Source organism: Streptomyces sp. NPDC050422 (genome assembly GCF_044458665.1).
Taxonomy (GTDB): domain Bacteria; phylum Actinomycetota; class Actinomycetes; order Streptomycetales; family Streptomycetaceae; genus Streptomyces.
In genome coordinates, this window is sequence record NZ_JBITIE010000002.1 from 57672 (window position 1) to 170966 (window position 113295).

Genomic DNA, 113295 nt, shown 5'->3' on the forward strand with positions numbered 1-113295 from the left:
CGCCCGGTTCAAGGACGAGACGTCGGACTTCCTGGCGTTCCTGAACCTGTGGCGCTACATCCGCGAGCAGCAGAAGGAGCGCGGCTCCTCCAGCTTCCGCCGGATGTGCAAGCAGGAGTACCTGAACTTCCTGCGCATCCGCGAATGGCAGGACATCTACGCGCAACTGCGTACGGTCGCCAAGCAGATGGGCATCGAGCTCAATGAGGACGATGCTCCGGAGCAGTCCGTGCACACCTCGCTGCTGGCCGGTCTGCTGTCGCACATCGGGCTGAAGGACACCGAGAAGAACGAGTACCTGGGCGCCCGCAGCGCCAAGTTCGCGATCTTCCCCGGGTCTGCGCTCTTCAAGAAGCAGCCGCGGTTCGTGATGTCGGCCGAACTGGTGGAGACGTCCCGGCTGTGGGCGCGGGTCAACGCCCGGGTCGAGCCCGAGTGGATCGAACCGCTGGCCCAGCACCTGCTGAAGCGCACGTACAGCGAGCCGCACTGGGAGAAGGACCAGGCGGCGGTGATGGCGTACGAGCGGGTCACGCTGTACGGCGTCCCCATCGTCGCCCAGCGCAAGATCAATTTCGGCCGTATCGACCAGGAGGCCTCGCGGGATCTCTTCATCCGCAACGCCCTGGTCGAGGGAGACTGGCGCACCCACCACCAGTTCTTCCACGACAACCGCAAACTCCTGGGCGAGGTCGAGGAGTTGGAGCACCGCGCCCGGCGGCGCGACATCCTCGTGGACGACGAGACGCTCTTCGACTTCTACGACCAGCGCATCCCCGAACACGTCGTCTCCGGTGCCCACTTCGATTCGTGGTGGAAGCACAAGCGCAAGGACGAGCCGGACGCGCTGGACTTCGAGCGCTCCATGCTCATCAACGAGAAGGCCGGGGCCGTCACCAAGGACGACTACCCGGACTCCTGGCGGCAGGGGAAGCTCAAGTTCCGCGTGACGTACCAGTTCGAGCCCGGCGCGGACGCCGACGGTGTGACCGTCCACATCCCGCTCCAGGTGCTCAACCAGGTCACGTCCGAGGGCTTCGACTGGCAGATCCCGGGCCTGCGCGAGGAAGTGGTCACCGAGCTGATCCGTTCCCTGCCCAAGCCGATCCGCCGGCACTACGTCCCCGCGCCGAACTACGCGGACAAGTTCCTGGACCGGGCCGTACCGCTGCAGGAGCCGCTGCCGGTGACGCTGGCCCGCGAGCTCCAGCGGATGGTCGGCGTCCCGGTCACCGCGGACGACTTCGACCTGAGCCGCGTCCCGGACCATCTGAAGATCACCTTCCGGGTCGTCGACGAACGGCGCCGCAAGGTCGCCGAGGACAAGGACCTGGAGGCGCTGCGTGTCCAGCTGCGCCCCAAGGCCCGCCGCGCCCTCTCCCAGGCCGCAGCGGCGACCGCGGGGCCGACCGGGGAGTCCATCGAGCGTTCCGGCCTCACGGACTGGACGATCGGCACGCTGGACCGGGTCTTCGAGACCCGGAGGGCCGGACAGCCGGTCAAGGCTTTCCCGGCCCTGGTCGACCAGGGCGAAACCGTGGCCGTACGGCTCTTCGACACCGAGGCCGAGCAGCAGCAGGCGATGTGGCGCGGCACCCGGAAGCTGATCCTGCTGAACATCCCGGTGAACCCGGCGAAGTTCGCCTCGGACAAGCTCACCAACCAGCAGAAGCTCGCTCTGTCCCGTAATCCGCACGGCTCCATCCAGGCGCTCTTCGACGACTGCGCGACGGCGGCAGCCGACCGGCTGATCGCCGCGCACGGCGGCCCGGCCTGGGACGAGGCGTCGTTCCGGAAGCTGTACGACAAGGTGCGCGCCGACCTGGTGGACCTGACCGTCCGCACGATCGGCCAGGTCCAGCAGATCCTGGCGGCCTGGCAAGCCTGCGAGCGCCGGCTGAAGGCCACGAACAGCCTGGTCCTGATCAACAACGTCACGGACGTACGGGAGCACCTCGCCCGTCTCGTGCCGCCCGGGTTCGTCACCCTGACCGGGCTGCGCAGGCTGCCCGACCTGATGCGCTACCTCGTCGCCGAGGACCGCCGGCTCCAGCAGATGCCGACGAACGTCCAGCGCGACACCACGCGCATGGAGAAGGTCCACGAAATGCAGGACGAGTACGCCTGGCTGCTGGAGCAACTGCCGCAGGGCAGGCCCGTTCCGCAGGAGGTCCTGGACATCCGCTGGATGATCGAGGAGCTGCGGGTCAGCTACTTCGCGCACGCCCTCGGCACCGCGTTCCCCGTCTCCGACAAGCGGATCGTGAAGGCGATCGACGCCGCCGCCCCCTAGGGACTCCTGACGGTGGGTGCGTAACGGCTCCACCACCAGGAGTGAGGTCGACCGCACCCTCTGACCTCCTGTAGAGTCTGTCTTCGCAGCCAGCCGCAAGGCAGCCGCGAAAACCTGGTCCTGTGGAGCAGTTTGGAGTGCTCGCCACCCTGTCAAGGTGGAGGCCGCGGGTTCAAATCCCGTCAGGACCGCAGTAACGAAAGCCCGGATCCTCTGGATCCGGGCTTTCGCGCGTCTTGACTCCGGTGTCCGCCGACGAGTACTCAGAACCAAGGGCCGCCCCTGGTTTTCCCGGTCGGGGCGGCGCGCATCCACCGGGAGGTGGCGCGGATGGCCGCATCCACGAGCGGGGGCTTCCTGTCGGACCGGTCCGGTGCCCGCGAGCCGGTTCCGGCCGGGACCCGCGAGCCGGTTCCGCCCCTTGCCCGGGCCCCTGTTCGCGGCAGGGCGCCCCGGCACGAGATCCGCGCCCTGTTGCGCGCCCATCTTGCGGCGGCCTCGGGCTACCGCCACCTCACCCGGCACTGCGCGGTCTGCGCACGGTTACTGCGGCTCGCCATGGAGCCTCTGACGGCCTCCGGGCCACCGGACGCACTCGCAGCAGCCCCGGCCGCTCCCGAAGCGCCCAGAACGACCACAGCGCCCGCGCCCACACCCGCACCCGCACCCGCACCCGCACCCGCACCCGCACCCGCACCCGCACCACCGGAACAGACCGCAGAGCACGTGACGCCTTCCGGAGCGCCGGCGTCGGCCACGGAGCACGTGACGCCTTCCCGGGTGCCGGAACAGACCGCGCGGCCTGTGACGGAGACGGTGGCGGCGCCGGTCGCGGCGCCGGGCGGCAGCCCCCCTCGGACCCTCGCAAGGCCGCCCGCACCCTCCCGGATGACGGCCCGCCTCACCCCCACATGCGCTTCGGCATCCCCCGGAGGCCCCGAAGCGAGCAAGGAAGGGCGGCGCGGACCCGCATGGGCGCAGGACGAAAGTCCTCCCGCCGCGTGACCAATGGCTTGGCGTTCCGCTCCCCGGCAGTGGCAAGCTCGTACTTGGCAAGACTCATGCCGTGTGACGGGTGTCACCGAATCAGTTTTCAGAAGGGGTGGCTTTACGCCCTTCCTACAACTGGCGAATTTAATATGTGCAATTGCACCACTCGGCAGGGGTGCCTCCGGAAGCCCCCGGACGCCCCCGCCCGGACCGCCGGCAGTTCGGGGCGCACCGCCCCGCGCGGAGGCGAACAGGACCCCACGAGACCCGTCCGGAGCCAACCGGACGCCCGGTTTCCAGTGTCGCGACGCGGACGCACCCCGGGGGTGACAGCGAGAGCCCACGCCGGCCGCGCGCACAAAAAAGATCGCGCTGGACCCGGCGGAGTCCAGCGCGATCTGATGACAAAACCCGTATGGCACAGGTATGGCGCCCGTTGGGGCGGGCGCCCGTCATATGGAGCTATGGGTGGGCTATACGGGTTGGGGGACCCAAAAGCCCAGTTGTGACGCGGCGACAGGGGTATGTCAGGCCTCGCTGCGCTGCTGCGGAATACCCGCAAGCAGTGCGCGGACCTCTGCCTCGCGGTACCGGCGATGTCCACCGAGCGTGCGGATGGACGTGAGCTTGCCTGCCTTGGCCCAACGGGTAACCGTCTTCGGGTCCACGCGGAACATCGTGGCAACCTCAGCCGGGGTCAGCAGCGGCTCGGCATCAGGGGTGCGAGCGGTCATGAGCGGCCTCCTCGGGAGAACCGAACCATCTCGGTTCTTTCCTCTAAATTCTGCACCTTGACCCGCGTTGCCCGAAATGGCGGACGCGGGCCGAGTCGGTTATAGGACGAACGGCTTGTCCTCGGCACTACAACTACACCATCCGTCCAGCCACGTCGGCCAAACCGATGGAATTGCCCTCCCAGGTGTTCATCAGCGACGGAAGCCGATGGACCATGCCATAGCGGACAGTCACACCACCGTGACGATCAGTCACAGAGCGATCAGGAGTCATCAGACCCCCCATAGAGTGCAATGCTGAGCATTCCGCCCACACTTGGACGGATCGAGCCCTCCCCGGACTCCTTGTCCTATTTTGGCACGAGGAGTAGGGAAGGACGCAAGGGCCCCGTAAGTGCTATCCATCACGCTTGAGACAAAGGCCCGGTTCGGGACGTAGGTCCCGAGACCACTGCGATACGGTTCCGCCTCTTCACCCTCACGTGTCACACGGGTCACAGGTTCATGGATCGTCAGTTCGCAAACTGGCGGTCCCTCACGGCCCTCCAGCGCTCCGCCAGACGCGCGTACGCCTCGCTCGCCCTCTCGGCGTCCCCGGCACCCAGCGCCGCGATGCCCTCGGCCACGTCCGCGGCGCTCCGGTCCCCGGCGAGCTGCTCCGGCGACAGGGCGTGCACCAGCCCGCCGTAGTCCAGCTCCACTAGCGCGCGCGGGTGGAACTCCTCCAGCCACCGCCCGACGTCCACCAACCCCTCGGTCAGCGGACCGTCGTCCATGGACTCCCGCAGCGTCTTCAGTCCGCGCGCGAGCCTGCGTCGCGCCTGGACCATCGGCGTCCGGTACCGCAGCAGCGGCGGCTCGCCGTCCTCCCCCGCCTCCAGGTACTCGCGCTCCTCGTCCGAGAACAGGACGAACCAGCGCACCGGGACCTGCCACACCGCCGTCCTGATCCACGGCCGGGCATCCGGATTGCGCTCCGACCACCGCTCGTGGTCGGCCACGGCCTGCCCGCGCACCACCGGCGGCAGCACCGCGTCGAGCACCGCGCCCGGAAACATCTCCGTCAGCCCGTCCAGCGCCAGCCACCCGCGCAGCCGGGTCCGCCACGGGCAGACGCACACCACCCCGTCCACCTCGGCGACGAACGCGTCGGCGCTCTCGTGCGCCGGCACGCCGACCGGCGGGGTAGCCGCCAAGTCGGCCAGGGAACGGCGCAGTTCGTCCTGGGCCGTGGGGATCCGGTCGCGGCCCGCATAGCGGGCCCAGTGAGCACGTTCCGCTTCGGGGAAGGCCGCCAGTGGCTCGTACACCCGGAGGTAGGACGCGTAAGGGACGAGCACTGAAGACACCACCGACATGCAGCGATCGTGTCACGCCCGTACTCCTGTAGGGGGTGATCCTCGGCACTGGACCAGATCTGCGCCCGCCGAGGACTTACGCTCTTGCCCGGACGGACCGGCCGAGCCGGCCCTTCCGGGCCCTCCCCACCTTCAGGAGGGTCTCCCCGCCGCTTCGTACTTGGGAGTCACCACAGTGACCGATGTGACCGGCGCGCCTGTCGACGTACTGCACACCCTGTTCCACTCGGATCAGGGTGGACACGAACAAGTCGTGCTCTGCCAGGACCGCGCCAGCGGCCTCAAGGCCGTCATCGCCCTCCACTCCACCGCTCTGGGCCCGGCCCTGGGCGGCACCCGCTTCTACCCGTACGCCTCCGAGCAGGAGGCCGTCGCGGACGCGCTGAACCTGGCGCGCGGCATGTCGTACAAGAACGCCATGGCCGGTCTCGACCACGGCGGCGGCAAGGCCGTCATCATCGGAGACCCGGAGCAGATCAAGACCGAGGAACTCCTGCTGGCCTACGGCCGCTTCGTGGCCTCGCTCGGCGGGCGCTACGTGACGGCCTGCGATGTCGGCACCTACGTCGCCGACATGGACGTCGTGGCCCGCGAGTGCCGCTGGACCACCGGCCGCTCCCCCGAGAACGGCGGCGCCGGCGACTCCTCCGTACTCACCGCGTTCGGCGTCTTCCAGGGCATGCGGGCCTCGGCCCAGCACCTCTGGGGCGACCCGACGCTGCGTGGCCGGAAAGTGGGGGTCGCGGGTGTCGGCAAGGTGGGTCACCACCTCGTCGAGCACCTGCTGTCGGACGGCGCCGAGGTCGTGATCACGGATGTGCGGGAAGAGTCCGTGCGCCGGATCACCGAGAAGCACCCCGAGGTCGCCGTCGCGGCGGACACCGCGGCGCTGGTCCGTACCGAGGGTCTGGACATCTACGCGCCGTGTGCGCTCGGCGGCGCTCTCGACGACGACACCGTTCCGGTGCTCACCGCCTCGGTGGTGTGCGGCGCGGCCAACAACCAGCTCGCGCACCCGGGTGTCGAGAAGGACCTGGCGGACCGGTCGATCCTGTACGCACCCGACTACGTGGTGAACGCGGGCGGTGTCATCCAGGTCGCGGACGAACTGCACGGCTTCGACTTCGACCGGTGCAGGGCGAAGGCCTCGAAGATCTTCGACACCACCCTGGGTATCTTTGCGCGTGCGAAGGCCGACGGTATCCCGCCGGCCGCGGCCGCCGACCGGATCGCCGAGCAGCGGATGGCGGACGCCCGCCGTAGCTGACCGCACCGGGAGCCCTACAGGGCGTCACCCCCGCGCATGGCCTGCCGACCCGCCGACCGGCGAGACAAGACTCACGCCGGTCGGCGGGTCGCGTGCCAATAAGAGGTTAAAATCGCAGTTGACCAGCGAGGACAAGCTCTTCGCGGGTCCTCTTCCGGGGCACGTGATGCGGGCGGCGTACCGTATGGCCGCGGAAGCAGGTACCGTTAAAGCACTACAGGCACGGCCTCTCTGTCGAGAGTCCGTCCTGAAACATGAACGCGTGTCAAGACTCTGGGGCCGTCGAGCCCCGTCACCGAGGGGGTCGAGCCATGGGGCGCGGCCGGGCAAAGGCCAAGCAGACCAAGGTCGCCCGTCAGCTGAAGTACAGCAGCGGCGGGACTGACCTGTCGCGTCTGGCCAATGAGCTGGGCGCATCACCTTCGAGTCAACCACCGAACGCCGAGCCGTTCGAGGACGACGACGAGGAAGATGACCCGTACGCACAGTACGCGGATCAGTACAACAACGACGAGGACGCGGACGAGGACGACCAGTCCGGTCCGTCGTCACAGCGCCGCGGCGCTTGACCTCGCGCTGACACATCAACCCGGTCCGGGCATGTCCCGGACCGGGTTCTGTGCTGTCCCGGTCCGGAGCGTGGCTCCGTACTGCGCCACCGTCGGCCACCTGGCCCTCGGCCGGCCTTCATGTCCATGGCGTCGTGCCCATGGCGTCCGGACGGGCCTTCGCGGCCCGTCCGCCACCTGAGGGCACCCTGCGCGCCCGTACTCAGCGCGCGTACCCGCCCACGAGCTCCGCACCGGTCGCGTGCGCACCGCGGTCGGTGATCTCGCCCGCGACCCAGGAGTCGACACCGCGGTTGGCCAGCGTCGTCAGCGCCGCGTCCACCGATTCGGCGGGGACGATCGCGATCATGCCGACGCCCATGTTGAGCGTCTTCTCCAGCTCCAGTTGCTCGACCTGACCGGCCTTGCCGACGAGGTCGAAGACCGCGCCGGGCGTCCAGGTGGAACGGTCCACCGTCGCGTGCAGGCTGTCGGGGACGACCCGGGCGAGGTTGTTGGCCAGACCGCCGCCGGTGACGTGACTGAAGCCGTGCACCTCGGTCGTACGGGTCAGCGCCAGGCAGTCCAGGGAGTAGATCCGGGTCGGCTCCAGGAGCTCCTCGCCGAGCGTCCGGCCGAACTCCTCGACCTCGCGGTCCAGCGCCCAGCCGGCCCGGTCGAAGACGACGTGGCGGACGAGCGAGTACCCGTTGGAGTGAAGGCCGGACGATGCCATCGCGATGACGGCGTCGCCCTTGCGGATGCGGTCCGGGCCCAGCAGGCGGTCGGCCTCGACCACGCCCGTACCGGCGCCGGCGACATCGAAGTCGTCCGGGCCCAGCAGGCCGGGGTGCTCGGCGGTCTCGCCGCCGACCAGGGCGCAGCCGGCCAGCACACAGCCTTCGGCGATGCCCTTCACGATGGCCGCGACACGCTCGGGATGCACCTTGCCGACACAGATGTAGTCGGTCATGAAGAGCGGCTCGGCACCGCAGACGACGAGGTCGTCCACGACCATGCCGACGAGGTCGTGGCCGATGGTGTCGTACACGCCCATCTGGCGGGCGAGGTCGACCTTCGTACCGACGCCGTCCGTGGCGGAGGCGAGCAGCGGTCGCTCGTAGCGCTTGAGCGCGGAGGCGTCGAAGAGTCCGGCGAAGCCGCCGAGTCCGCCGAGTCCTGCGACCTCGGGGCGCTGCGTCTTCTTCACCCACTGCTTCATCAGCTCTACGGCGCGGTCGCCGGCCTCGATGTCGACGCCCGCTGCCGCGTAGGAAGCACCTGTTGTCTCAGACATTGCCTGGGATCTTTCGTGTGGAAATACGGGGCTGGTGGAAAGGCCGGCGAACGGTCCGGGTCACGGACGGCGCAGCGCGTCGGCCGCGGCGGTCGCCGCAGGGCCTGCCGCCAGCTCGGTCTCCAGCAGCTGCTTGCCGAGCAGCTCCGGGTCCGGAAGCTCCATCGGGTACTCGCCGTCGAAGCAGGCGCGGCACAGATTCGGCTTGTCGATCGTCGTCGCCTCGATCATCGCGTCGATCGAGATGTACGAGAGCGAGTCGGCCCCCATCGAGGTGGCGATCTCGTCGACGGACATGCCGTTGGCGATCAGCTCGGCGCGGGTGGCGAAGTCGATGCCGAAGAAGCAGGGCCACTTCACCGGCGGGGAGGAGATCCGGATGTGGATCTCGGCGGCGCCGGCCTCGCGGAGCATCCGGACGAGTGCGCGCTGGGTGTTGCCGCGGACGATCGAGTCGTCCACGACCACCAGTCGCTTGCCCTTGATGACTTCCTTGAGCGGGTTCAGCTTGAGGCGGATGCCGAGCTGCCGGATGGTCTGGGACGGCTGGATGAAGGTCCGGCCGACGTAGGCGTTCTTGACGAGTCCGACGCCGAACGGGATTCCGCTGGCTTCGGCGTACCCGACGGCCGCAGGGGTGCCGGATTCCGGGGTCGCTATGACCAGATCGGCATCCACCGGGGCTTCGGCAGCCAGCCTGCGGCCCATCTCCACCCGGGAGAGGTAGACGTTGCGCCCGGCGATATCGGTGTCGGGGCGGGCCAGGTAGACGTACTCGAAGACACAGCCCTTGGGCTTCGCTTCCGCGAATCGCGAGGTGCGCAGGCCGTTCTCGTCGATGGCGATGAGCTCGCCCGGCTCGATCTCACGGACGAAGCTGGCGCCGCAGATGTCGAGGGCGGCGGACTCGGAGGCCACCACCCAGCCGCGCTCCAGCCGGCCGAGGACCAGCGGACGGATGCCCTGCGGGTCACGGGCCGCGTAGAGGGTGTGCTCATCCATGAAGACGAGGGAGAAGGCACCCTTCACCTCGGGGAGCACCTTCGCGGCGGCCTCCTCGATGGTGAGCGGCTTGCCGTCGTCGTCGGTCTGGCCGGCGAGCAGCGCGGTCACCAGGTCGGTGTCGTTGGTCGCCGCGACCTGGGTGGCGCGGCCGTCCTTGCGCGGAAGGTCGGCGACCATCTCCGCGAGCTGGGCCGTGTTGACCAGGTTGCCGTTGTGACCCAGGGCGATCGAGCCGTGCGCGGTCGCACGGAACGTCGGCTGCGCGTTCTCCCACACCGAGGCGCCGGTGGTGGAGTAGCGGGCATGACCGACCGCGATATGGCCCTGGAGCGATCCCAGAGAAGTTTCGTCGAAGACCTGCGAGACCAGTCCCATGTCCTTGAAGACCAGGATCTGGGACCCGTTGCTCACTGCGATACCCGCGGACTCCTGTCCACGGTGCTGCAGGGCATACAGTCCGAAATAGGTGAGCTTGGCGACCTCTTCGCCCGGAGCCCAGACACCGAAGACGCCGCAAGCGTCCTGGGGGCCTTTCTCTCCGGGGAGCAGGTCGTGGTTGAGTCGTCCATCACCACGAGGCACGCCACCGAGTGTAGGGGAGATCGACCACTGGTCCGAATTGGGGAAGCCCCGCCGGACCGCGGAAGAAGCACCCCCGCACCCACCTCCCCAACCGCATCGAACGGTGACTCGGAGTGATCACCGCCCGGCGGCGAACGACCGCCCACAGCCGCCTCGGGGCAGTCGTCGCCCGGATCGCCGGTGGGTTACCGACAAGTTCCGGCCGCGGTGGCTCCCTGCACCCGGGCCCGCCCGTGGCACTCCGTGAGGTAGCTCGTCACACCATCGGGCGGGGTGGCCGAACGCTCGTTTCGTGGTGAGCCTCACACCGGGTGCGGGGCGCGAGGACCGGTATGCACTTCTTGTGACGCCCGGGTCTCGCCGCGGGAGCGTCCGAAGCGCGAGACCGGCGTTGACAGGCGCATGTCTCATTGGCAGGCTCCTGCCCCATGCAGCCCCTCGGTGATCACACGGTCACGCTCGTGGAGCGCCGTCACGTCGATCTGGGACGTGTCTCGAGCGCCATCTGTCGCCGCGCCTGAGTCCTTCGGCGCACGCGAGGGTTCCGCTGCTCCCCCTCTCCATCCCCCTCCCTCTCTGCCTCGGCCTTCCCTGAAGCTGCCTGGTTCCGTCGCTCGACGCGACGCCCCGGCCGCTCCGTGACGCTGCGGTTCCCTCGCGTCCACTGCACCCCTGGTGCCCCGCGCATCGCGCGCACCTGTTGTGCCGCCTGCATCGCACGTAACCGTTACGTCGCCTGCATCACGTACGCGTGACGTCGCCTGCATCGCACATAGCCGCTGAGCCCCCGCCTCCGCGCCTCCTCGCCTCCTCGCCTCCCTCGTGCCCGTTGCGTTTCTCGGACGTCCGTCACTGTCCGGCCGGTCCGAAAGCGCCCCTGTGCGGCGGAGCCCTGTCCTGCCCCTGGAGCAGCCATGACCACACGTGACCCGAACAACGGTTCCAGCAGCAATCCTCTGACGCGGCGCGCCTTCGGGACCGCCGTCGGCGCCACAGCAGCTGCCGCCGCGGTGGGACTGCCCGCCGCCACCAGCGCCTCGGCCGAAACGGCAGACGAGCAGCCCTTCCGTGCGGCCCGGGGCCGGCACTCCCGGCGGCCCAACATCCTCTTCATCCTCGGGGACGACCTCGGCTGGGCCGATCTCTCCTCCTACGGATCGCCGGACATCCGTACCCCGAACCTGGACCGGCTCGGCCGGCAGGGCGTGCGGTTCACCGACGCCTACGCCGGGTCCGCCACCTGCTCACCGACCCGGTTCAGCCTGTACACCGGCCGCTACCCCGGGCGTACGAAGGGCGGCCTGGCCGAACCCATCGCAGACCGGTCGGTCGGTCTCGACCCCACCCACCCGACCCTCGCATCGCTTCTGCGCGGTGCCGGGTACGCGACCGCGCTGATCGGCAAGTGGCACTGCGGCTATCTGCCGGACTACAGCCCCACCAAGTCCGGCTGGGACGAGTTCTTCGGCAACTTCGGCGGCGCCCTGGAGTACTACTCGAAGCTCGGTCTCGGCGGCGAGTACGACCTGTACGAGGGTGATGCCGAGTACAAGGACCTGCGGTACTACACCCGCGTCCTCACCGAGCGGGCGAGCGAGTACGTACAGCGCGACCACGACAAGCCATGGCTGCTGAACCTCAACTTCACCACCCCGCACTGGCCCTGGATCGCCGAGGGCGACACGGCCGAGAGCGCCGAGATCGTACGGAAGATCAAGGAGGGCGGCCTCGGGGGGCTGTTCCACGCCGACGGGGGTTCGCTCGCCAAGTACAAGGAGATGGTCGAGGACCTGGACCGGTCGGTCGGCGAGGTGCTGAAGGCGTTGAAGCGCTCCGGTCAGGAGGAGGACACCCTGGTGTTCTTCGCCAGCGACAACGGCGGCGAACGCTTCTCGTACCAGTGGCCGCTCTCCGGCAACAAGAGCTCCCTCCAGGAGGGAGGCATACGGGTCCCGGCCGTGCTGCGCTGGCCGGCCAGGATCGCCCCCCGCCAGGTGAGCGACCTGCCACTGTTCTCGCCCGACTGGACGGCGACGCTGCTGGAGCTCGGCGGGGCCCGGCCGGACCCGGCCCACCCGCTGGACGGCATCAGCCTGGCCGGGTACCTGCTGCGTGCCGAGCAGCCGAAGGAACGGGACCTCTTCTGGCGGGTTCGCGGGGAGCGTGCGCTGCGGCGCGGCGACTGGAAGTACTACCGGGGCAAGGGCGGGGCCGACCAGCTCTTCAACCTGGCGCACGACCAGCGGGAGCAGGCCGACCGGGCCGCCGCCGAACCGGAGCTGCTCGCCGAACTGCGGGCGGCCTGGGAGCGGACGGATGCCGGCCTGTTGCCGTATCCGAAGGCCTCCTGACCCTCTGCTGCCACCCTGCCCCTGATGGGGGTGACGGCCCACCGGCGTCGTGATCCGCCGGCGGCCCGTCACCCCATCAGGGGCAGCAACGCGGCAAGGTCCGCCCGCTCCCCACTGGCGCTGACCTTGGCCGCGTCGAGCTCGCGCGCCCAGTCCGTACGTCCGGTGGCCAGCCTGATCCAGGTGAGCGCGTCGGTCTCGACGACGTTGGGCGGTGTGCCGCGGGTGTGCCGGGGCCCCTGGACGCACTGGACGACCGCGAACGGCGGGATCCGCACCTCGACCGAGCCACCCGGCGCCTTCTCCGCCAGAGCGTCGGCGAGCAACCGGGTGCAGGCTGCGAGCGCCTGGCGGTCGTACGGGATGCCCAGCCCCGTCGCCTCGTTGAGGTCGTACGTGTGCACGACGAGTTCTACGGTCCGGGTGACCAGGAAGTCCCCGAGCCGCATGGCGCCGACCCGTGTGGCAAGCAACCGGTCCTCGGGGACGCCTGGCACCAGCGCCTCGAAGCGGTCGGCCACCTCTCCGTACAGCGCGTCCACATCGGGGTGGCCGGCGGCGAGCGCAACGGTGTCGTCGGCGATCCGGCCGGCCCGTCCGGCTGTCGAGAACGGCCACTCCAGCAAACTCACCTCGGGCTTGGCGAGGACGGGCTCGGGCAGCTCCAGGTTCCTGCTGGCGTGCGAGAGCGCCATGGTGAGGTGGACGGCGAGCTCACGCACCGACCACTCACCGAGCCCGCTCGGGCCGTCCAGTTGCTGCGGTGTCAGGGTGCTTACGGCAGCCCGGACATGGGAGAACTGCGCCAGGACCGCGGTGCGGGTCCTGACCGGGTCGTAGCGGCGGGCGCGCTTCTGGGACGGCGGCATGGACGGGAGCCTACGGCGTACGGCAGTGCCCGAACCCACAGCGCCAGCAACGGCGCCGTCCCCTGCACGGCACTGCACGCAGGGCACGCACGGCAGGCACAGCACCAGGGCACTGCACGCAGGGCACGCACGGCAGGCACAGCACCAGGGCACAGCATGCAGGGCACGGCGTCCCACCGGAACGGTGCCGGCCCAGCATCAGGGGCCGGCACCGGAATCACCGTGGGCCCACGGGTCAGGCCCGGGTCGCGAAGTCGCCCAGGCCCTTCTCGAGCAGGTCGAACGCTCGCTCGGCGAGAGCGACGGCATCCGATGCGATGGCCTCGGCGGATTCGCCGGCCAGCAGCCGCCGGTGGTTCTCGGTGATCAGGGTGTTGCGCGTGCCGATCAGCTGGGCTGCCACGATGCGCGCGACAGCCGGGTCCTCACCGTCCTCGACCAGAACGTCGATGAGCAGCTCGTCGGTGCGGGCGAAGAAGGCGTGGGCCCGGGTGAGCAGGGCCGGCGTCTGCTGGATCAGCCGTAGGAGTCCGAGCGCCACCGGTGAATCGCTCATCCCCACCGCGGGATCCCGGCGCTCGATGGCAGCCAGGAACTGGCGGCGCATGCCGGCCACTGCGGACTCGCCAAGGGCCCGGTCCCCGACCACCTGTGCGACATCGCCGATGTGCTCCTCCATGGGAGCGAGAACCAGGTCTTCCTTGCTGTCGAAGTAGTTGAAGACAGTCATCTTCGACACGTCGGCTGCTTCGGCGACTTCCGCAACCGAGACCTGATCGAACCCGCGCTCGGTGAAGAGCCTCGTGGCCTCGGCCAACAGACGGCTACGTGTCTGGATCTTCTTGCGCTCTCGCAGGCTCATCCCCTCGATCATGGCATCACTGTACCAGGATGAAATTTGATCTCGGCTTAAATCTTGACTAGGTCTATATTTATGGGAGGGTGGTGCGACCACCGCGGCACGACGCCACCCGAACGGGAGCCTTGCCATGCCCGAAACCCCACCCCGAACGACGTCCGAAGCCAGCCTTCCGACCGCGGTCACGACCGAAGCCGGCCTCCCGACCGCGGCCACGACCGCACCCCCAGACACTCCCCACCGCTCCCCGCAGCCCAACCGCCACCGAAGGCACACCGTCGGCGTCGCGCTCTGCATCATCACGATCCTGCTGGCGGTGCTCGACTCGAACATCGTGTCCTCGGCAACCGTGCCCATCGTCCGCGACCTCGATCCGGCCCATGGCGTCGACCGGATCCCGTGGCTGATCGCCGCGTACCAGCTCGCCGCGACCGCCGCGCTCCCGCTGTACGGAAAACTCTGCGACTCACTCGGCTCGAAGAACATCTTCATCGGGGCACTGTCCACCTTCCTGGCCGGATCGGCGCTGTGCGGTGCGGCACGGTCCATGGGTGAACTGATCGCCGCACGCGCCCTTCAGGGCATCGGTGGCGGAGGTCTGATGAGCGTCACCATGGTCGTCCTGCACCAGCTCGGGAAGCAGGGGGCCGCCGAGGAAGGCGACGGAAGTGGAGGGAGCAGCGACCGCACCGTCGGCGGCGAGAAGGGCGGCAACCTCGGCGGGGTCATCGCCGGTGCGGGCATGGCGCTCGGTCCGTGGCTGGGCGGAACTCTCGCCGACCATGCCGGGTGGCGGTGGATCTTCTACGTCAACCTGCCGGTCGGCATCGCGGTCCTGGCCGCCGCCGTCACCGTACTGAGGCTCCCGGCCACCACCACCCGCCACAGGATCGACTTCCTCGGCGCGGGTCTCGCCGCCGCCTTCTCCGCCTCCCTGCTCCTGGTCGCCGAGTGGGGCGGCCAGGGCCATGCCTGGTCCTCTCCGCTCATCATCGGCCTGCTGGCCACCGTGGTCGCCACCTTCGGCCTCTTCCTCCGCCGCCAGGCCACGGCTGCCGAACCGATCCTCCCGCTCTCCCTGTTCGCCAACCGGTCCATCCGGTACGGCTTCGCCATCCAAGGGCTGGTCGGCGCCGCGATGATGGGGTCCATCGTCTACGTCATGGTGTATCTGCAGGTCGTACGCGGAGTCGCCGCGACCTCGGCCGGCCTCTTCCTGGTCCCCATGGCGGTCGGCATGGCAGTCGTCGGCCTCGCCTCGGGGCGCCTCGTCGCGACGGGCTGGTCACAGAAGACCTTCGTCGTCAGCGGCACGGTCTTCGCGTCGGCCGCCCTCGCCCTGCTGACCACCCTGACACCGGACACCGGCCTGTGGACGGTGCGGGCGGCGATGCTGCTGATGGGGATCGGCTTCGGCCAGCTCATCGGGCAGCTCATCCAGCTGATCCAGGACACCGCCCCGCCGCGTCAACTAGGCGTCGCGACGACCGGCGTCCGCTTCTTCCAGACACTTGGCACCGCTCTCGGCGCTGCCGTTCTCGGAACCGTCCTCAGCAGGGTGTATGCGGCCCGCGGACCGGGTGGAACGACCAGCGGCATCGGGCGGCTCACCGGTGCCGCGCGCCGACAGGCCGTGACCGCATTCACCTCCTCCACCGACGTGGTCTTCGCCTGCGCCACCGCCGTGATGGTCCTGGCCCTGATTCTCACCACCCGACTGCCCGGGGCCGCCCGGACTCAGAAGACCTGAGCCTTGTCCGAGTCCGGAACGGGACGCCCGTCCACCGCGCCCCCTGCCGTGAACGTCTCACCGTTGGCTGGCACGCCTATCCCCCGCCAGGTGAAGGGGACTCCGATCGCCACGTCCAGGTCCGGATCGTCCATCAGCTGGAAATGCACATGGGGTTCAGTGGAGTTCCCCGAGTTGCCGCACTCGGCCAACTGCCGCCCCGCCTGGACGGCCTCCCCCACACGCACCCGGAGTGAGCCTCGCCGCAGGTGCGCGTACATGGCATACGTACCGTCACCCAGGTCGAGCACAAGGTGGTTCCCCACGATGCTGCCCGGACCGAGTACATCCCGCACCGATGCCTCGATCAGCATCAGGTAGACCAGCGCCGGCAGGGAGTTGCGGCTGAGATGGTCCCGCCTGCCGTCCGCGGCGTACACCACCGTGCCGTCCGCCACCGCGAGCAACGGGGCCCCGAAGGCCGGGAAGTGGTGATTGCGGCGGGCTATGGGCCACAGACGGCGGAACTTCGGACGGGACGGGGCGCCCTCGTGTTCGTGTTCGGGTTCGGGTTCGGGTTCGGGTTCGGCCACGATGTCGATCGCGTACGTCTGCCCGTAACCGTGTATCCCGTGGCTGGGCACTTTGTCCGCCGGGCTGTTCAACGCGGTCCATCGCCCGGACACCGGCGGCTCCACCTCCACGACGGGCCGTGGGTCTGCGGCCGCCGAGCGGGCCTTCCGGCCCGCCGCCAGGACGAGCGCGATCGCGGCAGCCGCGGGCACCCAGGTCAACCAGTACGGAAACGGCGGGTGCGCGAAGAGGCTGAGCACCACCATCGCGAAGAAGGTGATCCAGCAGACCCGGTACAGCACCATGACGGCTTTACGGACAGACATGACTTCCCCCTGGTCGTCGGTCTGGTCGTCGGTCTGGTCGTTGGTTCGCTTCTCGGTTCGTTTCTCGGTTCGTGCTCGTCGTCGTCGTTTCCCGGATTCGGTGTGTGCGCGACGTTCCTCGGATTCGCCGTATGCGCGACTCAGGGCTTCGCAGCCGTGAGGACCACCAGCAGCGGCACCACGCGGGCGCCAGGAACCTCGTACCTCCCCCGCCCCTTCGTGTGCAGCCAGCCCGCGCCGGTCAGCTGACGCAGATGGTGGTAGATCTGCCCCGTCGTGCCGGTCTCGTCGAGCGCGGCGAGCTCCGCGGCCGTGCGCCGACCGCCCAGGATCTCCCGGAGCAGCCGCAATCGCACCGGGTGACCGAGAGCGGCGAGTGCCTCGGCGGTATCCGCCCAGTCGGCACCCGCAGACACCTGCCCCTCCTCCGCACACTCCGCCTCGTCCGCCTCGTGGGCGTCTCCCACGTGATCCAGCAGCCGCTCCGTCAGCGCGCCGTACTGCCACTCATACCGCTCGCCCGTCGGCAGCCGTACCGCCCCCGCGTACAGCACCCCACCCTCATGCGCCTCCATCCCTACGAGCTGCCGCTTCAGCCCCTCCAGTGCCCAGAAATCCGCCCGGGCCGGACGCGTGGTGTCCTTGGTGTCAGGGGCAGAGTGTTCGCCCACGAGGGCCTCAAGCCGCCGCTCCAGCTCCGAGACCCGCTGCTCCAGTTCCATTGATCAATGATTACGTAATTACGTAATTCCCGTCAAGAGTCTGGGTGAAACCCGCACGCGGAAACCGCTCCCGCCCGAACCGCCCCAGCACGCGGAAGCCCCCGCCCGGTCGAACCGGGCGGGGGCTTGCGCGAGAGGTGACGGATGCTTCCGCCGAGCTACGCGAGCAGCGCGGGGATCGTCCCCTCGTGCGCCGTACGCAGCTCGCTCAACGGGATGCTGAACTCGCCCTGGATCTCGATGTCCTCGCCGTCCACGACACCGATCCGGGCCACGGGCAGACCCCGCGCCCCGCACATGTCGTTGAAGCGGAGCTCCTCGCTGCGCGGGATCGAGACGATCGCGCGTCCCGCCGACTCGGAGAACAGGAACGTGAACGCGTCCAGTCCGTCCGGCACGACCAGCCGGGCACCCTTCCCGCCCCGCAGGCAGGACTCGGTGACCGCCTGGATCAGGCCTCCGTCGGACAGGTCGTGCGCCGCGTCGATCATGCCGTCGCGGGACGCCGAGATCAGGATCTCGCCGAGCAGCTTCTCGCGGCCCAGGTCGACCTTGGGCGGCATGCCGCCGAGGTGGTTGTGGACGACCTCGGACCAGGCCGAGCCGCCGAACTCCTCGTGCGTGTCACCGAGCAGGTAGAGGAGCTGGCCCTCTTTCTTGAAGGCGACCGGCGTACGCCGCGTGACGTCGTCGATCACACCGAGCACGGCCACGACCGGCGTCGGGTGGATCGCCGTGTCACCGGTCTGGTTGTACAGCGACACATTTCCGCCGGTGACCGGGGTCCCCAGCTCCAGGCAGCCGTCCGCCAGACCACGCGTGGCCTCGGCGAACTGCCACATGACGTCCGGGTCCTCGGGCGAACCGAAGTTCAGGCAGTCCGAGATGGCGAGCGGCTTGGCGCCGGAGGCGGCGACGTTGCGGTACGACTCCGCCAGGGCGAGCTGCGCACCGGTGTAGGGGTCGAGCTTCGCGTACCGGCCGTTGCCGTCGGTCGCCATGGCCACGCCGAGGTTGGATTCCTCGTCGATGCGGACCATGCCGGCGTCCTCGGGCATCGCGAGCACGGTGTTGCCCTGCACGAACCGGTCGTACTGGTCCGTGATCCAGGACTTCGACGCCTGGTTGGGCGAGGAGACCAGCGCCAGCACCTGCTCGCGCAGCTCGGCGCCGTTGGCCGGACGAGCCAGCTTGCCGGCGTCGTCGGCCTGCAGCGCGTCCTGCCAGGAAGGGCGGGCGAACGGGCGGTGGTAGGTCGGGCCCTCGTGGGCGACGGACCGCGGCGGCACGTCCACGATCTGCTCGCCGTGCCAGAAGATCTCCAGCTGCGAGCCCTCGGTCACCTCACCGATGACGGTGGCGATGACGTCCCACTTCTCGCAGATCTCCAGGAACCGGTCCACGTGCTGCGGCTCGACGATCGCGCACATGCGCTCCTGCGACTCGCTCATGAGGATTTCCTCGGGCGAGAGCGAGGAGTCGCGCAGCGGCACGGTGTCCAGCTCGACGCGCATCCCGCCGGAACCGGCCGAGGCCAGCTCGGAGGTGGCACAGGAGAGCCCGGCGCCGCCGAGGTCCTGGATGCCCGCGACGAGCTTCTCCTTGAAGATCTCCAGGGTGCACTCGATGAGGAGCTTCTCCTGGAACGGGTCGCCGACCTGGACGGCCGGGCGCTTGGCCGGACCGGTCGAGTCGAAGGTCTCCGAGGCCAGCACCGAGACGCCGCCGATGCCGTCGCCGCCGGTGCGGGCACCGTAGAGGATCACCTTGTTGCCGGGGCCGGAGGCCTGCGCGAGGTGGATGTCCTCGTGCTTCATCACGCCGATGCAGCCGGCGTTGACGAGCGGGTTGCCCTGGTAGCAGGCGTCGAAAACGACCTCGCCGCCGATGTTCGGCAGGCCCAGGCAGTTGCCGTAGCCGCCGATACCCGCGACGACGCCCGGGAGCACGCGCTTGGTGTCGGGGTGGTCGGCCGCGCCGAAGCGCAGCGGGTCGACGACCGCGACCGGGCGGGCGCCCATCGCGAGGATGTCGCGGACGATGCCGCCGACGCCGGTGGCCGCGCCCTGGTAGGGCTCGATGTACGAGGGGTGGTTGTGCGACTCGACCTTGAAGGTGACCGCGTAACCCTGGCCGACGTCGACCACACCGGCGTTCTCGCCGATGCCGACGAGCATCGCGTCGTTCTCCGGGACCTTCTCGCCGAACTGCTTGAGGTGGACCTTGCTGCTCTTGTAGGAGCAGTGCTCGGACCACATCACGGAGTACATGGCGAGCTCAGCGCCGGTGGGGCGGCGGCCCAGGATCTCGCGGACCCGGGCGTACTCGTCCTCCTTGAGGCCGAGCTCCTTCCAGGGCTGCTCCACATCCGGGGTTTCGGCCGCGTGCTTGACCGTGTCCAGGCTCATGCGTTGACCAGCTTCTTGATGATCGAGGTGAAGAAACCGAGGCCGTCGGTACCACCGGACCCGATCAGCGGCTCCACGGCGTGCTCCGGGTGCGGCATCAGGCCGACGACATTGCCCGCGGCGTTGGTGATGCCGGCGATGTCGCGCAGCGAGCCGTTGGGGTTGACGTCCACGTAGCGGAACGCGACGCGGCCCTCGGCCTCCAGCTCGTCGAGCGTGTGCTCGTCGGCTGTGTAGCGGCCGTCCATGTTCTTGAGCGGTACGGAGATTTCCTGGCCTGCGGAGTAGTCCGAGGTCCAGGAGGTACCCGCGTTCTCGACGCGGAGCTTCTGGTCGCGGCAGATGAAGTGCAGGTGGTTGTTGCGCAGCATCGCGCCGGGCAGCAGGTGCGCCTCGGTCAGGATCTGGAAGCCGTTGCAGATACCGAGAACCGGCATGCCCGCCTTCGCCTGCTCGATCACCGTCTCCATGACCGGCGAGAAGCGGGAGATGGCTCCGGCCCGCAGATAGTCGCCGTAGGAGAAACCGCCCGCGAGGATGACCGCGTCGACCTGGTGCAGGTCCTTGTCGCGGTGCCACAGCGATACGGGTTCGGCACCGGCGACCCGTACGGCCCGAAGGCTGTCCTGGTCGTCGAGCGTGCCCGGAAAGGTGACGACTCCGATACGAGCAGTCACTTCGACTCCTCGGCCTTCTCCACCTTCACGGTGAAGTCCTCGATCACAGTGTTGGCGAGGAACGTCTCGGCCATCTCGTGAATACGGGTGAGGGCGGCCTCATCGACCGGCCCCTCGATCTCCAGCTCGAAACGCTTTCCCTGACGTACGTCCGCGATTCCCTCGAAGCCGAGACGGGGCAGCGCACGCTGCACAGCCTGTCCCTGCGGGTCGAGAATCTCGGGCTTGAGCATGACGTCGACTACGACGCGTGCCACTGGCACTCCCGGTGTGGTGGTGTGGTGCGGCTGTTTCTCCGGGGGGTTCCCCAGACCCCCGCGGGTCCACTCAGCCTACCTGGCCAGAAATTCTACGCGGGTAGATATCTAGCGGCCCAGATCACGTCGAGATATCGGTCGCGACAACAGGGGCGAAAAATCCTGCAAAAAAAACCTCACCAGCAGCACACAAAGCAGGTTGACACGCGCAGGTAATTGGGCGGGCTTCACAATGCGGTGCCCGTCGCTGTACAAATGATTACCGGGGAAAGCACCATTGCCCCTAAACGGCCGGCACCGGTCGGCCAGCATCCGCGCTCACAGCCGGAAGGCCGGCATCCGCGCATGTCAGGCGCGGCTGCCGTAGGAAAGGACCGATATCCGTGGCTCAGCGCGTAGTGGTCACGCTCTCCGACGACATCGACGGGGGAGCAGCGGCGGAAACGGTCACCTTCGCCCTGGACGGGAAGACGTACGAGATCGACCTCAACCCGTCCAATGCGAAGAAACTGCGCAAGGCCCTCGCGCCGTACATGGCGGCCGGCCGCAAGCAGACAAACGCGGCCAAGCACGGCAAGGTTCCCGTCTCGTACCGGCACACCTCACTCGCCCCCGATCCCGCGGCCGTCCGCGCCTGGGCCCGTTCGCACCGGATGGAGGTGCCGGCCCGGGGCCGGATCCCCAAGAAGGTCTACGAGGCGTTCCAGGAAGCCAGTTGAGCGGAGGGGCGGTGACGGCCGGCCGGCCGGAGGGCATCGGACCGCCCGTCACCGGCCACCCGGACGACACCCCGCGGGAGCCGACTTGCGCGACACCCCTGCAGGTCGGCTAGAGTCTGGAGCACGCCGAAGGGCAAGGCCGCAAAGCCAAGCCTCACGCAGCGTGCGGGTGTAGTTCAGTAGTAGAACATCCCCCTTCCAGGGGGAAGGCGCAGTGTGCAATTCCTGTCACCCGCTCTGCATCGCTCTCCTCAACCACTCCAGTGGATCAGGTAGAGTAGTGCTCGCTCCACCGGTGAAAGCCGAGTGGCTGCAATGCGGACGTAGCTCAGTTGGTAGAGCGCAACCTTGCCAAGGTTGAGGTCGCCAGTTCGAACCTGGTCGTCCGCTCTTGATCGAAGGCCCTGGTCGATTTCGACCGGGGCCTTCGTCGTATTCGCTTCCTGGTCATGACTTTCCCCTCTCCGGCTCCCTTCGCCCATGACGTTTGTCATGAGTCGCGATGCATGACGTTTGTCATGGGCAGCGATGACAGCTCGCACTGCTCCCGGACCCGTCCGGGCGGAAACCTTGAGTCCATGACCAGCCACGAAATTCCCCGTAACCGTGTGATCGAGGTGGACGGTGTCCGGCGCAGCTACGCGGGCGGCTTCGAGGCCGTCAGCGGCGTCTCCTTCTCCGTGGCACGTGGCGAACTGTTCGCCCTGCTCGGGACGAACGGCGCCGGCAAGACGTCCACCGTCGAACTCCTCGAGGGCCTGGCCCGTCCCGACAGCGGCGCGATACGGGTGCTCGGCCACGACCCGTACGCCGATCGCGCCGCTGTCAGGCCGCGGATCGGGGTCATGCTGCAGGAGGGCGGCTTCCCCTCCGACCTGACCGCGTCCGAGACCGTACGGATGTGGGCGGGTTGCACCAGCGGCGCCCGGCCGGCCGCCGAGGCGCTGGAACTGGTGGGGCTCGGCCACCGCGCCGGGGTCCGGGTCAAGCAGCTCTCCGGCGGCGAGCGGCGACGGCTGGACCTGGCGCTGGCCCTGCTCGGCCGGCCCGAGGTGCTCTTCCTCGACGAACCGACCACCGGTCTCGACGCCGAGGGACGGCGCGACACCTGGGAGCTGGTCAGGGGGCTCAAGGAGGACGGCATCACCGTCCTGCTGACCACGCACTACCTGGAAGAGGCCGAGTCCCTCGCCGACCGGCTGGCGATCATGCACCGGGGCCGGATCGTGACCACGGGCACCACCGCCGAGGTAACGGCCGCGCGGCCGGCCCGGATCCGGTTCGAGCTGCCCGAGGGTGTCGCGCCGGCACAACTGCCGCTTGGCCTGCGCGCCGCTGCCGAGGGCCGGCTGATCGAGATCCGTACCCATCAGCTCCAGGAGTCACTGACCGAACTGCTGCGTTGGGCGGCGGAGTCGGATGTTCCCCTGACCGGGCTCGACGCCCGGTCCGCCTCGCTCGAAGAGGCATTCCTCGATATCGCGAAATCCGCGGCGGAGACCGAAGAGGTGACCGTGTCATGACGATCGCAACAAGCGCTGCGCCGGCCACGACGGCCCGCACCACGACAACGGCCCGAGGCCGGCTGATGGCCCTCGGCCGGGCCGAGATGACCCTGCTCGCCCGCAACCGGACGGCCGTCATCGTCGCCCTGCTCGTGCCCTCGGCCATGATCATGGCGATGAAGTCGACGCTCGGACAGGTGGACCTCGGCGGCACCGGGCTGACGGTCGCCGCAGCCGCGCTCACCGGCGGCATCGGAACCGTGCTCATCCAGGCCGTCTACATGAACATGGCGGCCGCCTATGTGGCACGGCGCGAGGACCTGGTGCTGAAGCGACTGCGTACCGGCGAGGTCAGCGACGGCGAGATCCTGACCGGGACCGCGCTGCCGTCGGCCGCTCTGGCTCTGGCACAGTCCGCACTGATCATCGTGACCGGTGCGGTCTTCTTCGGCGTCACCGCACCGCGGCGGCCCGAGCTGCTCCTCGCAGGGCTGCTGCTGGCCGTGCTGTTGTTGACGCTGCTGGCCGCGGTCACCTCCATAGTGACGCGCACCGTGCAGACGGCACAGCTCACCACGTTGCCGCTGTTCCTCATATCGATGATGGGTTCGGGGCTCTTCGTCCCGCTGGAGATCTTTCCCGACCCGCTCGCGTCAGCCTGTGAGTTCCTGCCGCTGACCGGGGTGATGACGCTCGTACGGTCGGGTTGGCTGGGCGTCAACGAGGGCACTGACCTGCTCGGAGCAGCGCTTACCGGACTGGTCTGGACGGCACTCGCGGTGTTTGCTGTACAACGGTGGTTCCGCTGGGATCCCCGACGGTGAGAGAGGTCGTGGCGCGTTGATGCACGTACGGGGATGGCGCCGCAGCTGGCAGGAGCGCAGCAAGCTGGAGCGGATCGACCTGTATTCGCGGGTGACCATCTCCTCGATGCCCTGGATCTTCGCTCTGTGCTGGCAACTGGCACCCTTCAAGTCCGACATCCGTCATGAACCGGTCCCGCTGGTACTGGGCGTGCTTCTCCTTCTGGTGAGCCTTGCGCAGTGCCTGCTGAGCAACCGCAATGTGCAGTCGTCGTACGAGCACTACCTCGGCATCTCCGTCTTTCCCGGGCGGCGCATGCTCGCGCCCATGGCCCTGCTGCTGCTCGGCGTGGCCCTGCTGGCGGCACTGGCCGCGGTGGACGGTGTCGCGGGCCCTGGGCTGCTCCTCATGAGCCTGAACGCGCCGATGGCGTTCGTGATCACGCGGGTGCTCCTGGTTCCGGTCCGCACGTTCGTGATCGAGTCGCTTCTCCTCGCCGCGCTGACCACTGGAGCCCTAGCCGCGGCCGGGGTGCGGGGCGGAGTCCTGGCCGGTGTCGTACCCACCACGCTCTTCGGCTGTGTGCTGGTCCTGATCTCGGTACGGCCCAGCGCCTGGAGCCTGAGCGTGATGTGGCAGGCCGAGGAGGCCCGGGACATACAGGCCCGGCTCGCCGTCGCGGAGGAACGGCTGAGGTTCGGCCGGGACATGCACGACGTGATGGGCCGCAATCTCGCGGTGATCGCGCTGAAGAGCGAACTGGCGGTGGAGCTCGCGCAGCGCGGCAGGCCCGAGGCGCTGGACCAGATGGTCGAGGTACAGCGGATAGCCCGTGCCTCGCAACAGGAGGTACGCGATGTCGTACGGGGTTACCGGGAGGCCGATCTGACCACGGAACTGGCCGGGGCCCAAGGAGTGTTGCGGGCGGCCGGCATCGAATGCGCGGTTACGGGCGGCGGCGGCACGGGGCTGCCCGGGCCCGTCCAGTCGGCGCTCGGCTGGGTGGTGCGCGAGGCCGCGACCAATGTGCTGAGGCACGGCGATCCGGACCACTGCATGATCCGGCTCGACGTCACGGCGGACGAGGTGGTGCTGAACGTGGAGAACGACGGGGCGCCCGCCACCGCTCCGGGAGGGACCGGGTCGGGGCTGGCCGGACTGCGCGAACGGCTCGGGGCGCTCGACGGCGCGCTGGAGGCGGGTCCGGCGGAGGAGGGTCTGTTCCGGCTCAGCGCGCGGATCCCGCTGGCCCGCGCCGGATCCGCTGACGCCCCGTACTCGGCTGCCGGTGAAGCATCGCGTACGGCCCTTCTGGAGGAACGACGATGACCGCGGTACGGGTACTGCTCGCCGACGACGAGCACCTGATCCGGGGCGCGCTCGCTGCTCTTCTCGGGCTGGAGGACGACCTGGTGGTGGTGGCGGAGGCCGCCACCGGCCCCGAGGCGCTCGCCATGGCCCGGGCCCACCGCCCCGATGTCGCGGTGCTGGATCTGGAGATGCCAGGGGCGGACGGTGTGAGCGTCGCCACATCGATACGGGCCGAACTCCCGGGCTGCCGAACCATGATCGTGACGAGTCATGGCCTCCCGGGGCACCTCAAGCGAGCCCTCGCGGCGGGGGTGCGGGCGTTCGTACCGAAGACCGTCAGCGCCAGGCAGCTGGCAGGGATCATCCGCACCGTCCATGCCGGAAACCGCTATGTGGACCCGGAGTTGGCTGCCGACGCCATCGCCGCCGGGGACTCGCCGCTGACCGTGCGCGAGGCCGAGGTGCTGGAACTGGCGGCCGACGGGGCGCCGGTCGCCGAGATCGCGCAGCGGGCTTCCCTGTCGCAGGGGACGGTGCGCAACTACCTCTCGGCGGCGGCCGCGAAGCTGGGAGCGGAGAACCGTCATGCCGCAGTGCGTCTCGCACGCGAGCGGGGATGGGTATAGTAGTTCTCGCGCTTCGGCGCTTGCGGACGTAGCTCAGTTGGTAGAGCGCAACCTTGCCAAGGTTGAGGTCGCCAGTTCGAACCTGGTCGTCCGCTCGGTTCAGCAAGAAGCCCCCGGCCTTTCGGCCGGGGGCTTCTTCGTGTGCGGTGCTGGTTGCTAGTTCCAGGGTGTACCGGTGAGGAGTTCGTACGCCTCCAGGTACTTGGCGCGGGTCGCATCCACGATCTCCTGGGGCAGCGCCGGCGGCGGCTGCTCGCTCTTGCGGTCCCAGCCGGAGGCCGGTGAGGTCAGCCAGTCGCGCACGAACTGCTTGTCGTACGAGGGCTGGGCGCGGCCCGGCTCCCAGGAGGCGGCGGGCCAGAAGCGGGACGAGTCAGGGGTGAGCACCTCGTCCGCGATGATCAGCTCCTCACCGCCGTCGGCGGTGGGTGCGAAGCCGAACTCGAACTTCGTGTCCGCGAGGATGATGCCGCGCTCGCGGGCGATGTCACGGGCCCGGCCGTATACGTCCAGGGTCGTACGGCGCAGTTGTGCGGCCGTCTCTGCGCCGACCTGGCGGGCCACTTCCTCGTAGCTCACGTTCTCGTCGTGATCGCCGACGGCCGCCTTGGTGGCCGGGGTGAAGATCGGCGCGGGAAGCTCGGAGCCGTCGACGAGTCCCTCGGGAAGGGCAAGACCGCAGACGGTGCGCGACGCGTTGTACTCGACCAGGCCGGAGCCTGTCAGGTAGCCGCGGGCGACGCACTCGACCGGGACCATCCGCAGCGACTTGCAGATCGTCGTGCGGCCGGCCCAGTCCGCCGGGGCGCCCGCGGGCAGCTCCGTGGACAGGACGTGGTTCGGGACGAGGTCGGCGAGCTGGTCGAACCACCACAGCGAGAGCCGGGTCAGGACGCGGCCCTTGTCCGGGATCTGGGTGGGCAGCACCCAGTCGTACGCGGACAGCCGGTCGCTGGCGACCATGACGAGGTCGCCCGCCTCGTTCCGGTACAGGTCGCGCACCTTGCCCGTGTGCAGGTGGGTGAGCCCCGGAACCTGCACGGGCTCGGGCTTTTCTACAAATCCGGACACGCTGCCTCCGCGTAGGTTGATCCAGGAGCTGTTCCGATTGTCCCGTATCCGGGTGCGAACAGCTGCGGAGGGGGTGCAGAGGGGGCGGATGTGTTGCCCGGGAGAGGGCGGTGCGTCCGAGTGGCTCAGGCGCGCTTGCAGATGCGGTCGAGGAGGTTGGCGGTCGCCCGCTGGATGCGTGGGTCCACGTGGCCGGGGCGGTCCAGGGCCGGGGACCAGGCGAAGGTGCCGGAGGCGAAGACGAGCGCGCCCGACGGGGCGCGGTACAGGGACGTTTCCTGGTGGCGCGTCACGCCGTCGCTGTCCTGGTAGGGGGAGTGCGCGAGCAGGATGCGGTTGTCGTGCTCGGGGAGCGTGGTGCGCGGGAAGTAGCGGTCTGCCTCGCCCGCGACCAGGCCGTCGATCTCGTCGCCCTCGACGGCACCGGTCGCGTCCCAGAGCCAGTGCTCCGCGTTCCGCACGACCAGGGGGTGGGGGTCGAGGACCCGGCCCGCGTACTGGATGCCGAGCAGCTGCTGCTCGGGACGGTCGAGTTCGCGCCAGAGCGCGGGCTTGCCCGGGCCCCTGCGCTTGCGGCAGGTGAGCAGCCGGTCGGGGACGCCCGAGGGCGACGGCGCGAGGCTGACCTGCCAGTACATGGTGTTGGCGGAGAGGAAGACGAGGGACGTGCCGTTGTCGCGGGCCCGTTCGGCCGTGCGGCGCATGGGCACCGACCAGTACTCGTCATGGCCGGGGAAGACCAGGCCCCGGTAGCGGGTCGGGTCGATCCGGCCCGCGTGCAGGTCGCGGGTGTCGGCGTAGGCGATGTCGTAGCCGTAGCGCTCGGCCCAGCGGATGAAGTCGTAGGCGTGGCCGACGTGGAGCGGAAGCCCGGCGCCCGCGTAGGGGCGGTCGAAGGAGACGGTGACCGCCGCGTCCTCCTCCCCCAGCAACCGGCCCTGTTCGTCCCAGGCGTGGTAGAGGCTGGCGCCGGTCACGCCGTCCTCGGGGTAGAGGTTGTACGCCTGCCACGTGATGTCCGGAAGCACGAGCAGCAGGTCGGCAGGGTGGTCGTCGCGGACCGTGAAGGGGATGTGCGAGCGGTAGCCGTCGACCGTGGTCAGCACGGCCACGTACGCACCGATCGACCAGTACGTCGGGATCTGCAGCCGCCAGGACTGCCACCAGTGGTGGCAGGAGACCGTGCGGTCTGCGGTGAGAGGGGGCGGCTGGACGATGCCGGAGAGCCGCGGGCTCGTGGTGATCTTGGCGGCGCCGTCGCCCCCGTAGTGACCGATCCGGTAGATGTCCACGGAGAACTGTTGGGGCGGGTCCACGGTGATGTGGAAATCGATCGCTTCGCCCGGGGCCGCGGCGCCCGTGGAGGTGAATCCCTTGATCTGGCGGCGGACGTCGTCGGCGGTGCGGGTGCCGCCGCCGGTGGAGCCGCGGGGCAGTGTGGGGTCTGCGTACCAGGGCACGACCTGACCGGTGTCGTCGAAGTAGTTCTCACTCCCGCGCAGCCAGGGAAGGGGCCCCTGGCCGAAGGGATCGGTGACGGCGTGCGCCAGAGCACCCGACTCCCAACGACGAATCTGCTCCGCCCCCATGACGCATCCCTCCCTCAGGCCCCCGGAACAACAGTGGTGCGCCGACTGTCAGCGCCGATCCCCAGCACATCACATAACGCATGCACTCCGTCACCGTTCGTCGCGAATTGACGTGAACGGAACCTGGCGTTCCGGGTATCGGGGGAGACCGGTGTGAACAGCCGTACGCCCTCACGTGTTTCAGACGAGGCGCACGGGCTTGTCGGTACGTACGCCGACCGAGGCGAGCCAGGAGCGCAGCGGCTCCGCGTCCCCGTCCTCGACCAGGCTGAGGACCGGGCTGCCGAGGTCGGCCCGGCGCTCTCCGTCGACCAGCAGTGCGGGTCCGTCGAGCCAGTCCAGGCCTGGTGCCGCACCTGCCGTGTCGACCGCGGCGCAGCAGACCATCGCGGCCACGTGGTCAGCCAGCAGCTCGGTCCCCGTACGGGGCGGCTGGAGCGGGAAGAGCGGGAGCGGATCGGGTCCCCAGAGGTCCAGCACATCGCCGCCCGCCTCCCCTGCGCCGACACCGGCCGGCTGAGGGGCCTGCGCCTCCTCCCGGGCCACGGCCGCGCTGATCCCGGCCGCGAGCTCCTCGCCCCCGTCCCGGCCCGCGGCAAGGTGTTCGACGACGCGCGCCAGCGTGGGCAGCCCGGCGCAGGCGGTGTCGGAGGCGGCGCCGGAGGCCGGGGGTACGCCCATGGTGTCCAGGACGCGGTGCAGCCGGGCCGCCTCCGTACGCCACTTCCGGTCGACGACCTCTTCCGGATACTGCTGCCAGTCCACCGGGGCCCAGTCGGGCCCGGTCTCCGCGGGACCGCCGTGGAAGAGCCGCGCGGCCAGCAGGGACGCCGCCTCGTCGGCCGCTCCCGGCTCCTCCAGGAGATCGCAGGCGGGACGCTCGCCGAGCCGGGTCGTGAACCCCTCGGCCAGCCGGTCGCGCCGGGAGAGCTCGGTGAGGGCGGAGACGACGCCCGCGTCCAGCCGGGAGGGCCAGCGCCCCATCCGCCAGGCGGGGAGAGCGACGCGGGTGAGCAGCCGGTCCCAGCCCGCGTAGGCGAGACCGACCTGTTCCTGGGCGACGACCCGCAGCCCGTAGTCCACAGCCTGTGCACGCGTCGACGCGGCGGCGGCGACGCCCCGCTCCATCTCGGCAGCGTGGTCACGACAGCTCCGCAGCAGCAGCCGGGCGATCCGGCCGACGAAGCGGCCCGGCAGCCGCAGGACCTTGCGCAGCGGGCCCTGGGCGGGCGCGGCCGCATCGGCGACCACGCCGTCCAGTCCGCGCACGAAACGCCGGGCCGCGGCTATGTCGGGGTGGGCGGAGGGGCCGGTACCGGCCACCACGGGGGCGAGCACCGCCCGCAGCTCGGCGACCCGCATCCACCAGAGGAACGGGGAGCCGATCACGAGGACGGGCGCCGCCTGCACCCGGCGGCGTCCCGGCCGGCCGCCGGGGCCGTCCGCAGTACCGCTTCGCCCCGCAGCCTCGTGGGCCGGCCGGCCCGCGGCCGGGTGGGTGCGGTCCTCCAGCCAGCTGTCGCAGTCGGGCGTGAGCGCTATGGCCGACGGCGCGGGCACTCCGAGCCGCTCCGCCAGATCTCGGACCAGCCGGTAGAGGTCCGGTGCCGCCTTTTCGCTGAGCGGGACCGTCGGGCTGACCGCCGGCTTCGCCCGTACGACCGCGATCGCGACGGCGGCGGCGACGAGCAGGACGACGACGGCACAGGCCGTCACGGCCCAGCGCACCGCATCCCAGCCGCCGCCCTGGGCGAAGCCCTGCGCGCCGGCGGCGAACAGCACGACGGCGAACGCGGCCGGCAGCAGTGCCGCTGCCGTTGCCCTGCTGCGGATGCGCAGCAGGACGAGAGCCCGGGCGCGCGCTGCCTGCGCACCCAGCTCCTCACCTGTACCGGTACCGGACACGGCCGGACGTCACCCCCTCTGCCCCACTGCGGTGTTGCTCACTCCCCCACTGTGGCACCCGTCACTGACATCGCAATGCCGGTGAGCCAAGTGCCGGAACGCTTGCGCCGCACCCTAGTTGGGGCTTCGGCGGGCGTCATCCGGATGGCTCAGCCGTCACTCGATGGAATGGCTTTGGGTAAAGGTGCTGACGCGCCGCTGTCCATGGGGCAGCGGCGCGTCAGTGGTGGTCGGGGCGGGGTACGGCTCAGGCCTCCGCGGCCTCCTGCGGACCGGTACGGCTCAGGCTTCCGCGGCCTTCTTGGCGATGTCCGTACGGAGCTGGGAGCCGTCGAGCCGGATCCGGGCCGCCGCCGCGTAGGCACGCTCACGGGCGCCCGCAAGGTCCTTGGCGGTCGCGGTCACGGAAAGCACGCGGCCGCCCGCGCTGACGACCGTGTCGCCGTCCCGCCGGGTCCCGGCGTGCAGAACGTACGCGTGCGGCGCATCCTGTGCCGCGACCTCGTCGAGCCCGTCGATCGGATCGCCCGTCCGCGGGGTGTCCGGGTAGTTGTGAGACGCGATGACCACGGTGACGGCGGCCTCGTCGCGCCACTTCAGCGCGGGCAGCTCGTCCAGGGTCCCGTTGGCGGAACCCAGCAGGACACCGGCCAGCGGGGTCTTCAGGCGGGCCAGGACCACCTGGGTCTCCGGGTCGCCGAACCGGGCGTTGAACTCGATGACGCGTACACCGCGCGAGGTGATCGCGAGACCGGCGTACAGCAGCCCGGAGAAGGGCGTGCCGCGGCGGCGGAGCTCGTCGACGGTCGGCTGGAGGACCGACTGCATGACCTCGTCGACCAGCTTCGGGTCGGCCCACGGCAGCGGGGAGTAGGCGCCCATGCCGCCGGTGTTCGGGCCCTCGTCGTTGTCCAGGGCCCGCTTGAAGTCCTGGGCGGGCTGGAGCGGTAGCACGGTGGTGCCGTCGGTGATCGCGAAGAGGCTCACCTCGGGGCCGTCGAGGAACTCCTCGATGACCACGCGGTCACAGGCCAGCGCGTGGGCCCGGGCCGCCTCGATGTCGTCGGTGACGACGACGCCCTTGCCTGCGGCAAGGCCGTCGTCCTTGACGACGTACGGAGCTCCGAACGCGTCGAGGGCGGTGTCGATCTCCGCGGAAGTGGTGCAGACGTAGCTACGGGCTGTCGGGACGCCCGCGCCGGCCATCACGTCCTTGGCGAAGGCCTTGGAGCCTTCCAGCTGGGCGGCCTTTCCGGACGGGCCGAAGCAGGGGACACCGGCGGCGCGCACGGCGTCGGCGACCCCGGCGACAAGCGGCGCCTCCGGGCCGACGACCACCAGCTCGGCGCCCAGTTCAGTGGCGAGGCGCGCGACGGCAGCGCCGTCGAGGGCGTCGACCGGGTGCAGTTCGGCCACCTCTGCGATGCCGGCGTTGCCGGGAGCGCAGTACAGAGCGGTGACGTCGGGGTCGAGGGAGAGAGAGCGGCACAGGGCGTGTTCGCGGGCGCCGCCGCCGATGACGAGGACCTTCACGGGGTGCAGCCTAGCCGCCGGGGCGCGGCGCCCTTGACGGACGCCGCTCCGTGGACACCGTGGGCGCCGGGCCTGCGGAGCCCGGGCCGCTCGCGGAAGGGCCTTGCCGCGCGCCCCTACTCGTTGGTGAACTCCTCGACGACCGTGGCGCCCAGTTCGCGGACGATCAGGTCGTGACCGGACAGGGCCGAGTCGACGAGGTCGGGGTCGTCGGCCTCGGCGGTGTCGTCCTCGGGAGCGACCGACCGGGGCGGTTCGGGAGCGGCGTACGACGGGGGCGCGGGCTCCGGGGCGGAGCCACCGCCGCCCGGCTGCTGACGCTCCGGCGCGGGCCGGGGCTCGTACGACTGCGGAGCGGGATCCGCAGGGCGCTGCGGTGCGGGCGGCGCGGAGGGACGGCCGCCGCCGGCCTGCGGGGGCTGCCCGGCACCGCCCGACGGGTCGACGATCGCCTCGATCTTCCACTGCGCGTTGAACCGCTCGGCCAGTGCCTGCTTCAGCACCTCTTCGCTGCCGCTGCTCGTGAAGTTGTCGCGGGCGCCGGCGTTGAGGAAGCCGATCTGGAGGGTGGCGCCGTCGAAGCCGGTGACCTGGGCGTTCTGGCTGAGCAGGATCCAGGTGAACCGGCGGCGGCCCTTGACCGCCTCCAGGATGTCGGGCCACATGTTGCGCACCTGTGCGGCGCCCTGCGTCATGCCGGGGGCGGCGGCGACGGGGGCCGGGGCAGCGGCAGGTGCGGGTGCGGGTGCGGCGGGAGCCGGCGCGGGGGCGGCGGCGGCCTGTGGTGCGGGGGCCTGCCCCGGAGTGGAGGCGGTGGGCCAGCCTCCGGGCCTCCGCCCCTGCTCGGGCGCGGCCGCAGCGGGCCAGGCCCCGGCCCGCTGTCCGGCCGCGGGCGCTTCGGCGGGCGGCGGCTGCACGGGAGCGGGAGCGGGGGCCGCCTGCACGGGAGCGGGGGGCGGCGGGGGCGCGTCGCCGCGTGCCGCCGCACGCGCGGCTGCGGGCCCTGATCCGGCGTCGGGCTGCGCGAAGGGGGGCGGCGCGACCGGGGCGGCGGCCTGTGTTGCGACCGGGGCGTGGGCCAGCGCCTCGGGCCCGGGGACGTACCCCATCGAGGGCCCGGGCCCGGTGGTGGCGAAGGACGCGCCCCGCTCCAGCCGGTCCAGCCTGGCCTGCAGCGAACGCTCGTCGTCGAAGGCCGCGGGCAGCAGCACCCGGGCGCAGATCAGCTCGACCTGGAGCCGCGGAGAGGTCGCCCCACGCATCTCCGTGAGTCCCTCGTTGACCAGGTCGGCGGCGCGGCTCAGCTCGGCGGCACCGAAGACGGACGCCTGGGCCTGCATGCGCTCGACGACGTCGGCCGGCGCGTCGATGAGGCCCTTCTCCCCGGCGTCCGGCACAGCGGCCAGGATCACCAGGTCGCGGAGCCGTTCCAGAAGGTCGGCGACGAAGCGGCGCGGGTCGTTGCCCCCCTCGATCACCCGGTCCACGACCTCGAAGGCGGCGGCCCCGTCCCCCGCCGCGAAGGCGTCCACGATCGAGTCGAGCAGGGAGCCGTCCGTATAGCCGAGCAGGGACGTCGCCATGGCGTACGTCACACCGTCGTCGGCCGCACCGGCCAGCAGCTGGTCCATGACCGACATCGAGTCACGGACGGATCCGGCACCGGCCCGCACGACGAGCGGGAAGACCCCGTCCTCGACGTAGCTGTTCTCCTTGCCGCACACCTCGGCCAGGTACTCGCGCAGCGTGCCGGGCGGTACGAGCCGGAATGGGTAGTGATGGGTACGCGACCGGATGGTGCCGATGACCTTCTCGGGCTCCGTGGTCGCGAAGATGAACTTGAGGTGCTCCGGCGGCTCCTCGACCACCTTCAGGAGGGCGTTGAACCCCGCCGAGGTGACCATGTGCGCCTCGTCGATGATGTAGATCTTGTAACGACTTGAGGCGGGCCCGAAGAACGCCTTCTCCCGCAGGTCACGGGCATCGTCCACACCACCGTGCGAAGCGGCGTCGATCTCGATCACATCGATCGATCCCGGTCCGTTGCGCGCGAGGTCCTGGCAGGACTGGCACTCCCCGCAGGGCGTGGGCGTGGGCCCCTGCTCGCAGTTCAGACAGCGGGCGAGGATGCGCGCGCTGGTCGTCTTGCCACAGCCGCGCGGACCACTGAACAGGTACGCGTGATTGACCCGGTTGTTCCGCAGGGCCTGCTGCAGCGGGTCAGTGACATGCTCCTGACCGATGACCTCGGCGAACGACTCGGGGCGATAGCGGCGGTACAGCGCAAGGGACGACACACCTACGAGGTTATCGGGGCCGACTGACAACCGGCCCCGGACCGGGCACACCGCCGGCTGCGGGAAAAGTCACCACAGGCAATCCGACGCCACGGACCCCGCCCCGGACGGGCCGGGCAACGCAAGGGCCCCCGACAACGCAAGGGCCCCCCACGCACCCGCCAGAGCCAACTTACCCTTGCTGCCTTCCGGCCCTGGGGGAGTTCAGTCAGATAGCGCCACGTGAGGGGCTGACGCCCACCTTAGCCGATCCCCACCCCCGCAAGTCCACCTCCCCCGCACCCGGAGACCCCTCCGAGACCGCCCGAGGAGCTCCGGGGCGGAACGGGTTCGCGAGCACTCCTCAACGTCTTGTATTGTTTGCCGCGGAGGATTCGCCTAGTGGCCTAGGGCGCACGCTTGGAAAGCGTGTTGGGGGCAACCCCTCACGAGTTCGAATCTCGTATCCTCCGCCATTGCTCTCACCGGGCAATACGTTGAAGGGCCCCACCGCTTGCGGTGGGGCCCTTCGGCGTTGGTGGTTGCAGTTCCCGGCTACCGCCCGTTGAGGACTGCCCGGCACACGTTGCAATACATGGCCGCGTTCTGCCCGTACCGCCGCATCATCTGGCTGCAGCCAGTACACAGCCCGAGCTCCCATGGTGGGCAGCCCAGCGCTGCGGAGGCTGCTGCCCGCTCGACGGGAGTGATCCGCGTCGGGTCGCTGGAGCGTTGGGTCGGCAGACGGGGGAGGGTGAAGCCGCCCGTCGGTTGATCGAGATCGCGAAGAGGCCGGGCGTCACTGATGAACCAGCTGTCTTCGCCTGCCCGGCAGGTGCGGTCGATCTCCTGCTCAGCGAAGGTGATCACGTCGTCGTCTTCTTCTGCCGGGACTGCGGGCAGCGGCGTCTTCTCGTCGACGATCTCCTCCCACAGCGCACGATCGGCCGCCGACACCCACATGTGCCGCCCAGCGCGGCCACTGCCCCGACTGGGCACGTAGACCGGGACGCTCTCCCCCGTAGCACTCTGCAGGACCAGGTCCTCGATACAGACCGGCTTCTTCTCCGGGAGGCACAGCGCCGGCACGAACCAGTCCGCGTGAATCGCGCCACAATGACCGGCGCCCTCGCTGAGGAGGCAGTGGCGCTCGCTGCTCGGCACACACTTCCAGACTTCGAGGTGCCGGTAGCCGCCGCGGATCACCATCTCCTTGCGGTCGACAATGTCCTTCCACGGCATGTCGTCGACGCGCGCCCAGGGGGCGCGGTCCATCAGGGAGGCCGTCCGGTCCTTCGCCACCCACAGCGGGGTGATGCCGTGCTCCACGGCGTTGACCGAACGCCGGTGCACGCTGCTGGGGCCGAGGTGGTGGTACTGGATCTCCCAGCCGATCGTGAGACCGCCAGGCCCGGTGACGACGGCGTCCGAGACGCTCCGCCGGTTCGCCATGGGAACCTCGGCCTCGGCGTCCAGACCGTAGCGCCCGGCGGTCTCGACGATCCGCTCCTTGGTTGCCTTGTGCTGGGCGCTCTCCGCCGGGGTCGGCTTGTGCGTGATCGGCAGGTGCGAGGCCACGAGAGGCCGTCGGCCCCCGACTCTGCCTCGACGGATGAACATCCACGGGGACTTCCCGCCGGCCTCCGACAGGCATTCCCGCCCGTCGTGGTGTGCGAGGCATTCGAGCAGCTGCGGGTCGCGCTCGGAGACCCTGGCGGTGGTCGTCCACGGACCTGGAGGCCGTAGCCATGGCGATCAACAACCGGCCCCGCAAGGTCCTCGGTTGGCGGACGCCGGCCGAGGTCTTCGAAGAGCAGCTACGCTCGTTGCAACAGCCCGGTGTTGCAACGACTGGTTGAACTCGCCCAGTTTCGTTCCCGGAAGTTCGTCCGGTCGCTCGGCCGTCACCGGATGGCAGGCTCGATAGGGAGAGTCGGGGCGGCCGGCGACAACGCGGCCATGGAGTCCTTCTTCAGCCTGCTGCAGAACGTCCTGGACCGCCGCACCTGGGCCACCCGCGAGGAACTTCGGATCGCGATCGTGACCTGGATCGAACGGACCTACCACCGACGCCGCAGACAAGTCGGAATCGGCCGCCTGACCCCCATTGAATACGAGACCGTCATGACCACACCGGGCCTTCAGGCCGCGTGACTGAACCTGTCACCTGAGGCTGCATCAGACCCAGGAATCTGACCTAAGCTGCTGCCCCCATCTCTGCCTTCACCGGCTCGGCAAGTAAAGAATTCGCAGGGCTACTAGAGGGTGGAGCACAGTCCACAGCGTCTCTCGTGCGAATCCGACGCATCCGGCTTCTGCCCAGGTGGCTCAATATTGTGGACGCGGCATTCGGCGCAGCAGCCGGATGCGTCGCAAACGGTAACCAGGAGGTTTGTATTAGTTCCTGAGCGGCACGCAGCCACCAGCCCTCATTCAACGATTTTGGAATCAATAGGGTCGAGAGGGCGTCGCCGAATCCAGAAGTCGCTGGAAGTCCCGAACGAGGACCATGCGATAGGTGTCGAGGTGTTTCAGGTTTCGAAAGATGTCTGCCGCGATCTGCTCTTGTCGCTGAACGTCGCTGTCGAAGTCCCGTACAGTGATCAGCGCGTCATAGTTTTCGAATCGGATACCGTGGTCCTCTTCGTAATCATGTGACAACTCCACCTCAACAGCCGCATGACCAAGAGATACGCTATAGTCAATGCATCCGGGCGTCTTGACATGCAATAGGGCTCCGCAAGCGGAGCCGACGTCAGAAATCAGCCTTTCTACTGGCTGGCCGGGGCTAATAAAGATGGCGTGGGTGATACTCATGAATCCTCCTATGGATAAGTGAGGTTGAAGTTGTCGCCGACGACACGAATGCCATCCATTCGACCCGGCGGATTGTTGCGGAAAAACTTGCCGACCCCTTCCCTGGCGGCTTCCTCGCTAAGACCACTTCCTCGTGCGTCAATAATTGCATGGCGCGCCTGCCCCTTGGCCTTGTTGAGTTGATTCTTCACAGTGCTTGAGCTTGCTCCAGGTTCGAGGCTCTTGAATTCAGTCTCCACCCCGTCTACGAATGCATCAGCTCGTCGCACCCCATCCTCAGTAGATTCCACTTGTGCCCTGACATGCTTCCCTTCAGATTTCAGTAGTTCAGCTACCTCTCGTTCCCTTGGATCGAATGTCTTTTCCGTCTCATCGATGCTGCCCTCTCTGCTGCCCTTCCCTTCACTACCCATCCCCGCCCGTTCACTTTCAGTGCCACCGAAGCCCCCATTGGCACTGGCCCCCATGAGCACGATGCCCGCAGAGCCCAGGAGAGCTGTGTTGACTGCGGCTACGACGGTCAGACCGCCCATGGCGCCCCCGCCAGCGAGGGCCAGACCGGCAAAACCCATACCAGGTCCGATGAGCGCGGCCAGGGAGACCAGAAGGAGAAGGAGTCCGACCCAGAAGAGAGTCTGGTCGAGAGCTTCCAGAAGATGGGCCGGGGAGAGGAGCGTGTCGGTGGTGACGTCGGCGCCACCCAGACCGCGGTAGAGCATGAATGCTCCGGCGGCGCCGGAACCCAGGGCAGTGGTGATGCGGAAGCGGTGCAGGGCCACTTGCTCACCGATGGGTTGGGCCGCAGTAGCCCGCCAGGTGCGGAGCAGGGCGGTCAGTTGCCAGGCGATCCAGGCCAGGGCCACTGGAGCGGAGTAGAGAAGGATCTTAGGACGCGGTCCAGTGGCGATATAGGTCTGCAGACCAGAGGTGGAGTGGAACGATCCGATACCCAGGAAAATCAGAGAGGGCAGAGCAACGAGACAGGGAATGACCAGTTGCCATCTCCAACGTCCGCTGCCGGCGCGGGTCTTCTTCAGCAGGCCGCGGATGTCCAAGCCTTGCCAGGCATCTGCACGGTCAGAGGTGTCGATGCGGGCGGCGATGTTCGCAGTAAGGCAACGCAGTTCCTCGGTCTCCGTAGCTGGGGCGAGGGCAGTCATGTAGCACAGCGCGCGGCGCAGCCGTACGAAGCGAACGGCGATCAGCAGGGTCCAAGGCAGGTGCCAGGCGGCGTAGCGGATGAGGGCAGCGGGGCTGTCGCCGGCCTCGCGTTCCCCGGCCAGCAGAACGCCCGGTATTCGGCTCTTACCGTTGTGCACTTGGCGCAAGTCGACGAGCATGGCCAGGGCCAGGCAGACCAGTGGCATCAACCACGACTTGGCGTCCAGCTTCTCCAGCCAAAGCACCGCCCCGGTGGCGTCGTAGTGCTGGGCCGCGTAGTTGTTCAGCGTGTGGTAGCCGATCGCCCCCGCTACCGGTACCACCGCCAACAGCCGTGTCCAGCCGCGGCCGCGCAGCAGTACCCCAACGCCGAAGCCCGCCAAGGCCGTCCACACCAGATGCGAGAACGTCGCAGAGGCAGCCTCCTGGCCCATCTCCAAGGTAGCGAACGGGGCCGGAAGCCAGCTGGTGAACACCTGGTGTGGGCCGGGTACATACGGTGGGGACAGCCCGTCGGGGATCACCCAGCCGCCATGCGGTCGGGGGATTGCCCGCTTTGCTTCAGCTGCAAATCGCAGCAAAGCCTCCAATAGCCCGAACCCAGCCCCCAGAGCTGAGCCGAGCACCACGAAGTCCGCCAGCCCCCACTGTCGACGCACCTTGGCATACAGTCCGGCCAGCAACAGTGGGCTGAGTTTGATCAACTCCTCCACCCACGGCGCCACCGTGTAACTGGTGGTGCCTACCACTTCTGCCAGAGGAAGCCCTGAACCATGCGCATACAGGCGCGTGTAGGCCATCTCCACAAGCGCTACCACCACGCCGCACCCGTACACACCCACCATCAGGGCCAGCAACACCGTAGACAACCGCACCGACCGCGTGGGCCACGCCAACGCAAACAGCTGCAGCACACCCCACACGGCAGCCGCCACCATAAACAACGCCACGACGCAGCCCCCACAGATAGATGCAGTTCGCAGTAGCGAACGAAACGCTATGGGGATGCTTGGCGGAGGGCAAGAGGCAGATCCAATGGGCCTCGGTCGGCTGGATGCGCTTCATTCCCAATCAGTCTCCTGCCTCAGACAGGCGGGGCAGGTCCTGAACGGGCGTTAGCGGCTTGGCCCGTTGCCCGCGTGCCTCACGCGGGTCCTTGAGCGAGCTGCTTGCGCGTGTCCGGGATCGATCTCCTGCTCGACGGCAGTGATCTCGTCGTCGCTTTCATGCCCCGACGCCTCTCACTACACTGGCAGGCGCCCAAGACTGGTCTCATTCGTGGGCTCGTTCACCTTCGTCCGAAACGGTTCAGAGGGGGCTGCCTTGCGTACTCCGCCGCAGGTCAGGACGGGCGCGGCCCGCACCGAACCCCCAGACGAACATTTGGAAAGCGTGTTTGGGGCAACCCCTCACGAGTTCGAATCTCGTATCCTCCGCCATTGCTCTCACCGGGCAATACGTCGAAGGCCCCGCAGCTTGCTGCGGGGCCTTCGACGTTGGTGGTTGCATCGGCAGTCTCAACGAGACTCTTGGGAGCCCGCCGGGCCCCTCGCCTCGACGCCCCCAGGCGTCGTGATCGGCAGGCCCGTAGTGCCGTCGTCCGAACGCCGCGGACGGCGGATCCGCCCCAGGCGAATTCGTCCCCGGGAGGCCCTGGCGGAAGTGACACGTAGCCGGTCGACGAAGACCGTCGCCGTGGCCGAGAGGAACACCAGCTGCGTGAGGGTGCGGGGGACGAGCTGGTCCCACCAGAGCGTGGCCGTGTCCGCGGCGTACACATTGGCGGGGAACATCGCGATCAGCAGCAGTCCCAGTGCTCCGGCGGCCGGCCCCGCGGTCGCCGGCCACAGCAGTGCCAGGGCGCCGACGAGCTCGGCGATACCGGTGAGTGTGACAAGCAGCCCCGGGGCGGGAAGTGCCGGCGGCACCATGTCCACGAGCTCTTGGCGCATCCCCACGAAGTGTGCACCGGCGGTTAGCAGGAACATGGCTGCCAGTCCGCCACGCAGCGCTGTGGGCAGTCTCCGCAAGGGCCTCACCTCCAATGCGCCGGCGAGCAGCACGATGCACGTGACAGCAATGAGAGCTATGAGCGGTTCCACAGGGCTTCCTCATGGCTTTCTCGGGAGGTCGGACCTGGAGCGGACAGGCGGACGCTACGCGGGGCCGTCCGCGATCGCCGCTGCCGAGCTCCGGACGGTTACATGGCTGATCTCCTGGATCTGGACGACGACGCCGTCGGGGTCGGTGACGCGGATGCTGCGGCCGAAGTTCTCGTCGACGAGGTCATAGTCGTAACCGGATCGTGCGAGTCGCTCAGCGACGTCTTCCAGCTTCTCGTCCGTGGCCAAGCCCAGTTCGGTGGTGCCGGCCGGGCGCCCCTGGGAGACGGCGGCGTCGTGAATTCCGACAGCGCCTGCTCCGGCGGCCAGTTGCGCCCACACGTCGACACTGCCGTCGGGTTGGAAGACCAGGCCCAGGCCTTCGTAGAAGAGCCGGGAGGCGTCCACCTCGGCGACGTACCGGATCGGGAGTACGGTCAGCATGCTGTTTTCACTCTTCTTCCTTGAGCTGGACGGGCGTTGGCACCAGCGTCACCCCCGTTCGCGCCTCCTGGGGCGCAGTAGCGAACGTGTTTGAGGGAATCGGACGTTTGGGGAGGGGAAACTGATGGACTCCGTCACCCTCGACGAGCTGGACCGTCGCCTGATCCACGCTCTCCAACTCGACGGACGCATGCCGCTCAGCCGCATAGCAGCTGTTATCGGCGCCCAGGAACGCACCGTCGCCCGCCGGTACAGCCGTCTGCGGTCACGTTTCGTCCTGCGCGTCGTCGGGATCCTCGACAGCCGGCGGATCGGGATGCTCGAGTGGATCGTCCGAGTCCGTCATGCGCCCGAGACGGCGACCGCGCTTGCCGCCCAGCTCGCTCAGCGCGACGACACCTCATGGATCGCTCCGCTGGCGGGTGGGACGGAGCTCACCTGCATGGTCCGTACGCTGCCACCGGGTGAGGAGTCGCAGCGCTCGTTCTTCGAGCAACTCACCCGGACCCAGGGGGTACGCGAGGTGAATGCGGCGTGCCTTTTGCGTCCGGTTGCCGGCGTCGGTGGGTGGGCGGGGCGCATGAACGCCCTCAGCGAGGCGGAGCAGGTCCTGCTGCGGGCGCCGGAGCCGGCCGAACCACTGGAGGCAGAACACCCCACCCTCGTGTGGAGTGCCGCGGACAACCGACTCGTACGCGCCCTCTCGAAGGACGCCCGTGCCGATCTGGGTCAGCTGGCCGCAGCGACAGGCTGGTCGGAGTCCACCGTCCGGCGCCGCATCGCTCAACTGCGCGAGTCCGGAGTGCTCGCCTTCGAGGTCGAGGTGGATCCCGCCCTGTTCGGCTACGGAATCGAAGCGCTGATGTGGCTCGAAGTCGCACCGGCCGGCCTTCACGCCGTCACCAGAGCACTGTCCCGGCACCCCCAGGTCGCCTTCGCTGCCCTCACCACGGGGGCGACGGCTGTCTTCGCCATCGTGGAGTGCCTCGACGCGGACTCGTTCGGTGACTATGTGACCAACGAACTGGCTCAGCTCTCCGGCATCACTCGTATCGAGACCGCCCTCACCCGAAGTCGTACCAAACGGGCTGGACCGCTGCTGATACCCGCCATCGAGTCACGCCCGGGCCGGAACCGGCCGGTCGAGCGGTAGCCGGATGTACTGGGATGCGGGCTCTCGGCGTAGCTCGACGCTGCTGCTGCCGCCACCCGCCACTGGTCAACAAGCAAGCTGCTCGACATAGGCGTACTCGAAGGGGCAGGTCACCGTCTTCACCTCGGACGTGGAAGACCTGGAGCGGCTGGTCCGGAGCCGATCGTCGTCAGAGGGGTACCACCCGGCGCTCCGGTCTCGGTTCCGGTCTCGTTCGCCCCCGTCCGGTGCCGTTCACCATCTGTCCGACGCCCCACGGCATCCACCGCATCCGGCCGCTTCTTCGGGGGTTGACGAGGGCGGAGGACACATGGCCGGAATGAGTAGGTTCGAAGGCAAACGGACGCTGGTGATCGGGCGGTGGCGGGGCGGGATCGGCCGAACCATTGTCCGTTCCCCCGTTCCCCCGTTCCCCCGTTCCCCGAACAGCGGGGCACGAAGGCGACCCGGGCCTCGTGCCAGCCCCGGCTCGCCGATGCTTCTGGGTGCCTCGCAGTGATGGCTGCGGCAGATCCATCACTGCGTGACCGGGCGGCTGTGCCAGAACTTCACCTACGCGGCGCTCCGGGACGTGACCGGGGCATCAAGGTGGCTGATGAGGAAGCGGGCGGCACGGTCGAGAGCGGCGTCCGCCTCGTCGAGACGTCCGTGCCCGCTCTGGTAGACGTGCGGGAGCCCCGGCCCGATCTCCAGCGTGGCCTCGACGTCGGCGGCGCCCGCGCGGCCGACCAGGCGGACCGCGTCGTCGAGCAGCACCTCGTTCGCCCCGACCTGCACGAGCAGCGGGGGCAGGCCTGAGAGGTCGGCGAACAGCGGGCTCGCCAGGGGATGACTCCGGTCGCCCGCACCGACGTAGCGATCCGCGTATGCGCGCAAGTCGGCCTCAGTGAAGATCGGGTCGGCGTCCTCCTTGGTGCGCATGCTCTCTCCGGAGAGGGTGAGGTCGACCCACGGGGAGAACACGACCACTGCGGCAGGCTGCGGCAGTCCCGCGTCCCGGGCGGCGAGGAGGGTGGCGATGCTCAGGCCGCCGCCGGCCGAGTCACCAGCCACGACGAGCTCTCGCGGGTCGGCTCCGGCGGCCAGCAGCTCGCGGTAGGCGGCGAGCCCGTCGTCGACCGCAGCGGGGAAGAGGTGCTCGGGAGCCAGCCGGTAGTCGACCGAGGTGGCCCGCAGTCCGGCGCGGGCGGCGAGTTCGCCGGCCAGGCCGACGTGGGTGTCCGGTGAGCCGATGACGTAGCCGCCGCCGTGGAGGTACAGCAGCCGGCCGCGGTCCGCCGCTCCGGCCGGCTCCAGGTCCAGGGCCGCCCGCCCGCCCAGGACGGTCCTGCGGGTGGTCACGCCGCCCGGTGCCGGCCGCGTCATGAGCGTGGCGAACGAGGTGCGTTGCTGCGCGAGGGTGGGCGGTGTCTCGCTGTGCGGGGCGGAGCGCAGCAGGGCGTCCAGGGCTTGGCGCTGCTGTCGGGACATGGCGGGCCTCCATCGGGTCGGGATGCGAAGATGGATTCCTCGGAATCCATTTGCCCGTGCCAACCAGATTCCAGGGAAGATGATTCCCAGGAATCTATCGGAGGTTTTGTGAGCCCCGCCACTCCGGTCTTCCTCGATCTCGTCCGCGTGGAGACCCGGCTCTACAACGCGGTCGGCGCGCGCCTGCGCGCCGAACACGGCCTGACGCTGGGACAGTTCGAGTTCCTGCACATCATCGACCGGGTGGACGGGTGCCGCGTGCTCGACATCGTGGGCGAGCTGGCGATCACCGTGGGGGCCGTCAGCAAGGCGGTCGACCGGCTGGTGGCGGCAGACTGGTGCGTGCGGGTCGCGCACCCGCAGGACCGCCGTTCCTCCGTGCTGCGCCTCACACCCGAGGGCACGAAAGTGCTGGCGGCTTCCCGGCCCGTGGTGGAGAGCGCACTCACCTCACTGACCGGGGCGGTTCCCGCTGCCGACCTGAGACGCCTCGCCGCCACCCTGGCCGCCCTCCGTGCGAGCCTTGAGGCGGACGACCGGGGCCGGCCGGGCTGAAGAAGCGCCCACTCGCCCGGCACGGCACATACGCGATTCGCCGACCTCGCCGGCCCGTGACTCACATCCGCTTAAAACGCCTCGCCGGCGGCCTGGAGTCGAAGGTCGCCACGGCGCAACGGTGCCCTCGTACCTGCCGGGATCCTTCGCCCAGCCTTCGCCCTGGATGCGGGCCGCGATGATCGCGACGGCAACAGTGGTCTCATCCGTGCCGCGAAACACGTTGCCAGCCAGGCGGCGTCGCAGCGAACGTGGTCGACAGCGCCGGGAGCGCGCGGGCTTCGTGCCACATGCGGAGCACGTCCCCGAGTTCAGCGAGCACCATCGGCCCCGAGCCGTGGCCGACAGCATCGTCACCTTGTGGACGAAGATCACAAATAGCCTCTTCTCTGCTGCAGACAGAGGATCTCCCGTCGGGGACTATTGCGATACACGGAGTAACGCCCACCCCCGGCCCGCCGTGCCGCACGCGACCGACCGAGTCCGCCGCGACCTCCACAAGAATTCTCGAACCGGTGACAACCTCCCGTACGGCCCAGCACGTCAGTACGGCATGAAGTACTTCTCACCGCGCACCGTTGCGGTGCCGGGCGGAGGCGGTCTGTGATCCGGACACCGGGCGAACAGGACGTCTCCGAAGTCGGCGTCGGCGACGACATCGCCATCGGATTCGACGAGTTCGCGCGCAGCCGCCAGGCACAGTTGCGCCGTGCCGCGTATCTGCTGTGCGGTGACTGGCACTTGGCCGAGGACCTGACGCAGACGGCGCTGGCGAAGCTGTACGCGGTGTGGCGCAAGGTACGGATGGACTCTCCCGACAGTTACGCCCGCAAGGTGCTGTTCCGTACGTTCGTGGACGAGACCCGGCGGCGGCGCTGGTGGGAGCGGCCCAGCGCCCGCCAGTACGACCTGGCGGCCCCGGCGCACGACCCCGATCTGCGACTGGTGCTGCTGGCCGCCCTGCGGCAGGTACCCGCGCGCAGTCGGGCGGTGCTGGTCCTGCGGTTCTGGGAGGACCAGAGCGTGGAGGAGACCGCGGCGGCGCTGGGATGCAGCACCGGCACCGTGAAGAGCCAGACCTCCCGGGGGCTGGCGACCCTGCGCCGCATTCTGGGCGACCGGGCGACGGCGGCACTGCCCGGGGACGGGGCCCGCACCGGTGCGGGCAGGGAATCCGGGACCGGTTATCTGAAGGCGGGGTGGTGAGCATGGCGGGCAAGCATGGCGGTGGCGAGGACGGGTTCGCCCTGGCCGAGGCACTGAGCGAGGCGCTGGGCGGGCTGGACGCCGCGCCGGAGCCGCCGATGCCGGATCTGGTGTCGGGCGCGATCGTGCAGGGTACGCGGATCCGGCGGCGGCGCCGGATCGGCGCGGCACTGGGCAGCGCGGCCATGGCGGCCGTGGTGGCCGTGGTGGCCGTCGGCGCGTACGGGGTGCTCGCCCCGACGCCGGAGACCCGGCGCTCGCTGCCGGCCGTGGAACCGACGGTCTGGTACCCCTCGCTGAAGCTGCTGCGGTCGATCGTCCCGGCGTCGGCCGGCACGGTCGAGGCCGCGCAGCCGCACCACTCGCGGCGCCCGGCAACGTACTTCCGGCTGACCGCCCCCAAGACCGGGCTGGTGAGCGACCTGTACGTGTCGGTGGCGCGGTCCGCCACCGGGACTTCCCTGCTCCCGCCGGGGCCGGCGGGATGCCGGGACGGTCACGGTCCCCAGCTCACCACCTCATGGGGCGGGCGCCCGTTCAAATGCTCCGTCACACGGACGAAGTCGGGGGACCGCGTACTGGCCTACTTCGTGGACCAGAGTTCCTTGCCTGCTCGCACGGACGACCAGGACGGTTCGTCCGCGTTCGGCATCACCTATGTGACAACGGGCGGCTGGGCGGTGCAGGTGATCATGGGCCCCCACGATGAAGGCGGTACAGGCCACGTGGCCACCGCCTCGGACTGGTCCGTGCTGACCGACCTGGCCACCGACCCTCGGATCTTCGACGTCTTCGAGGAGACCGGCAGTTGACGACCCACTGACGGCTACTGACCGCTTACTGACGGCTTACTGACGGCAACCTGCACTACACCACGAATGGATGCATGGCATGAACATGCCCAACACTGCACTACGCAACTCCCTGGTCTCAGCTCTGGCTGTGGCCATGCTGCCGCTGCTCAGCGCATGCGGAGGTTCGAGCGACACGGCCGGCCCCGACGCCGGTTCGGGTTCCACAGCCGCCGGCGCTACGAAGACCGTCGACGGCGCCGCCCAACTCACCATCCCGGACGGCACGGACGACGCGACCAAGAAGATGTACATCGAGGAGAACGCCGTCGCGGCCTGCATGAAGAAGAAGGGCTTCACCTACACCCCTCACATGGCGAGTCCGCAGGCCGCCGACTCCTCCGGCTCGGTCGACGGGCAGGACTACGCGCTGGCGAAGAAGCAGCGGCAGAAGTACGGCTTCGGCACCTACGCGGCCGCCGCCTATCCCGACGACCCGAACGCCCCCGGCGCCAACACCGGGGGAAAGGTGGCCGGGAAGGTCATCACCCCCGACGACGGGGACGAGCAGGGATTCACCGCCGCCCAGCACAAGAGCTACGACGAAGCGCTGAACGGCATCCGGCCCACGACCGGGACGAAGACGGAGAGGGAGCAGCTCGGCGGGTGCACAGCCGAGGGCAGGGCCAAGGCATACGGACCGGAACTGAGCGTCGAGGATCAGATGAAGGAGCAGGCCGAAAGGGAGGAAAAGAACCGTGCGAACGGGCTGGAGCTCAACGGCGATCCCCAGCTGGTGCAGCTCGCACAGGAGTACGCCAACTGCCTGAAGGCGCAGGGCATTCCGGTCTCCACGACCCAGCCGACCGGCATGTTCAACATGGTGCGGGTCGACCTCACCATGAAGCTGCCGGAGCGCAGGCCGGAGCTGACCCAGGCGGAGGCGCTGCCTCTGCTCACCAAGGACATCGCCATCGCCATGAAGGACCTGGAGTGCGGCAAGGAATTCCGGGCCGCGTACTTCCCCAAGGAGAAGGCCAACCCGTACTGGGGTGCCGGCGCGTGAAGCACCTCAGCGGACGCAAGCAGCTGGGCGCGCTGGTCGGCACGATGGTCCTGGTGGGCGCGGGCGGCTGGATCGCCGGTACGCAGATCCAGTCCCCCGCCGATGCCGCCGCCGCACACAACGCGCCGAAGGCCGGCCCGGTGACCGTCGGGGTCCAGCGGCAGTCCCTCATCGCGACCGTGGTGGCGAACGGCTCCATCGAGTTCGCCTCGCCCGAGCCGCTCTCGCTGGCCGGCTCCGTGGGCACCGGGTCATCCGGGGGCGCGGCCGGCGAAGGTGCTGAGCAGCGGGTCACCAAGGCACCGGTCGCCGGTGCCAAGATCAAGGAGGGCGATGTGCTGATGGCGGTCAACGGCCGCCCCGTACTCGCGCTGAGCGGCCGGGTCCCGATGTACCGCGCGCTGGGCCCCGGCACCTCCGGCGACGATGTGAAACAGCTCCAACGAGCGCTGCGACGGCTCGGTTTCGAGCCCGGCACGATCAGCGGCAACTACGGCCGGGGCACCGCGACGGCGGTCACCCAGTGGTACACGAGCAAGGGATACCAGGCACAGCAGCCGAGCCCGGACGAACAGCAGCAGCTGGGCCAGCTGCAGCAGTCGGTGTCCTCCGCCCAGGAAACACTGCTCACGATGACCGGCAGCGAAAGCACCGGCAGGACGCGAGCCACCCCCAAGACCGACACGGACACCGACAGCAACGCCGACAGCGGCACGGATTCGGGTACGGATTCGCGTACGGAAGCCGGCGCGAGCACCCCGGCGACGGAATCCGGCAACGACAGGGAAATCCGGAAGCTCCAGTTGAAGTCCGCCCAGAAGTCGCTGGAAATGGCGAACGCCGCCCTCAGCACCTACCAGACCACTTACGGAACCAAGGTCCCGGCCGGTGAGGCCGTGTTCTTCCCGAAGCTGCCCGTACGGCTCGACAAGGTGACGGTGAAGACCGGGGACTCCCCGGCCGGCCAGATCGGCACCGTCACCGGGTCCGATCTGGTGGTCCAGACAGTCGTGCCCGGTTCGGACGGCGAACTGCTCAAGAAGGGCATGGCCGTCGAGCTGACGACGGCTGGGGGCGAGAAGGCCCGGGGCACCGTCTCCGCGCTCGGCGCCGACGCCACGCTCGGCGCCGACGCCGCGCCCCCGACGGCGGACGGCGGCGGGCAGTCCACGGGGGAGGCGGCACAGGGCTCCGAACCCGAACCCGGCGCCGAATCCGGCGGCGCCACCACCGAAACCGCGGCGGCCGGCGACCCCTCGGCCCCGGTCCCGCTGCGGATCTCCGTACCCGACCCCGGCCCGCTGGCCGGTCAGGCCGGGGCCTCGGTGAAGGTGACCATCAAGATCGGCGCCTCGGACGGCAAGGTGCTGACCGTGCCGCTCGCCGCGATACGGACCTCGGCCGACGGAAAGGCCCGGGTGCAGGTGCAGCGCGACTCCGGCGTCAGCGATGTACAGGTCACCGTCGGGCTGTCCGCAGCCGGCCTCGTCGAGGTGAAGCCGGCCGGCGGCACGCTGAAGCAGGGCGACAACGTGGTGGTGGGCAAGTGACTCCAGGCCCGGACGTCGTCATCGAACTCAGCGATGTGGAGAGGACCTTCGACACCGAACCGCCCGTACACGCCCTGCGCGGCGTGAATCTGACCGTACGGCGCGGTGAGCACCTCTCCATTGTCGGGCCCTCCGGATCCGGCAAGTCGACCCTGCTCAACACGCTCGGCCTGCTCGACCGGCCGACCGCCGGCTCGTTCCGGCTCGACGGGGTGGAGACCACCGGGCTGGGCGACCTCGAACGCACCGCGCTGCGCGGCAGCCGGATCGGGTTCGTCTTCCAGTCCTTCCACCTCCTGCCCTACCGGACGGTGGACGAGAACGTCATGGTGGCCGAGGCGTACCGCAAACCGCGCCCCGGACACGAACGCGGCACCCGGCTGGAGCGTGCCCGCCAGGCCCTGGAGCGGGTCGGGGTGGGGCACCGGTCGGGCTTCCGGCCCGACCGGCTGTCCGGCGGTGAACGCCAACGCGTCGCCATTGCACGGGCCTTGATCGGCGACCCCGCACTGCTGCTGTGCGACGAACCCACCGGCAACCTGGACAGCGAGAACACCCTCTCCGTACTGGAACTCTTCGACGACCTGTGTGCCCAGGGCATGACACTCGTCCTGATCACCCACGACGAGGCGGTCAGCCGCCGGGCGAGCCAGCGCGTCCGCATCACCGACGGCTGCCTCACCCCGGAGGCCGTATGACACACGGCACGACGTCCGCGCCCCCGGCAACGGCCGGGGCACGCGCCGAACGCCCCCGGATGGACCCACGGGACCTGTGGACGGAAGCACTCGCCGGCGTCCTCGCCCGCCCGATGCGATCCGCGTTGACCACACTGGGCACGGTGCTCGGCATCACCACGCTCGTCATCACCATCGGTGTGGCCTCCACCGCGGGCAACCAGATCGTCGGCCGGTTCGACGCGCTCACCGCGACCTCGGTGACCGTGAAGGTGCCGCGGGCGCAGCCCGGCTCGGTCGACACCGGGCCACTGGTGGACTGGTCGGGGACCGAAGCGGTCCGGCGGCTGGCCGGGGTGGAATCGGTCGCCGCCCTCGGGGACTCCGCCACGACCAACAGCGTCCAGGTCCGGGCCAACGACGTGAACGCACCCGGCGACACCTCCGGACAGACCCTGGCCGTCGTCGCCGCCTCGGCCGGGCTGCCCGACGCCGTACGCGGCACGATGACCGCGGGACGGTTCTACGACGCCGGCAATCTCGCCCGCCACGACCAGGTGGTGGTGCTCGGCGACCAGGCCGCGCAGCTGCTCGGCATCAGCCGGGTGGAGGATGCCCCCGCAGTCTTCTTCAAGGGCCAGTCGTACACGGTCATCGGCATCCTCGGTGGCATCGAGCGGGAGCGGCGCCTGTCCACCGCCGTCATCATCCCGCCCACCACCGGGGCGGACCGCCTCGGCCTGCGAGACGTCAGCCTCGTACTGGTCAACACCGCGCTCGGGGCGGCAGAGCAGGTGGCACGCCAGGCACCGATCGCCCTGGCACCCGGGCACCAGGACTCGCTCACCGTCGTGGCGCCGCCCGACCTGTCCAAGGCACGCGACGGCGTCCAGAACGACGTCAACGGCCTCTTCCTCGTCCTCGGCCTGGTCTCGCTGGTGGTGGGTGCCATCGGCATCGCCAACGTCACCTTGGTGACGGTGATGGAACGGGTCGGGGAGATCGGACTGCGGCGCGCTCTGGGCGCGTCGAGGCGACAGGTGGCCGGCCAGTTCCTGCTGGAGTCGACAACCATCGGTCTGCTCGGCGGCATCGTCGGCGCTGCCCTGGGCATCGCGGTCGTGGTGTGCGTCGCCGTGGTGAAACATTGGACCCCGGTACTCGACCTGGCCTTGGCCTTCGGCGCCCCGCTCGCCGGAGCCCTCGTCGGCCTGCTCGCCGGCCTCTACCCGTCGCTGCGCGCCGCCCGCATGGAACCGGTCGACGCGCTGCGCGCACCGTCGTAGCGCCCTGCGGGCTCCCGGGGCGTCCGCGATGTGCTGATGTCTGCGCCCTGGGTGAGCAGGTGAGCAGGTGAGCAGTGGTCGGGCAGCCTGAGGTCCTACGCGTCGGAGAGCAGTGAGTCGTAGGGGGTCGAACGCTGCCGGCCGGACATGAAGGAGAGGAACTCCCGTACGAATGCGCTACGGGAGTAGCGCCCTTCGCTGTCCGCGACGGTTCGCCCGAAGCCTCTCCTGAAGAGGAGGCGGTACTCCCCGGCGTCGATGAACCGGTCGCCGTCCGCGTCGGTGACGGCGAAGAGAACCTCGGCGACCCTGATCAGCGCCGGTCCTGCCAGGGACGGGGCCGCGGCCGCGTACTCCTCCTGGCTCACCCGGCCGTCACCGTCACTGTCCAGGGCCGCCTGCAGTTCCCTCCACCATGCGGCGAACGCGTCGTACAGCCGGGTCTCCTCCGGCTCGTCCAGGTCGAGACGGGAGCAGAGTTCCCGTGCCATGGCGGCGAGGTCGGGCCAGTCCAGATAGCCGTCCCCGGTCTGGTCCAGCACCTCGGTGAAGAAGACGCGGGCACTGCGCCGGTTCTCGGTCTCGCCCGTACCGTCCTGTTGCGCCGGTACGGGTGTGATCAGCCGGACGAACGCGCCTGCCCGTTTCATCCGGGAGCGCAGAGCACTGAGCGCCTCGGCGCAGGGGCCGTCGCCGTCCGGCGACAGCTGGAGCAGACTGACGACGTTCTCGGTCTGGATCCAGTTGTCGGGCAGGGCGCGGGCCAGACGGGCGGCCACGTAGGCACCCTGCATCAGGGTCTGGGCACCGGGAACCTCCGGCAGCCCCGCCCGGCGGCGGAAGGCCTCGGGAAGCGAGGCAACGGTGATGGTGCCGATGACGGGCCCCGCCAGCGCACGTCCGGTCGCCCAGACCGTGGGCAGGCCTGCGAACAGCGGCGGCGCCGGTAGGTGTTCGAAGAGCTTGAAGAGGATGATGCGCAGGGCCTCTGTGTTCTGCAGTTCCTCCGCGACCATGCGGTCGTAGTACTTCCAGAACTCGGGCAAAGTGGCCGGGAGATGGCCCGCCTCGTCCCCCAGGGCGGCGAGAAAGGCCTGGAACTCGGCGTAGAGCCGCTCCATGGTGATCTGGTCCAGGGGCTGCCCGCTCAATCGGCACATGGTGACGGAGCTCTCGAAGAGCGTCGCGACCACCCACGCCCGCACCTCGGGGTCCATGGCGTCGTAGGGCCGGTTCCTCGCGTCCGTGCCGCTCAGTCGCCTGTGCAGGCGGTTGAGCCGTGCCGCCTCCCGCTTCCGTGTGGGCTCGTCGGCTCCGAACATGCGCTGCAGGCTCACAAGCGTGTTGCTCAGCCGTCGCCACGGATGCACCACGAAGGACGAGTTGTCGGCCAGTGCCGCGCCGATCTTCGGGTGGGCGGCTTCCAGCACCGTGGCCCTGACGACGGCCAGTGCCCAGCGGGGATCGTTGAAGAAGCGGTGGAACTGCGACTCAGGACCGAACAGGGATTCCGTCGCCGTTTCGGTGGCCTCCCGGCCGGGGCCTTCGTACGGACCTGTCGCGTCGCCATCGTCGTAGGGACCTGTCGCGTCGGTGTCGTCGTACGGACCTGTCGCGTCGCCGTCGTCGTACGGACCTGTCGCGCCGGCGTCGGTCCGCGTGAAGTGGCTGCTGTTCGTGTCCTTCACTTGTGAGGCTCTCCGTTCGCTTGCGGGGTCACTCCGCCGAAGCGGCGATCGCGGCTCCGGTAGTCGTGCAGGCACTCCAGGAAGTGCGACGCGCGGAAGTCGGGCCACAGCACCGGCGGAAAGGTCCACTCGGCGTAGGCCACCTGCCAGAGCATGAAGTTGGAGATGCGCTGTTCGCCGGAGGTACGGATGACGAGGTCCACGTCAGGCGTGTCGGGGACGGGCAGATGCGCGGCGAAGCGTGCTTGGTCGACGGCGTCGGCGGACACCCCGGCGCGGATGAGTGACCGCGCCGCGGAGACGATGTCCTGGCGCCCGCCGTGGTCGAACGCCACGGTCAGCGTCATGCCTCGATTGTTCTCGGTGAGTGTCATCAGGTCGGTGAAGTCCTGGACCAGGGAGGCGGGGATTCTCGGGTCCTCGGCTCCCAGGAACCGGCAGCGGATCCCGCGTGCGTGCAGCAGCGGTGCGTGTTTGCGCACCACGCGGCGCACCAGACGCATGAGGAAGTCGATCTCCTCGCCCGGCCGTCGCCAGTTCTCGGTGGAGAAGGCGTACAGGCTGAGCCACTCGACCCCCGCCGAGCGCGCCGCCTCGATGACGTCGATCACCGTCGTCTCCGCCGCTCGGTGCCCGGAGGTACGAGGCAAGGAGCGCTGCTGCGCCCACCGGCCGTTCCCGTCCATCACGCACGCGACATGGTGAGGCACCGGGCGCCGCCGCACCTCACCGGGTGAACGGCGTTCCGGCTGCACCGGAACCGCCGGTGCGGCGGCGCCGTCCGGCCGCGTGCCGACGCGCCCCGGCGGCTCACCCCTCGTATGCGCCTGTCCGGATGGTCCCGCTCCACTGGATGTCATCGAAGCGCCCCGTTCGACTCGAGTCCGCAGGCTTCACCGGGCGATGGCGCATCCCCCGCTGCTCCTCACCTTCAGCAGAGTGCCGTTGCCCGGCGCCCGGCGCGTCGTGATGCCGGCATATTCACCCGTAGCACGTCAGTCGGAGGACACCGACGGATCGGCGGGCGGCCCCGGCCCGGCTCCCGGCCCGGGACGCGCGTCGGCCGGGGCTCTTCCGGATGCGGGCGGCGCGCGTCGGCCGGCTTCGGCCCTGAAGAGCCCGCTCACCCGCCCTCGGGACTCGACGCGGGCCTCACGCCGATGATTCGGCGGCGGTCAGGAACCCGCGCACATACCCGGCCACGGTGTCCAGGTGGCTTTCGAGCAGGAAGTGCCCACCTCCGTGGACCAGGTGGATCTCCGCGTCCGGCAGGTCCCTTGCGAAGGCGCGCGCTCCGTCCGGGCCGAAGATCTCGTCGTTCGCACCCCAGACCGCGAGGAGAGGGACGTGGCGGTCGCGGAAGTAAGCGTGCACCTGAGGGTAGAGGGGTCGGTTGCCGGCGTAGTCGCGGAACAGAGCGAGATGCACGAGGTCCATGCCCGGCCGGTTGACCTCACGGTGGTCGGCTGCCCAGGTGTCGGGATCGACCAGCTCGGGTCGGTCCACTCCGTGCAGGTACTGCCACCGGATGGCATCGAGCGAGAGGGCGGCACGGGCGGCGGGTTCGGTGCGGGGGCCCGGGTTCTCGCCGTACGCCCACACCGGCTTCCAGAAGTCCGGGACGAAGCCGTCCTCGTAGGCGTTGCCGTTCTGCGTGATCACCGCGGTGACCGCGCCCGGGTTGCGCAGAGCCAGCCGCCAGCCGATGGGTGCGCCGTAGTCCTGGACGTACACGGCGTAGTGGGTGACGTCGAGCTGGGCCAGAAGGGCTTCGGTGACGTCGGTCAGGGCGTCGAAGGTGTAGGTGAACGCGTCCACGGGCGGCGCGTCGGAGCTGCCGAATCCGATGTGGTCGGGGGCGATGACGTGGAATCGGTCGGCCAACGCCGGAATGAGGTGGCGGAACATCCGTGAACTGGTGGGGAATCCATGCAGGAGCAGGAGCGTGGGCGCCTCGCGGGGCCCTGCCTCGCGGTAGAAGACGCGGTGTCCCCGCACTGTCGCGTACTGGTGGCGGACCTCGACCATGGCTAACCCTCTCAATGTCACATGGTGGTTATCGTCGGCACTCAGTAGACCGCCCTGGGAGTAACCTGTCAAACGCATTGATGGAGTTAGAGCCAGGGGAAGGTGAGGTCCGTGCTCGACGACGAAGCCCTGATGCAGGCGCTGAACAGCACTCCTGTCACGGATGGCCGATGCCAGGACCTGTGGCGCGAGGACCACGAGCTGGACCGGTGGGCACTGGCGCACGGAGGTCTCGGCGGCGACGGGGAGGAGCGCCGGTGGCTGCGCACCGCCCGGGACGCGCTCCAGGCGGCGGAGTCGGGCACGTCGGCGGAGCCCGGACTGAGCCAAGTCCTCGCAGGCGTACGCAAGGTCCCCCGGCCCAGCGCGTCGGGCATCGAGTGGCACCTGGAGGCAGAACCCGAGCGCAGGCTCGCCGTGGAGCTTGTCCTCGCGTGGGCGGATGTCGAGGAGCGCATGCCCGGCCGTCTGCGGCCGTGCGAGAACCCCGAATGCCGGCTCTTCCTCCTGGACCGCAGTCGCGCCAACACCGCACGGTGGTGCTCGATGAAGACCTGCGGGAACCGGCTCAAGGCCCGCCGGCACCAGGCACGGGCGCGCGAGACCCCATGACTCGACCCCGGCCGCCCGGTCGGCGGAGCCGCCGATCCGGCGCCCGTCGGTGTCGCGAGTGGCGGGCAGGGGCCGGTCGGTGATCCGGCCGCGGAAGTTGCAGACCGTGCGGATCTCGCGCGGATCGCGGCCCACGGCCGCCGCCGCTTCGTCGATGACCGGCCGCGACGTCCGGTACCGGTCGGCAGAGCGTCGGACGCTGTGTGGCCGGGTACTCGTGTCGACCGAGGGCCGACGAAGGCTCCGGGGCCCACCCGGCAGCCCGTGCAGCCCGTGCAGCCCGGATGGTGCACGAGATGTTGGCTGCCCCGACCGCTGCCGGTGACGCTGAGCGGGACGCCGCCGGGGTCCATCGGGCGCGGACGGATCCGCGCCGGCCCCGGTGTGACAGAAGGAGCCACACCATGAGGGTCATGCTGCGAGCACAGCTGGACACCCAGGCCGCGAACGAGGCGGTCAAGAACGGCAGCCTGCCGAAGATCATGCAGTCGCTCGCGGAACGCCTCAAGCCGGAGGCGGCCTACTTCGGCCCCAGCGAGGGCAAGCGCTGTTGCACCTTCGTCTTCGACATGCAGGACAGCTCTCTGCTGCCCTCCATCGCGGAGCCGCTCTTCGAGAGCCTCGGGGCGACGATCGAGATCCAGCCGGTCATGAACACCGAGGACATGAAGAAGGGCCTCGCCGCACTGCGACAGGGCTGACCGACGCCCCTCACCGCACCGCGACAGGGCCGACCGAGCCCGTCGCCCACCCACCCCGGGCCGTACGCCGTACCGCCCGCCGGTCGCAGGAGACACCGCCGGACACGACGCAGGAGGCAGGTCCCGCACCGGCCGCTTCGCCGGACGCCCCGCTGCCCGCCTGAGCGCGCGCCTGCATCACCGACGACACGACCGTCGGCCGGCCTGCCCGCCGCCGTGCGCGGCACGATGGCTGCGGGCCGGTTCTACGAGACCGGGAACATCGCCCGGCACGACCAGGTGGCGGTCCTCGACGACCAGGCTGCGCGCACCTTCGCAGCGCAGGCCGCCGACGGGGCCTGGGCCGTTCCGGGAATTCTCGGCGCTTCCCAAAAACTCTTCGGCGCGGTGTCGAGAACCGCTGCCCCGCCCCGACGTCCCCTGTGAGAGTCGCCCACGAGGGTGACGGAAACGCAGAGGGAGCGGATCATGAAGTACCTGGTGATGGTGCAGGGCTCGCAGGCCGACTACGAGGCGATGCGCGGGAACGCGTCCGCCGGCAATCCGGCCTGGAGCGAGAAGGACGTGCAGGCCATGTTCGCGTTCATGGGCGCGGTCAACGACGATCTCGCCGAGACGGGTGAACTCATCGACGCCCAAGGACTGGTCGAGCCGGCGAAGACCCGGTACGTCTCCGCGGGCGAGGACGGCCGTCCGGTGATCACCGACGGCCCTTACGGGGAGACGAAGGAGCTGCTCGCCGGGTACTGGGTGCTCGAATGCGAGAGCCTGGAGCGGGTCACCGAGATCGCCGCGCGCGTCACACAGTGTCCGGCGCCCGCCGGTGCGCCGGTCCGGCCGGTGGTCATCCGGGCCATCGACGGCGGCGGGGGCGATGCGTGAGACGTACGACCGAGGTCGAGGATCTGCTGCGGCTGCACGCCCCGCAGGTCCTCGGCGCGCTCGTACGCCGGTACGGGCACTTCGACCCGGCCGAGGACGCGGTGCAGGAGGCCCTGATCGCGGCCGCCCGGCAGTGGCCCGAGCAGGGGGTGCCGGACAATCCGCGCGGCTGGCTGATCCGGGTGGCCTCCCGGCGGCTCGTGGACCGGCTCCGCAGCGACGACGCCCGGCGCGCGCGGGAGGAGGCGGCGGCCGCGCTCACGCCCCGGGACGCCTTCACCGCTCCGGCGCCCGACGAGGCCGTGCCGGGCGGGAGCCGGGCGCCGTCCGAGGACGACACTCTCACCCTGCTCTTCCTGTGCTGCCATCCGGACCTGGCCCCGGCCGCACAGGTCGCCCTGACACTGCGGGCCGTCGGCGGGCTGACCACGGCCGAGATCGCCCGGGCGCATCTGGTGCCGGAGGCGACGATGGCCCAGAGGGTCAGCCGGGCGAAGCGGAAGGTCCGGGGCGCCGCCTTCGTCCAGCCGGTTCCCGCCGACCGGGACGCTCGGCTCGCGGCCGTGCTCCAGGTGCTCTACCTGATCTTCAACGAGGGCTACACGGCGACCTCGGGACGCGCCCTGCACCGCGCCGGCCTGGCCCGGGAGGCGATCCGGCTCACCCGTTCCGTCCGCCGGCTGCTGCCCCGGGACGGCGCGGTGACCGGGCTCCTGGCGCTGATGCTGCTGACCGACGCCCGCAGCGACGCGCGCACCGGACCGCTCGGCGAGCTGATCCCGCTCGACGAGCAGGACCGCACCGGCTGGGACCGGGCGGCCGTCGACGAGGGCCTCGCCCTGGTCGAGGAGGCGCTGGGCGAGGGGCCCGCGGGCCCCTACCAGGTGCAGGCGGCCATCGCGGCGCTGCACGACGAGGCGGCCCGTGCCGAGGACACCGACTGGCCGCAGATCCTGGCGCTGTACGACGTCCTCGTACGGATCGCCCCCGAGCCGATGGCCGAACTGAGCCGGGCCGTCGCCATCGCCATGGTGCACGGTCCGCAGGCCGGTCTGGCCGCGGCCGACGCCCTCGCGGACCGGCTGGCGGGCCACCACCGGCTGGACGCCGTCCGCGCCCACCTGCTGGAACGGGCCGGCGACACGGAGGGTGCCCGCGCCGCCTACCGCTCGGCGGCCGCCGGAACCCTGAGCATCCCGGAAGCCCGCTACCTGTACGGCCGGGCGGACCGCCTCGACGGCTGACGCGGGTCCGTACACCCCCGTCATGACAACCCCGCCATGCGCCGTGCGACTCCACCGAAGGGGCAGGAAGCAGCCGGGAACAGCGGCAAACGGCTGCAAACCGCCGCACCGGCGGTGGTTCGCTGGCCGTCGCAGCCCCGGCTCGTAATCATCGGGCCATGACCAACAGCGACAAGGGCCAGGACCTCACTCTCCGGATCGCTCAGCAGCCGGAGGCGGACGAGCTTCTCGCACGCAGCCCGCTCGCCGCCCTCGTGGGCATGCTGCTGGACCAGCAGGTGCCGATGGAGTGGGCGTTCTCCGGTCCGTACGCACTGGCACAGCGGATGGGCGGGGACGATCTGGACGCCCACGAGATCGCCGTGTACGACCCCGAGGCCTTCACCGGACTCTTCACCGACAAGCCCGCCCTGCACCGCTATCCCGGTTCGATGGCCAAGCGGGTGCAGCAGCTGTGCCAGTACCTGGTGGCGCAGTACGACGGCGAGGCGAGCCGGGTGTGGACCGAGGCCGCCACCGGGGCGGAGTTGCGGAAACGGCTCAACGCCCTGCCCGGGTTCGGCACCCAGAAGGCGCAGATCTTCCTGGCGCTGCTGGGCAAGCAGTTCGGTGTCCGGCCGCCGGGCTGGCGGGAGGCGGCGGGACCGTACGGGGAGGCGGGCTCGCACCGCTCTGTCGCCGACATCACCGGGCCCGAGTCGCTCGCCGAGGTCCGCGCCTTCAAGCAGGAGGCCAAGCAGGCGGCGAAGGCCGCGAAGGTGGCGGCAAAGAGCAGGTGAGCCGGGAGCGGGCGCCCGACTCCTCGGCGCCCCGCTGTTGGCGGCGGGCCCGAGGAGTGAGGCGCCCGCGCGTGCGCCCCTGCCCGCGCACACTCCCCCGCCCGCGTCCGCGCTCTCGCCTCCGCCCCCACCCGCGCCCCCCGCCCGCGCTCTCGTCCTCGTTCAGCACGGCCTCAATTCCGTAATGAACGCTTATATGCCTCCTCGGCCGGCATCGCAGTCCCGTCCCATGGCTGCGCCCGGAGCCTCTTGGCCGGTAGGCTTTCCGTGTGATCTTCAAGCGCATCGGAAATGGGCAGCCCTATCCCGACCACGGCCGGGAAAGCACCCGGCAGTGGGCGGATGTCGCGCCGCGCCCGGTCCGCCTCGACCAGCTCGTGACCACCAAGGGCCAGCTGGACCTCGAAACGCTTCTCGCCGAGGACTCCACGTTCTACGGCGACCTGTTCGCGCACGTCGTGAAGTGGCAGGGCGACCTCTACCTGGAGGACGGACTGCACCGCGCGGTCCGCGCCGCGCTCCAGCAGCGCCAGGTGCTGCACGCCCGCGTGCTCGAACTCGGCTGAGAACCGCACCGGCCGCGTTCGATTCCGACGGGGTTCGTTCGGGTGCTTTCCCACCCGGACGGGTGCGATCCGTCGATCATCAAATAGTCATCATCCCCGGGTCGCACTACGCTGCGCCCATGAGCATGCTCACTCCCCCCGGCATGGGCGGAAAGTACCGCATCACGGGTGACAAGTACCCGCGCATGCGGCGCCCCCGCCGCCGCAGCAAACTGGTCCTCGCGACCACCGCCTCCGTGGTCGCCCTCGGGCTGGCCGGATGGGGCACGCTGCAGCTCATCGATGTCTTCACGGGCGGCGACAGACAGGCCAGCGCCGCCGACCGCAAGGCGGACTGCCCGACCGCCCGGCCGTCCACACCCGCGAAGGTCCTGCCGAAGCCCGCGAAGATCACGGTCAACGTCTACAACGCGACCCCGCGCGGTGGACTGGCCAAGGCGGCGGCCGACGAGCTGAAGAAGCGCGGCTTCACCATCGGCAAGGTGGGCAACGCCACCGCCGCGTACGACAAGAAGGTCGCCGGGACGGGGCTGCTGCTGGGCGCGCCTGCCGCGGTCAACGGCACGTTCCCGGTGCTCGGCACGCAGTTGCCGGGGGCGACGACGAAGACCGACGCCCGCAAGGGCGCCGACATCGATCTGATCATCGGTACGAAGTTCAAGGCGTTCAGCCCTCCGCAGACGGCGGCCACCGCGCTGACCGCCCTGACGAAGCCGGCTCCGGCACCGTCCTCCTGCTGAGAAACGCGACGGCCGGGGTGCTCCAGGAGCACCCCGGCCGTCGCCGTTCACGTGTCGAGTCCTAGCCGGCGGTGCCGTACATCCGGTCCCCGGCGTCACCGAGACCCGGCACGATGTAGCCGTTCTCGTTGAGCCGCTCGTCGACCGAGGCGGTGACCACGGTGACCGGCGTCCCCGCCAGCTCGCGCTCCATCACCTCGACGCCCTCGGGCGCCGCGAGCAGCACGACCGCGGTGACGTCGTCCGCACCGCGCTTGATCAGCTCCTGGATGGCCGCGACCAGCGTGCCGCCGGTGGCGAGCATCGGGTCCAGGACGTACACCTGGCGGCCCGAGAGGTCCTCCGGCATGCGGGTCGCGTACGTGGACGCCTGGAGCGTCTCCTCGTCGCGGATCATGCCGAGGAAGCCCACCTCGGCGGTCGGCAGCAGCCGCACCATGCCGTCGAGCATGCCGAGGCCGGCCCGCAGGATCGGCACGACCAGGGGCCGCGGGTACGACAGCTTCACTCCGGTGGTGGGTGTCACCGGGGTCTCGATGTCGACCTGTTCGGTGCGCACATCGCGGGTGGCCTCGTACGCGAGCAGGGTGACCAGCTCGTCGGCGAGGCGCCGGAAGGTCGGGGAGTCGGTGCGCTTGTCGCGCAGGGTGGTGAGTTTGTGCGCGACCAGCGGGTGGTCGACGACGTGGATCCGCATGGCATCAACAGTAACCGCGTCGCCCGTACCCGTGCGCTGGCATCAATCGCACGTTCGGGGGGAAGGTGGGGGCATACGGACCCAGCCTTGGGGTGATGAGCCGATGCCGGACGGGGCGAAGCGGAAGCGGGACGGCCAGGACCCGCAGGCGGCGCAGGACGCGCCGGAGACAGACGCGCAGCGCCGCAGGCGCCGCGCCCAGTTCCTCCGCGAGCTTCACGAGGCCAAGGCACTCCGCGACCGGGTCCAGCCGCGCCGGGTCAAGGCCGCCAGAATGCGCCAGGCCATGCGGATGCGGACGTTCCGCTGGTAGCCGTCCGGCCGTCGGAGAAACCCCCCAGGTGGCGGCGCCGGAGAGAACTGATGGCCGACGCAACGGTGGAACTGCTCTCCTGAAGCCCTCGTTTCTGCCACGATTCCGATGGGCGGGACGCAGGGCAGCCGGACCACCGACTGCCCTCCCGCCGGACCGACACACCCAGGGTCTTTCGTTGGGATCACCAGCCCGCTCCCTGATCCGGCCTGATCCGAACGAGAGCCCCCGAGACCAGTGGGAGAGTCACGGTGTACTTCGCCGCACTGCTCGCGCGCACCGAAGACGGGTGGAAAGCGAGCGACACGGAGCTCGACGATGTGGAGACCCTGTCCGATCTGACGGATCTGGCCCGTGAGGCCTCGGTGGACGAGGACACGGTGCTCGTCTTCATCGAGCAGGAGGACGCCTGGTTCGGCGTCATCCGGGTGGACGGTGAGGAGGATCCGCGTATCTATGTTTCCCACGCCTCCGCCGCCGCCCGCTCCTCGTACGGGGAGATCCTGCTCACCGATGAACTGCTCGGCCGCGAACCCGGGGCCGAGGACTCGATTGCCGCCCTCGAAGAGCTCGTCGGCCTCGACGGTACGGAGGACGGCGAGCCGGAAAGCCCCGGCCATTCCCCCGACAATTCCACCGACAATTCCACCGACGATGACGACGACGGGCCGGACCCCGACGCCGTACCGGCGGGTCCGCTCGGCGACACCGGGGTGCTGTCCGACCTCGGGCTCCCCGAAGCGGAGCTGCTGATGCTGCGGACGGACGCCCTGGCGGAGATCGCGGACGCGCTGGGAGCGGCCGAGGTCCTGGAGACCGTCCGTTAGGGTCCGCGGGTGACCGAAGCACCGCACCCGCACGACCACTCCCCAGCGCAGCACCTCCCGCACGATCCCGTACGGGACCCGTGGCGGGCGCCCATGCGCCGCGCCCTGGACGAGGCCGGCAGGGCGGCGGCGGCCGGCGATGTGCCGGTCGGCGCCGTCGTCCTCGCCCCGGACGGCACCCTGCTCGCCACGGGCCACAACGAACGCGAGGCGACCGGTGACCCGACCGCGCACGCCGAGATCCTCGCGCTGCGCCGGGCCGCCGCCGCCCTCGGCGAGTGGCGGCTGACCGGATGCACGCTCGTCGTCACCCTGGAACCCTGCACCATGTGCGCGGGCGCCCTGGTGCAGTCCCGCGTGGGCCGGGTCGTCTACGGCGCCCGCGACGAGAAGGCCGGAGCGGCCGGCTCGCTCTGGGACGTCGTACGGGACCGCCGTCTCAACCACCGCCCCGAGGTGATCCACGGCGTCCTGGAGACGGACTGCGCGGCCCTCCTGACGGCCTTCTTCCGCGACCGCTGACCTGCGTTCCCGGCACCTTCGCCGCATTGCGGGGAATCGGATTTCGACGGACGGCCGAGATGGTCTAAGCTCTCTCTCGGTAGCGTGTCCGAGCGGCCGAAGGAGCTCGCCTCGAAAGCGAGTGTGGGGAAACTCACCGAGGGTTCAAATCCCTCCGCTACCGCTCTCACACCCTCCTGACCAGCGGAAACGCGGTCAGGGGGGTGTTTTGCGTGCGGCAAGGAAGAGCTTGCGGAGTCCGCCCCGAGGGTGCTGCCCGTGGAAATGCCCTCACCGGACCGTCCGCGACACGGCCCACGGGGGCAAGGCGCGGGCCGGCCGGTATGTGCCGCATCAGACCCCCGGGCACCTTGAGGAGTACCTCGTGGGTGCCCGGGGGTCTGCTGACTTCTTCTGTCCGCCTCAAGCCCTGTCAGATGGATCCGTCGGCGACAGCCGCTTTCCAGCGAGCGGCACCGGACAGCGTGACGGAGACGGTCTGCGGGGTCTTGTCGGTTATCTGTTCGGCTACGTTCTCCACGCCGTCACAGGGGTAGCTGATCCACTTCTTGCCGTTGGCCTGCAAGGTGACCTGACCACTGCCCGAGCAGACGAAGTGGACGGTGTAGGACGCGTGTGGCGGCGTGAACTCGGGCAGATCCACGCCCACCGCGCCGTAGGTTTCCGGAACGAGAAGTTTCTTCCCCGAAAGCTGTTCCAGCTTCAAGGCCTGCGACGCTGCCGGTTCGCCGGACCGCGTCGCTCCCCCGGGGTTCTCCTCGCCCGGGGGAGGCGCCTGACACCCCGTGGCGGCAAGAGCCCGCCCGGGCCGGGTCGTGCCAGCGCCACCGCACGCGGGTGCCGGTGTCCGGACGAGAGGTGACGGAGGCCGAGCCTCCGACCGCGTGCATCCTGCCGATGATGGAACCGGAGATGCCCCGACGCCGTGCGGGGACGGAATGCGGGTCGAAGCCCCGCCCCGCGTCCGACAGTTCAACGACGGCGCCGTCATCGTCCGCCCATGCCCTGAGCTCCGCTTCCCGCACTCCGGCATGGCGTGCCACGTTGGTGACGCCCTCCCGGACGCCGTTGAATATCGCAAGCCCGGGGCCGGACGGAATCACGAGCGGGCCGTCTATGCGCGTCTTGAGCCGCGCTCTGGCCGGCCCCTCATCAGCACCAGGACGGCCGCGTCCAACGTCCACAGCAGGCGGAACGGGAGCGGGTTGCGCAGCGCGTGGAGGCGCACACCGCAGGCCAGGACAGCGGGCACCAGCAAGGACATCGCCAGGGGAATCTCCGCCGCATCCGCCAGGACGACGCCCAGCGCACCGCACAGACAGACCACGCTGGAACGAAGCCACACCCCGAACCGCTCAAGGGCCAGGACCAACAGACGCTCGCTGGACCTGGGGCCCTCCGCCGGCTCAGCGGCTCCGTCCCGCCCCTCGTACCCCCCGTGCCGCATGGAAGGCAGGATAGTCAACCCGCAAGGCCCGATCCCGGGAAAGCCGTCAAGGTCCACGGCCCCGTCCCGCACCGATTGTCCGGAACCGTTCCGCCTCGGCGGCGGTGCGGCAGGCACGACTGCGGCCCCGGGTCCGACGACGGTCGGGCCCGGGGCCATCTGCGCGATGTGGGTCGGGGGAAGCGGCATCGGGGGGACAAGCCGCTCCCCCCGATGAGAACAGGTCCTACCAGCCCTCGCCGCGATCGGGGGAAGGCCGCGGCGAGAACCCCACAGAGAGGCCCTGTTCCTCGCCCCGCGGATTCCTGCCGGATCCGCTGGGCTCGTCCACCATCCTGCCGTGCCGCAGATGCCGCGCGGGCGGGCAAAGGACCCCGATCACCGGGTCCTTGGTCCTTAAAGACCGTATGAGTGATCGGAAACAGCAGGCCGATACGGGCATGTGTGCGGATAGACTCGCCCGACTGCACAGGGGATCGAAGGGGAGTCAGGGGCTGATGGTGCAAGCGAAGAAGATAGCTCTCTACTTGATAGTCGTCTTCGTGCTCTACACGATCATCACGTCCCCCGCACGGGCCGCGGATCTCGTCCAGGTAGGGTTCGAGGGCGTTTCGGATGCCGCACAGGGCGTCGGCGACTTCATGTCCGAGCTCGTGAAGTAGGAGTACCCCCATGATCCGCCATCTGGTCCTGTTCAAGCTGAACGACGGCGTCGAGCGGGACGATCCGCGGGTCGTCGCGGGCGCCGAGGCCTTCCGGGGACTGGCGGACAAGGTGCCAGGGCTGGAGTTCTGGGAGTGTGCCTGGAACATCACCGACCGGCCGATCGCCTACGACTTCGCCATCAACTCCGCGGTCGCCGACGAGGCCGCGCTGAAGAGTTACATCGAGCATCCGGCCCACCAGGCGGCCGCCGGGCAGTGGCGGGAATTCGCCACCTGGGTGATCGCCGACTACCCGTTCTGACGGCTTCGGCCCTGCGAGCCCCTCACCATGACGGTGAGGGGCTTTTCTTTGTGTTTAAACCGATTCGAGGTCAACACGGCGCTATGGGGTGCTTGCACATAGTGGACATGTCTTGTGATGCTATGACCGCTTTTGACGGATGAGTTGACCGAAGTTGACCGCAAAGGGGTGGCGTCATCGTGCCGGCCAGTACAGCGCCTCAAGTGCCTCCCCAGACCGTCCAGGCGCCCCAGGCACCTCAGACGATTCAGATGGAGACGCCCGACGACACCGTCGCGCCCGCCAGGACCCGGGGAGCCGACACCAGGGCGCTCACCCAGGTGCTCTTCGGCCGGCTCCAGGGACTGGATCCGGGCACCGCGGAGCACGGCCGGGTCCGGGCGGCGCTGATCGAGGCGAACCTGCCCCTCGTGCGGTACGCCGCCGCGCGGTTCCGCAGCCGCAACGAGCCGATGGAGGACGTCGTCCAGGTCGGCACCATCGGCCTGATCAACGCCATCGACCGGTTCGACCCCGAGCGCGGGGTCCAGTTCCCCACCTTCGCGATGCCGACCGTCGTCGGCGAGATCAAGCGGTACTTCCGGGACAACGTGCGGACCGTCCACGTACCGCGCCGGCTGCACGAGCTCTGGGTGCAGGTCACCGGCGCCACCGAGGACCTGACGACCGCTCACGGCCGCTCTCCCACCACCGCGGAGATCGCCGGACGGCTGAAGATCTCCGAGGACGAGGTGCTGGCCTGCATCGAGGCGGGCCGGTCGTACCACGCGACCTCGCTCGAAGCCGCCCAGGAGGGCGACGGGCTGCCCGGTCTGCTGGACCGGCTCGGTTACGAGGATCCGGCCCTGGCCGGCGTCGAGCACCGCGACCTGGTCCGGCATCTGCTCGTACAACTGCCCGAACGTGAACAGCGGATCCTGCTGCTGCGCTACTACAGCAACCTGACGCAGTCCCAGATCAGCGCCGAACTCGGAGTCTCACAGATGCATGTGTCAAGACTCCTGGCCCGAAGTTTCGCCCGACTTCGATCCGCAAACAGGATCGAGGCGTAACCGGATCGGGTAGACCGGTCCCGGGGCGTTCCCCGCGGACCAAAAGCCGTACACCCCTTGTTAACTGGGCAGACTCCCCCGAAACTTGTCGACAAGTCACTACAGCGTGTTGCCGACATGTGACATTCTGCGGGAACCGCGTTTGCCGCAGCCTCCCCTCCGGTATTCAGGTGGAGGCTGCGTTCCTCCGATGGTCGCGGCCACCGCGACCGTCCGCGACCTCAAGGGGGTGGCATGTCCGCAGAACAGGGCAGCTCGAAGGTGCTCACGCTCACCAAGAGCGCACCGGCACCCGTTGTGCTCACCAGCTCGTCGGAAGCCATCGACACCCGCACGCTGTCCCGCTCCCTGTTCCTGCGGCTCGCCGCACTGGGCCCCGCACCGGGCCCCGACGGAACGGACACTCCGGAGCGCGCCTATGTGCGGGACACACTCATCGAGCTCAACCTGCCGCTGGTGCGTTATGCCGCGGCACGGTTCCGCAGCCGCAACGAACCCATGGAGGACATCGTCCAGGTCGGCACGATCGGCCTGATCAAGGCGATCGACCGGTTCGACTGCGAACGAGGCGTGGAGTTCCCCACGTTCGCGATGCCCACCGTCGTCGGCGAGATCAAGCGCTTCTTCCGCGACACCTCGTGGTCGGTGCGGGTGCCGCGCCGGCTCCAGGAACTGCGGCTCGCCCTCACCAAGACCAGTGACGAGCTCGCCCAGAAGCTCGACCGCTCACCGACCGTTCCGGAGCTGGCCAAGGCGCTCGGGGTCTCCGAGGAGGACGTCGTCGACGGCCTGGCCGTCGGCAACGCCTACACCGCCTCCTCGCTGGACTCGCCCTCGCCCGAGGACGACGGCGGCGAGGGCTCGCTCGCCGACCGGCTGGGATACGAGGACGCGGCGCTGGAGGGCGTCGAGTACCGCGAGTCGCTCAAGCCGCTGCTGGCCAAACTCGCGCCGCGCGAACGCCAGATCATCATGCTGCGGTTCTTCGCCAACATGACCCAGTCGCAGATCGGCGAGGAGGTCGGCATCTCGCAGATGCACGTCTCCCGGCTGCTGACCCGCACACTCGCCCAGCTCAGGGAGGGTCTCATCGCCGACTGATCCGGAACCCCGATCACGGGGGTTCCGATTTGACGACCCGTCAGACACACTGTCGCGATGCGACGTCAGACATTCGGCCGGTCCGGCCGCCGGGGCACAGCGATCACCGCCTCGGCGGCCGTGCTGTGTCTGGGCGCGGCCCTGGCAGGCTGCGGCGACCGGGCGGGCGGCGACGGCTACACGGCGGTCGGTGCGGCCGCGGCGGGCCCGGGGAAAGCGCCCTCGGGGGCGGTGGCGCCCTCGGGCAAGGTCACGCTGGTCCCGCTGGACGGGGCCGGGGAGCCGAGCGGCGGCGACGGGGGCCCTTCAGGCGCCTCACCCTCACCCGGAGCCTCCGCCGGGGCCGCGACGGAGTCCGGCGGCACAGAGGCCCCCACCGGCCCCGGTACGGGCACCGCGCGGCCCGGTGCGTCCGGGAGCGCGGACCGCGGATCGGGCGGGTCGGGAGGATCGGGAGATACGGCTGCGAGCGGCACGCCCTCCGGCCCGTCCGGCTCCGGTTCGACGGGCGGATCCACGGGCGGATCGACCGGCGGTTCCACGGGCTCCACCGGCCCCGCCTCCCCGTCCGCGCCCGGCTCCACCGCTCCGGCCGGGGCCGCCGTCCTCGCGGTCGGCGCTCCCGTGCGGGCGGCGGCGGACGAGCGGTGGTGCGAGAAGGTGACCGTGGAGTTCCGCAATACGGGTGGCTCACCGGCCCGTTCGGGCACCGTCACCTTCGCCACCCACATCATCGGCGGCGCGGGGATCGACTGGGCGACCCGGGAATCGACAGCGCCGCTGCCCGTGCCTGTCGGCGCGGGAGCGGCGCGGAAGATGACGTACACCGTCTGTGTGGACGCCTGGCGGGTGCCCCTGGGCATGCATGTCGAGACCCGGGACGTGACCGCCGTCTGGAAGTGACGGGGGCTGAGGCCGACCGGCCTACGGGATGGTCAGCCGAGCGCGAGCCAGGCGACCGCGCCGAGCACGACGACCACCGCGACGACGGCGGCGATCAGCCCGGTCCTCGGTCCGGAGGACACGGCGGCCGGCTGCTGCCGGCCCTGCGGCTCGCCCTCGTCGACGAAGGCGCGGAACATCTGGGTGTTGCCTGCCGGGTCGCTGTTGCCCTCGGGGCCCTGCGGAGCGTGGGGATTGTGTGCCATGTCGCAGGACCCTAGCGAACTCGGCCGAACGGCCCAACCCCCGGGCAGTGAAGGGGCGGTCCCATAACCGGTGAACCGGTGAAGGCGGAGTGCGGAAGCGACCCGGACCGCTGCGCGCCGTACGGGGCCCGTCACGCCGGGTGGAAGTCAACCTCCGGCTCGGAGCGCCCAGTTGGGATTCGCGGCGCCCCGCCCCAGCCACGCTCCCGTATATATGCGCGAAGGGCGGCCGCCCGCCCTGCCGGATGCCGCGAGAGTGAGAGAGAACGCCCTGGGCGCGCCCCTGAGGTCACCGCCACCCCCGCCCCCGGAGTGGCGCAAGACACATCCGCCACTCGCGCACCGCGCACGCTGGGCGTTTGACCCGCGCCCTACGCAGCCTTTTGTTTTCCTTTACTTCTGCAAGCCCCTTTTCGTTTGCCTGCAGCAACCAACGGCTTCTATGGTTGCCCTAAGCAACAAGATGACCGGTGAGATGTCTGGGGGTCCCGTGGCTGCACGGAGTCAGTACGAAGAACTGGCCCGGCAGCTCAGCGCAGTCGGCGCGGTCAAACGGGGGCTCGCCCGCATCCTGCCCGCCGAGTGCCCCGGCGGCTCCGCCGCCGTACTGGCTCTGCTGAGCCGGCACGGGGAGATGCGGATCAGCAGACTGGCCGAGTTCCTCGCAGTCGATATGTCGGTGACCAGCCGGCACGTGGCTCACGTGGCGGAACGCGGCTGGATCGAGCGATCCCCGGACCCCGCGGACAAGCGCTCGCGCATCCTGCGGCTGACCCCCGCGGGCGAGAGCGTGCTCGACGATCTGAACTGCCGGACGACCGAAATGTTCGCCCACAACCTTCAGGATTGGTCCGACGACGAGGTCGGACAGCTCAACACGTTGTTGGCCCGGCTGCGCGACAGCTTCTCCTGCCGCAGCTCCGACGGGTGCGCCCCCGGAAGGCACAGCGGCGACTGCCGCTCCCGGCCCACCGACAGCCACGACGGCTCGTACACCCGTACACCCGTGTAACAGAAGCAAAGACAAGGATTTAAATGGCTACGACCACACCAACCGGTGTGCGGGGCGGCCACGCCAAGCACGGAGGGAACGAACCCTCCAACGGCGTGCCGATGACACACCGGCAGATCATGGAAGCGCTCACCGGGCTGCTGCTCGGCATGTTCGTCGCGATTCTGTCGTCCACCGTCGTCACCAACGCCCTGCCGGAGATCATCTCCGACCTCGGCGGCGGTCAGAGCGCCTACACCTGGGTCGTCACGGCCTCGCTGCTGGCCATGACCGCGACCACCCCCCTGTGGGGCAAGCTCTCCGACCTGTTCAGCAAGAAGCTGCTGGTCCAGATAGCACTCGTCATCTACGTCGCGGGCTCGGTCGTCGCCGGTCTCTCGAACAGCGCCGGCATGCTGATCGTCTGCCGTGTGGTGCAGGGCATCGGCGTCGGCGGTCTCTCCGCCCTCGCGCAGATCGTGATGGCCGCGATGATCGCCCCGCGCGAGCGCGGCCGCTACAGCGGCTACCTCGGCGCGGTCTTCGCCATCGCCACCGTCGGCGGTCCGCTGCTCGGCGGCGTCATCACCGACACCAGCTGGATGGGCTGGCGCTGGTGCTTCTACGTCGGTGTGCCGTTCGCGGCCATCGCCCTCGTGGTGCTCCAGAAGACCCTGAAGCTCCCGGTCGTCAAGCGCCAGGTCAAGGTCGACTGGACCGGCGCGTTCTTCATCAGCGCCGCCGTCTCGCTGCTGCTCCTCTGGGTGACCTTCGCGGGCGACAAGTACGACTGGATGTCCTGGCAGACCGGCGCGATGCTCGCGGGCTCCGTGCTCCTCGCCCTGCTCTTCGTCTTCACCGAGTCGCGCGCCAGTGAGCCGATCATCCCGCTGCGGCTGTTCCGCAACCGCACGATCACGCTCGCCTCCCTCGCCTCGCTCTTCGTCGGTGTCTCGATGTTCGCGGGCACCGTCTTCTTCAGCCAGTACTTCCAGCTGGCACGCGGCAAGTCGCCGACGATGTCCGGCGTGATGACGATCCCGATGATCGCGGGTCTGTTCCTCTCCTCGACCCTCTCGGGCCAGATCATCACCAAGACCGGCCGCTGGAAGGCCTGGCTGGTCAGTGGCGGATTCCTGATCACGGCCGGGCTCGGCATGCTCGGCACCATCCGGTACGACACCGCGTACTGGCACATCGCGATCTACATGTTCGTGATGGGTCTCGGCATCGGCATGATGATGCAGAACCTGGTGCTCGCCACCCAGAACCAGGTCGACCCCAAGGACCTCGGTTCGGCCAGCTCCGTCGTCACCTTCTTCCGTTCGCTCGGTGGCGCCATCGGCGTCTCGGCACTGGGCGCCGTCATGGCGAACCGTGTCTCGCACTACGTGAAGGACGGTCTGACGGACCTCGGTCCCCAGGCCGGTTCCGCGGGCACCGGTGGCGGGGGCATCCCCGACCTGGAAACGCTGCCCGGGCCGATCCGTACGGTCGTGGAGTCCGCCTACGGGCACGGCGTCGGTGACGTCTTCCTGTACGCCGCTCCGGCCGCGCTCATCGCCTTCCTGATCACGATCTTCATCAAGGAGGTCGCGCTGAAGACGAACGCGGCCAACGACGCCCCGGCTCCGGCCGAGGCGGTGGAGCTCGCCAAGGCCCCGGCCGGTACGGCCACCCTGGTCGCGGAGGGAACCGCCGGCGTCACCGCCGTCGACACCCTGGAGGCCGCTCCGGCAGCCGCCCCGGTGGCGACCGTGCAGGGCACCGCGGTCCGCGGTGTGGTGCGCGGCGCCGAGGGCGCGCCCGTCGACCGGGCCGCCGTCACTCTGATCTCGCTGGGCGGCAGGCAGCTGGGCATCTCGGCCGCGCAGGCCGACGGCAGCTATGGCCTGGACGCCCCGGGTGCCGGTTCGTACGTGCTGATCGCGTCGGCCGACGGCTTCCAGCCGCAGGCCTCGACCGTGGTCGTCGGCGACGAGCCGCTCACGTACGACATCCTGCTCGCCGGTACGAGCGGCCTGGCCGGGACCGTGCGGGCCGCCGAGGGCGGTACGCCGGTCGAGGGCGCCATGGTCATCGTGACCGATGTGCGCGGCGATGTGCTGGCCACCGGCAAGTCCGGCGACGCGGGCGAGTTCACCTTCGGTGAACTGGTCCCCGGTGCGGTGACCGTCGCGGTCAACGCGGCCGGCTTCCGTCCGCTGGCGCTGCCGGTGGAGATCGGCGGCCAGGGTGTCACCCGGGTCGACGTGGCACTGCGGTCCGGTGCGCTGGTGCAGGGTGTCGTGCGGGCCGGCTCCGGCCGGCGGCCGATGCCCGACGCCCGGGTCACGCTGGTCGACGCGGCCGGCAACGTGATCGCCACCTCGACGACCGGGGAGGACGGGGCGTACGCCTTCGCCGACCTGGACGCGGGCGAGTACTCGGTCATCGCGACCGGCTACCCGCCGGTGGCCGGCGCCCTGACCGTGGCCGGTCGCGGGGTCGACGGCCACGACATCGAGCTCGCCCACCCGGGCGAGTAGATCCGTCCGGAAAATCTTCCGGACGCGTAAGACCCCTGGCGGGACGGCACTTCGAGCGGAGAGTCTGTCCAGGCCGGCGGAAAATGGGCCCCGGCGGTGGGGACGGCAGGCAGGGGACGGCCTGCCGTCCCCGCCCCGGGGCCCGACTCATTGAGTGACCCGTTCCCTGGCGGACGGGGCATTGAGCAAGGAGAGAAAACGGGATGGGACTTCGCGCACAGGTACGCACGCGGGACGGCTGGGCCGTCCAGCACGCGGTCGTGACGGTCACCGACATGACCGGTACGCAGGTGCTGCGGACCGCCGCCGACGAGGACGGGGCGGTGCGGACCGACACGCCGCTGTCCGCCGGCGCGTACACGGTGATCGTGACGGCGGTCGGGTACGCCCCCGCCGCCTCCACCGCCCTCGTCACGGCGAGCGGCCGGGTCGAGGCCGGCACGGTGGTGCTGGCCCGCCAGGGCGGCGTGGAGCTGCCGCCGCCGGGCGCCTGGTCGCTGGATCCGGCGCACTCCTCGGTGGGCGCGGTCGCGCAGCACCTGGGGATCTCCAGCGTGCACGGCCGGTTCACCGACTTCGGCGGCCGGATCGAGATCGCCGAGGACGTCCAGCTCTCCCGCGTGGACGCGGTCATCAACGCGGGAAGCATCGACACCGGCAACGGCATGCGGGACAAGCACCTGCGCTCGCCCGACTTCCTGGACACCGAGCGGTTCCCGGAGATCACCTACCGCTCCGGCGGACTGACCCCGGCGGGCCCCGACCGCTGGACCGTGCACGGCGAGCTGTCGCTGCACGGCGTGGAGCGTCCGGTCGACCTGGACCTGAGCTACCTGGGCACCGGCCCCGACCCGTGGGGCGGCGTCCGCGCGGCGTTCCGCGCCACGGCGGAGCTGCGCCGCGAGGACTTCGCCATGAACTACAACCAGGTGGTCCAGGCGGGCATCTCGGCGATCGGCACGACGCTGCGGATCGAACTCGACATCCAGGCGGTGCAGGGCGATTCCCTGCCGGCCGCCTGACCGCACGGCCGTAGGGTCGGGTCCATGGCATCCAACATCGCGACCAACACCGCTGTGGAACTCGACGACTTGCTGGCGTTCGTACGGCCCCGGCACCGGGCGATCCTGCTGACCACCCGGTCCGACGGCCGCCCCCAGGGCTCCCCGCTCACCTGCGGCGTCGACGACGCGGGCCGGATCGTCGTCTCGACGTACCCCGAACGGGCCAAGACCCGCAACGCGAAGCGGGACGAGCGGGTGAGCGTGATCGTCCTGTCGGACGAGTGGAACGGGCCCTGGGTGCAGATCGACGGTTCGGCCGAGGTGATCGACTCACCTGATTCGGTCGAGCCGCTCGTCGAGTACTTCCGGAACATCTCGGGGGAACACCCCGACTGGGACGAGTACCGGGCGGCGATGCTGAAGCAGGGCAAGTCGATCATCAGGATCACCCCCGAGCGGTGGAGCCCCGTCGCCACCGGCGGCTTCCCGGCGCACCTGGCCGCGGACAGCTGACCGTGGTGCCGCTTCCGTCGCCCGAACTGCTCGCCAGGGCCCGGCTGCTGGCCGGGCCCGAGGTGGGCCCCGCGGTGGCCGAGGCCCTGGAGCGGGCCACCGGGCGCACGGTCGAGCGCGGTGGCCGGGACGGCCGCGGCCCCTGCGTGTACGTGGGGGCCGCGCTGCCCGACGCGCTGCGCGGGGATCGCCTGGTGTGGTTCCACAGCGTGAACGCCGGTACGGACGCCCTGCTGGGCGCCGGGCCGTGGCCGGCCGGGGCGCTGCTCACCCGCACGGTGGGCCGGATGGGCGAGCGGATCGCGCAGTACGTGCTGGCCTGGGTGCTGGCGGAATGCCAGTCGGTCCCGGAGTTCGCCGCGCAGCACGCCCGCGCGGAGTGGCGCCGTATCCCCTCGGAACTCGCGGCCGGACAGACGGCCGTGGTGCACGGCACCGGACGGATCGGCTCGGCCGTCGCCGGGCTGCTGCGGTCGTGCGGCATCCGGACGGTGGGCGTGGTCCGCACCCCGCGCGAGGTGCCGCCGGGCTTCGACGCGGTGGCTGTGGCGGACGAGCCGGTGGCCGCCCGCTGGGTGATCGCCGCCCTGCCGCTGACGGACGCGACGGACGGGTACTTCGGGACGGACCGGTTCGCGGCCCTGGGCGGGGCCACCTTCCTCAACGTGGGGCGGGGCGCGACCGTGGACCTGGTGGCGCTGGAGGCGGCGCTGCGCGCGGGATCGGTGGGGCGCGCGGTGCTCGACGTGCTGCCCGACGAGCCCGCGGCGCCCGGTGACCCCTGTTGGCGGCTGCCCCGTACGGTGATCACCTCGCACTCCGCGGGCATCACGGCGGACGACGACGTCGTCACGGACTTCCTGGCCTGCCTGCGGGAACTGACGGCGGGACGGATTCCGGCGCTCGCCGTCGACACGGCGCGCGGTTACTGACCGGGGCGGGCGTCTTCCGCGTCCACGGACGGCTCCCGCTCGCGCATCACGCCGATGCCCGCGATCAGCAGGTCGAGCGCGAACGCGAAGTCCCGCTCGTGCATCTCGTGCACGGTGTCGGCGCCCCGGGCCTCGATGAGGTCCTGCGAGTTCTCGACGAGCGGGCCCATCTGCGGCTGTCCCTGCATGGCCGACATCGCCTGCTGGAAGTACGCGTCCTGGGTGAGCCCCGCCTCGGCACTGCGCTGGGCGAACTGGCCCTCGACGGTGCTGAATCCGTACACGAACTGGAAGACCGCCGAGAGCGCACCGGTCTGCCGTCCCAGCGCCAGGCCGCTCGCACGGATCACATCCTGGATCGCGTACGCCATGAGCATCGCGTGCGGACCCACGTTGAGGAACTTTCCGACGAGCGGGGAGACCCACACGTGCCGGACGAGCAGCTCCCGGTACGCGCCCGCCAGCGCGCGCAGCCGGTCCTCCCAGGGCGCGTCCTCCCCCGGCGGGCGCATCTCGCTGTAGACCGAGTCGAGGGCCAGCTCCAGGAGGTCGTCCTTGGTGTCGACGTACCAGTAGAGGGACATCGCCGTGACGTTCAGCTCGGCCGCGAGCCGGCGCATGGAGAACTTCGCGAGGCCCTCGGCGTCCAGCAGCCGGACCGTCGCCGCGGTGATCCGGTCGCGGTCGAGCCCGGCGGGCTGGTCGGACTTCCGGGCGCGCGACGGTGGCCGGTGGTTCAGCCACACGCTGGTCCGGGCAGGGTCCTTCGCACGGTCGGCCGCGGACACCATGGCGCACTCCCTCGTCTCGCCGGCGGGACGAACCGGCTGCCTGCCCCGTGCCCCGAAACGGAGCTGTACGGTCCGGTACGTCCCGCCTGATGCTATGCCGCTGCCGCGGCCGGATCAGCCTCGACCGATTCTCCCCGCTCGGCCCGGCGCAGCAGTACCGCGGCCAGCAACCCGCCGGCCAGCACCGCCACCGCCCCGACCAGCATGCTGGTCTCCAGCCCCGAGGAGAACGCGTCCGTGATCCGCTGCCGCTCCGCGTCACCGCCCGCGGCGGCCAGAGCGGCGGGCAGCGAGGCCGCGCCGACGGCCGAGGGCACGAGCGCCGCGAACCGGGAGTTCAGGACCGCGCCGAGCACCGCGACCCCGAGGCCGTTGCCGCATTCGGCGAGGGTGCCGTTGACCCCGGCGCCGACACCGGCCTTCTCGGGCGGGATCGCGCTCATGATCGCGTTGGCCATGGCGGGCATGGCGAGCGCGATGCCGGCGCCCATCACGAGCAGGCCGAGCAGGGTCCCCGCGTAGCCGTCCCCGCCCAGCAGCGCGATCGCCCCCAGTCCGGCGGCGAGCAGCCCCATGCCGGACGCGATGGTGACGGGCGTGCCGAGCTTGGGCACCAGCCGTGCGCCGAGCCCCGTGAGGTTGAGCGCGACGACGCTCAGCGCCAGCGGAGCCGTACGCAGTCCGGCCTCCAGCGGCCCGTAGCCGAGGACGAACTGGAGCTGCTGGGTGAGCAGGAAGAGCGAGCCGCCCATCCCGAACGCGACCAGGATCGCGCCCGCGACCGCGCCGATGAACTTCTGGTTGCGGAAGAAGTGCATGTCCAGCATCGGGTACGGGATGTGCAGCTCCCACAGCACGAATCCGGTGAGGACGGCGACCCCGACGAAGGCGGTCAGCAGCACCTGGCCTGAGGTCCAGCCGTGTCCGGGGCCGGAGATGATCGCGTACACGACCGCCGCCATGCCGATGGTGGAGAGGACGGCGCCGAGAAGGTCGGGGCGCTCGCCGCTCGGGTTCTTCGACTCCGGGACCAGTCGCGACACGGCCACCAGGCCGATGACCGCGACCGGGATGTTGATCAGGAAGATCGCGCCCCACCAGAAGTGGTCAAGCATGACGCCGCCGATCAGGGGCCCCACGGCGAAGCCGAGCGAGCTGACGGTCGACCAGATGCCGATCGCCTTCACGCGCTCGGTCTCGTCGAAGATCTGGACGACGACGGCGAGGGTCGTGGTCATCAGCAGCGCCCCGCCGATGCCCATGCCGGCCCGGGCGGCGATGAGTTGCGCGGACGACTGGGCGAGCCCGGCCACCAGCGAGCCGATGCCGAACAGCGCGAGCCCGGCGATCAGCATCTTCTTGCGGCCGTACCGGTCGGCGGAGCTGCCCGCGGTCAGCAGCAGTCCCGACTGGACGAGCGAGTAGGCGTTGATCATCCACTGCACGTCGGCGGTGGAGGCGTTCAGCTCCCGGGTGAGGGAGGGGATGGCGACGTTGAGGACGGTGTTGTCCAGCAGCACGGTGAGCTGGGCGAGGCAGATGACGCCGAGGATCAGCCAGCGCTGTGGATGGCTCGGCGCCGAGAGGCGGTTCGACTCGGCGGAGGTCGCCGTCATACGGACTCCCAGGCGTTCGGTCAAGGTCTTATACGGTGTACAGGGAAGCGCTGTACACCGTATAGCTGTGCAGGGGACACGTACAACCGACATTCCCGCGATACGGTGCCGATCACTGATCCGACAAGGGCTGGAGTGGCATGTCACTGCGTCGTCGTACGGTGGAAGTCCTGCTGACCGCAGGCCTGTTGGGGACGGCGCTCGCGCCTCCCGCGGCAGCCGCGGGGCACGGTCCGGGGCAGTTGGTGCCCCTGCGTGTCGCCACGTACAACATCCATGCGGGGTCCGGCATGGACAACGTCTTCGACCTCGACCGGCAGGTGGCCGAGCTCCGCTCGCTGGACGCGGACGTGATCGGGCTCCAGGAGGTCGACGTCCACTGGGGCGACCGCAGTCAGGGGCGGGACCTGGCGGCCGAACTGGCGCAGCGGCTGGGCATGCAGGTGTCGTTCGCCCCGATCTACAGCTTCGATCCGGCGACGCCCGGCGCCCCGAGACGCGAGTTCGGCGTCGCGGTGCTCTCCCGGTACCGGATCGTGAGCGCCGAGAACCACGACATCACCCGCCTCTCCACCCAGGACCCGAACCCGGTCCCTGCGCTCGCGCCCGGCTTCGGCGAGGTGGTGGTGCGGGTGAAGGGGGTACCCGTGCACGTGTACGCGACGCACCTCGACTACCGCGGCGACCCGTCCGTCCGGATCGCCCAGGTCGCCGACACCCGCCGGATCATGGCGGAGGACCAGGAGGACGAGCGACGGCCCGTGCACCAGATCCTGCTCGGCGACTTCAACGCGGCCCCCACCGCGCCGGAACTGGCCCCGCTGTGGGAGACGCTCACCGACATCGAGCCGGGCGCTCCGACCTACCCGGCGCTGAATCCGGTGCAGCGGATCGACTACGTGACGGTCTCGAAGGACACCGTGCGGGTACGCGACGCGGCGGTGGCCGAGACACTTGCCTCTGACCACCGCCCTGTTGTCGCAGACCTGTTGCTGCGGCGCTGAGCCTCAGCTGCTCTTCGGCTGGGTCAGGTCGTAGAACGTGGCGCTGCCGGCCGTGACCTCCTTGAAGGTCTTCTCCACCCAGGTGGAGATCTGCGACGAGGTGCCGCTGCTGCCGCCCATGCCGCCACCGCCGCCCGTGCCGCCGGCGATGAAGTAGTGGATCCGGCCGTCCTCGACGTACTTCTTGAACTGGGAGAGCGTCGGGGACGGGTCGCTCCCGTTGAAGCCGCCGATCGCCATCACCGGGTCTCCGGTGGCCAGCTGGTAACTGGCCGCGTTCTGCGAGCCAATGGCCGCGGCGGCCCAGGTGTAGTCGTCCGCGTTCGCCGTGAGGAGCTTCTCGGCCGCGGCGTCGACGGTCGCGCCGTTGAGCAGGCCGCCCATGCCGCCCCCACCGCCACCGCCCCGGGTGCCTTCGCCCATGCCGGGCATGGCGCCGGGCTGTTGTCCCTGCTGTGCCGTGCCGGTGCCGCCCTGGCCCGGCTGACTGCCGGTCGGGGGCTGCCCGCCCCGGCCGCCGGTCGGGGGCTGTCCCATGCCGCCGCCCTGCTGGTTGCCCTGGCCGGGCGGCTGCATCCCGCCACCGCCGCCGGGACCACGGCCACCGCCGCCACCACCGCCGGGGCCGCCGCCCATCCCGCCGGAGGACGGGCCCGCCGTGACGATCGAGCCCTGGTGTCCGGTGTTCAGCGTGCTCACGGTGTACGAGACCGGCCCCGCCAGTGACGCGATGAAGCCCAGACCCACGGCGGCGAGCGCCAGTTGACGCCCCAGCCGGGACACGAGCAGCAGGCCCAGCGCGCCGACGATCCCTGCGACGAGCACCGTCGGCCCCAGCCACGGCTGGTAGTCCGGGGTCCGCCCGAGCAGCACGTAGGACCAGTACGCCGTCACGCCCACGGTGACCGCGAGCGCGGCGCCCGCCCACCAGCGGGAGCGCTCCTCCCACAGAACCGTGGCGCCCATGCCGATCAGCGCCGCGAGGTAGGGGGCCAGGGCCACCGTGTAGTACTGGTGGAAGATGCCGGCCATGAAGCTGAACACGGCCGCCGTCATCAGCAGCGAACTGCCCCAGGCCAGGAAGGCCGCGCGGGCCGTGTCCGTCCTCCTCGCCCGCCAGGTCAGCCAGACGCCCGCGACCAGCAGGATCAGCGCGGCGGGCAGCAGCCAGGAGATCTGGCTGCCGATCTCGGAGTTGAACATCCGGCCGATGCCGGTCTCGCCCCACTGGCCACCGCCACCGGCGCCGCCCCCGCCACCGCCGACGCTGCCGGTCTCCTCGCCGTTGATCCGGCCGAGCCCGTTGTAGCCGAAGGTGAGCTCCAGGAACGAGTTGTTCTGCGAACCGCCGATGTACGGGCGCGAGGAGGCGGGCCACAGCTCGACGATCGCCACCCACCAGCCGCCGGCCACGACCATCGCCAGGGCCGAGAGGCCCAGCTGGCCGAACCGCTTGCGTACGGAGACCGGGGCGAACACCGCGTACAGCACCGCCAGCGGCGGCAGGATCAAGAACGCCTGCAGGGTCTTGGACAGGAACGCCAGACCGACGGCGACGCCCGCCCAGATGAGCCACTTGGTGCGGCCGTTCTCCATCGCGCGCAGCACGCAGTAGACGGTGACGGTCATCAGCAGCGCGAGCAGCGCGTCCGGGTTGTTGAACCGGAACATCAGCGCGGCGACGGGCGTGAGCGCGAACACCGCCATGGTGATCAGCCCGGCGGCGGCGCTGAACCGGCGGCGTACGGAGGCGTAGAGCACCCCGGCCGTCGCCGCGCCCATCAGCACCTGCGGGGCCAGGATCGCCCACGAGTGGAGGCCGAAGATCCGCACCGACAACGCCATCGGCCACAGCGTGGCCGGGGGCTTGTCGACGGTGATGGCGTTCGCCGAGTCCAGCGAACCGAAGAAGAAGGCCTTCCAGCTCTGGCTGCCGGCCTGCACGGCCGCGGAGTAGAAGGAGTTGGCGTAGCCGGACGCGCTGAGGTTCCACAGGTACGCCAGCGTGATGACCAGCAGCATGGCGAGGAAGGCCGGGCGCGCCCAGCGGGGGTCCTCGGGCCGGCCGCGCCACACGCGGTGCGGCAGCGGGCCGCCCGTCCGTCCGTGGCTCGGCGAGCCCGCCGTCGGGGGCGGGGCCGGGAGGTGGTCGAGCGTGGTCATCGGACGTTCCTCAGTTCGTGGTGGGTGTCGTCGGCCGGCACGGCGGCCGGGCGGGGCGCCGGGGTGTCCGCCGGGCGGGGCGCGTCACCGCCCCGGTCGCGGTCCGGGAAGACCCAGGCGCGGAAGAGCAGGAAGCGCAGCACCGTCGCCGCGAGGTTGGCCGCGATCAGCACGGCGAGTTCGGTGCCGTGCGAGGGCGAACCCGAAGCCGCCCCGAGCGCGGCGAGCGAGCCGCTGGTCAGGGCCAGACCGATGGCGAAGACCACCAGGCCCTGCGCCTGGTGGCGTACGGCCCCGCCCCGGCCGCGTACCCCGAAGGTGAGCCTCCGGTTCGCTGCCGTGTTGGCGACGGCCGACACCAGCAGCGCGCCGCCGTTGGCGAGCTGCGGGCCGACGCCCTGCCGGAAGAGCGAGTACAGCACCAGGTAGAACAGCGTCGAGAGGGCGCCCACGACGCAGAACCCGACCAGTTGCCGGGCCAGTCCGCCCGGCACCCCGCCGATCCCGCGGTCGCGCGGGTCGTCGCCGAAGGGCCGGGCCAGCCGGTCCAGCGGGAGCGCGCCGACGGCCAGCGCCCGCCCCACGCGCCACACGCCCTTCAGGTCCTCGGTGGCGGTCCGCACGATGTGGACCGTCGAGTCCGGGTCGTCGACCCAGTCGACCGGCACCTCGTGGATGCGCAGCCCGGCCCGCTCGGCGAGCACCAGCATCTCGGTGTCGAAGAACCAGCCGGTGTCCTCGACCATCGGCAGCAGCCGCTGCGCGACCTCGCGCCGGATCGCCTTGAACCCGCACTGTGCGTCGCTGAACCGGGCGGCCAGCGACGAGCGCAGGATGATGTTGTAGGCCCGCGAGACGAACTCCCGCTTCGTCCCCCGCACCACCCGGGAACTGCGCGCCAGACGCGAACCGATGGCCAGGTCCGAATGCCCGGAGATCAGCGGCGCGACCAGCGGGAGCAGCGCGTTGAGGTCGGTGGACAGGTCCACGTCCATGTAGGCGAGGACCGGGGCGTCCGAGTGCGACCAGACGGTGCGCAGCGCGCGCCCGCGGCCCTTCTCCTCCAGCCGGTACGAGCGCACCTCGGGCAGCGAGTGGGCGAGCCGCCGCGCCACCTCGGGCGTCCGGTCGGTGCTCGCGTTGTCCGCGACGGTGATCCGGAAGGCGTAGGGGAAGGTGCGCGCGAGATGGTCGTGCAGCCGCAGCACACACGGCTCCAGGTCCTTCTCCTCGTTGTAGACGGGTACCACCACATCGAGTACGGGGGCACCTGCCGCATCGCCCGCACGGGCCAGGAGGTGGTCCCGGGCCGGCAAGGTGCTCCAAGGAGTGTCTGTTCGCATGACATCGACACTCGCCAACCGCGCTGTCACGCCCGTGTGGTGAGCCTGTGGTCCGGCTGTGAGTGGATCGCGTTCGGCACCTGGTGGCCGGTGTCCCCCGGCAGGTGCACGGCGAACACCGTGTCCCCCGGCACCGAACGCACCTCGACGACGCCGCCGTGCGCGACGACGACGGCCTGCACGATGGCCAGCCCGAGCCCCGTCGAACCGGCGTGCCGGGACCGCGAGGCGTCCCCGCGCGCGAACCGCTCGAAGACGTGCGGCAGCAGCTCCGCGGGGATGCCCGGCCCGTTGTCCCGGACCTCCAGGGTCACCCACGGGTTCCCGGCCTCGGCGAGCACCCGGGCCGTGACCGTGGTCCCGGGAGGGGTGTGCGTACGGGCGTTGGCCAGCAGGTTGACCAGGACCTGCTGGATCCGGGTCGGGTCGGCGCGTACGGTCGCCGGAACCTCGGGCAGGTCCAGCCGCCAGTGGTGCGTGGGCCCCGGCCCGTCCGGCGAGGCGGGTCTGCCCGCGACCCGCGCGTCACTGACCGCGTCTATGACGAGCGGGGAGAGATCGGTGCTCTCGTACGTGAGCGGTCGGCCCGCGTCCAGCCGGGCGAGCAGCAGCAGGTCCTCCACCATGCCCGTCATGCGCTGGGCCTCGGACTCGATCCGCCCGAGTGCGTGCCGGGTGTCGGGGCCGGTGTTCTCCCGGCCGCGCCGGGTGAGTTCGGCGTACCCGCGGATCGAGGCGAGGGGCGTGCGGAGCTCGTGGCTGGCGTCGGCGACGAACTGGCGTACCCGCATCTCGCTCTTCTGCCGCGAGTCGAGGGCCGACCCGACGTGTTCCAGCATCCGGTTGAGGGCCGCGCCGACCTGACCGACCTCGGTACGCGGGTCCGCCTCGGCGTCCGGGACCCTTTCGAACAGGGTGACCTCGCCGCTGTGCAGCGGGAGTTCGGAGACGCGCGTCGCGGTGGCGGCCACCCGGCGCAGCGGCCGCAGGGCGACCCCGACCATGGCGGCACCGGCGATCCCGGCGGCGATCAGTCCGGCCCCGGTGACGCAGACCTCGACGAGGATCAGGGTGTTGACGGCGCCGCTCACCTCCGAGGTCGGAATGCCGACCAGGACGGTCGTGCCGTCGCTCGCGGGGGCCGTGGCCTGCACCCGGTAGCCGCCCAGTCCGGGCAGTTCGACGTCGTGCGCCTTGCCGTTCGCGGGGATGTGGGCCGCCTCCAGCGCGGCCGTCTGCGCGTCGGTCAGCGGTTCGGTGTTCTCCGAGGCGTCGAAGCCGCCGCCGGTGGCGACCGCCGAGTCGGTGACCTCGCCGTCCGCGGTGAGCGCGCCGAACGTCTTGAGGGGCTGGCCGCCGCCCATGCCGATGAAGCCGAGCGGGTCCTTGTGCTTGGGCCCGCCGGGTTCGGGCGTACCCGGCATGCGGGCGGCCCGGATGCCGATGTCACGCAGCTGACCGTCCAGCTTGCCGTACATGTAGGTGTGGAACGCGATGGCGGTGACCGTGCCGATCACGGCCGCGACGACCGCGATCAGCATCACCGAGGACACGGCGAGCCGGGTCCGCAGCGTCCACGGCCCCCTGCCCAGCCGCTTCACGCGGCTATTCACCGGGCTTGATGAGATACCCGGCGCCCCGCCGGGTGTGGATCATCGGCGTCCGGCCGGCGTCGATCTTCTTGCGCAGGTACGAGATGTAGAGCTCGACGACGTTGGCCTGCCCGCCGAAGTCGTAGTTCCAGACCCGGTCCAGGATCTGCGCCTTGCTCAGCACCCGGCGCGGATTGCGCATCAGGAAGCGCAGCAGCTCGAACTCGGTCGCGGTGAGGTGGATGTTCGCACCGCCCCGGCTCACCTCGTGGCTGTCCTCGTCCAGCATCAGGTCGCCGACGACGAGCGTCGACTCGCTGCGTACCGCCGCCGTGCCGGACCGCCGGATCAGCCCGCGCAGCCGGGCGACGACCTCCTCCAGGGAGAACGGCTTGGTGACGTAGTCGTCGCCGCCGGCCGTGAGACCGGCGATCCGGTCCTCGACGGAGTCCCGCGCGGTCAGGAACAGCACGGGCACCTCGGAGAGTTCCCGGCGCAGTCTGCTGAGGACGGCGAGCCCGTCCATGTCGGGCAGCATCACGTCGAGGATCACCGCGTCGGGCCGGAACTCCCGGGCCGTCCGCAGGGCGCCCGCACCGTCGCCCGCGCTGCGCACCTCCCAGCCCTCGTAACGGAGCGCCATGGAGAGCAGCTCGGCCAGCGGGGCCTCGTCGTCCACGACCAGCACCCGGACGGGGGTCCGGTCCGGCCTGAGCAGTTCGGTACGCCCCTGGGGCGAGGTCGTCGTCGTCATGGACCCCACCCTGTGAGACGCCCCTGAGAGAGTTCTTTCCCGATTCTGTGAATTCCCTGAGAATGCGCGAGGGAGGCCCGGGGCAACAGCCGCCTCAGCAGTCGAAGAGCGCCTTCGCGTTGTCGTGGCAGACGGCCCGCAGCCAGTCGTCCCCGAGCTCCAGCCGCTCCAGGGCGTGCAGCTGGTGGGCGTACGGATACGGGATGTTCGGGAAGTCCGTCCCCAGCAGGATCCGGTCGCCGAGCGCCGCGAGCCGCCCCCGCTCCGTCGCCGGGAAGGGCGTGACCGCCTCCGTGAAGTCGGTGAACGCCATCGTCGTGTCGAGCCTCACCTCCCGGTACGTCTCCGCGAGCGTCAGGAACTCCGCGTACTCCGGCATCCCCATGTGCGCCACGATCAGCCGCAGCCGGGGGTGCCGGGCGAGCAGCCGGCCGACCGGTTCCGGTCCGGTGTGCAGGCCGGGCGCCGGCCCGGACCCGCAGTGCATCACGACGGGGATCCCGGCCTCGGCGAGCAGCCCCCACACCGGCTCCAGCAGCGGGTCGTTCGGGTCGTACGCCCCGACCTGGAGGTGCGACTTGAAGACGCGCGCCCCGGCCTCGACGGCCTCCGCCACGTACTTCTCGACGCCCTCCTCCGGGAAGAAGGTCGCGGTGTGCAGACAGTCGGGCACCCGGCCCGCGAAGTCGGCCGCCCAGCCGTTCAGCCAGGTCGCCATGGACGCCTTGTGCGGGTAGAGCATCGAGGTGAACCGGAGCACGCCGAACGACCGCAGCAGCGCGAGCCGTTCGTCCTCGTCCTGCCGGTAGGCGATCGGCCACTCCGTCCCGGTGAGCGGCCCGACCGAGTCGAAGTACGCCCAGACCTTGCGCAGCACCTGTTCCGGCATGAAATGCGTGTGGACGTCGATGATGCCGGGCAGCCCGAGCCGCTCCCTGAACCGCACCACGTCGTCGCGGTCGTCACTCATGCCGACGCTCATGCCGTCACTCATACAGCGCTCCCGTCCCTCGATGGCCTCCGACGATCTCAGAACAGCCCGTCCTGCGAAGCTCCGCCCCCCGTGGTGACGGTCGGCATGCTCACTCCGCTCCCCGCGGCCGCCGCCAGGTCCCAGCCGGTCATCAGCCGGGTGTCCACGACGACGACCCCGTCGCCGCCCGCGTCCAGATGCAGATCCGGCCCGGCCGCCGCAACGAGCCGCCCCGCGACCACGCCCCCGTCCACCAGCCCGGTCACCGCCCGCACCACCCCGCCCCGTCCACCGGTCCCGCCCGGCCCGTCGATCGCGAAGACGCCCGCGTGGTCGACCACCGCGAACGGCAGCCGCTCCAGCGCCTCCGGCCAGCCGCGCCCGTCGAGCGCCGCCGCCCGTCCGTACAGCTCCGCCACCTCTGCGGCCCGCACGGCCGGGCCCACAAGGTCCGCCCGTACCGCCCGCTTCCGCGCGTACGGAATCCGGTCCGGCACCCCGAGCGCGGCCCGCAGCACCTCCTCGGCCCGTCGCGCCGCCATCAACGGCCCGCGCCCCAGCCAGCTGAAGACCACCGCCCCCTGCTCCCGCAGCCGGGCGGCGCCCCGCTCCTCGGCGGTGATCCCGACCTTCACCAGGCCGGTCCCGAACCAGGCGAGATACACGCGGTACGTACGCGGGTCGTCGGGGATCGTGTCGGCGGCCACCGAGTGCGCCCGGTCCAGCCGCCCGCACTCCACGCACCGGGCGCCCGTGCTCCGCTCCGGGACCGGGACCGCCATCGGGCAGGCGTTCCCCCGCGCCCCGACGCAGATCCGCACCCCCGAGGCCCGGAACCCGAACTCCGTCCCGTACGCCAGGGCGCTCCCCCGCGTCTGCCGGCCCTTGCGCCACCCGAGGACGGGTCCGCCCCGCTCGTCGGGCCAGCGGAGGCCGGTGCACTGCCAGTTCATGCGCGAACTCCCGGGCTCCTGGACGTGGACACGGACGGATACGAACCCGCCATGGTCCCACACATGGCCCCCGGATGTGACCTGCGTCACACTGGAGGGGTGGCGGGTTCGGTCCCAGGATCCTTCAGAGGTGTTCCACCATGACCAGCATCGACAGCACTGCTCTCGACGGCCTGCGCACGACCTTGCGGGGGCCCGTCGTCACACCGGGGGACGCGGACTACGACGAGAGCCGAAGCCTCTACAACGCCATGATCGACCGGCGCCCCGCGGCCATCGCCTCGTGCACGGACGTGGCGGACGTGCGGGCCACCCTCGCCTTCGCCCAGGACACGGGGCTCGACCTGGCCGTACGCGGCGGCGGACACAGCGGGCCGGGCCTGTGCCTGGTCGAGGACGGGCTGACCCTCGACCTCTCCCCGATGCGCTCGGTGCGCGTCGACCCGGAAGCGCGGACGGCACAGGTGGGCGGGGGCGGCCAACTGGGCGACCTGGACCACGCCGCACACACCTTCGGCCTCGGCGTACCGGCCGGAATCATGTCGACCACGGGCGTGGGCGGCCTCACGCTGGGCGGCGGGCACGGCTATCTGACCCGCGCCTTCGGCCTCACGATCGACAGCCTGATCGCCGCGGACGTCGTCCTGGCCGACGGCACCTTCGTCACCGCCTCCGCGACGGAGCACGCCGACCTGTTCTGGGCGCTGCGGGGCGGCGGCGGCAACTTCGGCGTCGTCACCTCGTTCACCTACCGGCTGCACCCCGTGGACACGGTCGGGGTCGCGGTGACCGTGTGGCCGGTCGACCGCACCGCCGAGGTACTGCGCTGGTACCGCGACTTCCTGCCCGCCGCGCCGGACGACCTGTACGGCTTCTTCGCCCTCCTGACCGTCCCGCCCGGGCCCCCGTTCCCGGAGGAGATCCACGGACAGAAGATGTGCGGCGTCGTCTGGTGCTACACGGGCGACCCGGCCTCCGGCAGGCTTGAGGAGACGCTCTCGGCGGTCAACGACCCGGCGCCACCGGCCTTCCACTTCACCAGCCCCATGCCCTATCCCGTCCTCCAGACCATGTTCGACGGCCTGATCCCCAAGGGGCTGCAGTGGTACTGGCGCGGCGACTTCTTCGACGCGATCTCCGACGCGGCGATCGAGGTGCACCAGAAGTACGGCACCAACCTCCCCACCGGACTGTCGACCATGCACCTGTACCCGGTGGACGGAGCCGCCCACCGGGTCGCCCCCGACGCGACACCGTGGGCCTACCGGGACGCCACGTGGTCCGGCGTCATCGCCGGCATCGACCCCGATCCCGCCAACGCCGAGGTGATCCGCCAGTGGTGCGTCGACTACTGGACCGAGCTGCATCCGCACTCGATGGGCGGCGCCTACGTCAACTTCCTCGGGGAGGCGGAGACTTCGGACCGTGTCCGGTCGGCCTACCGCACCACGTACGACCGCCTGGCCGCGGCCAAGCGCACCTACGACCCGGACAACTTCTTCCGCGCCAACCAGAACATCACGCCGGCCGCCGCGTGAAACGGCGGCGGCCACCGCAACCGACGCCCTGCGGGCACCGCGGGCGCTAGGATCCGGGCCATGGCCTTGACCGTGCAGGACGTGGAACGGTTCGAGGCCTCCCGGCCACGCCTGGAGGCCATCGCGTACCGCCTCCTCGGCTCCGCGAGCGAGGCCGAGGACGCCGTACAGGACACGTTCCTGCGCTGGCAGGGCGCCGACGCCGACCGGATCGAGGTCCTCGAGGCCTGGCTGACGAAGGTCCTCACCAACCTGTGCCTCAACCAGCTCACCTCGGCCCGCGCCCGGCGCGAGACCTATGTGGGCCAGTGGCTCCCCGAGCCGCTGCTCGCCGGGGACCCGATGCTCGGCCCCGCCGACACCGTCGAGCAGCGCGACTCCCTCTCGTACGCCGTTCTCGCCCTCATGGAGCGGCTCTCGCCCAACGAGCGGGCGGTGTACGTCCTGCGGGAGGCCTTCGGGCACCCGCACCGCGAGATCGCCGAGATCCTCGATATCAGCGAGGCCGCCGCCCAGCAGGTCTTCCACCGCGCCAAGAAGCACATCGCGGACGGCAGGACCCGCACCGAGATCGACGAGGCCGCCGCCCGGCGGGTCATCGAGGAGTTCCTCGCGGCAGCCACCAGCGGCCGGACCGAGCCGCTCGTGCGGCTGCTCACCCAGGACGCCATCGCGGTCGGCGACGGCGGCGGCAAGTTCCCCGCCCGGGCCAAGGCGTTCGAAGGCGCGCTCGCGGTGGCGACGTTCATGCGCGGCCTCTTCAAACCCGGGAAGGCCCAGCGCGCCCTCGCGGGCGGTTCGCCCGGGATCCACGTCACGGCCGCCAACGGCGCCCCCGCCGTCGTGGTGGTCGTCGACGGCCGGGTCATCGGCGTCATGTGCCTGGAGGTCACCGGCGAGGGCATCGCCGGGATCCGCAGCCAGGTCAACCCCGACAAGCTCGAACGCGCGACCCGGCGGTGGTCCGCCTCCGGCCACGGGGAACCCCTGTTCAGGCCCTTCTGACGGTCGAGTGACCTGGATCACATTCCCCACCTGTCAGGAATCGGCGGGCTGCCCGGTTCAAGGGGCGAACCCGCGCGAGACAGGAGCAGGGAAATGCAGCAGCAGCACCGCATCATCGTCCTCGGAGCCGGCTACTCGGGCGCCAGCGCCGCCGGCCGCCTTGCCAAGCGACTGCGCCGCGAAGACGTGGCCATCACCCTCGTCAACACCGAATCCGACTTCGTCGAGCGCGTCCGGATGCACCAGCTGGCCGTCGGCCAGGACCTCACGCCCAGGCCCTTCGGCACGATGTTCGCGGGCACCGGTGTCGCGCTGACGTACGCGAAGGTCACCAGCGTCGACGCCGACCGCAAAGCCGTCGCCGTGGTGGACACGGAGGGCGAGCGGGAGCTCTCGTACGACACCCTCGTGTACTCCCTCGGCAGCGGCTGGAACAGCCAGGGCGTCCCCGGCACCGACGAGCACGCCCACGAGATCGCCGGCCGCCCCGGAGCCCTCCGGCTGCGCGAGCGCCTGGCCGCCCTGACCGCCGGGCAGCCGGTGGTCGTCGTCGGCGGCGGCCTCACCGGTCTGGAGGCAGCGACCGAGGTCGCCGAGGCCCGTCCGGACCTCGACGTCGCCCTCGCCGCCCGCGGGGAGCTCGCCGACTGGCTCTCGCCCAAGGGCCGCCGGCACGTGCGGAAGGTCTTCGGCGGGCTCGGCATCACCGTGCACGAGCACAGCGCGGTCACCGGCGTGACGCCCGACCGCGTCACCACCGCCGACGGCGCGTCCCTCCCGGCAGCGGTCACCGTGTGGACGACCGGCTTCGCGGTCCACCCGATCGCGCGGGCCACCACCCTGGAGGTCTCCGAGACGGGCCAGATCATCGTCGACGGGACCATGCGGTCGGTCTCCCACCCCGACGTGTACGCCATCGGCGACGCGGCCCTGGCCATGGGCCCGGGCGACAAGCCGCTGCGGATGTCGTGCGCCTCGGGCGTCCCCGCCGCCTGGCAGGCGGCCGACGCCCTCGCGGCACGCCTGACCGGCACGAAGGTGCCGAAGACCCCGCTCCGCTACTTCAACCAGTGCATCTCGCTGGGCCGCAGGGACGGGCTCATCCAGTACGTCACCGCCGACGACCGCGCCGTCCGGGCGGCCCTGACCGGGCGCCTCGCCGCCTTCTACAAGGAGCTGGTCTGCAAGGGCGCGGCCTGGGGCGTCGCCCACCCCACGCTCGCCGTCCCGGCCAGGCGCCGCCCGGTCGTCCGGCCGGAGCCCCGGACGGCACCGGTCGCCGCAGCACCGGCCCCCGCCGCCGAGCGCGGCTGACCCCGTTCGTTCAGAGCAGGCGTTCGGGGAGCGGGCCCGCGCTGGGGGTGCGGGCCCGGACACCGTCCCGGGTGACGAACTCGACGTCGCCCACGGCGGCGTCCGTGACCTCCCCGACGACGGCGGCGTGCCGGCCGTACGGGTGCGCGCGCAGGGCGGCCAGGACCTGCGGAGTACGTTCCGGGGGGACGAACAGGCACAGGCAGCCCGCACAGGCCGCGTCCAGCGGCGCGAGGCCGCGGGTGGCGAGGGCCACCCGGGCCTCGTACCGCACGGGCAGGGCGTCCTCGTCGACGCGCAGGGTCAGCCCGCGGCCGGCGGCGCACTGACGCAGGACCTCCGCGAGGCCGCCGTCGGCCACCGGACGGGCGTGGCGGATGTCGGCGCGCACGGCACGCAGGAGGCCGGCGAGGGGGGCGCAGTCGCTGGGCACGTGGTGTTCGTAGCCGAGACCGTCGCGCAGGGAGACCAGGTGGGCCGCGTGACTGCCCAGCGGACCGGTGACGACGATGCTGTCGCCGGGGCGGACGGCGTCCAGGTCGAGGGGGCGCCCGGCGCGCTCGCCGAACGCGGTCGCGGTGAGGAAGACCCGGTCGGCCTCGCCCGCGCGGACGACCTTGGTGTCCACGGCGGCGACCGTGACCCCGGCCTCGGCGGCGGCGGCACGCACCGAGGCGGTCAGCCGGTGCACCAGGTCGAGCGGCAGTCCGGCCTCCAGCACGATGCCGAGGGCGAGGTGGCGGGGTTCGGCTCCGGTGGCGGCCAGTTCGTTGACGGCGCCGCAGACCGCGACCCGCCCGATGTCGCCGTTGCCGAAGAAGGGCGGGTCGACGACGTACGTCCCGGTGCGGACGACTACGGCGGGGTCCGGGGCGAGGGCCCGGGTGACCAGTTCGCGTGCCTCCGGGCCGAACCCGACCTGGGACGTGCCCCAGCTCCCCGTGTACGTCACGCAAGCCACCCCCCGATGCCCACGGATCATGATCGTGCCCTCATCATCCTTCGGGAGCGTGGCCCCGCATACCCGTGTCCACGTCCGCGCCGCTGATCAGGGGGGAGTAGGGGCGGTCGTACGAGCGCAGCAGCAGGACGGCCAGGGCGGCGGCCAGGGCGGGGAGTGCTCCGAAGCCCGCCAGGATGCCGGCCCGGGCGGTCGCGGTCTGCTCGGCGGCGTGACCGGTGCCGGAGGAGACGTATCCGGTCAGCTGGAGGACCAGGCCGTAGAGGAAGGGGCCCAGCGCCACGCCGAGGCCCTCGGCGGTGGTGAAGACCCCGGAGAGGACGCCGCCGCGATGGCGGCCGGTGCGGGCGGTGTCGCGGGCGATGCAGTCCGGCAGCATCGCGTACAGGAAGAGGAGCTGGCCCGCGTGTCCGGTGCCGGCCAGCGCCATGCTGAGCAGCACCACGCCCTCGGGCAGGACCGGGGACGCGAGGAAGAGCAGACAGCCCGCGGCGAACAGGGTGGTGGCGACGGTGTATCCGCGGGGGCCTCGCAGCCGCGACCACAGGGGCATGGTCAGGAGGTTGGGGGCGACGAACGCGGCCACGAGGGCGCCGACCCCGGAGGAGTCGTGGAGGATGTGCCGGGCGAAGTACGGGGCGCCCGCGAGGAGGACGCCGGTGGCGACGGACTGGGCGACCACGCAGCGGAGCAGGGCCATGAACGGCGGGTTGGCGCGGGCGGCGGCGAACTGCGCGCGCAGGGTGGGCTCGTCGGCGGGGACGTGGGTGGTGCCGGGTGCCGTGCGGGCCGTGCGGGCCGTGCTGCCTGCCGTGCCGGGTGCCGTGCGGGCAGTGCTGCCTGCCGTGCGGGCCGTTCCGGGTGCCGTGCGGGCCGTTCCGGGTGCCGTGCCGGCCGTGCTGCCTGCCGTGCGGGCCGTGCCGGGTTCCGTGCCGGCCGTGCCGGGTTCCGTGCCGGCCGTGCCGGGTTCCGTGCCGGCCGTGCCGGGTTCCGTGCCGGCCGTTCCGGGTTCCGTGCCGGCCGTGCCGGGTTCCGTGCCGGCCGTGCCGGGTTCCGTGCCGGCCGTGCCGGGTTCCGTGCCGGCCGTGCCGGGTTCCGTGCCGGCCGTGCCGGCGAACACCCAGAGGGCGCCGAGGGCGATGAACGTCGCGCCGAACAGGCCGGCCCAGCGGTGCCCCACGAGCCCGCCCCCGCCCGCGTCGACGAGGACCGGGGAGAGCGCGCCGGTGACCAGGGCCGCGACGCCGATGACGGCGACCCGGCCGGCGACCAGCCGCACCCGGTCCGCCTCGCGGTCGACGAGCTCGGCGGGCATCGCGGCGTACGGCACCTGGAAGAAGGCGAAGGCCGTCGCGGTGAGCAGGTATCCGGCCGCGGTGAGCCAGGCACCAGCGGACCCGGGCAGCAGGCCCGAGAAGGTCAGCGCGAAGGCCAGGGCCATGGCGAGCCCGCCCCCGAGCACGTAAGGGCGGCGGGAGCCCCAGCGGGTCCTCGTACGGTCGCTGGCGCGGCCGACGAGCGGGTTGATAACGGCGTCCCACGCCTTGGGCACGAAGACGATCGCCCCGGCCAGCGCCGCGCCGACGCCCAGGGTGTCCGTCAGGTAGGGGAGCAGCAACAGCCCCGGCAGAGTGGTGAACGTGCCGGTGACGAGCGCCCCGGAGGCATAGCCGAGCCGCAGCCGGCGCGTCGGCCCGCCGGCGCGCGCCGGGCCGGGGGCGCCGGGCGGGGCGGGCCGGTCGCCGTCGGTGTCCGAGATGGCCATCGGGGTGTTCTCCCTCCGGAAGTCCCGCCGGGGGTGTCTCCGGGGCGGGGCTGTCGGGGGGAAGCATGACCGCGCGCGCATGGATGCCGCTTAAGGCCGGCCGGCGGATCGGGGTCGGACAGGGCGCGGCGTCCGGTGCGGTACATCGCAAGGCGCCGGAGCGTCCTCATGGCGGAGCTGTGCGGGCGTTTCGGCAACGCGGCGAGGTGCCGTGCCGGACGCCGTGACCCCGGCCATGATCCGCCGGCCGGCCTCGGGGCCGGCCGGCGCACCCGCGACGCACCTTCCTGCCATGCACGTTGTGGCCAACGGGGACGGGTGGCTGGGGCTTGTCAGGGCGCTTCACCATGTGCCGAGAGAAGGGGAGGGACATGACAGTCGACAACCGCACGACCTCGGCTCCCGTCATCCACGGACGTGCGACAGCGGCCTCGGCGGCCGCTGGGGTCGCACAGCACCTGATCCACCGGCCGTCCGCGCGGTCCTACTACGCCCTCGACGCGCCCAGTCCGGGCGAGGAGCACTTCACCCTCGTCGGCGAGACCCCTGTCGCTCACCCGCTCTTCAACGACGGCCCCGGTCACTTCCACGACCTCCAGATCGCGACCGGAACCGTCCGCGAGGTCGGTGAACTCGTCGGGCACCGCTACTTCGGCGTGCCCGAGGACCGGCCCGGGCTCTTCTACCGGTTCGCGCTCGACCTCACCGATCTCTCCGCCTGGCGTACGGATCCCCCGGGCGGCCGGCCCGTGACCATGGAGACGCGGATCAGAGCCCGGCCCGCGAACGTGGTCGCCGAGGTGCCGCGCGGGCTCGACTTCCATCTGGACGTGCAGATCGACGGCCGCTCCTGCGCCATCGGGTCCGCCGGCATGGTCTTCCTCATGCCGAAGCTGTACCGCAAGCACGTGGCGCACGCCCGGGAGGCGATGCGCGCCGTGCCGGAACTCGGCGACGCACCGGACAGGCCGCCGCGCCCGGCCGACGCCAACGAGGTGAGCCGCCGCGCCGAGGGCAACGTCGTCATCAGCGAGCCCACCGACGCCTCCCGCGGCCGGATCAGCACCTGGGTACTGTCCGCGCCGGTCAGCCCCGTGTTCGACGACGTGGACGGGGGCCGGGACGGACAGTTCTCGGGGCTGCATCTGCTGGAGGCGCTGCGCCAGAGCTCGCTGCTCACCGCGGGCCGCGCACACGGGCTGGAAGCGGCCCGGAGCACGCTGGGGGCCTGCCAGGTGCACTTTCGCGGGCAGGCGGCCCGCGATCTGCCGCTGCGCTGTGTGGCGGTGGCGGGTCCACTGGGCCGGGACGCCGAGGGCCGGCCGACGGTGCCGGTCACGCTGACGCTGACGCAGCAGCGGTGGGCGGTCGCCGAGGCCCGTACCACCGTGGTTCAGGACTACTGAGCGGATGGGCTCGGTGCGCTTCGGGATTCTGGGCCCCCTGGAGGTCAGCGGCGGTGTCCCGCAGGCCGCCAAGCTGCGCGGTGTCCTCGGGACGCTGCTGGTCCGGGCGAACGAGGTCGTGTCGGTGGACAGCCTCGTCGACGAGCTGTGGCCGGACTCCCCTCCGCGCACGGCCACGACGACGCTCCAGGTGTACGTGTCCCACCTGCGCAAGTCGCTGCGCGGCGCCGATCCGCAGAACGGCGGGGAGGTTCTGGTGACCCGCCGCCCGGGCTACCTGCTGCGGGTCGCACCCGACGAGCTCGACAGCACGGCCTTCGAGGAGCTGTCCCGGCTCGGCCACCAGGCCTCGCTGGACGCGGACTTCGCCACCGCGGCCGCGCACCAGCGGAACGCGCTCGCCCTGTGGCGGGGGCCCCTGCTGTCCGACATCCCGCACGGGCCGCTGATGGACGGCGCGGCCGTCCGCCTGGCCGAAACGCGCACCACGGCGCTCGACGAACGGGTCCGGGCCGAGCTGCACCTGGGGATGCACCGCGAACTCGTCGCGGAACTACATGAGCTGGCGGCCGAGTACCCGCTGCGCGAGGAGTTCCACGCCCATCTGATGGTGGCGCTGTACCGGTGCGGACGGCAGGCGGAGGCGCTGCGCGTGTACGCGCGGCTGCGGCAGACCCTGGTGGAGGAGCTCGGCATCGAACCGGGCCCGAGGTCCCGCCGGCTCCAGCGGCTCATCCTGGAGGGCGACCGCGAACTGGCCCGGCCCGGGGCGGCCGAGCGGCTCACCGGCAGCGGCGGCGGAAGGCGCGGCGAGGACGCGCTGCCGGCCACCGACCCGTGGTTCACCGGCCGGGCGGACGAACTCGCCGTGCTGGAACGCCTGCTGCGCGGCGCACCGGAGGCGGGCGGCGACCTCGTCGCCGTGACGGGCATGCCGGGCACCGGGAAGACGGCGCTGGCGGTCGAGGCCGCGCACCGGGTGTCCGACGCCTTCCCCGGCGGCGCACACTTCCTGGATGTGTCGGGCGGCGGGCGCCCGCCCCTGCCGGCCGCCGCCCGGGACCGGCGGGCCCTGCTGGTCGTGGACGGGGTGACCTCCGAGGCCCAGATACGGCCCCTGCTGCCACTGGGACATGCCGTGCTGCTCACCGCCTGCCGGGTACCGGCCGGACTTCCGGGGCTGCGCACCGTGCTCCTGGGCCCCTGGCGCCCCGAGGAGTCACATCAACTCGCCCGCCTCTTCGAGGGATACGGCGACGACCGCGCCGGCAACCGCGTCGAACCCGGCACGGTCACGGCCGTGGCCGAGCTCTGCGGGTGGCTCCCGCTCGCCGTACGGGCCGCCGCCGCCCAGCTCGCGGCCCGGCCGCACTGGACCCCGGCCGCTCTCGCCGCCCGGCTGCGCGCGGAGGACGGCCGGCTCGACGCGCTGCGCACCGGTGACATGGACGTGCGGGCCCGGCTCATGACGGCGTACGAGGCCTGCCCGGCCGACCGGCGGCGGGAGTTCCGCCTGCTGTCCCTCCTGCCGCCGGGCCGCTTCGGCGCCCCGCAGGCCGCTGCCGCCCTGGACGTCACCGGTGCGGGGGCGCTCACCGCGCTCGAAGCGCTGGCCGACGCCCGGCTGGTGGAGGCGGACCAGGACGGCTGGCGGCTCCCGGAGCTGTTGCGGCTGCTGGCCGCGGAACGGCTGGCCCGGGAGGAGGACCCGCAGGCGGTGCGGGCGGCGGCGTACCGCGTGTGCCGTGCGTACGCGCAGGCCGCGGCGGAGCCCCGCCGTGCCTCCGGGCCCGACGGCCCCGGCCTCGCCCGGTTGGCGCGCACCGCGTACGACGCCGGGCTGTGGGAGCTCACGGTGCGGCTCACGGACGGGCTCGCCCGCTGTACGCAGGAGGACGCGCAGGCCGAGGAGGCCTGCTACGCCCTGGCCCTGGACGCCGCCCGCCGGTGCGCGGACCGCTCCGCCCAGGCCCGGATGCTGCGTCTCCTCGCGGAACTCGCCTCGCGCTACCGGCGGTTGGAGCAGGCCCGGGAGCTCCTCGGGCAGGCCCTGGAGCTTGCCGAGGAGGCCGGCGACGAGGACGGGACGAACCACGCGCTGGTGGGCCTGGCCGAGCTGCTGCTGGACGGTGGGGCAGCCGGTGCGGCGGCCGAGCTGCTGGAACCGGCCCTGGCCGCGCTGTCCGCGCCCGGTCACGCGCGGGGCCACTACGAGGCGAGCCGGGCCCGGGCCCTGGTGGCGCTGGCCCAGGAGGGCCCCGGGGCGGCCCGGTTCTGGTTCGGCGAGTGCCTCCGGCTGGCGGGCACGCTGGACGACCCCCGGCTCCAGATGTACGCCAGGCGCTCCCTGCGGGCGCTCGACACCGGCGCCGCCGCGGCCGCCACCGCCGGCCGGGGCGGGGCGGGTTTCGGGGCCGTGGAGATACGGCCCGGCCTCTGGCGGATCCACCGGGGCGGGCCCTTCGCCGGGCCGCCCCCGATCTACGGAGAACCATGTCGGTAGCGCTCGGCCCGGATACGGAGCTCGTCGGCAGGGAACTCGAGGCCGCCACGCTGCGGGAGCGGCTGCGGCAGCACCCGGTGCGGCTGGTGACGCTGACCGGACGGGCCGGCGTGGGCAAGACCCGGCTGGCGCGGGAGGTCGTCCGGGAGCTCGGCGCGGAGTTCGACCGGGTGGAGGTGCTCGACGCGGCGGCACCGGGCGAGTCCGGACGCGACGCGATGCGGGCGCTCGTCCACCGGCTCACCGACGCCCCGCAGCCCGCGCCGGGGGACGCCGGCAGCCTTCGGCCCGCACCGGGGGACGCCGGCCTCCCTCGTCCCGCGCCGGGGGCCACCGGCGGGCGGATCCTCCTGTTGCTCGACGGCTGCGACCACGAGGCGCGCCGCACCGCTGCCGAGACCGCCGTCGCGCTCGCCGCCGACCCGCGCGTGGTGGTGCTGGCCACCGCCGTGGAACCGCTCGGCGTCTACGGCGAACAGCTGCTGCCCCTCACCCCTCTGCCCGTGCCGGGCGACGGCGAGGGCGACGAGCCGCACGAGGTGGCCTCCGTGGCCCTGTTCGTGCGCCGGGCCCGGGACGCCGATCCGTCCTTCGCGCTGACCCTGGAGAACAGCGCGGCCGTCACGGAGATCTGCACCCTCCTCGGCGGCCTGCCGCTCGCTCTCGAACTCGCCGCGCAACGCCTTCGGTTGCTGCCTCCGCACCTGCTCGCCGCCCGGCTGCGCGGCCGTACGACCGTCCTCGCGGGCGGCCCGGTCGACGCACCCGGGCGGCACCGCTCGCTCGCCGCGCTCGCCGAGTGGAGCTGTCGCGGCCTGGCCCCCGCGGCCCGCGCCCTGCTGGGGAGGCTCGCGGTGTACGAGCCGGGCTTCGGCCTGGCCGCCGCGGGACTCGCCGACGAGGAGGGGCTCGAACCGCTGATGGATCGCGGGCTGCTCGTCGTGGCCGCCGAGGAGCGGGGCGAGCTGCGGCTGGCCGTGCCCGAACCCGTCCGGTCCTACGCGCGCACCGGCCCGGCCGGGGCGGACGGCGGCGGCGCGGTGCTCGACGCGCACGCGGAGCGGTACCGCCGGCTGGTGGCCGCCGCACTGCCCGGACTCACGGGGACCGGCCAGGACCGGCTGCTGCGGGAGTCGGCGGCGGAGAGCCCGAACGTGCTCGCGGCCCTGCGGAGGCTCCACGAGCAGGGCGACGGCGAGGCGGCCGCCGCGATGGTGCTGGGCTGCCGGCTGCCGTGGCTGGCGCAGGGGCGGCTGCGCGAGGGCCTGGAATGGTGCGACCAGGTGGACGGGGACAGGGGGCAGCAGCTCCCGGACTCCCTGCGGGCCAGGCTGGCCGACCTGTCCGGGGTGTTCGCGCTCGCGCTGGGCGATCCGCAGGAGGCCGCACGCCGGCACAGGCGTGCGCTGGCGCTCGGCAAGAGCGTGGGGGACCGCCGGCAGAACGCGCTCGCCTCCGTCGGACTGGGCACGGCCCTGCTGAGGTCCGGTGACGCCTCGGGGGCACGGAGCGTGCTGGTGACCGCGCTCAGCGCGCTGTCCGCGATGGGCGTCACCGGCGGCGCGGCCGAGGCGGCGGTCTCGCTCGCCGGCGCCCTGCACGCCGAGGGCGACCGCCGCCAGGCGCTGGGGTCGCTGGACCGGGCCGAGGAGACCTTCCGCCGGATCAGGGACGGGCGCGGGCTGGCCGGCGCCCTGAGGGCCGGGGCCGCGATGGCGCTGGAGGGTGACGAGCCCGCGCGGGCCGAGGCGGCGGTGCGGGAGGCGCTGCGGCTGTACGAGGCCATCGACGAGCGCACCGAACTCCCCGGCGTGCTCGAAGAGTTCGCGCTCCTTCTGTTCCGTACCCAGCCCGCGCAGCGGCCGCGCACGGTACGGCTGCTGGCGGCGGCGGACGTCCTGCGCCGCAGGACCGGCGCCGAGGTCCCGCAGGAGTGGCGCTCGAAGGCCGAACAGACCCGTACGGAGCTGGGCTCCCGGCTGGACTGGCCCGACTTCGCCACCGCGTGGGCGGAGGGCGTGCGGATGTCCGCGGCGACGGCGGTGACCGAGGCGCTGTCGGCGCCCGCCCCCTCGCGCCGCCCGGTGGCCGGTTCGGCGACCGAGGACCGGTCCCTCACGCCGCGCCAGGCACAGGTGGCGCTCCTGGTGGCCGAAGGGCTCACCAACCGCCATATCGCGGCCCGGCTCGACATCTCGGAATGGACCGTGGTCAACCATGTCCGCCAGGTGATGCGGCGGCTGGGATGCACCTCGCGGGTGCAGGTGGCCGGGGCGGTGGGACGGTGGGCCTGACCCACGGCACGGGGACCGCGGAGCGCCGCATCCTGGAGCTGACCGCGCCCGCCGACGTCACCGGCCGGTTCCGGGCGGCCGGGTGGTGGCGGGCGGGGACGTTCCTCGACGACCTCTACCGCACGGCGGCCGGTACGCCGGAGCGGCCCGCCATCGTCTCGGAGCGCCTGCTGCGCCCGGCAGGCCGCAGCCGCGTCGTCCTGACGTACGGACAGCTCGCCCTGTACACCGACCGGTTCGCGGCCGCTCTGGTCTCGCTCGGGGTGGCGCCCGGCGATCCGGTGGCCTACCAGTTGCCGAACTGGTGGGAGACGACGGCCCTCACCCTGGCCTGCCTGCGTGCCGGAGCGGTCGCCGTGCCCGTACTGCCGACCGTACGGTCCCACGGACTGCGGCGGATCCTGGACGGCACCCGGGCACGGGTGTGCGTGGTGCCGGACGCGTGGGAGGGCTTCGCGCATGCCGAGGCGCTCGCGGAACTCGCCCCGGAACTGCCGTGGTTGCGACATCGGGTGGTGCTGGGCGACGCGGCGGCGACCGGGGCGGTCGACTTCACGGAGTACTTCGCGCGCACCGCGCACGAACGGACCGGGGCGGGCCGGCGGGCCAGGCCGCTGCCGGGGCAGGCCGACCGGCCTTCGGTCCTGATCAGCGTCATGGGGCTGCGCGACTCCTACACCTCGGTGCTGCACTCCCCCGACACGCTGTACGCCAACATCTCCGCCCAGGACCATCCGGACGGCCCGGGCCGGCGGCACGGCGAGGTGTTCCTCAGCACGCTGCCACTGACCTCGCTGGCCTCGCTGATCTACTCCGTGTGCTGGCCGCTGGCGGTCGGCGGGACGGGCGTCTACCAGGACGTCTGGGATCCCCGCCGGTGTCTGGACCTGATGGCGGAGGCAGGGGTCGACCAGGTGTACGCGGAACCCGCCTACTTCGCGGAACTCCTCACCGCACAGCGGCACCGGCCGCGGGAGCTGAACCGGCTGCGGCTGGTCCTCTCGGGCGGGCGCACCAGCACTCCGGAGCCGCTCGCCGCGGAGCTGCGGGAGGTGTTCGGGGTGCCGGTGCTGTCCGCGTGGGGGGCGCCGGAGCTGGGGATGGGCGCACTGTCGGCGTCCGGGGGCGCCCGGCTGCTGCGCGGTCTGGAGGTGTCCGCCCACGACGGTTCGGCCGCCGCCCCGCTCCGGGTCCGCGGGCCCTCCGTGGCCCTGGCCACCTGGCGGCACGGCTCCTCGGCGCCGGTGTCCACCTGGGAGGACGGGGACGGCTGGCTGGACACCGGTGACCTCGCCGCGGCCGCGCCCGGGGGCGGGATCCGGGTGCTGGCCAGGGCGGGGACGCGGACCGGCGCGATCTTCATGGTGCCGGTCGCGGAGGTGGAGGAGGGCCTCGTTGCCCACCCCCGGGTGGGGGAGGCGGCGGTGGTCGCCTACACCGATCCGGTCCACGGGGAGCTGCCGTGCGCGGTGGTGGTGCCGACCGCGTGGGACCGGCCGCCCGGCCCGGCCGAGCTGCGTGAGCACCTCACCGCGCTGGGGATCGCGGAGGCGTTCCTGCCGACACGGCTGGAGATCGTCGGAGCCCTCCCCCGCGACGAGCACGGCCGGCTCCGCCGCGCCGCCCTGCGCAGCTGGCTGCTCCGCCTCCACCCGGGCAGCCCCCGGCCGGCCCCGTAGACGTCAGTGTTCGCAGCCGGCCACCCGGCGGGCGAAGGCGCGCAGTTCCGTGCGCCAGCCGGGCGCGACGGGCGCGGTCGCCACCGCGGTGTCGGCCCGGTCGAGAAGTCCGGCGATGGTCTCCTCGGCGCTCTCGCGGGCCTGTGCGTCGAAGAAGATGTCCCGGAGGAACTGGGCGTCGCCGTCGAAGCCCGGGCCGCCGCGCAGGAATCCGCGCAGCCGCCAGGCCCCGTGCACGGCGCGCGCGTACTCCTCGTACGGATCGCGCAGGTCCTCCCGGCCCGCGAGCGCGGCGCCGATCAGCAGGGCGTGGCGCAGCCCGTACCAGCCCGCGCCGCAGCCGCTGCCGCAGCCGTCGAGGCACTGGCCCGGCCAGGCGTCGTCGAGGTACTCGGTCGCCGCGGCGGCTTCCGCGTGCGCCCCGATGGCCCGTTCCGTGCGCAGCCCGTCCCACAACTCCCAGGCGCTGTCCGGCAGCCGGGCCGCGAAGCGGTCCCCGTACGCGACGGCCAGATCGCCCGCGAGGACCGCGGTGCCCTCGCCGAAGCGGCGCGACTCGCCGCTCCAGCCGTTGCGCTCGTGCTCGGCGGCGTGGCTGATGTGCAGGGTGGGGATGCCGCGGCGCAGGCTCGCGTTCTTGCGGACGTCGTCCCGGATCATCAGGCAGGTGTCGAGGAGTTCGAGCGCGACGCACGCGGACACGACGTCCTCCCCGGCCGGGTCGCCGCCCGCCGCGAGGTACCCGGTGAGGCAGATGACCGGATGGGCCCGCTCGGCGCCGGCCTGCACCAGTTCGGCCACACCCGCCACCAGTACGGCGCTGCGTGGATCGGACGTGCGACGGCTGCGGCCCTCCTCGGCGAACAGGTGGGCGAGTCTCTCCTCGACCCGGTCGAGGACGGCATCGCGCACCCGGTCGGGTGTCGCCGCGTTCCCCGGCGGGTCGTGCGTGGGTGTGGTGGTCATGGCGCCCTCCCTGGTGGGCTACGGCCTCAGGACCGACCTTCCAGGACGCCGCACGCGCTGAACCATCCGGACGGGCCGGCGCGGGCGGGCGCGGCAAAGGAGGGCATTCGGGCTGCCAGTTGCCTGCCATGGCCGGGCGGAACCGGCCGGGGCTTGCCATGACCTTGCTACGCGAAGCCGGAGACCTTCAGAGGGTCCGGCAATCGGGGGGCGGCGTCGCGGGGCTGGGCACGCGCCTCCACCCACCCCCCACTTGCCGGACCCTCTCAGATGAACTCGGCGACCCCCAGGTGGAAATCGACCGGGAGGGCCTGGCGGCCGGGGATCTCCAGCTTGCGGTAGACGCGGGTGAGGTGCTGCTCGACCGTGCTCACCGTGATGTACAGCTTCTGCGCGATCTCCCGGTTGGTGTGGCCGTGCACGGCGAGCAGCGCGACCCGCTTCTCCGACTCGCTGAGGCTCGCCACGAGGTCGGCGTGCGGTGCCCCGGCGTCCGAGGCCGTCTCCGGGGCCTCGCCGGTGTGACCGGGGAGGATCGTGACGCACAGTGCCTCGGCCCCGCACTCCTTCGCCACGTGCCAGGCCCTGCGGTTGACCATGGCCGCGCGGGCCGGTTCGCCCAGGACGCGCAGGACCTGGCCGAAGTCACTCATCGCGCGGGCCAGTTCGTACTGGTCGCCGGAGCGGTGCAGGTCGTCCACGGCCTTGGTGAGCATCATCTGCCGCTCCTTCGGCTCGCGCAGGGAGGCCCGCAGGCGCAGTGACATTCCGCGCACCCAGGGGTCGTTGGCGTCGCGGGTGGTCAGCTGGTCGGCCAGGAATCGGTCGGCCTGGTGGGTCTCGCCGAGCCTGAGCAGTGCCTCCGCCGCATCGGCCCGCCAGGGCAGGACCCGTGGACGGTCCAGACCCCAGCGCTTCATGTGGCGGCCGATGTCGAGGAAGTCCCCCAGGGCCGCGTGGAAGTGACTGGTCGCCAGGGAGTAGTGGCCCCGGGCGCGCAGGTACGCCAGTCCGTGGACGCTGCCCGTCAGCCGGTCGGGGACGGGCCGGCTCAGTACGGCGGCCGCCGCCTCGGGGCGGCCCATGGCGGTGAACGCCCGGACCAGGGTCGCTGTGAGGGCGCACAGCTGGACGCCGCCGCCCCGGGCGGGTACCGCGCGCAGGGCCGCCTCGGCCGTGGCGACGGCCCCGGTGAGATCGCCCAGGCGCAGCCGGGCCTCGGCGAGGAGTCCGGCGAAGGCGGCCTGCCAGCCGGTGGCGCGGCGGGCCGCCGCCTGGTCGGCGAACGCCTCGCACCAGGGCAGTACCCGCTCGGCGCCGTCCAGGTGGAGCAGGGTGCGCAGGGCCTGCATGGTCGGTTCGACCATGCCTTCGGCCAGGGTCACGCCCCGCAGGAAGAGTTCGGCGGCCTGCGCGGCGGCCCCCTCGTCGGCCTCGGCGGGAAGGGCCCACAGGGCGGCGGGGTGGATGGCTCCGCGCGCGGCGCGGCCCGCCGGGTATCCGCCGGGCTCGGCGGTGGTGCAGCCGCGGCCTGCGGCTCCCCACCGGGGGAACGCCGAGAGGCCGTCGAGCGGGTCGTCGCCGGGGATGTCCCCGTGTCTTCGCCCGGCGGCTCCGGGGTGACGGCCCTCGCCGGCCGCGAGCCGCTCCAGCACCTCCGTCGACTCGTCGATGCGGCCCTGCGCGGCCAGCGCCCGGGCGAGCGGTCCGAGGGCGCGCGGCTCCAGCAGGCCGTCGGCGAGGGCGGCGAGGGGTTCGGCCAGGTGGCGCTCGGCGGCGGCCGGGTCGGTGCGTCCGGTGACGACGCTGAGCCTGACGCTCACATCGGTGCGGTGGGCCTCGTCGGTGCACGTCTCCCGGGCGAGCCGCAGCAGGGCGGCCGCCTGGTCGAGGGCGGCGTCGGCCGCGTGCTGGTCGGCCGCGGAGCGCAGGACGGGCAGCGCCCAGTCCTCGGCGGTGTGCCGTGCGGCGAGGAGCTGGGCCGCGACGGCGGTGTCGGGGGCTCCCGCGGCGCGGGCCAGCAGGGCGGCCTCCCGGTGCAGGGCCCGGCGGGCGTCCGCTTCCATTCCTTCGAGTACGGCGGCCCGCGCGGCCGGGTGGCAGAAGCCCTGTCCGCGCCCGGCCGGGAGCAGGCCCGCGGCTTCGAGGGCGGCCAGGGCCCGGGCGGCGGCGGGTTCGGTGGCTCCGGCGAGCCGCGCGACATGACCGGCACTCGCCAGGGGGCCGAGCACGGCGATGGCCTCGGTCAGCCCCGTGGTGGCGGATCCGCAGCGGTGCAGGCAGGCGAGTACGGCCTGGGTGTAGGCCTCCCCGGGCAGGGCCCCGGGGTCCTGGAGCAGGGCCCGCAGCAGCAGCGGGTTGCCTCCGCTGGCCCGGTGCAGCCGGCCGGTCTCCGCCTCGCCGCGGTCGGGCAGCATCGCCCGGACCGCCTCGGGCGTGAGGCGTTCCAGCCGCAGGCGTACGAAGTGGGGCAGCCGCAGCAGTTCGGTGCGCAGCAGCGGATCGTCCCCGTGTTCGTGGACGGACTCGGTGAGGACGAGCAGCACCTTGGCCTGCCGGGTGCCGCGGGTGAGGTGCAGCAGATAGCGGCTGGAGAGCTCGTCGACGTGGTGCAGGTCGTCCACGCAGATCACCACCGGTGCGACGGTGCTCAGCTCACGGACGGCCGAGGCGAACTGCCGCATGGCCCCGACCCGGCCCGCCTCGTCGGGCGAGGGCGGGACGGCCGGCAGTGCGCCGGCCGGGGCGTCCGCGGTCAGCTGGCGCAGCACGCCCAGCGGGTGCCGCCGTTCGTCGGCGGTGCCCATGCCCCGCAGCACGATCGCGCCGCGCTTCTCCGCATTCACGGCCACGGTTTCGAGGAACTCGCTCTTCCCGCAGCCGACCGCACTTTCGACAAGAATTAATCCAGAATTCCCTTCTTCGCAGCCTTCGATCAGCCTTTCCAGAAGAGAGAGTTCCTCCGCGCGACGGAACAACACCATGAGATCCCCCAGTGCCCGCTTTCCGCGCGCTCGAAAAAAGGGAACGCGAATCGGATTCAGGACCGATCGAGCAGTGCTTGAAAAGCGGTCCGGACTCACTCTAGAGGCCCGTTCCCCTTCTGCCCGGTGGCCGGAACCTGCCAGTCAGCAATCCCCGGGGCCGGCCGGGAAGATGCGGCGCGGGGCGACCCGGGACCGGCCCTGGTGACGCCGTTCGCGGGGATAGCCGACGGAGACCTCCTCGAACCGCACACCGTCGTACCAGGTGGTGCGCGGGATGTGCAGATGGCCATAGACGACCGCCGCCGCCCGGAACCTGGTGTGCCAGTCGGCGGTGAGGTCGGTGCCGCACCACTGGGCGAACTCGGGGTGCCGCAGGATCCGGGTGGGCGTGCGGACCAGCGGGAAGTGGTTGACCAGTACGGTGCGCAGTTCGGGGTCGCAGGCCGCCAGGCGCTGTTCGGTGGCGGCGACCCGGGCCCGGCACCAGGCCTCGCGGGAGGGGTAGGGGTCGGGGTGCAGCATGAACTCGTCGGTGCACACCACTCCGGCCTCGTAGGCCTGCTCCAGCGCCTGCTCCCGGGTGGCGGCGGTGGGTGTCCGGAAGCTGTAGTCGTACAGCAGGAAGAGGGGGGCCACGACCAGCGGCCCGCCCGGTCCGGACCAGACGGGGTACGGGTCCTCGGGCGTGTAAGCGCCGTACGACCGGCAGATTTCGACCAATCGCCGGTAGCGGGCATCTCCACGCAGGGGCACGGGATCTTCGCGAAGAGTCCACAGATCGTGGTTTCCGGGAGCCCAGACGACGGTGGCATAACGCCGCGTCAGCAAATCGAGCACCCACCGCAGATCTTCGGGGGACTCGCCCACGTCACCGGCCACGACGATCCAGTCGGCAGGGCTGTCGGGATACAGCTCCTCGACGATCCGGCGGTTCTCCGGGAATGCGACATGGAGGTCACTGATGCCCATGAGGTTTCCGTGCGCCATTCACCCAGGCTGGGCCGCCGGCCCGGCAGCGAACACCCCTCCCCGACCCCTGCGTTGAGGGTCCGCTCGCGGCCGCGCGCATGACAGGGGGATGGCAAGGCCCGCTGCGGGGGGTGGCAGTGCGCTCCCGGACGGGGCGGTCGCGGCCGGGCGGATGGCAGCCGCCTGGGAGAAAGTGCCGGTCCGGCAGCCCTTCCCGGCCCGCAGGCACCCTCTTCGCTGGCCGGGACGGAGCGGCGGCGCGAGCGTGGGAGGCGTCCACCCGACGCACCGACCTGAAGGAACGCCGTGCTCACAAAGCTCCTGCCTTCGAACGTCGCCACCGCCGAGGCCACCGCCGATCCGGCCGAGGTGTTCCTCTTCCCGGAGGAGGAGAACCTGATCCGCAACGCCGTCCCGAAGCGCCGGCTGGAGTTCGGCACGGTGCGGTGGTGCGCCCGGCGTGCCATGGGGGCGCTGGGCGTGGCGCCGGCCGCCGTACTGCCGGGACGGCGCGGTGTCCCGCAGTGGGCGCCCTCGGTCGTGGGATCCATGACGCACTGCACCGGCTTCCGGGGCGTGGCGCTCGCCCGTTCACAGGACTTCCTCGCGGTGGGGATCGACGCGGAGCCCAACGCCCCGCTGTCCGCCGGGATGCTGGAGTCGATCGCACTGCCGCAGGAACTGCGCAGAACCCGTGAGCTCGCGTGGTCGGCGCCGGAGATCGCCTGGGACCGGCTGCTGTTCAGCATCAAGGAGGCCGTCTACAAGACGTGGTTCCCGCTGACCGGCCAGGAACTGGACTTCACCGACGCACTGGTGAACGTGGACGCCGCGCAGGAGACCTTCCACGCCCGGCTGCTCCCCCAGCCCGGAGGGCTCTCCGCGGCGGGGCCCACCACGTTCAGCGGCCGCTGGTCCGCTCACAACGGTGTGCTGCTGAGCGCCATCGCGGTGCCCGCCCGCAGACCGGCCGCCCCGGCACACAGCGATGCTCCCCGCCTGTGCGGCACGGGGAGCATCGTGTGAGTCGTGGGACAGCCGGGGCCAGGTCAGTCCCACCGGTCGTCGTCAGGTCTGTCCACACCCGGCGTCACAAGCCCGTTCGCAGCCGTCGCCCCCGCGCCGGATCCTGCGGACGTCCCCTGCAGCGCCAGGCCCGACATGAACTGTCCCCCCATTACTGCAAGAAGCATACCCACCAACAAAGTCAAGCGGACCAGAGATGTTTTGCCATACCTTGCCATTGCGACTCCCCTCGGTCGACGAATGAGCCTTACCTCCGCTAACTCCATCACCCGAAATCTCCGGCTTTGGCGTGCCCGGGTGATGGGAATAGAGTCTCGGATACCGATCATTCACGCCAAGGCCTGCACGTTGGCGTAAAGTTACGTGGCAGGTATTACACCGATCAGTGGGGGCTGGCGTGTTCCAAGGGGAGTACGCAGATTCGGGATTTACCGAACTGGACGACGTGAGCGCCGCGGCATACGGCCTCGCCGTCGAGTGCGGTCGCTTCGACCGGGAGCAGATTGCCAACCGGCTGTCCCTCTCGCACGACGAGATCGCCCGGGTCGAGAGCGTGTTGTCCGGGGTCCGGCTGTTGCAGTCCGTGCCCGGCCACTCCCACCAGCTGACCCCTGTGGCACCCGACGCCGCGGCGGCCTCACTCGTGGGCCCCGCCGAGCGGCAGATCCGCGACCTCCAGCAGGCGGTCACGGACGTCCGCGCCAAGCTGATGTCACTGAGCTCCCTCTACTTCGAGGGCCGCAGGCTGCGCAACCACCTGGAAGCCTTCGACGTCATCAGCGACCCCTCCCGCATCCAGGCCATGCTCGACCACCTGGGCCAGACCTGTAAACACGAGCTGATCACCGTGCAGCCCGGTGGCGCGCGCCGGGCGGACATCCTCGCGGACGCGCGCGAGAGCGCGCTGTCCATCCTCGACCGCGGGGTCCGGATCCGGACCATCTACCAGCACACCGCCCGCAACGACCTGCCCACCCGCTCGTACGTCCGCGACGTCACGGTGCAGGGTGCGGAGGTCCGTACCGCCGACGAGGTCATCGACAGACTGATCATCTACGACAGGGAAGTGGCCTTCCTCCCCGAGCGCTCCGCCCAGGAGGGCAGCACTCCCGGCGCCGCCGTCGTCCGCGAGCCCACCCTGGTGGCGTTCCTCTACTCCGTCTTCGAGTACCTGTGGGAAGGCGCGTCCCCGTACGTCGTGGAGTCCCAGCGGCCCCCGACGTCCACCGACGAGCTGAAGTGGTCGATCATCCGGCTGATGACCAAGGGCTACAAGGACGAGATGGTGGCCCGCCGGCTCGGCATGTCCGTACGCACGTGCCGGCGCCATATCGCCGAGATCACCGAGCAGTTGGAGGCGACCAGCCGCTTCCAGGCCGGGTACAACGCCGCACGCCAGGAGATGCTTCCGGGGGGCACGGCACCGCCCGCCTTCTGATCCCGGCACCGCCCGCCTCACGGGCCGGTGTCCGCGTCGAGGGCCTCGGTGATCGCGTCGACGCAGTCCTGGTCGAGCATCGTCGTGACATGGGCGTCCTGCAGCTTGCCGAACCCCGCGTCGTACACCGCGGCACTGACGACGTAGCCGCCCGGCAGGGGGAACGTGCGGAAGGTCCACTCCTCGCCGGTGCCCGCCGTGCCGTCCGGCCGCTGCACCCGTACGGGCCGGCCGTCCGGACCGAAGCCGAACTCGGTGAAGCGGAACTGCATGCCCTGCCCGATCGCCTTGCTGTACGACTCCTTCAGCGTCCACAGGCGCACCAGCGCCCCGTTGCGCTCCTCCTCCGGCATGCCGGACAGCAGGACCGCTTCGTACGACGTACAGATGTGCCGGACGAGCCCGCCGCCGTACATGTCCCGGTCGGCGCGCTCGGCGTCCACGCCGATGAGCCCGCACGTGGTCAGCCCGACGAGCAGCAGGTCCTGGGTGTGGCTGAGGCTGATGTCGATCTGGTCGCAGCCGCGCAGGTACGGGCGCCCGGTCGGGCCGTAGGCCAGTTCCAGGTCGGCCGGTTCGCTGGCGAGCACGGCTCCCGCCGCGTGCTTGAGGAGCATCCGGGAGGCGACGTACTGGTCGCGCACGTCGGCGTGGGTAAGGTCGAGGTAGCGCGTCCAGTCGCGCCCCAGCAGTTCGCGCAGCCCGTCACCGGACGGCACCACCGGCTCCAGGTCCTTCAGCCACGCGTAGGCCAGCGCGCTCCCGTGGGTGGCGAGGTCCGCTCTGACCCGGTCCCACGAATCCCCTCCGGGAACCACGCGGACGGGCTCGCCGAGCGGTGAACCGAGCGTGATGCTGCCCGGGGCGGTCATCCGTACTCCTTCACGAGGGTGTGAATGTCCCGGAGGCTGTGCGCCTCCAGCAGCCGGTGCACCGGCACGCCATGACCGGACTGCTCCAGGAGGGCCACCAGCCGGAGCAGATTCAGCGAGTCCCAGCCGGGCAGGTCCGTGAGAGCGGTGTCCGCTCCGGCGCTCCCGCCGATGTCCAGGCCGAGGTCGTCGCCCACGGTCCGCAGGAACACGTCGAGGACGTCCAGATCATCGGAGCTCATGCGGCTGCCCTCCGGACTCGGTGACACATACATGGCCGGGGAGGTCCGGAAGCACCGCCAGGTCGTGGTGGAACTCTTCGGTCCCGTCCCCGTACGCCTCCCGGTCCGGGAGATCACGAGCGGTGAACCCGAGGGAGGGATAGAAGCCCCGGGCCCGGTGGTTTCGCACGGTGGGTACGTAGCGGGCACCCACGGCGTTCAGTCCGAGGCGCCGGGCTCTACTCAACAGCATGGCGAGCAGGGCCTGTTCGATGCCACGGCCGAACACGCGACAACTGAGCCACAGATTGTCCAGATGCCACTGCCCCTCGGAGACGGAGATCAGCACGGCGCCGGTCAGACCGTTGTCGCCGAAACGGTCGGCGCTGCGGGCCGCCAGCAGCAGATGCCGCCCGGGGTCGGCGGCCAGCGCCGTCAGCGCGGCCTCCGAGTGACCGCCCCCGGTGAGGTTGAACTGGTTGGTCCGTAAGGTCAGCTGGGAGACACGGGCGAGCTCGTGCGGGCGGGCCGGGCCGACGTCCAGGCGGATGTCCAGGGCGTCCAGGAACTCCTGGTGCGAGCCCGAACCGGCGTGCAGGTCCCGGCGTTCCCGGCGGGCCCGGTACTCACCGGTCCTGGCCCGGTCCTCCTCGGTCACGCTCATCGTGTCGAACCAGCCGTCCGCCAGCAGCCGTTCCACGTGCGACGCGGGTTCCTCGCCCAGCGGCACGACGGCCACCTCGGGCAGCCCGTGCCTCACCTGCGCGCGCTCGGCCGCCGAGTCGTCGGCGAAGACGAGCGCGTCGGTTCCCAGGTCCAACTGCCGGGCGATGTCGGCGAGATTGGCGTCCTTGGGTTCCCAGTTGGCGTTGACCGCCACGAAGTCCGGCTCGCGCAGGACGAGATCGGGATGTTCCGCGAGCACCCGCTCCACCTGCTCCTGGTCGTTCTTGCTGCTTACGGCGAGCAGTACGCCCTGGGAGCCGAGCTGCCGCACGCATCGCTGGAACGCCCCGAAGGCCTCCCCGCGCAGGGTGCCCGCGGCGGCGATACCGTCGGGCCCCTCGTCGCCGAGCACGCCGTCCCACAGCGTGTTGTCGAGGTCGAGCACCAGGCATTTGCGGGTGGCGCCGCGCAGCGCCCGGGCCAGATGCCCGACCTCGCGCGCATAGGCGGCGAGGAGTTGCGCGCCGAGCTGCACCTTGGCGTACCGGGCCAGGCGGGGATCGGTGACCGGTCCGCCCTCGCCGACCAGGGGCTCCAGGTCGATGACCACCAGTGCGGGGGCGAGCTCGGTGAGCCGCAGCAGCCGGGCGTTGAACTCCCGCCACACCGCGCCGAGCAGGGCGCGGGAGCGGTGGTCGACGAGCTGGTGGGTGTAGGTCCGCGGCAGCGGAAGCGTGTTGAGCACCAGGGTGCCCGGGGCCTCCTCGGCCATCGTGGCGCATCTGGCCAGTACCTCCTCCGCCGCCGGCACCACGTCCGCGGGTCTCCACAGCACGGGTACCTGGGAGAAGAGCGTCTCGGCGTCCAGCAGGCACAGGGTGAGGTCGGGGCCGGCCGCGTGCAGTTCCCCGGCCGGGTCGGTCAGGTCGCGCAGATAGGTGCCGTGCTCGCCGAGGACCGGGCGCAGCAGCATGCCGTGGCGGGCCAGTTCGCCCCTGAGCGGGTCGAGGACCTGGCCCACGGTGGACTGCCCGGTGACGGCCACCGTGACGACGGGGACCGCCGGGTGGTGGGCCAGCACGGCGTCGGGGTCGATGCCGCCCAGCAGCCGGCCGGCCGCGGCGGCGTCCGGCGCCCCGCCCCCGGGCTCCTCCTGGGCGAGCACCGCCGCTACCTGGTCGTACGACTTCTCCAGCAGACCTCTGCCGCGCAGGTCACGCAGCCGGTCCGTTGCCGTGGTCATCCGTGCCTCACACCTTCTCCAGGGCGAACCCGGCTCTGATCCACCTGCTGGACTCCACACAGAGACCGAGCGCCCGGTCCCCCGTCGTGAACCGCGGTAGCAGCCGGTCGAGTTGGAGGAACGGCAGGGCGTTGCCCGTGTTGCCGGTGTCGGCGACGCAGGAGATCTCCTCGGCGGGGCTGTCCGGCAGCCGTTCCACGATGCGTGCGGTCATCCGCTCGGAGAGCTGGGGCGGCAGCAGGAAGCCGACCTCACCGAGACTCCACCCGAGGCCCCCGAGCAGCTCCCAGAGGATCTCGGCGGCGATCGGGGGCACGTGCTGCTCGATCGCCTTGTAGTCCTCGGCGAGCATCGGCCGCTGCGAGTCGCGGTCGGTGGTCCCGTACCAGTCGAGGAGCTGGCCGGGCGGCCGTCCGCGGCCGGTCCAGGAGTTCAGCACCGCGCGTACGGCGATCCGCTCGCCCTCCGGTTCGTCGGTGAGGACGACGGCCCCTGCCCCGTCGCCGAACAGGACGTAGTTGACGAGTTCCTCGGTGGGAATCCGGGCCGTGTCCCGGCGGGGCGACAGGAACCGGTGCGTGACGTCCCCGCCGATGATCAGGCCGGCCCGGCGGCCGCCGAGGATCAGGCTGCGGCCGAGGTCGAGCGCCTGGACGGCGCCCGAGCAGCCCGCCTGGATCTGGTAGACCGGCAGGTGGTCGAGGCCGAGCCGGTCGGCGACCTCGGTCGCCGTGGTCGGCAGGAGCGTGTCCGGGGTGGCGGTCGCGAGCACCACGAACTCGATGTCGGCGGCGTCCAGTCCCGAGGCGCGCACGGCCCGGGCCCCGGCCTCGGCGCACAGATCGGCGAGGGTGCCGCGGACCTCTCCGGTGACCGGGTCCCAGCCGAAGTACCGGGTCCTGGTGCCGACGAAGAGATCGATCCACTCCTTGCTGACGCCCAGCATCGTGCCGAGCACGGTGTTGTCCACCGGGTCGCCGGGCAGCGCCGTGCCGGTCGCGGCGATGTGGACGGCACTCATGCCGACCTCGCCATGATGACGCCGTCGAGGAACTCGGCCAGCGAGCCGACCGAGCGCAGCGCGGGCAGCAGCCGCTGGACGGACACCTCTCCGACGCGCGGCAGCCGGGCCTCCACCCGGTTCTTCAGCTGCATGATCATCACGGAGTCGAAGCCGAGGTCCTCGTGGAACCGGGCCTCGCGCACCACGCGCTCCGGGGGGTACCCGCCGACCTCGGTGACGGCCTGGACCACCGCGAGGAGCACCGGGTCGCCCGGGTCCGCGCCGGCGGCCTCCTCCGGCCCGGCCCGTCGTTCCGCTACGGGCGACTGCGCCGCCGCGGGCGTGGCGGGCACGGTGCTCGCGGGCGTCGGCGGCCGGTCCCAGTAGCGCTGCGCGGACGAGAACACGTACGGGCCGAGCGGTTCGACGACCCGGTGCTCCGGCGCGTACAGCTCCTCCCAGAGCGGGTCCACTCCGCCGCGGTACAGGGCGGCGGCCACCTCCGCCAGGTCCCGGCCGGTGCCCTCGGGGCCCGGCGCGGGATGCAGGAGTTCGACGCCGCCCACGCGCCCGCTGCGGACGGCGATCTGGGTGAGCTGCGGCCGCGGCCCGATCTCGATCAGGTGCGTCGGGGCGATGTCGTGCACGAGCGCCCCCAGTGCGTCGTCGAACAGGACGGGTTCCTCGATCTGGCCGGCCCAGTAGCCGGCGTCCAGGGGCTCGTCACGCAGCATCCGGCCGTGCCGGGCCGAGGCCACCGGCAGCGCGGGGGGCGCGCACCGCACGTCGGCGGTGCGCAGCCCGGCAGCGGCCGGAGCCATCAGGGGAGAGTGGAAGGCGTGGGCCGTCGCCAGTTCCCTGGTACGTATCCCGAGCCCGGCCAGCTCCTTGCCGATCCGGGCCAGTGCGTCCCGGGGACCGGAGAGCACCGTGTCGGCGGGGCCGTTCAGTGCGGCGGCCACCACGTCCGGCTCCCCCGCCAGGGCCGGAGTCAGCTCATCGGCGCCGGCGGCGACGGCGAGCATGCCGGCGCCGGCGGGCAGTCCGGCCGTCAGCCGGGCGCGCAGGGCCACCAGACGGGCGGCCTCGTCCAGTCCGAGGGCGCCGGCGACGACGGCGGCGGCGTACTCACCGAGGCTGTGGCCGAGTACGGCGGCCGGGGTGACACCCAGGCTCGCCAGGGTGCGGGCGAGGGCGACGCCGACGGCGAACAGGGCGGGCTGGACGGCCTCGGGCCGGCCCGCCGGATCCTCACCGCCGAGAATCAACTCCCGCACGGAGAAACCGAGGTGGACCGCGAGTGCCGCGTCCGCCTCGTCGAGGTGGCGGCGGTAGACGGGCGACTCGCCATACAGCCCCGCCGTCATGCCCGGGAACTCGCTGCCCTGGCCGGTGAAGAGGAACGCCACCACGGGCCGGCCCCAGGGGCGGTCGGTGGCGACCGCGGCGTCCGGTGACACGGGGGTCCGCAGGGTGACCGCCCTGCGCAGCTGCGCCACGAGCTCGCCGGTGTCGCGCGCGGTGACCGCGAAGCGGTGCGGCAGGCCCGTCTTGACGCGGTTGCTGCTCCAGCACAGGGCGGCCGCCCCGCCCTTCGGCCGGTCGGCGATCGCGTCGGCCTGCGCGGCGAGGTTGCGGCGCAGCGCCTCGGAGGTGTCGGCGCTGACGGTGAACACACCGACGGCGTCGGTGTGTTCACCGGCCCGGGCGGGGGCGGCCTTCGGAACCCGGGGCGCACTGCCGAGGACGGCGTGGACGTTCGTACCGCCCATGCCGAAACTGCTGACCCCGGCGGTGTTCTCCCCGCGCGGCAGTCGTGTGGGGGACTTCAGCAGCCGCAGGCCCCGCTCGCCGAGCCGCAGCCGGGAGTTCTCCCGCTCGGCGAACAGGCTCGCGGGAACGACCCGGTGGTGCAGGGCCAGCGCGGCCTTGATGAACCCGGCGATTCCGGCCGCGCCCTCGGTGTGGCCCAGGTTGCCCTTGACGGAGCCGATCGCGCAGGGGGCGTCTCGCGGAACCCCGTGGACCGAGCCGAGGGCCGCGCACTCGATGGCGTCGCCGAGCACCGTTCCGGTGCCGTGCGCCTCCACGAAGTCGACCTGGCCCGGGGTGACGCCGGCGCGCCGGTAGGCCGACTTCAGGACGCGCTCCTGCGACCAGCGGTTGGGGGCGATCATCCCGTTGCTGCGGCCGTCCTGGCTGACGGCGCTGCCACGCAGCACGGCGTAGACGCGCTGGCCGTCGGCGAGGGCGTCGTCGAGGCGGCGCAGCACCACCAGGCCGACGCCGTCGCTGCGGCCGATCCCGTCGGCGTCGGCACTGAACGGCTTGCAGCGTCCGTCGGCGGCCGCCAGTCCGAGCTGTCCGTAGACCATGCCCAGCGAGGGCGACAGCACGATGTTGACCCCGCCGGCCAGTGCGGTGTCGCACTCCCCGGCGAGCAGGGAGCCCGCGGCGAGGTGGACGGCGACCAGGGAGGAGGAGCAGGCCGTGTCGACGGCGAGGCT

The 113295-nt window shown here is 71.2% G+C and carries 98 protein-coding genes, 6 tRNA genes, 1 other RNA gene and 2 pseudogenes (2 of these 107 running past the window's edge); 58 read left to right on the top strand and 49 right to left on the bottom strand.

From position 1 onward, the window contains the following. The 3 genes from hrpA to ACIBJG_RS03175 all read left to right on the top strand — a co-directional run. Nucleotides 1-2293: the 3' portion of an ATP-dependent RNA helicase HrpA gene (hrpA, locus tag ACIBJG_RS03165; RefSeq protein ID WP_399303371.1), read on the top strand. It extends 1628 nt beyond the left edge of the window; the window shows 2293 of its 3921 coding nt (coding positions 1629-3921); its start codon lies off the left edge, out of view; the stop codon is at nt 2291-2293. 116 nt (nt 2294-2409) lie between these two features. Continuing rightward, nucleotides 2410-2484: transfer RNA gene (locus tag ACIBJG_RS03170), tRNA-Asp, on the top strand. Between the two features lie 139 nt (nt 2485-2623). After that, nucleotides 2624-3298 (top strand): DUF6274 family protein, encoded by a 675-nt coding sequence (locus tag ACIBJG_RS03175; protein WP_399303373.1) that lies wholly within the window; start codon nt 2624-2626, stop codon nt 3296-3298. Between the two features lie 512 nt (nt 3299-3810). Here the strand turns inward: ACIBJG_RS03175 and bldC are convergent. Together bldC and ACIBJG_RS03185 are read right to left on the bottom strand one after the other, a co-directional pair. Next, a complete protein-coding gene (gene bldC, locus ACIBJG_RS03180; RefSeq protein WP_003949541.1) occupies nt 3811-4017 on the bottom strand; it encodes a developmental transcriptional regulator BldC in 207 nt (68 codons plus the stop codon). Between the two features lie 512 nt (nt 4018-4529). Then, nucleotides 4530-5375 carry a hypothetical protein gene (locus tag ACIBJG_RS03185; protein ID WP_399303375.1) on the bottom strand — a complete coding sequence of 282 codons (846 nt, stop codon included), beginning with the start codon at nt 5373-5375 and terminating at the stop codon, nt 4530-4532. Nucleotides 5376-5550: 175 nt separating this feature from the next. On the opposite strand from ACIBJG_RS03185, the gene ACIBJG_RS03190 reads away from it, so the two are divergent. Together ACIBJG_RS03190 and ACIBJG_RS03195 are read left to right on the top strand one after the other, a co-directional pair. Beyond that, nucleotides 5551-6642, top strand: coding sequence for a Leu/Phe/Val dehydrogenase (locus tag ACIBJG_RS03190; RefSeq protein WP_399303377.1), 1092 nt, complete (start codon nt 5551-5553; stop codon nt 6640-6642). Nucleotides 6643-6953: 311 nt separating this feature from the next. Beyond that, entirely contained in the window at nt 6954-7211 is a 258-nt protein-coding gene (locus ACIBJG_RS03195; RefSeq protein ID WP_399303379.1) for a DUF3073 domain-containing protein, read from the top strand. 202 nt (nt 7212-7413) lie between these two features. Here ACIBJG_RS03195 and purM read toward each other — a convergent pair whose 3' ends face one another. Together purM and purF are read right to left on the bottom strand one after the other, a co-directional pair. After that, the gene (gene purM, locus ACIBJG_RS03200) at nt 7414-8487 is read right to left on the bottom strand and encodes a phosphoribosylformylglycinamidine cyclo-ligase (RefSeq protein ID WP_399303381.1); all 1074 of its coding nucleotides are present in this window, start codon (nt 8485-8487) and stop codon (nt 7414-7416) included. A gap of 60 nt (nt 8488-8547) precedes the next feature. Continuing rightward, nucleotides 8548-10074 carry an amidophosphoribosyltransferase gene (gene purF / locus ACIBJG_RS03205; RefSeq protein WP_399303383.1) on the bottom strand — a complete coding sequence of 509 codons (1527 nt, stop codon included), beginning with the start codon at nt 10072-10074 and terminating at the stop codon, nt 8548-8550. 428 nt (nt 10075-10502) lie between these two features. Here purF and ACIBJG_RS03210 point away from each other — a divergent pair, with 428 nt between their 5' ends. Beyond that, complete coding sequence (locus tag ACIBJG_RS03210; protein ID WP_362540389.1) at nt 10503-10595, top strand: putative leader peptide; 93 nt, start codon at nt 10503-10505, stop codon at nt 10593-10595. A gap of 393 nt (nt 10596-10988) precedes the next feature. Further along, on the top strand, nt 10989-12425 hold the full coding sequence (locus tag ACIBJG_RS03215; RefSeq protein ID WP_399303385.1) for a sulfatase: 1437 nt from the start codon (nt 10989-10991) through the stop codon (nt 12423-12425). 68 nt (nt 12426-12493) lie between these two features. Here ACIBJG_RS03215 and ACIBJG_RS03220 read toward each other — a convergent pair whose 3' ends face one another. After that, nucleotides 12494-13294 (bottom strand): sterol carrier family protein, encoded by an 801-nt coding sequence (locus ACIBJG_RS03220; RefSeq protein WP_399303387.1) that lies wholly within the window; start codon nt 13292-13294, stop codon nt 12494-12496. Nucleotides 13295-13529: 235 nt separating this feature from the next. Next, on the bottom strand, nt 13530-14168 hold the full coding sequence (locus ACIBJG_RS03225; protein WP_399303389.1) for a TetR/AcrR family transcriptional regulator: 639 nt from the start codon (nt 14166-14168) through the stop codon (nt 13530-13532). A gap of 115 nt (nt 14169-14283) precedes the next feature. On the opposite strand from ACIBJG_RS03225, the gene ACIBJG_RS03230 reads away from it, so the two are divergent. After that, nucleotides 14284-15903 (top strand): MFS transporter, encoded by a 1620-nt coding sequence (locus ACIBJG_RS03230; RefSeq protein ID WP_399303391.1) that lies wholly within the window; start codon nt 14284-14286, stop codon nt 15901-15903. On the opposite strand, the gene ACIBJG_RS03235 is transcribed toward ACIBJG_RS03230, so the two are convergent. From ACIBJG_RS03235 to purS, 5 genes are all read right to left on the bottom strand, one after another. Beyond that, nucleotides 15891-16781: a M23 family metallopeptidase gene (locus tag ACIBJG_RS03235; RefSeq protein WP_399303393.1), complete on the bottom strand. Its 891-nt coding sequence runs from the start codon at nt 16779-16781 to the stop codon at nt 15891-15893. The genes ACIBJG_RS03230 and ACIBJG_RS03235 overlap by 13 nt on opposite strands. Before the next feature lie 140 nt (nt 16782-16921). Beyond that, entirely contained in the window at nt 16922-17503 is a 582-nt protein-coding gene (locus ACIBJG_RS03240) for an ArsR/SmtB family transcription factor (RefSeq protein WP_399303395.1), read from the bottom strand. 158 nt (nt 17504-17661) lie between these two features. After that, nucleotides 17662-19911, bottom strand: a complete 2250-nt coding sequence (gene purL / locus ACIBJG_RS03245) for a phosphoribosylformylglycinamidine synthase subunit PurL (RefSeq protein WP_399303397.1) — start codon at nt 19909-19911, stop codon at nt 17662-17664. Beyond that, nucleotides 19908-20588: a phosphoribosylformylglycinamidine synthase subunit PurQ gene (gene purQ, locus ACIBJG_RS03250; protein WP_399303399.1), complete on the bottom strand. Its 681-nt coding sequence runs from the start codon at nt 20586-20588 to the stop codon at nt 19908-19910. The genes purL and purQ overlap by 4 nt, the downstream gene beginning before the upstream one ends. Continuing rightward, on the bottom strand, nt 20585-20851 hold the full coding sequence (gene purS, locus ACIBJG_RS03255; RefSeq protein WP_123460572.1) for a phosphoribosylformylglycinamidine synthase subunit PurS: 267 nt from the start codon (nt 20849-20851) through the stop codon (nt 20585-20587). The genes purQ and purS overlap by 4 nt, the downstream gene beginning before the upstream one ends. A 377-nt stretch (nt 20852-21228) precedes the next feature. On the opposite strand from purS, the gene ACIBJG_RS03260 reads away from it, so the two are divergent. From ACIBJG_RS03260 to ACIBJG_RS03295, 8 genes are all read left to right on the top strand, one after another. Then, nucleotides 21229-21564, top strand: coding sequence for an Lsr2 family protein (locus ACIBJG_RS03260; protein ID WP_359083794.1), 336 nt, complete (start codon nt 21229-21231; stop codon nt 21562-21564). A 165-nt stretch (nt 21565-21729) separates the two neighbouring features. Next, a tRNA-Gly gene (locus tag ACIBJG_RS03265) sits at nt 21730-21801 on the top strand. An 80-nt stretch (nt 21802-21881) separates the two neighbouring features. Then, a tRNA-Gly gene (locus tag ACIBJG_RS03270) sits at nt 21882-21954 on the top strand. A 188-nt stretch (nt 21955-22142) separates the two neighbouring features. Continuing rightward, complete coding sequence (locus tag ACIBJG_RS03275) at nt 22143-23087, top strand: ABC transporter ATP-binding protein (protein ID WP_399303402.1); 945 nt, start codon at nt 22143-22145, stop codon at nt 23085-23087. Further along, nucleotides 23084-23893 (top strand): ABC transporter permease, encoded by an 810-nt coding sequence (locus ACIBJG_RS03280; protein ID WP_399303404.1) that lies wholly within the window; start codon nt 23084-23086, stop codon nt 23891-23893. The genes ACIBJG_RS03275 and ACIBJG_RS03280 overlap by 4 nt, the downstream gene beginning before the upstream one ends. A gap of 19 nt (nt 23894-23912) precedes the next feature. Then, on the top strand, nt 23913-25202 hold the full coding sequence (locus tag ACIBJG_RS03285; protein WP_399303406.1) for a sensor histidine kinase: 1290 nt from the start codon (nt 23913-23915) through the stop codon (nt 25200-25202). Continuing rightward, on the top strand, nt 25199-25810 hold the full coding sequence (locus ACIBJG_RS03290; RefSeq protein ID WP_399303408.1) for a response regulator: 612 nt from the start codon (nt 25199-25201) through the stop codon (nt 25808-25810). Before ACIBJG_RS03285 ends, ACIBJG_RS03290 begins: the two co-directional genes overlap by 4 nt. Before the next feature lie 22 nt (nt 25811-25832). After that, a tRNA-Gly gene (locus tag ACIBJG_RS03295) sits at nt 25833-25905 on the top strand. Between the two features lie 61 nt (nt 25906-25966). Here the strand turns inward: ACIBJG_RS03295 and ACIBJG_RS03300 are convergent. From ACIBJG_RS03300 to ffs, 6 genes are all read right to left on the bottom strand, one after another. Then, nucleotides 25967-26881 (bottom strand): phosphoribosylaminoimidazolesuccinocarboxamide synthase, encoded by a 915-nt coding sequence (locus tag ACIBJG_RS03300; protein WP_399303410.1) that lies wholly within the window; start codon nt 26879-26881, stop codon nt 25967-25969. Nucleotides 26882-27006: 125 nt separating this feature from the next. Continuing rightward, complete coding sequence (locus tag ACIBJG_RS03305; protein ID WP_399303412.1) at nt 27007-28470, bottom strand: N,N-dimethylformamidase beta subunit family domain-containing protein; 1464 nt, start codon at nt 28468-28470, stop codon at nt 27007-27009. A gap of 180 nt (nt 28471-28650) precedes the next feature. Then, nucleotides 28651-30375 carry a hypothetical protein gene (locus tag ACIBJG_RS03310; protein WP_399303414.1) on the bottom strand — a complete coding sequence of 575 codons (1725 nt, stop codon included), beginning with the start codon at nt 30373-30375 and terminating at the stop codon, nt 28651-28653. A gap of 282 nt (nt 30376-30657) precedes the next feature. Further along, nucleotides 30658-31908 (bottom strand): phosphoribosylamine--glycine ligase, encoded by a 1251-nt coding sequence (gene purD / locus ACIBJG_RS03315; protein WP_399303416.1) that lies wholly within the window; start codon nt 31906-31908, stop codon nt 30658-30660. Nucleotides 31909-32024: 116 nt separating this feature from the next. Then, nucleotides 32025-34205, bottom strand: a complete 2181-nt coding sequence (locus tag ACIBJG_RS03320) for a DNA polymerase III subunit gamma and tau (protein ID WP_399303418.1) — start codon at nt 34203-34205, stop codon at nt 32025-32027. 138 nt (nt 34206-34343) lie between these two features. Next, an RNA gene (gene ffs / locus ACIBJG_RS03325) (signal recognition particle sRNA small type) lies at nt 34344-34440 on the bottom strand. Between the two features lie 132 nt (nt 34441-34572). On the opposite strand from ffs, the gene ACIBJG_RS03330 reads away from it, so the two are divergent. Then, nucleotides 34573-34660, top strand: a tRNA-Ser gene (locus ACIBJG_RS03330). Nucleotides 34661-34739: 79 nt separating this feature from the next. Here the strand turns inward: ACIBJG_RS03330 and ACIBJG_RS03335 are convergent. Beyond that, on the bottom strand, nt 34740-35762 hold the full coding sequence (locus tag ACIBJG_RS03335) for a hypothetical protein (RefSeq protein ID WP_399303420.1): 1023 nt from the start codon (nt 35760-35762) through the stop codon (nt 34740-34742). A 285-nt stretch (nt 35763-36047) separates the two neighbouring features. Between ACIBJG_RS03335 and ACIBJG_RS03340 the strand changes: the two are divergent. After that, a pseudogene (locus tag ACIBJG_RS03340) lies at nt 36048-36338 on the top strand (IS3 family transposase); the annotation flags it as partial. Nucleotides 36339-36632: 294 nt separating this feature from the next. On the opposite strand, the gene ACIBJG_RS03345 reads toward ACIBJG_RS03340, so the two are convergent. From ACIBJG_RS03345 to ACIBJG_RS03360, 4 genes are all read right to left on the bottom strand, one after another. After that, nucleotides 36633-37001, bottom strand: coding sequence for a hypothetical protein (locus ACIBJG_RS03345; RefSeq protein ID WP_399303422.1), 369 nt, complete (start codon nt 36999-37001; stop codon nt 36633-36635). Between the two features lie 8 nt (nt 37002-37009). Further along, nucleotides 37010-39112, bottom strand: coding sequence for a PrsW family intramembrane metalloprotease (locus tag ACIBJG_RS03350; protein ID WP_399303423.1), 2103 nt, complete (start codon nt 39110-39112; stop codon nt 37010-37012). Between the two features lie 567 nt (nt 39113-39679). Then, on the bottom strand, nt 39680-40114 hold the full coding sequence (locus ACIBJG_RS03355) for a hypothetical protein (protein ID WP_399303425.1): 435 nt from the start codon (nt 40112-40114) through the stop codon (nt 39680-39682). A gap of 204 nt (nt 40115-40318) precedes the next feature. Next, on the bottom strand, nt 40319-40708 hold the full coding sequence (locus ACIBJG_RS03360; protein WP_399303427.1) for a VOC family protein: 390 nt from the start codon (nt 40706-40708) through the stop codon (nt 40319-40321). 124 nt (nt 40709-40832) lie between these two features. Between ACIBJG_RS03360 and ACIBJG_RS03365 the strand changes: the two genes are divergently transcribed. Continuing rightward, the gene (locus tag ACIBJG_RS03365; protein ID WP_399303429.1) at nt 40833-41861 is read left to right on the top strand and encodes an Lrp/AsnC family transcriptional regulator; all 1029 of its coding nucleotides are present in this window, start codon (nt 40833-40835) and stop codon (nt 41859-41861) included. A gap of 552 nt (nt 41862-42413) precedes the next feature. On the opposite strand, the gene ACIBJG_RS03370 is transcribed toward ACIBJG_RS03365, so the two are convergent. Beyond that, nucleotides 42414-43331, bottom strand: a complete 918-nt coding sequence (locus tag ACIBJG_RS03370) for an alpha/beta hydrolase (RefSeq protein WP_399303430.1) — start codon at nt 43329-43331, stop codon at nt 42414-42416. A 108-nt stretch (nt 43332-43439) separates the two neighbouring features. Between ACIBJG_RS03370 and ACIBJG_RS03375 the strand changes: the two genes are divergently transcribed. The 7 genes from ACIBJG_RS03375 (at nt 43440) to ACIBJG_RS03405 (ending at nt 50462) form a co-directional block, all read left to right on the top strand. Continuing rightward, nucleotides 43440-43886 carry a MarR family winged helix-turn-helix transcriptional regulator gene (locus ACIBJG_RS03375; RefSeq protein WP_399303432.1) on the top strand — a complete coding sequence of 149 codons (447 nt, stop codon included), beginning with the start codon at nt 43440-43442 and terminating at the stop codon, nt 43884-43886. A 603-nt stretch (nt 43887-44489) separates the two neighbouring features. After that, nucleotides 44490-45092 (top strand): SigE family RNA polymerase sigma factor, encoded by a 603-nt coding sequence (locus ACIBJG_RS03380; protein ID WP_399303434.1) that lies wholly within the window; start codon nt 44490-44492, stop codon nt 45090-45092. A gap of 2 nt (nt 45093-45094) precedes the next feature. Continuing rightward, nucleotides 45095-45904 carry a hypothetical protein gene (locus ACIBJG_RS03385; protein WP_399303436.1) on the top strand — a complete coding sequence of 270 codons (810 nt, stop codon included), beginning with the start codon at nt 45095-45097 and terminating at the stop codon, nt 45902-45904. Between the two features lie 79 nt (nt 45905-45983). Further along, entirely contained in the window at nt 45984-46949 is a 966-nt protein-coding gene (locus ACIBJG_RS03390) for a hypothetical protein (protein WP_399303438.1), read from the top strand. Continuing rightward, nucleotides 46946-48499 carry a peptidoglycan-binding protein gene (locus ACIBJG_RS03395; RefSeq protein WP_399303440.1) on the top strand — a complete coding sequence of 518 codons (1554 nt, stop codon included), beginning with the start codon at nt 46946-46948 and terminating at the stop codon, nt 48497-48499. Before ACIBJG_RS03390 ends, ACIBJG_RS03395 begins: the two co-directional genes overlap by 4 nt. Further along, complete coding sequence (locus ACIBJG_RS03400) at nt 48496-49197, top strand: ABC transporter ATP-binding protein (RefSeq protein WP_399303442.1); 702 nt, start codon at nt 48496-48498, stop codon at nt 49195-49197. The genes ACIBJG_RS03395 and ACIBJG_RS03400 overlap by 4 nt, the downstream gene beginning before the upstream one ends. Next, the gene (locus ACIBJG_RS03405; RefSeq protein WP_399303444.1) at nt 49194-50462 is read left to right on the top strand and encodes an ABC transporter permease; all 1269 of its coding nucleotides are present in this window, start codon (nt 49194-49196) and stop codon (nt 50460-50462) included. Before ACIBJG_RS03400 ends, ACIBJG_RS03405 begins: the two co-directional genes overlap by 4 nt. 95 nt (nt 50463-50557) lie before the next feature. Here ACIBJG_RS03405 and ACIBJG_RS03410 read toward each other — a convergent pair whose 3' ends face one another. The 3 genes from ACIBJG_RS03410 to ACIBJG_RS03420 form a co-directional block, all read right to left on the bottom strand. Continuing rightward, nucleotides 50558-51967: an oxygenase MpaB family protein gene (locus ACIBJG_RS03410; protein WP_399303853.1), complete on the bottom strand. Its 1410-nt coding sequence runs from the start codon at nt 51965-51967 to the stop codon at nt 50558-50560. A 179-nt stretch (nt 51968-52146) separates the two neighbouring features. Then, nucleotides 52147-52860, bottom strand: coding sequence for a polyprenyl diphosphate synthase (gene uppS / locus ACIBJG_RS03415; RefSeq protein ID WP_399303446.1), 714 nt, complete (start codon nt 52858-52860; stop codon nt 52147-52149). Nucleotides 52861-53302: 442 nt separating this feature from the next. Next, on the bottom strand, nt 53303-54178 hold the full coding sequence (locus ACIBJG_RS03420; RefSeq protein ID WP_399303448.1) for an alpha/beta fold hydrolase: 876 nt from the start codon (nt 54176-54178) through the stop codon (nt 53303-53305). Between the two features lie 111 nt (nt 54179-54289). On the opposite strand from ACIBJG_RS03420, the gene ACIBJG_RS03425 reads away from it, so the two are divergent. The 8 genes from ACIBJG_RS03425 to ACIBJG_RS03460 all read left to right on the top strand — a co-directional run bounded on the left by ACIBJG_RS03425 (nt 54290) and on the right by ACIBJG_RS03460 (nt 59702). Next, nucleotides 54290-54790 (top strand): CGNR zinc finger domain-containing protein, encoded by a 501-nt coding sequence (locus ACIBJG_RS03425; RefSeq protein ID WP_399303450.1) that lies wholly within the window; start codon nt 54290-54292, stop codon nt 54788-54790. A gap of 404 nt (nt 54791-55194) precedes the next feature. Beyond that, a complete protein-coding gene (locus ACIBJG_RS03430; RefSeq protein WP_399303452.1) occupies nt 55195-55491 on the top strand; it encodes a DUF3303 family protein in 297 nt (98 codons plus the stop codon). A gap of 216 nt (nt 55492-55707) precedes the next feature. Continuing rightward, on the top strand, nt 55708-55917 hold the full coding sequence (locus ACIBJG_RS03435) for a hypothetical protein (protein WP_399303454.1): 210 nt from the start codon (nt 55708-55710) through the stop codon (nt 55915-55917). A 42-nt stretch (nt 55918-55959) separates the two neighbouring features. Further along, on the top strand, nt 55960-56373 hold the full coding sequence (locus tag ACIBJG_RS03440; RefSeq protein WP_399303456.1) for a YciI family protein: 414 nt from the start codon (nt 55960-55962) through the stop codon (nt 56371-56373). Then, a complete protein-coding gene (locus tag ACIBJG_RS03445) occupies nt 56370-57617 on the top strand; it encodes an RNA polymerase sigma factor (protein WP_399303458.1) in 1248 nt (415 codons plus the stop codon). Before ACIBJG_RS03440 ends, ACIBJG_RS03445 begins: the two co-directional genes overlap by 4 nt. Before the next feature lie 158 nt (nt 57618-57775). Then, nucleotides 57776-58396, top strand: a complete 621-nt coding sequence (locus ACIBJG_RS03450; RefSeq protein ID WP_399303460.1) for an HhH-GPD-type base excision DNA repair protein — start codon at nt 57776-57778, stop codon at nt 58394-58396. A gap of 269 nt (nt 58397-58665) precedes the next feature. Continuing rightward, entirely contained in the window at nt 58666-58962 is a 297-nt protein-coding gene (locus ACIBJG_RS03455; protein ID WP_073736427.1) for a type II toxin-antitoxin system VapB family antitoxin, read from the top strand. A 143-nt stretch (nt 58963-59105) separates the two neighbouring features. Next, a complete protein-coding gene (locus tag ACIBJG_RS03460; RefSeq protein WP_399303855.1) occupies nt 59106-59702 on the top strand; it encodes a LytR C-terminal domain-containing protein in 597 nt (198 codons plus the stop codon). Between the two features lie 61 nt (nt 59703-59763). Here the strand turns inward: ACIBJG_RS03460 and upp are convergent, their stop codons facing one another. Continuing rightward, nucleotides 59764-60399 (bottom strand): uracil phosphoribosyltransferase, encoded by a 636-nt coding sequence (gene upp, locus ACIBJG_RS03465; RefSeq protein WP_145764628.1) that lies wholly within the window; start codon nt 60397-60399, stop codon nt 59764-59766. Nucleotides 60400-60502: 103 nt separating this feature from the next. On the opposite strand from upp, the gene ACIBJG_RS03470 reads away from it, so the two are divergent. From ACIBJG_RS03470 to ACIBJG_RS03485, 4 genes are all read left to right on the top strand, one after another. After that, on the top strand, nt 60503-60712 hold the full coding sequence (locus tag ACIBJG_RS03470; RefSeq protein WP_399303463.1) for a hypothetical protein: 210 nt from the start codon (nt 60503-60505) through the stop codon (nt 60710-60712). 251 nt (nt 60713-60963) lie between these two features. After that, on the top strand, nt 60964-61539 hold the full coding sequence (locus tag ACIBJG_RS03475; protein ID WP_399303465.1) for a hypothetical protein: 576 nt from the start codon (nt 60964-60966) through the stop codon (nt 61537-61539). Between the two features lie 9 nt (nt 61540-61548). Beyond that, nucleotides 61549-62061, top strand: a complete 513-nt coding sequence (gene tadA / locus ACIBJG_RS03480) for a tRNA adenosine(34) deaminase TadA (RefSeq protein WP_399303467.1) — start codon at nt 61549-61551, stop codon at nt 62059-62061. A gap of 78 nt (nt 62062-62139) precedes the next feature. After that, nucleotides 62140-62224: transfer RNA gene (locus tag ACIBJG_RS03485), tRNA-Ser, on the top strand. A gap of 249 nt (nt 62225-62473) precedes the next feature. Here ACIBJG_RS03485 and ACIBJG_RS03490 read toward each other — a convergent pair. From ACIBJG_RS03490 to ACIBJG_RS03500, 3 genes and pseudogenes are all read right to left on the bottom strand, one after another. Then, nucleotides 62474-62767, bottom strand: coding sequence for a hypothetical protein (locus ACIBJG_RS03490; RefSeq protein ID WP_399303876.1), 294 nt, complete (start codon nt 62765-62767; stop codon nt 62474-62476). A 172-nt stretch (nt 62768-62939) separates the two neighbouring features. Beyond that, nucleotides 62940-63245, bottom strand: a pseudogene (locus ACIBJG_RS03495) (hypothetical protein); the annotation flags it as partial. Next, nucleotides 63176-63508: a hypothetical protein gene (locus tag ACIBJG_RS03500; RefSeq protein WP_399303469.1), complete on the bottom strand. Its 333-nt coding sequence runs from the start codon at nt 63506-63508 to the stop codon at nt 63176-63178. The gene ACIBJG_RS03500 and the pseudogene ACIBJG_RS03495, both read right to left, overlap by 70 nt. 497 nt (nt 63509-64005) lie before the next feature. Between ACIBJG_RS03500 and ACIBJG_RS03505 the strand changes: the two genes are divergently transcribed. The 5 genes from ACIBJG_RS03505 (at nt 64006) to ACIBJG_RS03525 (ending at nt 67530) form a co-directional block, all read left to right on the top strand. After that, complete coding sequence (locus tag ACIBJG_RS03505; protein WP_187285206.1) at nt 64006-64170, top strand: hypothetical protein; 165 nt, start codon at nt 64006-64008, stop codon at nt 64168-64170. Between the two features lie 10 nt (nt 64171-64180). Beyond that, the gene (locus tag ACIBJG_RS03510) at nt 64181-64474 is read left to right on the top strand and encodes a Dabb family protein (RefSeq protein ID WP_326737522.1); all 294 of its coding nucleotides are present in this window, start codon (nt 64181-64183) and stop codon (nt 64472-64474) included. Nucleotides 64475-64653: 179 nt separating this feature from the next. Then, nucleotides 64654-65526, top strand: a complete 873-nt coding sequence (locus ACIBJG_RS03515; RefSeq protein ID WP_399303471.1) for an RNA polymerase sigma factor SigF — start codon at nt 64654-64656, stop codon at nt 65524-65526. Between the two features lie 234 nt (nt 65527-65760). Next, nucleotides 65761-66627: an RNA polymerase sigma factor SigF gene (locus tag ACIBJG_RS03520; RefSeq protein WP_399303473.1), complete on the top strand. Its 867-nt coding sequence runs from the start codon at nt 65761-65763 to the stop codon at nt 66625-66627. 57 nt (nt 66628-66684) lie between these two features. Further along, the gene (locus ACIBJG_RS03525; protein ID WP_399303475.1) at nt 66685-67530 is read left to right on the top strand and encodes a hypothetical protein; all 846 of its coding nucleotides are present in this window, start codon (nt 66685-66687) and stop codon (nt 67528-67530) included. A gap of 32 nt (nt 67531-67562) precedes the next feature. Here ACIBJG_RS03525 and ACIBJG_RS03530 read toward each other — a convergent pair whose 3' ends face one another. After that, nucleotides 67563-67775: a hypothetical protein gene (locus ACIBJG_RS03530; protein ID WP_399303477.1), complete on the bottom strand. Its 213-nt coding sequence runs from the start codon at nt 67773-67775 to the stop codon at nt 67563-67565. Nucleotides 67776-68265: 490 nt separating this feature from the next. Between ACIBJG_RS03530 and ACIBJG_RS03535 the strand changes: the two genes are divergently transcribed. From ACIBJG_RS03535 to ACIBJG_RS03555, 5 genes are all read left to right on the top strand, one after another. Then, nucleotides 68266-68787, top strand: a complete 522-nt coding sequence (locus tag ACIBJG_RS03535; protein WP_399303479.1) for a MarR family winged helix-turn-helix transcriptional regulator — start codon at nt 68266-68268, stop codon at nt 68785-68787. 23 nt (nt 68788-68810) lie between these two features. Further along, entirely contained in the window at nt 68811-71294 is a 2484-nt protein-coding gene (locus ACIBJG_RS03540) for an MFS transporter (protein ID WP_399303481.1), read from the top strand. A 203-nt stretch (nt 71295-71497) separates the two neighbouring features. Beyond that, nucleotides 71498-72316 carry a YceI family protein gene (locus tag ACIBJG_RS03545; protein WP_399303483.1) on the top strand — a complete coding sequence of 273 codons (819 nt, stop codon included), beginning with the start codon at nt 71498-71500 and terminating at the stop codon, nt 72314-72316. 24 nt (nt 72317-72340) lie between these two features. Beyond that, nucleotides 72341-72811 carry a PPOX class F420-dependent oxidoreductase gene (locus ACIBJG_RS03550; RefSeq protein ID WP_399303485.1) on the top strand — a complete coding sequence of 157 codons (471 nt, stop codon included), beginning with the start codon at nt 72341-72343 and terminating at the stop codon, nt 72809-72811. Nucleotides 72812-72813: 2 nt separating this feature from the next. Further along, nucleotides 72814-73743: an NAD(P)-dependent oxidoreductase gene (locus ACIBJG_RS03555; protein WP_399303487.1), complete on the top strand. Its 930-nt coding sequence runs from the start codon at nt 72814-72816 to the stop codon at nt 73741-73743. Here ACIBJG_RS03555 and ACIBJG_RS03560 read toward each other — a convergent pair. Continuing rightward, complete coding sequence (locus ACIBJG_RS03560; protein ID WP_399303489.1) at nt 73737-74534, bottom strand: TetR/AcrR family transcriptional regulator; 798 nt, start codon at nt 74532-74534, stop codon at nt 73737-73739. The genes ACIBJG_RS03555 and ACIBJG_RS03560 overlap by 7 nt on opposite strands. A 92-nt stretch (nt 74535-74626) precedes the next feature. Continuing rightward, nucleotides 74627-76150: an MFS transporter gene (locus ACIBJG_RS03565; RefSeq protein ID WP_399303491.1), complete on the bottom strand. Its 1524-nt coding sequence runs from the start codon at nt 76148-76150 to the stop codon at nt 74627-74629. A gap of 140 nt (nt 76151-76290) precedes the next feature. Between ACIBJG_RS03565 and ACIBJG_RS03570 the strand changes: the two genes are divergently transcribed. After that, entirely contained in the window at nt 76291-77154 is an 864-nt protein-coding gene (locus tag ACIBJG_RS03570; RefSeq protein ID WP_399303493.1) for an endonuclease/exonuclease/phosphatase family protein, read from the top strand. A gap of 3 nt (nt 77155-77157) precedes the next feature. Here the strand turns inward: ACIBJG_RS03570 and ACIBJG_RS03575 are convergent, their stop codons facing one another. From ACIBJG_RS03575 to ACIBJG_RS03600, 6 genes are all read right to left on the bottom strand, one after another. Next, nucleotides 77158-79317: an ArnT family glycosyltransferase gene (locus tag ACIBJG_RS03575; protein WP_399303495.1), complete on the bottom strand. Its 2160-nt coding sequence runs from the start codon at nt 79315-79317 to the stop codon at nt 77158-77160. Beyond that, a complete protein-coding gene (locus ACIBJG_RS03580) occupies nt 79314-80660 on the bottom strand; it encodes a glycosyltransferase (RefSeq protein ID WP_399303497.1) in 1347 nt (448 codons plus the stop codon). The genes ACIBJG_RS03575 and ACIBJG_RS03580 overlap by 4 nt, the downstream gene beginning before the upstream one ends. 26 nt (nt 80661-80686) lie before the next feature. After that, nucleotides 80687-82201 carry an ATP-binding protein gene (locus ACIBJG_RS03585; RefSeq protein WP_399303857.1) on the bottom strand — a complete coding sequence of 505 codons (1515 nt, stop codon included), beginning with the start codon at nt 82199-82201 and terminating at the stop codon, nt 80687-80689. Between the two features lie 64 nt (nt 82202-82265). Then, entirely contained in the window at nt 82266-83006 is a 741-nt protein-coding gene (locus tag ACIBJG_RS03590) for a response regulator transcription factor (protein WP_399303499.1), read from the bottom strand. 94 nt (nt 83007-83100) lie between these two features. Then, a complete protein-coding gene (locus tag ACIBJG_RS03595; protein ID WP_399303859.1) occupies nt 83101-83976 on the bottom strand; it encodes an amidohydrolase family protein in 876 nt (291 codons plus the stop codon). Between the two features lie 59 nt (nt 83977-84035). Next, on the bottom strand, nt 84036-84932 hold the full coding sequence (locus ACIBJG_RS03600; protein WP_399303501.1) for a DUF2797 domain-containing protein: 897 nt from the start codon (nt 84930-84932) through the stop codon (nt 84036-84038). A gap of 140 nt (nt 84933-85072) precedes the next feature. On the opposite strand from ACIBJG_RS03600, the gene ACIBJG_RS03605 reads away from it, so the two are divergent. The 3 genes from ACIBJG_RS03605 to ACIBJG_RS03615 all read left to right on the top strand — a co-directional run bounded on the left by ACIBJG_RS03605 (nt 85073) and on the right by ACIBJG_RS03615 (nt 88789). After that, nucleotides 85073-86470, top strand: a complete 1398-nt coding sequence (locus tag ACIBJG_RS03605; protein WP_399303503.1) for an FAD-binding oxidoreductase — start codon at nt 85073-85075, stop codon at nt 86468-86470. 60 nt (nt 86471-86530) lie between these two features. Next, nucleotides 86531-87475 (top strand): RNA polymerase sigma-70 factor, encoded by a 945-nt coding sequence (locus ACIBJG_RS03610; protein WP_399303505.1) that lies wholly within the window; start codon nt 86531-86533, stop codon nt 87473-87475. 93 nt (nt 87476-87568) lie between these two features. Then, nucleotides 87569-88789, top strand: a complete 1221-nt coding sequence (locus ACIBJG_RS03615) for an NAD(P)/FAD-dependent oxidoreductase (RefSeq protein WP_399303507.1) — start codon at nt 87569-87571, stop codon at nt 88787-88789. Nucleotides 88790-88799: 10 nt separating this feature from the next. Here ACIBJG_RS03615 and ACIBJG_RS03620 read toward each other — a convergent pair whose 3' ends face one another. Continuing rightward, a complete protein-coding gene (locus ACIBJG_RS03620) occupies nt 88800-89741 on the bottom strand; it encodes an AIR synthase-related protein (RefSeq protein ID WP_399303509.1) in 942 nt (313 codons plus the stop codon). A 43-nt stretch (nt 89742-89784) separates the two neighbouring features. Then, entirely contained in the window at nt 89785-91515 is a 1731-nt protein-coding gene (locus ACIBJG_RS03625; RefSeq protein WP_399303511.1) for an MFS transporter, read from the bottom strand. 371 nt (nt 91516-91886) lie between these two features. On the opposite strand from ACIBJG_RS03625, the gene ACIBJG_RS03630 reads away from it, so the two are divergent. The 4 genes from ACIBJG_RS03630 to ACIBJG_RS03645 are packed head-to-tail and all read left to right on the top strand — an operon-like array spanning nt 91887 to nt 99397. After that, nucleotides 91887-92921 carry an AfsA-related hotdog domain-containing protein gene (locus tag ACIBJG_RS03630; RefSeq protein WP_399303513.1) on the top strand — a complete coding sequence of 345 codons (1035 nt, stop codon included), beginning with the start codon at nt 91887-91889 and terminating at the stop codon, nt 92919-92921. A gap of 4 nt (nt 92922-92925) precedes the next feature. Next, nucleotides 92926-95424: a BTAD domain-containing putative transcriptional regulator gene (locus ACIBJG_RS03635; RefSeq protein WP_399303516.1), complete on the top strand. Its 2499-nt coding sequence runs from the start codon at nt 92926-92928 to the stop codon at nt 95422-95424. Beyond that, nucleotides 95415-97718, top strand: a complete 2304-nt coding sequence (locus ACIBJG_RS03640) for an ATP-binding protein (RefSeq protein ID WP_399303518.1) — start codon at nt 95415-95417, stop codon at nt 97716-97718. The genes ACIBJG_RS03635 and ACIBJG_RS03640 overlap by 10 nt, the downstream gene beginning before the upstream one ends. Next, on the top strand, nt 97709-99397 hold the full coding sequence (locus tag ACIBJG_RS03645; protein ID WP_399303520.1) for an AMP-binding protein: 1689 nt from the start codon (nt 97709-97711) through the stop codon (nt 99395-99397). Before ACIBJG_RS03640 ends, ACIBJG_RS03645 begins: the two co-directional genes overlap by 10 nt. Nucleotides 99398-99400: 3 nt before the next feature. On the opposite strand, the gene ACIBJG_RS03650 is transcribed toward ACIBJG_RS03645, so the two are convergent. From ACIBJG_RS03650 to ACIBJG_RS03660, 3 genes are all read right to left on the bottom strand, one after another. Next, on the bottom strand, nt 99401-100363 hold the full coding sequence (locus ACIBJG_RS03650) for a polyprenyl synthetase family protein (RefSeq protein WP_399303522.1): 963 nt from the start codon (nt 100361-100363) through the stop codon (nt 99401-99403). 266 nt (nt 100364-100629) lie between these two features. Further along, the gene (locus tag ACIBJG_RS03655; protein ID WP_399303524.1) at nt 100630-103347 is read right to left on the bottom strand and encodes an AAA family ATPase; all 2718 of its coding nucleotides are present in this window, start codon (nt 103345-103347) and stop codon (nt 100630-100632) included. A 144-nt stretch (nt 103348-103491) separates the two neighbouring features. Further along, nucleotides 103492-104337, bottom strand: a complete 846-nt coding sequence (locus ACIBJG_RS03660) for a metallophosphoesterase family protein (protein WP_399303526.1) — start codon at nt 104335-104337, stop codon at nt 103492-103494. Nucleotides 104338-104625: 288 nt separating this feature from the next. Between ACIBJG_RS03660 and ACIBJG_RS03665 the strand changes: the two genes are divergently transcribed. Then, complete coding sequence (locus ACIBJG_RS03665) at nt 104626-105345, top strand: 4'-phosphopantetheinyl transferase (protein ID WP_399303528.1); 720 nt, start codon at nt 104626-104628, stop codon at nt 105343-105345. 445 nt (nt 105346-105790) lie between these two features. After that, nucleotides 105791-106783, top strand: a complete 993-nt coding sequence (locus ACIBJG_RS03670) for a LuxR C-terminal-related transcriptional regulator (RefSeq protein ID WP_399303530.1) — start codon at nt 105791-105793, stop codon at nt 106781-106783. A gap of 17 nt (nt 106784-106800) precedes the next feature. On the opposite strand, the gene ACIBJG_RS03675 is transcribed toward ACIBJG_RS03670, so the two are convergent. The 5 genes in view from ACIBJG_RS03675 to ACIBJG_RS03695 are tightly spaced (at most 7 nt apart) and all read right to left on the bottom strand, a layout consistent with a single transcriptional unit that may run on beyond the window. Then, complete coding sequence (locus ACIBJG_RS03675; protein WP_399303532.1) at nt 106801-107655, bottom strand: 4'-phosphopantetheinyl transferase family protein; 855 nt, start codon at nt 107653-107655, stop codon at nt 106801-106803. Then, nucleotides 107652-107897 carry a phosphopantetheine-binding protein gene (locus ACIBJG_RS03680; protein WP_399303534.1) on the bottom strand — a complete coding sequence of 82 codons (246 nt, stop codon included), beginning with the start codon at nt 107895-107897 and terminating at the stop codon, nt 107652-107654. Before ACIBJG_RS03680 ends, ACIBJG_RS03675 begins: the two co-directional genes overlap by 4 nt. Next, nucleotides 107884-109785, bottom strand: a complete 1902-nt coding sequence (locus ACIBJG_RS03685) for an HAD-IIIC family phosphatase (protein ID WP_399303536.1) — start codon at nt 109783-109785, stop codon at nt 107884-107886. Before ACIBJG_RS03685 ends, ACIBJG_RS03680 begins: the two co-directional genes overlap by 14 nt. A 7-nt stretch (nt 109786-109792) precedes the next feature. Continuing rightward, entirely contained in the window at nt 109793-110806 is a 1014-nt protein-coding gene (locus tag ACIBJG_RS03690) for a 3-oxoacyl-ACP synthase III family protein (RefSeq protein ID WP_399303538.1), read from the bottom strand. Continuing rightward, nucleotides 110803-113295, bottom strand: partial view of a type I polyketide synthase gene (locus tag ACIBJG_RS03695; protein WP_399303540.1) — the 3' portion only. 465 nt of this gene lie beyond the right edge of the window; only the last 2493 of its 2958 coding nucleotides appear in the window; its start codon lies beyond the right edge, outside the window; it ends in the stop codon at nt 110803-110805. Before ACIBJG_RS03695 ends, ACIBJG_RS03690 begins: the two co-directional genes overlap by 4 nt.

Excerpts from the sequence above, each read along its gene's own strand:
- ACIBJG_RS03610 (WP_399303505.1), top strand. The coding sequence starts at position 86,531 with ATGGCCTTGACCGTGCAGGACGTGGAACGGTTCGAGGCCTCCCGGCCA.
- ACIBJG_RS03220 (WP_399303387.1), bottom strand. The coding sequence starts at position 13,294 with ATGCCGCCGTCCCAGAAGCGCGCCCGCCGCTACGACCCGGTCAGGACC.
- ACIBJG_RS03195 (WP_399303379.1), top strand. The coding sequence starts at position 6,954 with ATGGGGCGCGGCCGGGCAAAGGCCAAGCAGACCAAGGTCGCCCGTCAG.
- ACIBJG_RS03675 (WP_399303532.1), bottom strand. The coding sequence starts at position 107,655 with ATGACCGCCCCGGGCAGCATCACGCTCGGTTCACCGCTCGGCGAGCCC.
- purM (WP_399303381.1), bottom strand. The coding sequence starts at position 8,487 with ATGTCTGAGACAACAGGTGCTTCCTACGCGGCAGCGGGCGTCGACATC.
- ACIBJG_RS03530 (WP_399303477.1), bottom strand. The coding sequence starts at position 67,775 with ATGGCACACAATCCCCACGCTCCGCAGGGCCCCGAGGGCAACAGCGAC.
- ACIBJG_RS03540 (WP_399303481.1), top strand. The coding sequence starts at position 68,811 with ATGGCTACGACCACACCAACCGGTGTGCGGGGCGGCCACGCCAAGCAC.
- ACIBJG_RS03600 (WP_399303501.1), bottom strand. The coding sequence starts at position 84,932 with ATGAACTGGCAGTGCACCGGCCTCCGCTGGCCCGACGAGCGGGGCGGA.
- upp (WP_145764628.1), bottom strand. The coding sequence starts at position 60,399 with ATGCGGATCCACGTCGTCGACCACCCGCTGGTCGCGCACAAACTCACC.
- ACIBJG_RS03405 (WP_399303444.1), top strand. The coding sequence starts at position 49,194 with ATGACACACGGCACGACGTCCGCGCCCCCGGCAACGGCCGGGGCACGC.
- ACIBJG_RS03625 (WP_399303511.1), bottom strand. The coding sequence starts at position 91,515 with ATGGCCATCTCGGACACCGACGGCGACCGGCCCGCCCCGCCCGGCGCC.
- ACIBJG_RS03345 (WP_399303422.1), bottom strand. The coding sequence starts at position 37,001 with ATGAGTATCACCCACGCCATCTTTATTAGCCCCGGCCAGCCAGTAGAA.
- ACIBJG_RS03565 (WP_399303491.1), bottom strand. The coding sequence starts at position 76,150 with ATGACGGCGACCTCCGCCGAGTCGAACCGCCTCTCGGCGCCGAGCCAT.
- ACIBJG_RS03175 (WP_399303373.1), top strand. The coding sequence starts at position 2,624 with ATGGCCGCATCCACGAGCGGGGGCTTCCTGTCGGACCGGTCCGGTGCC.
- ACIBJG_RS03520 (WP_399303473.1), top strand. The coding sequence starts at position 65,761 with ATGTCCGCAGAACAGGGCAGCTCGAAGGTGCTCACGCTCACCAAGAGC.
- ACIBJG_RS03510 (WP_326737522.1), top strand. The coding sequence starts at position 64,181 with ATGATCCGCCATCTGGTCCTGTTCAAGCTGAACGACGGCGTCGAGCGG.
- ACIBJG_RS03440 (WP_399303456.1), top strand. The coding sequence starts at position 55,960 with ATGAAGTACCTGGTGATGGTGCAGGGCTCGCAGGCCGACTACGAGGCG.
- ACIBJG_RS03580 (WP_399303497.1), bottom strand. The coding sequence starts at position 80,660 with ATGCGAACAGACACTCCTTGGAGCACCTTGCCGGCCCGGGACCACCTC.
- ACIBJG_RS03690 (WP_399303538.1), bottom strand. The coding sequence starts at position 110,806 with ATGAGTGCCGTCCACATCGCCGCGACCGGCACGGCGCTGCCCGGCGAC.
- ACIBJG_RS03185 (WP_399303375.1), bottom strand. The coding sequence starts at position 5,375 with ATGTCGGTGGTGTCTTCAGTGCTCGTCCCTTACGCGTCCTACCTCCGG.
- ACIBJG_RS03210 (WP_362540389.1), top strand. The coding sequence starts at position 10,503 with ATGCAGCCCCTCGGTGATCACACGGTCACGCTCGTGGAGCGCCGTCAC.
- purL (WP_399303397.1), bottom strand. The coding sequence starts at position 19,911 with ATGAGCCTGGACACGGTCAAGCACGCGGCCGAAACCCCGGATGTGGAG.
- ACIBJG_RS03685 (WP_399303536.1), bottom strand. The coding sequence starts at position 109,785 with ATGACCACGGCAACGGACCGGCTGCGTGACCTGCGCGGCAGAGGTCTG.
- ACIBJG_RS03505 (WP_187285206.1), top strand. The coding sequence starts at position 64,006 with ATGGTGCAAGCGAAGAAGATAGCTCTCTACTTGATAGTCGTCTTCGTG.
- ACIBJG_RS03575 (WP_399303495.1), bottom strand. The coding sequence starts at position 79,317 with ATGACCACGCTCGACCACCTCCCGGCCCCGCCCCCGACGGCGGGCTCG.
- bldC (WP_003949541.1), bottom strand. The coding sequence starts at position 4,017 with ATGACCGCTCGCACCCCTGATGCCGAGCCGCTGCTGACCCCGGCTGAG.
- ACIBJG_RS03615 (WP_399303507.1), top strand. The coding sequence starts at position 87,569 with ATGCAGCAGCAGCACCGCATCATCGTCCTCGGAGCCGGCTACTCGGGC.
- ACIBJG_RS03605 (WP_399303503.1), top strand. The coding sequence starts at position 85,073 with ATGACCAGCATCGACAGCACTGCTCTCGACGGCCTGCGCACGACCTTG.
- ACIBJG_RS03275 (WP_399303402.1), top strand. The coding sequence starts at position 22,143 with ATGACCAGCCACGAAATTCCCCGTAACCGTGTGATCGAGGTGGACGGT.
- ACIBJG_RS03560 (WP_399303489.1), bottom strand. The coding sequence starts at position 74,534 with ATGGTGTCCGCGGCCGACCGTGCGAAGGACCCTGCCCGGACCAGCGTG.
- ACIBJG_RS03215 (WP_399303385.1), top strand. The coding sequence starts at position 10,989 with ATGACCACACGTGACCCGAACAACGGTTCCAGCAGCAATCCTCTGACG.
- ACIBJG_RS03635 (WP_399303516.1), top strand. The coding sequence starts at position 92,926 with ATGGGCTCGGTGCGCTTCGGGATTCTGGGCCCCCTGGAGGTCAGCGGC.
- ACIBJG_RS03430 (WP_399303452.1), top strand. The coding sequence starts at position 55,195 with ATGAGGGTCATGCTGCGAGCACAGCTGGACACCCAGGCCGCGAACGAG.
- ACIBJG_RS03390 (WP_399303438.1), top strand. The coding sequence starts at position 45,984 with ATGAACATGCCCAACACTGCACTACGCAACTCCCTGGTCTCAGCTCTG.
- ACIBJG_RS03285 (WP_399303406.1), top strand. The coding sequence starts at position 23,913 with ATGCACGTACGGGGATGGCGCCGCAGCTGGCAGGAGCGCAGCAAGCTG.
- ACIBJG_RS03290 (WP_399303408.1), top strand. The coding sequence starts at position 25,199 with ATGACCGCGGTACGGGTACTGCTCGCCGACGACGAGCACCTGATCCGG.
- ACIBJG_RS03660 (WP_399303526.1), bottom strand. The coding sequence starts at position 104,337 with ATGGCGCACGGAAACCTCATGGGCATCAGTGACCTCCATGTCGCATTC.
- ACIBJG_RS03280 (WP_399303404.1), top strand. The coding sequence starts at position 23,084 with ATGACGATCGCAACAAGCGCTGCGCCGGCCACGACGGCCCGCACCACG.
- ACIBJG_RS03655 (WP_399303524.1), bottom strand. The coding sequence starts at position 103,347 with ATGGTGTTGTTCCGTCGCGCGGAGGAACTCTCTCTTCTGGAAAGGCTG.
- ACIBJG_RS03630 (WP_399303513.1), top strand. The coding sequence starts at position 91,887 with ATGACAGTCGACAACCGCACGACCTCGGCTCCCGTCATCCACGGACGT.
- ACIBJG_RS03450 (WP_399303460.1), top strand. The coding sequence starts at position 57,776 with ATGACCAACAGCGACAAGGGCCAGGACCTCACTCTCCGGATCGCTCAG.
- ACIBJG_RS03570 (WP_399303493.1), top strand. The coding sequence starts at position 76,291 with ATGTCACTGCGTCGTCGTACGGTGGAAGTCCTGCTGACCGCAGGCCTG.
- ACIBJG_RS03650 (WP_399303522.1), bottom strand. The coding sequence starts at position 100,363 with ATGACCACCACACCCACGCACGACCCGCCGGGGAACGCGGCGACACCC.
- ACIBJG_RS03305 (WP_399303412.1), bottom strand. The coding sequence starts at position 28,470 with ATGGGGGCGGAGCAGATTCGTCGTTGGGAGTCGGGTGCTCTGGCGCAC.
- ACIBJG_RS03230 (WP_399303391.1), top strand. The coding sequence starts at position 14,284 with ATGCCCGAAACCCCACCCCGAACGACGTCCGAAGCCAGCCTTCCGACC.
- ACIBJG_RS03460 (WP_399303855.1), top strand. The coding sequence starts at position 59,106 with ATGGGCGGAAAGTACCGCATCACGGGTGACAAGTACCCGCGCATGCGG.
- ACIBJG_RS03385 (WP_399303436.1), top strand. The coding sequence starts at position 45,095 with ATGGCGGGCAAGCATGGCGGTGGCGAGGACGGGTTCGCCCTGGCCGAG.
- ACIBJG_RS03360 (WP_399303427.1), bottom strand. The coding sequence starts at position 40,708 with ATGCTGACCGTACTCCCGATCCGGTACGTCGCCGAGGTGGACGCCTCC.
- ACIBJG_RS03550 (WP_399303485.1), top strand. The coding sequence starts at position 72,341 with ATGGCATCCAACATCGCGACCAACACCGCTGTGGAACTCGACGACTTG.
- ACIBJG_RS03585 (WP_399303857.1), bottom strand. The coding sequence starts at position 82,201 with ATGCTGATCGCGGTCGTCGCGGCCGTGATCGGCACGGTCACCGCCATC.
- ACIBJG_RS03640 (WP_399303518.1), top strand. The coding sequence starts at position 95,415 with ATGTCGGTAGCGCTCGGCCCGGATACGGAGCTCGTCGGCAGGGAACTC.
- ACIBJG_RS03355 (WP_399303425.1), bottom strand. The coding sequence starts at position 40,114 with ATGCGCCAAGAGCTCGTGGACATGGTGCCGCCGGCACTTCCCGCCCCG.
- ACIBJG_RS03235 (WP_399303393.1), bottom strand. The coding sequence starts at position 16,781 with ATGTCTGTCCGTAAAGCCGTCATGGTGCTGTACCGGGTCTGCTGGATC.
- ACIBJG_RS03525 (WP_399303475.1), top strand. The coding sequence starts at position 66,685 with ATGCGACGTCAGACATTCGGCCGGTCCGGCCGCCGGGGCACAGCGATC.
- ACIBJG_RS03420 (WP_399303448.1), bottom strand. The coding sequence starts at position 54,178 with ATGGTCGAGGTCCGCCACCAGTACGCGACAGTGCGGGGACACCGCGTC.
- ACIBJG_RS03240 (WP_399303395.1), bottom strand. The coding sequence starts at position 17,503 with ATGGAACTGGAGCAGCGGGTCTCGGAGCTGGAGCGGCGGCTTGAGGCC.
- ACIBJG_RS03595 (WP_399303859.1), bottom strand. The coding sequence starts at position 83,976 with ATGAGTGACGACCGCGACGACGTGGTGCGGTTCAGGGAGCGGCTCGGG.
- ACIBJG_RS03500 (WP_399303469.1), bottom strand. The coding sequence starts at position 63,508 with ATGCGGCACGGGGGGTACGAGGGGCGGGACGGAGCCGCTGAGCCGGCG.
- ACIBJG_RS03545 (WP_399303483.1), top strand. The coding sequence starts at position 71,498 with ATGGGACTTCGCGCACAGGTACGCACGCGGGACGGCTGGGCCGTCCAG.
- ACIBJG_RS03470 (WP_399303463.1), top strand. The coding sequence starts at position 60,503 with ATGCCGGACGGGGCGAAGCGGAAGCGGGACGGCCAGGACCCGCAGGCG.
- ACIBJG_RS03365 (WP_399303429.1), top strand. The coding sequence starts at position 40,833 with ATGGACTCCGTCACCCTCGACGAGCTGGACCGTCGCCTGATCCACGCT.
- ACIBJG_RS03680 (WP_399303534.1), bottom strand. The coding sequence starts at position 107,897 with ATGAGCTCCGATGATCTGGACGTCCTCGACGTGTTCCTGCGGACCGTG.
- ACIBJG_RS03590 (WP_399303499.1), bottom strand. The coding sequence starts at position 83,006 with ATGACGACGACGACCTCGCCCCAGGGGCGTACCGAACTGCTCAGGCCG.
- ACIBJG_RS03370 (WP_399303430.1), bottom strand. The coding sequence starts at position 43,331 with ATGTCCCGACAGCAGCGCCAAGCCCTGGACGCCCTGCTGCGCTCCGCC.
- ACIBJG_RS03225 (WP_399303389.1), bottom strand. The coding sequence starts at position 14,168 with ATGATCGAGGGGATGAGCCTGCGAGAGCGCAAGAAGATCCAGACACGT.